The sequence below is a fragment of the Mycobacterium sp. C31M genome (assembly GCF_053345865.1).
In genome coordinates this window covers 115,344-227,189 of the sequence record NZ_JBKFAX010000008.1, presented here as the reverse complement: position 1 = coordinate 227,189, position 111,846 = coordinate 115,344, and the positions used below count along the sequence as shown (strand labels likewise).

At 67.1% G+C, this 111,846-nt stretch carries 117 protein-coding genes and 1 tRNA gene (1 of these 118 cut by a window edge); 61 read left to right on the top strand and 57 right to left on the bottom strand.

The features are described 5' to 3' along the window. Positions 1–262: 262 nt before the first annotated feature. The gene (locus tag ACLBYA_RS14535) at positions 263–1,273 is read right to left on the bottom strand and encodes an oxygenase MpaB family protein (protein WP_447710120.1); all 1,011 of its coding nucleotides are present in this window, start codon (positions 1,271–1,273) and stop codon (positions 263–265) included. A gap of 70 nt (positions 1,274–1,343) precedes the next feature. On the opposite strand from ACLBYA_RS14535, the gene ACLBYA_RS14530 reads away from it, so the two are divergent. From ACLBYA_RS14530 to phoU, 5 genes are all read left to right on the top strand, one after another. Continuing rightward, a complete protein-coding gene (locus ACLBYA_RS14530) occupies positions 1,344–1,928 on the top strand; it encodes a TetR/AcrR family transcriptional regulator (protein ID WP_447710119.1) in 585 nt (194 codons plus the stop codon). 123 nt (positions 1,929–2,051) lie between these two features. Then, the gene (locus ACLBYA_RS14525) at positions 2,052–3,062 is read left to right on the top strand and encodes an acyl-ACP desaturase (RefSeq protein ID WP_447710118.1); all 1,011 of its coding nucleotides are present in this window, start codon (positions 2,052–2,054) and stop codon (positions 3,060–3,062) included. Next, positions 3,059–4,231 carry a tRNA dihydrouridine synthase DusB gene (dusB, locus tag ACLBYA_RS14520; protein ID WP_447710117.1) on the top strand — a complete coding sequence of 391 codons (1,173 nt, stop codon included), beginning with the start codon at positions 3,059–3,061 and terminating at the stop codon, positions 4,229–4,231. The genes ACLBYA_RS14525 and dusB overlap by 4 nt, the downstream gene beginning before the upstream one ends. Positions 4,232–4,465: 234 nt before the next feature. Further along, the gene (locus tag ACLBYA_RS14515) at positions 4,466–6,466 is read left to right on the top strand and encodes an LCP family glycopolymer transferase (protein WP_447710116.1); all 2,001 of its coding nucleotides are present in this window, start codon (positions 4,466–4,468) and stop codon (positions 6,464–6,466) included. 86 nt (positions 6,467–6,552) lie between these two features. Then, on the top strand, positions 6,553–7,218 hold the full coding sequence (gene phoU / locus ACLBYA_RS14510; RefSeq protein ID WP_447710115.1) for a phosphate signaling complex protein PhoU: 666 nt from the start codon (positions 6,553–6,555) through the stop codon (positions 7,216–7,218). Between the two features lie 190 nt (positions 7,219–7,408). Here phoU and pstB read toward each other — a convergent pair whose 3' ends face one another. From pstB to ACLBYA_RS14480, 6 genes are all read right to left on the bottom strand, one after another. After that, positions 7,409–8,185, bottom strand: coding sequence for a phosphate ABC transporter ATP-binding protein PstB (pstB, locus tag ACLBYA_RS14505; RefSeq protein ID WP_447710114.1), 777 nt, complete (start codon positions 8,183–8,185; stop codon positions 7,409–7,411). A gap of 18 nt (positions 8,186–8,203) precedes the next feature. Then, a complete protein-coding gene (gene pstA, locus ACLBYA_RS14500; protein WP_447710113.1) occupies positions 8,204–9,118 on the bottom strand; it encodes a phosphate ABC transporter permease PstA in 915 nt (304 codons plus the stop codon). Continuing rightward, positions 9,115–10,188 (bottom strand): phosphate ABC transporter permease subunit PstC, encoded by a 1,074-nt coding sequence (gene pstC, locus ACLBYA_RS14495; RefSeq protein ID WP_447710112.1) that lies wholly within the window; start codon positions 10,186–10,188, stop codon positions 9,115–9,117. The genes pstA and pstC overlap by 4 nt, the downstream gene beginning before the upstream one ends. A gap of 49 nt (positions 10,189–10,237) precedes the next feature. Next, positions 10,238–11,377, bottom strand: coding sequence for a phosphate ABC transporter substrate-binding protein PstS (gene pstS, locus ACLBYA_RS14490; protein ID WP_447710111.1), 1,140 nt, complete (start codon positions 11,375–11,377; stop codon positions 10,238–10,240). Between the two features lie 89 nt (positions 11,378–11,466). Beyond that, complete coding sequence (mshD, locus tag ACLBYA_RS14485; protein ID WP_447710110.1) at positions 11,467–12,324, bottom strand: mycothiol synthase; 858 nt, start codon at positions 12,322–12,324, stop codon at positions 11,467–11,469. Continuing rightward, on the bottom strand, positions 12,321–13,154 hold the full coding sequence (locus ACLBYA_RS14480) for a winged helix-turn-helix transcriptional regulator (RefSeq protein WP_447710109.1): 834 nt from the start codon (positions 13,152–13,154) through the stop codon (positions 12,321–12,323). Before ACLBYA_RS14480 ends, mshD begins: the two co-directional genes overlap by 4 nt. A 148-nt stretch (positions 13,155–13,302) precedes the next feature. On the opposite strand from ACLBYA_RS14480, the gene lmeA reads away from it, so the two are divergent. From lmeA to ACLBYA_RS14440, 8 genes are all read left to right on the top strand, one after another. Then, entirely contained in the window at positions 13,303–14,100 is a 798-nt protein-coding gene (lmeA, locus tag ACLBYA_RS14475; RefSeq protein ID WP_447710108.1) for a mannan chain length control protein LmeA, read from the top strand. Then, positions 14,097–14,519 (top strand): thioredoxin family protein, encoded by a 423-nt coding sequence (locus ACLBYA_RS14470; protein WP_447710107.1) that lies wholly within the window; start codon positions 14,097–14,099, stop codon positions 14,517–14,519. The genes lmeA and ACLBYA_RS14470 overlap by 4 nt, the downstream gene beginning before the upstream one ends. Before the next feature lie 5 nt (positions 14,520–14,524). After that, complete coding sequence (locus ACLBYA_RS14465; RefSeq protein WP_447710106.1) at positions 14,525–14,638, top strand: Ms5788A family Cys-rich leader peptide; 114 nt, start codon at positions 14,525–14,527, stop codon at positions 14,636–14,638. 89 nt (positions 14,639–14,727) lie between these two features. Next, positions 14,728–15,180 carry a DUF4395 domain-containing protein gene (locus ACLBYA_RS14460; RefSeq protein WP_447710105.1) on the top strand — a complete coding sequence of 151 codons (453 nt, stop codon included), beginning with the start codon at positions 14,728–14,730 and terminating at the stop codon, positions 15,178–15,180. A gap of 47 nt (positions 15,181–15,227) precedes the next feature. Continuing rightward, on the top strand, positions 15,228–16,061 hold the full coding sequence (locus ACLBYA_RS14455) for a sulfurtransferase (RefSeq protein WP_447710104.1): 834 nt from the start codon (positions 15,228–15,230) through the stop codon (positions 16,059–16,061). A gap of 3 nt (positions 16,062–16,064) precedes the next feature. Next, positions 16,065–16,367 (top strand): DUF1416 domain-containing protein, encoded by a 303-nt coding sequence (locus ACLBYA_RS14450; RefSeq protein WP_447710103.1) that lies wholly within the window; start codon positions 16,065–16,067, stop codon positions 16,365–16,367. A gap of 165 nt (positions 16,368–16,532) precedes the next feature. Then, positions 16,533–17,201: an FABP family protein gene (locus ACLBYA_RS14445; RefSeq protein ID WP_447710102.1), complete on the top strand. Its 669-nt coding sequence runs from the start codon at positions 16,533–16,535 to the stop codon at positions 17,199–17,201. 63 nt (positions 17,202–17,264) lie between these two features. Then, on the top strand, positions 17,265–17,618 hold the full coding sequence (locus ACLBYA_RS14440; RefSeq protein ID WP_447710101.1) for a hypothetical protein: 354 nt from the start codon (positions 17,265–17,267) through the stop codon (positions 17,616–17,618). Between the two features lie 255 nt (positions 17,619–17,873). On the opposite strand, the gene ACLBYA_RS14435 is transcribed toward ACLBYA_RS14440, so the two are convergent. Then, a complete protein-coding gene (locus ACLBYA_RS14435; RefSeq protein ID WP_447710100.1) occupies positions 17,874–18,674 on the bottom strand; it encodes an aminodeoxychorismate lyase in 801 nt (266 codons plus the stop codon). 32 nt (positions 18,675–18,706) lie between these two features. On the opposite strand from ACLBYA_RS14435, the gene ygfZ reads away from it, so the two are divergent. Then, the gene (gene ygfZ, locus ACLBYA_RS14430; RefSeq protein ID WP_447710099.1) at positions 18,707–19,777 is read left to right on the top strand and encodes a CAF17-like 4Fe-4S cluster assembly/insertion protein YgfZ; all 1,071 of its coding nucleotides are present in this window, start codon (positions 18,707–18,709) and stop codon (positions 19,775–19,777) included. A gap of 142 nt (positions 19,778–19,919) precedes the next feature. After that, positions 19,920–20,123, top strand: a complete 204-nt coding sequence (locus ACLBYA_RS14425; protein WP_447710098.1) for a DUF3073 domain-containing protein — start codon at positions 19,920–19,922, stop codon at positions 20,121–20,123. A 27-nt stretch (positions 20,124–20,150) separates the two neighbouring features. Here ACLBYA_RS14425 and purM read toward each other — a convergent pair whose 3' ends face one another. The 3 genes from purM to ACLBYA_RS14410 all read right to left on the bottom strand — a co-directional run bounded on the left by purM (position 20,151) and on the right by ACLBYA_RS14410 (position 23,357). Then, positions 20,151–21,227: a phosphoribosylformylglycinamidine cyclo-ligase gene (purM, locus tag ACLBYA_RS14420; protein WP_447710097.1), complete on the bottom strand. Its 1,077-nt coding sequence runs from the start codon at positions 21,225–21,227 to the stop codon at positions 20,151–20,153. A gap of 91 nt (positions 21,228–21,318) precedes the next feature. Next, entirely contained in the window at positions 21,319–22,851 is a 1,533-nt protein-coding gene (purF, locus tag ACLBYA_RS14415; protein WP_447710096.1) for an amidophosphoribosyltransferase, read from the bottom strand. Between the two features lie 125 nt (positions 22,852–22,976). Then, positions 22,977–23,357 (bottom strand): sterol carrier family protein, encoded by a 381-nt coding sequence (locus tag ACLBYA_RS14410; protein WP_447710095.1) that lies wholly within the window; start codon positions 23,355–23,357, stop codon positions 22,977–22,979. Positions 23,358–23,374: 17 nt separating this feature from the next. Between ACLBYA_RS14410 and ACLBYA_RS14405 the strand changes: the two genes are divergently transcribed. Both ACLBYA_RS14405 and ACLBYA_RS14400 read left to right on the top strand, forming a co-directional pair. Then, on the top strand, positions 23,375–24,583 hold the full coding sequence (locus ACLBYA_RS14405; protein ID WP_447710094.1) for an MCE family protein: 1,209 nt from the start codon (positions 23,375–23,377) through the stop codon (positions 24,581–24,583). A gap of 41 nt (positions 24,584–24,624) precedes the next feature. Further along, positions 24,625–25,047, top strand: a complete 423-nt coding sequence (locus ACLBYA_RS14400; RefSeq protein WP_447710093.1) for a PPOX class F420-dependent oxidoreductase — start codon at positions 24,625–24,627, stop codon at positions 25,045–25,047. Here ACLBYA_RS14400 and ACLBYA_RS14395 read toward each other — a convergent pair. The 4 genes from ACLBYA_RS14395 to ACLBYA_RS14380 are packed head-to-tail and all read right to left on the bottom strand — an operon-like array spanning position 25,044 to position 30,631. After that, positions 25,044–26,765 carry an alpha/beta hydrolase gene (locus ACLBYA_RS14395; RefSeq protein WP_447710092.1) on the bottom strand — a complete coding sequence of 574 codons (1,722 nt, stop codon included), beginning with the start codon at positions 26,763–26,765 and terminating at the stop codon, positions 25,044–25,046. The genes ACLBYA_RS14400 and ACLBYA_RS14395 overlap by 4 nt on opposite strands. Then, a complete protein-coding gene (gene purL, locus ACLBYA_RS14390) occupies positions 26,762–29,047 on the bottom strand; it encodes a phosphoribosylformylglycinamidine synthase subunit PurL (protein ID WP_447710166.1) in 2,286 nt (761 codons plus the stop codon). The genes ACLBYA_RS14395 and purL overlap by 4 nt, the downstream gene beginning before the upstream one ends. A 33-nt stretch (positions 29,048–29,080) precedes the next feature. Further along, complete coding sequence (locus tag ACLBYA_RS14385; protein WP_447710091.1) at positions 29,081–30,283, bottom strand: cation:proton antiporter; 1,203 nt, start codon at positions 30,281–30,283, stop codon at positions 29,081–29,083. Further along, positions 30,284–30,631 carry a VOC family protein gene (locus tag ACLBYA_RS14380; protein WP_447710090.1) on the bottom strand — a complete coding sequence of 116 codons (348 nt, stop codon included), beginning with the start codon at positions 30,629–30,631 and terminating at the stop codon, positions 30,284–30,286. A 77-nt stretch (positions 30,632–30,708) separates the two neighbouring features. Between ACLBYA_RS14380 and ACLBYA_RS14375 the strand changes: the two genes are divergently transcribed. Next, positions 30,709–31,092 carry an ester cyclase gene (locus tag ACLBYA_RS14375; protein WP_447710089.1) on the top strand — a complete coding sequence of 128 codons (384 nt, stop codon included), beginning with the start codon at positions 30,709–30,711 and terminating at the stop codon, positions 31,090–31,092. A gap of 499 nt (positions 31,093–31,591) precedes the next feature. Here ACLBYA_RS14375 and ACLBYA_RS14370 read toward each other — a convergent pair whose 3' ends face one another. Next, the gene (locus ACLBYA_RS14370) at positions 31,592–32,839 is read right to left on the bottom strand and encodes a M18 family aminopeptidase (RefSeq protein WP_447710088.1); all 1,248 of its coding nucleotides are present in this window, start codon (positions 32,837–32,839) and stop codon (positions 31,592–31,594) included. Positions 32,840–32,889: 50 nt separating this feature from the next. Between ACLBYA_RS14370 and ACLBYA_RS14365 the strand changes: the two genes are divergently transcribed. Beyond that, positions 32,890–33,951, top strand: a complete 1,062-nt coding sequence (locus ACLBYA_RS14365; RefSeq protein WP_447710087.1) for a Dyp-type peroxidase — start codon at positions 32,890–32,892, stop codon at positions 33,949–33,951. Further along, a complete protein-coding gene (locus ACLBYA_RS14360; RefSeq protein WP_447710086.1) occupies positions 33,948–34,745 on the top strand; it encodes a family 1 encapsulin nanocompartment shell protein in 798 nt (265 codons plus the stop codon). Before ACLBYA_RS14365 ends, ACLBYA_RS14360 begins: the two co-directional genes overlap by 4 nt. A gap of 78 nt (positions 34,746–34,823) precedes the next feature. On the opposite strand, the gene purQ is transcribed toward ACLBYA_RS14360, so the two are convergent. Then, positions 34,824–35,504, bottom strand: coding sequence for a phosphoribosylformylglycinamidine synthase subunit PurQ (gene purQ / locus ACLBYA_RS14355; RefSeq protein WP_447710085.1), 681 nt, complete (start codon positions 35,502–35,504; stop codon positions 34,824–34,826). Further along, positions 35,501–35,740: a phosphoribosylformylglycinamidine synthase subunit PurS gene (purS, locus tag ACLBYA_RS14350; protein WP_057167889.1), complete on the bottom strand. Its 240-nt coding sequence runs from the start codon at positions 35,738–35,740 to the stop codon at positions 35,501–35,503. The genes purQ and purS overlap by 4 nt, the downstream gene beginning before the upstream one ends. Before the next feature lie 79 nt (positions 35,741–35,819). Between purS and ACLBYA_RS14345 the strand changes: the two genes are divergently transcribed. Continuing rightward, positions 35,820–36,473, top strand: coding sequence for an MBL fold metallo-hydrolase (locus tag ACLBYA_RS14345; RefSeq protein ID WP_447710084.1), 654 nt, complete (start codon positions 35,820–35,822; stop codon positions 36,471–36,473). A 47-nt stretch (positions 36,474–36,520) separates the two neighbouring features. Then, positions 36,521–37,102: a hypothetical protein gene (locus ACLBYA_RS14340; RefSeq protein ID WP_447710083.1), complete on the top strand. Its 582-nt coding sequence runs from the start codon at positions 36,521–36,523 to the stop codon at positions 37,100–37,102. Here ACLBYA_RS14340 and ACLBYA_RS14335 read toward each other — a convergent pair. The 5 genes from ACLBYA_RS14335 to ACLBYA_RS14315 all read right to left on the bottom strand — a co-directional run bounded on the left by ACLBYA_RS14335 (position 37,015) and on the right by ACLBYA_RS14315 (position 43,004). Then, positions 37,015–38,658 (bottom strand): FAD-binding dehydrogenase, encoded by a 1,644-nt coding sequence (locus ACLBYA_RS14335; protein WP_447710082.1) that lies wholly within the window; start codon positions 38,656–38,658, stop codon positions 37,015–37,017. The two genes, ACLBYA_RS14340 and ACLBYA_RS14335, sit on opposite strands and share 88 nt — an antisense overlap. A 16-nt stretch (positions 38,659–38,674) precedes the next feature. Then, positions 38,675–39,379 carry a DUF2334 domain-containing protein gene (locus ACLBYA_RS14330; protein ID WP_447710081.1) on the bottom strand — a complete coding sequence of 235 codons (705 nt, stop codon included), beginning with the start codon at positions 39,377–39,379 and terminating at the stop codon, positions 38,675–38,677. Positions 39,380–39,453: 74 nt separating this feature from the next. After that, positions 39,454–39,942 carry a glutathione peroxidase gene (locus ACLBYA_RS14325; RefSeq protein WP_447710080.1) on the bottom strand — a complete coding sequence of 163 codons (489 nt, stop codon included), beginning with the start codon at positions 39,940–39,942 and terminating at the stop codon, positions 39,454–39,456. Positions 39,943–39,975: 33 nt separating this feature from the next. Beyond that, positions 39,976–42,120, bottom strand: coding sequence for a S9 family peptidase (locus ACLBYA_RS14320; protein ID WP_447710079.1), 2,145 nt, complete (start codon positions 42,118–42,120; stop codon positions 39,976–39,978). Further along, positions 42,117–43,004: a phosphoribosylaminoimidazolesuccinocarboxamide synthase gene (locus ACLBYA_RS14315; protein WP_447710078.1), complete on the bottom strand. Its 888-nt coding sequence runs from the start codon at positions 43,002–43,004 to the stop codon at positions 42,117–42,119. The genes ACLBYA_RS14320 and ACLBYA_RS14315 overlap by 4 nt, the downstream gene beginning before the upstream one ends. Positions 43,005–43,034: 30 nt before the next feature. On the opposite strand from ACLBYA_RS14315, the gene ACLBYA_RS14310 reads away from it, so the two are divergent. The 4 genes from ACLBYA_RS14310 to ACLBYA_RS14295 are packed head-to-tail and all read left to right on the top strand — an operon-like array spanning position 43,035 to position 46,548. Beyond that, on the top strand, positions 43,035–43,646 hold the full coding sequence (locus tag ACLBYA_RS14310; protein ID WP_447710077.1) for a hypothetical protein: 612 nt from the start codon (positions 43,035–43,037) through the stop codon (positions 43,644–43,646). 25 nt (positions 43,647–43,671) lie between these two features. Continuing rightward, positions 43,672–44,691 carry a FecCD family ABC transporter permease gene (locus ACLBYA_RS14305; RefSeq protein ID WP_447710076.1) on the top strand — a complete coding sequence of 340 codons (1,020 nt, stop codon included), beginning with the start codon at positions 43,672–43,674 and terminating at the stop codon, positions 44,689–44,691. After that, positions 44,688–45,731 carry a FecCD family ABC transporter permease gene (locus tag ACLBYA_RS14300; RefSeq protein ID WP_447710075.1) on the top strand — a complete coding sequence of 348 codons (1,044 nt, stop codon included), beginning with the start codon at positions 44,688–44,690 and terminating at the stop codon, positions 45,729–45,731. Before ACLBYA_RS14305 ends, ACLBYA_RS14300 begins: the two co-directional genes overlap by 4 nt. 10 nt (positions 45,732–45,741) lie before the next feature. Further along, entirely contained in the window at positions 45,742–46,548 is an 807-nt protein-coding gene (locus tag ACLBYA_RS14295; RefSeq protein ID WP_447710074.1) for an ABC transporter ATP-binding protein, read from the top strand. Here ACLBYA_RS14295 and ACLBYA_RS14290 read toward each other — a convergent pair. Then, the gene (locus ACLBYA_RS14290; RefSeq protein ID WP_447710073.1) at positions 46,545–47,522 is read right to left on the bottom strand and encodes an ABC transporter substrate-binding protein; all 978 of its coding nucleotides are present in this window, start codon (positions 47,520–47,522) and stop codon (positions 46,545–46,547) included. The genes ACLBYA_RS14295 and ACLBYA_RS14290 overlap by 4 nt on opposite strands. A gap of 123 nt (positions 47,523–47,645) precedes the next feature. On the opposite strand from ACLBYA_RS14290, the gene ACLBYA_RS14285 reads away from it, so the two are divergent. After that, positions 47,646–48,545 (top strand): type IV toxin-antitoxin system AbiEi family antitoxin domain-containing protein, encoded by a 900-nt coding sequence (locus tag ACLBYA_RS14285; protein ID WP_447710165.1) that lies wholly within the window; start codon positions 47,646–47,648, stop codon positions 48,543–48,545. Here ACLBYA_RS14285 and ACLBYA_RS14280 read toward each other — a convergent pair. Genes ACLBYA_RS14280 through ACLBYA_RS14260 form a run of 5 tightly spaced genes read right to left on the bottom strand, consistent with a single transcriptional unit; the run spans position 48,493 to position 53,800 of the window. Continuing rightward, positions 48,493–49,080, bottom strand: a complete 588-nt coding sequence (locus ACLBYA_RS14280) for a DUF1707 SHOCT-like domain-containing protein (protein ID WP_447710072.1) — start codon at positions 49,078–49,080, stop codon at positions 48,493–48,495. The genes ACLBYA_RS14285 and ACLBYA_RS14280 overlap by 53 nt on opposite strands. A 17-nt stretch (positions 49,081–49,097) precedes the next feature. Further along, a complete protein-coding gene (locus ACLBYA_RS14275; RefSeq protein ID WP_447710071.1) occupies positions 49,098–50,303 on the bottom strand; it encodes a cytochrome P450 in 1,206 nt (401 codons plus the stop codon). Further along, positions 50,300–51,718: an adenylosuccinate lyase gene (gene purB / locus ACLBYA_RS14270; RefSeq protein ID WP_447710070.1), complete on the bottom strand. Its 1,419-nt coding sequence runs from the start codon at positions 51,716–51,718 to the stop codon at positions 50,300–50,302. The genes ACLBYA_RS14275 and purB overlap by 4 nt, the downstream gene beginning before the upstream one ends. Positions 51,719–51,729: 11 nt before the next feature. Further along, the gene (locus tag ACLBYA_RS14265) at positions 51,730–53,151 is read right to left on the bottom strand and encodes an APC family permease (RefSeq protein WP_447710069.1); all 1,422 of its coding nucleotides are present in this window, start codon (positions 53,149–53,151) and stop codon (positions 51,730–51,732) included. Positions 53,152–53,170: 19 nt separating this feature from the next. Beyond that, positions 53,171–53,800, bottom strand: coding sequence for a TetR/AcrR family transcriptional regulator (locus tag ACLBYA_RS14260; RefSeq protein WP_447710068.1), 630 nt, complete (start codon positions 53,798–53,800; stop codon positions 53,171–53,173). 95 nt (positions 53,801–53,895) lie between these two features. Here ACLBYA_RS14260 and ACLBYA_RS14255 point away from each other — a divergent pair, with 95 nt between their 5' ends. Continuing rightward, positions 53,896–54,711 (top strand): alpha/beta hydrolase, encoded by an 816-nt coding sequence (locus ACLBYA_RS14255; protein WP_447710067.1) that lies wholly within the window; start codon positions 53,896–53,898, stop codon positions 54,709–54,711. On the opposite strand, the gene purD is transcribed toward ACLBYA_RS14255, so the two are convergent. After that, on the bottom strand, positions 54,701–55,969 hold the full coding sequence (gene purD / locus ACLBYA_RS14250; protein WP_447710066.1) for a phosphoribosylamine--glycine ligase: 1,269 nt from the start codon (positions 55,967–55,969) through the stop codon (positions 54,701–54,703). The two genes, ACLBYA_RS14255 and purD, sit on opposite strands and share 11 nt — an antisense overlap. Before the next feature lie 118 nt (positions 55,970–56,087). On the opposite strand from purD, the gene ACLBYA_RS14245 reads away from it, so the two are divergent. Then, positions 56,088–57,368, top strand: a complete 1,281-nt coding sequence (locus ACLBYA_RS14245; protein ID WP_447710065.1) for a cytochrome P450 — start codon at positions 56,088–56,090, stop codon at positions 57,366–57,368. An 18-nt stretch (positions 57,369–57,386) separates the two neighbouring features. After that, complete coding sequence (locus tag ACLBYA_RS14240; protein ID WP_447710064.1) at positions 57,387–57,983, top strand: TetR/AcrR family transcriptional regulator; 597 nt, start codon at positions 57,387–57,389, stop codon at positions 57,981–57,983. Positions 57,984–58,037: 54 nt separating this feature from the next. Here the strand turns inward: ACLBYA_RS14240 and ACLBYA_RS14235 are convergent, their stop codons facing one another. Genes ACLBYA_RS14235 through ACLBYA_RS14215 form a run of 5 tightly spaced genes read right to left on the bottom strand, consistent with a single transcriptional unit; the run spans position 58,038 to position 62,795 of the window. Next, entirely contained in the window at positions 58,038–59,264 is a 1,227-nt protein-coding gene (locus ACLBYA_RS14235) for a hypothetical protein (protein ID WP_447710063.1), read from the bottom strand. Continuing rightward, the gene (locus ACLBYA_RS14230) at positions 59,254–59,676 is read right to left on the bottom strand and encodes a carboxymuconolactone decarboxylase family protein (protein WP_447710164.1); all 423 of its coding nucleotides are present in this window, start codon (positions 59,674–59,676) and stop codon (positions 59,254–59,256) included. Before ACLBYA_RS14230 ends, ACLBYA_RS14235 begins: the two co-directional genes overlap by 11 nt. A gap of 40 nt (positions 59,677–59,716) precedes the next feature. Continuing rightward, a complete protein-coding gene (locus ACLBYA_RS14225; protein ID WP_447710062.1) occupies positions 59,717–60,556 on the bottom strand; it encodes an NAD(P)-dependent oxidoreductase in 840 nt (279 codons plus the stop codon). Further along, positions 60,553–61,314, bottom strand: a complete 762-nt coding sequence (locus ACLBYA_RS14220; RefSeq protein WP_447710061.1) for an SDR family oxidoreductase — start codon at positions 61,312–61,314, stop codon at positions 60,553–60,555. The genes ACLBYA_RS14225 and ACLBYA_RS14220 overlap by 4 nt, the downstream gene beginning before the upstream one ends. A gap of 11 nt (positions 61,315–61,325) precedes the next feature. Beyond that, positions 61,326–62,795 (bottom strand): aldehyde dehydrogenase, encoded by a 1,470-nt coding sequence (locus ACLBYA_RS14215; RefSeq protein ID WP_447710060.1) that lies wholly within the window; start codon positions 62,793–62,795, stop codon positions 61,326–61,328. Positions 62,796–62,979: 184 nt separating this feature from the next. Between ACLBYA_RS14215 and ACLBYA_RS14210 the strand changes: the two genes are divergently transcribed. The 9 genes from ACLBYA_RS14210 to ACLBYA_RS14170 all read left to right on the top strand — a co-directional run bounded on the left by ACLBYA_RS14210 (position 62,980) and on the right by ACLBYA_RS14170 (position 70,298). Continuing rightward, positions 62,980–63,588 (top strand): TetR family transcriptional regulator, encoded by a 609-nt coding sequence (locus tag ACLBYA_RS14210; protein ID WP_447710059.1) that lies wholly within the window; start codon positions 62,980–62,982, stop codon positions 63,586–63,588. Positions 63,589–63,590: 2 nt separating this feature from the next. Then, a complete protein-coding gene (locus ACLBYA_RS14205; RefSeq protein WP_447710058.1) occupies positions 63,591–64,793 on the top strand; it encodes a cytochrome P450 in 1,203 nt (400 codons plus the stop codon). Positions 64,794–64,805: 12 nt separating this feature from the next. Further along, the gene (locus ACLBYA_RS14200) at positions 64,806–65,633 is read left to right on the top strand and encodes an SDR family oxidoreductase (protein WP_447710057.1); all 828 of its coding nucleotides are present in this window, start codon (positions 64,806–64,808) and stop codon (positions 65,631–65,633) included. Between the two features lie 2 nt (positions 65,634–65,635). Further along, positions 65,636–67,024: a cytochrome P450 gene (locus ACLBYA_RS14195; protein ID WP_447710163.1), complete on the top strand. Its 1,389-nt coding sequence runs from the start codon at positions 65,636–65,638 to the stop codon at positions 67,022–67,024. A gap of 1 nt (position 67,025) precedes the next feature. Then, positions 67,026–67,232, top strand: a complete 207-nt coding sequence (locus tag ACLBYA_RS14190) for a ferredoxin (protein ID WP_447710056.1) — start codon at positions 67,026–67,028, stop codon at positions 67,230–67,232. Positions 67,233–67,238: 6 nt separating this feature from the next. Continuing rightward, positions 67,239–67,793 carry a nuclear transport factor 2 family protein gene (locus ACLBYA_RS14185; protein WP_447710055.1) on the top strand — a complete coding sequence of 185 codons (555 nt, stop codon included), beginning with the start codon at positions 67,239–67,241 and terminating at the stop codon, positions 67,791–67,793. A gap of 96 nt (positions 67,794–67,889) precedes the next feature. After that, the gene (locus tag ACLBYA_RS14180) at positions 67,890–69,023 is read left to right on the top strand and encodes an NDMA-dependent alcohol dehydrogenase (RefSeq protein ID WP_447710054.1); all 1,134 of its coding nucleotides are present in this window, start codon (positions 67,890–67,892) and stop codon (positions 69,021–69,023) included. A gap of 1 nt (position 69,024) precedes the next feature. Further along, positions 69,025–69,444, top strand: a complete 420-nt coding sequence (locus ACLBYA_RS14175) for a nuclear transport factor 2 family protein (RefSeq protein WP_447710053.1) — start codon at positions 69,025–69,027, stop codon at positions 69,442–69,444. 14 nt (positions 69,445–69,458) lie between these two features. After that, complete coding sequence (locus ACLBYA_RS14170) at positions 69,459–70,298, top strand: SDR family NAD(P)-dependent oxidoreductase (protein ID WP_447710052.1); 840 nt, start codon at positions 69,459–69,461, stop codon at positions 70,296–70,298. Here ACLBYA_RS14170 and ACLBYA_RS14165 read toward each other — a convergent pair. Beyond that, entirely contained in the window at positions 70,291–71,934 is a 1,644-nt protein-coding gene (locus ACLBYA_RS14165) for a 3-(methylthio)propionyl-CoA ligase (RefSeq protein WP_447710051.1), read from the bottom strand. The two genes, ACLBYA_RS14170 and ACLBYA_RS14165, sit on opposite strands and share 8 nt — an antisense overlap. Positions 71,935–71,996: 62 nt before the next feature. Between ACLBYA_RS14165 and ACLBYA_RS14160 the strand changes: the two genes are divergently transcribed. Continuing rightward, positions 71,997–72,401 (top strand): HIT family protein, encoded by a 405-nt coding sequence (locus ACLBYA_RS14160; RefSeq protein ID WP_447710050.1) that lies wholly within the window; start codon positions 71,997–71,999, stop codon positions 72,399–72,401. Here the strand turns inward: ACLBYA_RS14160 and ACLBYA_RS14155 are convergent. Continuing rightward, positions 72,389–73,819: a sensor histidine kinase gene (locus tag ACLBYA_RS14155; protein WP_447710049.1), complete on the bottom strand. Its 1,431-nt coding sequence runs from the start codon at positions 73,817–73,819 to the stop codon at positions 72,389–72,391. The two genes, ACLBYA_RS14160 and ACLBYA_RS14155, sit on opposite strands and share 13 nt — an antisense overlap. Positions 73,820–73,834: 15 nt before the next feature. Then, entirely contained in the window at positions 73,835–74,563 is a 729-nt protein-coding gene (locus tag ACLBYA_RS14150) for a response regulator transcription factor (RefSeq protein WP_447710048.1), read from the bottom strand. A gap of 116 nt (positions 74,564–74,679) precedes the next feature. On the opposite strand from ACLBYA_RS14150, the gene ACLBYA_RS14145 reads away from it, so the two are divergent. The 3 genes from ACLBYA_RS14145 (at position 74,680) to ACLBYA_RS14135 (ending at position 76,251) form a co-directional block, all read left to right on the top strand. Continuing rightward, on the top strand, positions 74,680–75,711 hold the full coding sequence (locus ACLBYA_RS14145) for a hypothetical protein (RefSeq protein ID WP_447710047.1): 1,032 nt from the start codon (positions 74,680–74,682) through the stop codon (positions 75,709–75,711). A gap of 19 nt (positions 75,712–75,730) precedes the next feature. Next, positions 75,731–75,805 (top strand) — tRNA-Thr (locus ACLBYA_RS14140). Positions 75,806–75,846: 41 nt separating this feature from the next. After that, on the top strand, positions 75,847–76,251 hold the full coding sequence (locus tag ACLBYA_RS14135; RefSeq protein ID WP_447710046.1) for an HNH endonuclease: 405 nt from the start codon (positions 75,847–75,849) through the stop codon (positions 76,249–76,251). On the opposite strand, the gene ACLBYA_RS14130 is transcribed toward ACLBYA_RS14135, so the two are convergent. Both ACLBYA_RS14130 and ACLBYA_RS14125 read right to left on the bottom strand, forming a co-directional pair. After that, a complete protein-coding gene (locus ACLBYA_RS14130) occupies positions 76,248–76,403 on the bottom strand; it encodes a hypothetical protein (protein WP_447710045.1) in 156 nt (51 codons plus the stop codon). The two genes, ACLBYA_RS14135 and ACLBYA_RS14130, sit on opposite strands and share 4 nt — an antisense overlap. A 29-nt stretch (positions 76,404–76,432) precedes the next feature. After that, positions 76,433–77,164: a GntR family transcriptional regulator gene (locus tag ACLBYA_RS14125; protein ID WP_447710162.1), complete on the bottom strand. Its 732-nt coding sequence runs from the start codon at positions 77,162–77,164 to the stop codon at positions 76,433–76,435. Positions 77,165–77,272: 108 nt separating this feature from the next. Between ACLBYA_RS14125 and ACLBYA_RS14120 the strand changes: the two genes are divergently transcribed. The 8 genes from ACLBYA_RS14120 (at position 77,273) to ACLBYA_RS14085 (ending at position 85,298) form a co-directional block, all read left to right on the top strand. Beyond that, complete coding sequence (locus tag ACLBYA_RS14120) at positions 77,273–77,947, top strand: phosphonatase-like hydrolase (protein ID WP_447710044.1); 675 nt, start codon at positions 77,273–77,275, stop codon at positions 77,945–77,947. A gap of 14 nt (positions 77,948–77,961) precedes the next feature. Then, complete coding sequence (locus ACLBYA_RS14115; RefSeq protein ID WP_447710043.1) at positions 77,962–78,918, top strand: phosphate/phosphite/phosphonate ABC transporter substrate-binding protein; 957 nt, start codon at positions 77,962–77,964, stop codon at positions 78,916–78,918. A 2-nt stretch (positions 78,919–78,920) separates the two neighbouring features. Beyond that, entirely contained in the window at positions 78,921–79,727 is an 807-nt protein-coding gene (phnC, locus tag ACLBYA_RS14110; protein ID WP_447710042.1) for a phosphonate ABC transporter ATP-binding protein, read from the top strand. Further along, entirely contained in the window at positions 79,724–81,304 is a 1,581-nt protein-coding gene (gene phnE / locus ACLBYA_RS14105; protein WP_447710041.1) for a phosphonate ABC transporter, permease protein PhnE, read from the top strand. Before phnC ends, phnE begins: the two co-directional genes overlap by 4 nt. Next, the gene (locus ACLBYA_RS14100) at positions 81,280–82,287 is read left to right on the top strand and encodes a zinc-binding dehydrogenase (protein WP_447710040.1); all 1,008 of its coding nucleotides are present in this window, start codon (positions 81,280–81,282) and stop codon (positions 82,285–82,287) included. The genes phnE and ACLBYA_RS14100 overlap by 25 nt, the downstream gene beginning before the upstream one ends. A gap of 38 nt (positions 82,288–82,325) precedes the next feature. Continuing rightward, positions 82,326–82,691, top strand: a complete 366-nt coding sequence (locus tag ACLBYA_RS14095; RefSeq protein WP_447710039.1) for a hypothetical protein — start codon at positions 82,326–82,328, stop codon at positions 82,689–82,691. A 122-nt stretch (positions 82,692–82,813) separates the two neighbouring features. Further along, positions 82,814–84,835 carry a DUF4185 domain-containing protein gene (locus tag ACLBYA_RS14090; protein WP_447710038.1) on the top strand — a complete coding sequence of 674 codons (2,022 nt, stop codon included), beginning with the start codon at positions 82,814–82,816 and terminating at the stop codon, positions 84,833–84,835. A 1-nt stretch (position 84,836) separates the two neighbouring features. Continuing rightward, positions 84,837–85,298, top strand: coding sequence for a hypothetical protein (locus tag ACLBYA_RS14085; RefSeq protein WP_447710037.1), 462 nt, complete (start codon positions 84,837–84,839; stop codon positions 85,296–85,298). Positions 85,299–85,669: 371 nt separating this feature from the next. On the opposite strand, the gene ACLBYA_RS14080 is transcribed toward ACLBYA_RS14085, so the two are convergent. Further along, positions 85,670–85,966 (bottom strand): hypothetical protein, encoded by a 297-nt coding sequence (locus tag ACLBYA_RS14080; protein ID WP_447710036.1) that lies wholly within the window; start codon positions 85,964–85,966, stop codon positions 85,670–85,672. 66 nt (positions 85,967–86,032) lie between these two features. Between ACLBYA_RS14080 and ACLBYA_RS14075 the strand changes: the two genes are divergently transcribed. Together ACLBYA_RS14075 and ACLBYA_RS14070 are read left to right on the top strand one after the other, a co-directional pair. After that, positions 86,033–87,196, top strand: a complete 1,164-nt coding sequence (locus ACLBYA_RS14075) for an XdhC family protein (protein WP_447710035.1) — start codon at positions 86,033–86,035, stop codon at positions 87,194–87,196. Between the two features lie 78 nt (positions 87,197–87,274). Then, positions 87,275–87,598 carry a DUF732 domain-containing protein gene (locus ACLBYA_RS14070; RefSeq protein ID WP_447710034.1) on the top strand — a complete coding sequence of 108 codons (324 nt, stop codon included), beginning with the start codon at positions 87,275–87,277 and terminating at the stop codon, positions 87,596–87,598. A gap of 37 nt (positions 87,599–87,635) precedes the next feature. Here the strand turns inward: ACLBYA_RS14070 and ACLBYA_RS14065 are convergent, their stop codons facing one another. Continuing rightward, on the bottom strand, positions 87,636–88,466 hold the full coding sequence (locus tag ACLBYA_RS14065) for an SDR family oxidoreductase (protein WP_447710033.1): 831 nt from the start codon (positions 88,464–88,466) through the stop codon (positions 87,636–87,638). Positions 88,467–88,609: 143 nt separating this feature from the next. Between ACLBYA_RS14065 and ACLBYA_RS14060 the strand changes: the two genes are divergently transcribed. Both ACLBYA_RS14060 and ACLBYA_RS14055 read left to right on the top strand, forming a co-directional pair. Further along, positions 88,610–88,774 (top strand): hypothetical protein, encoded by a 165-nt coding sequence (locus ACLBYA_RS14060; protein WP_236435249.1) that lies wholly within the window; start codon positions 88,610–88,612, stop codon positions 88,772–88,774. Further along, positions 88,775–90,235 carry an alpha,alpha-trehalose-phosphate synthase (UDP-forming) gene (locus ACLBYA_RS14055; RefSeq protein ID WP_447710032.1) on the top strand — a complete coding sequence of 487 codons (1,461 nt, stop codon included), beginning with the start codon at positions 88,775–88,777 and terminating at the stop codon, positions 90,233–90,235. Here ACLBYA_RS14055 and ACLBYA_RS14050 read toward each other — a convergent pair. The 12 genes from ACLBYA_RS14050 to ACLBYA_RS13995 form a co-directional block, all read right to left on the bottom strand. Beyond that, the gene (locus ACLBYA_RS14050) at positions 90,232–90,717 is read right to left on the bottom strand and encodes a mammalian cell entry protein (RefSeq protein ID WP_447710031.1); all 486 of its coding nucleotides are present in this window, start codon (positions 90,715–90,717) and stop codon (positions 90,232–90,234) included. The two genes, ACLBYA_RS14055 and ACLBYA_RS14050, sit on opposite strands and share 4 nt — an antisense overlap. After that, positions 90,717–91,421 carry a mammalian cell entry protein gene (locus tag ACLBYA_RS14045; RefSeq protein ID WP_447710030.1) on the bottom strand — a complete coding sequence of 235 codons (705 nt, stop codon included), beginning with the start codon at positions 91,419–91,421 and terminating at the stop codon, positions 90,717–90,719. Before ACLBYA_RS14045 ends, ACLBYA_RS14050 begins: the two co-directional genes overlap by 1 nt. Further along, a complete protein-coding gene (locus ACLBYA_RS14040) occupies positions 91,422–93,203 on the bottom strand; it encodes an MCE family protein (protein ID WP_447710029.1) in 1,782 nt (593 codons plus the stop codon). Beyond that, on the bottom strand, positions 93,203–94,366 hold the full coding sequence (locus tag ACLBYA_RS14035) for an MCE family protein (RefSeq protein WP_447710028.1): 1,164 nt from the start codon (positions 94,364–94,366) through the stop codon (positions 93,203–93,205). Before ACLBYA_RS14035 ends, ACLBYA_RS14040 begins: the two co-directional genes overlap by 1 nt. Beyond that, positions 94,363–95,748, bottom strand: a complete 1,386-nt coding sequence (locus ACLBYA_RS14030; protein WP_447710027.1) for an MCE family protein — start codon at positions 95,746–95,748, stop codon at positions 94,363–94,365. Before ACLBYA_RS14030 ends, ACLBYA_RS14035 begins: the two co-directional genes overlap by 4 nt. After that, a complete protein-coding gene (locus ACLBYA_RS14025; protein ID WP_447710026.1) occupies positions 95,745–96,803 on the bottom strand; it encodes an MCE family protein in 1,059 nt (352 codons plus the stop codon). The genes ACLBYA_RS14030 and ACLBYA_RS14025 overlap by 4 nt, the downstream gene beginning before the upstream one ends. Beyond that, a complete protein-coding gene (locus ACLBYA_RS14020) occupies positions 96,796–97,833 on the bottom strand; it encodes an MCE family protein (protein ID WP_447710025.1) in 1,038 nt (345 codons plus the stop codon). Before ACLBYA_RS14020 ends, ACLBYA_RS14025 begins: the two co-directional genes overlap by 8 nt. 70 nt (positions 97,834–97,903) lie before the next feature. Continuing rightward, positions 97,904–99,106: an MCE family protein gene (locus tag ACLBYA_RS14015; protein ID WP_447710024.1), complete on the bottom strand. Its 1,203-nt coding sequence runs from the start codon at positions 99,104–99,106 to the stop codon at positions 97,904–97,906. A gap of 8 nt (positions 99,107–99,114) precedes the next feature. Further along, positions 99,115–99,957, bottom strand: a complete 843-nt coding sequence (locus ACLBYA_RS14010; RefSeq protein ID WP_447710023.1) for an MlaE family ABC transporter permease — start codon at positions 99,955–99,957, stop codon at positions 99,115–99,117. A 124-nt stretch (positions 99,958–100,081) separates the two neighbouring features. Next, on the bottom strand, positions 100,082–100,846 hold the full coding sequence (locus ACLBYA_RS14005; protein WP_447710022.1) for an MlaE family ABC transporter permease: 765 nt from the start codon (positions 100,844–100,846) through the stop codon (positions 100,082–100,084). Between the two features lie 272 nt (positions 100,847–101,118). Next, a complete protein-coding gene (locus ACLBYA_RS14000) occupies positions 101,119–102,066 on the bottom strand; it encodes a 3-oxoacyl-ACP reductase (protein ID WP_447710021.1) in 948 nt (315 codons plus the stop codon). Positions 102,067–102,088: 22 nt separating this feature from the next. After that, complete coding sequence (locus ACLBYA_RS13995) at positions 102,089–102,280, bottom strand: ferredoxin (RefSeq protein WP_447710020.1); 192 nt, start codon at positions 102,278–102,280, stop codon at positions 102,089–102,091. 159 nt (positions 102,281–102,439) lie between these two features. Here ACLBYA_RS13995 and ACLBYA_RS13990 point away from each other — a divergent pair, with 159 nt between their 5' ends. The 5 genes from ACLBYA_RS13990 to ACLBYA_RS13970 all read left to right on the top strand — a co-directional run bounded on the left by ACLBYA_RS13990 (position 102,440) and on the right by ACLBYA_RS13970 (position 108,001). After that, positions 102,440–103,621, top strand: a complete 1,182-nt coding sequence (locus ACLBYA_RS13990) for an acyl-CoA dehydrogenase family protein (RefSeq protein WP_447710019.1) — start codon at positions 102,440–102,442, stop codon at positions 103,619–103,621. A gap of 8 nt (positions 103,622–103,629) precedes the next feature. Then, positions 103,630–104,727 (top strand): acyl-CoA dehydrogenase family protein, encoded by a 1,098-nt coding sequence (locus ACLBYA_RS13985; RefSeq protein ID WP_447710018.1) that lies wholly within the window; start codon positions 103,630–103,632, stop codon positions 104,725–104,727. Positions 104,728–104,731: 4 nt separating this feature from the next. Continuing rightward, a complete protein-coding gene (fadD17, locus tag ACLBYA_RS13980; RefSeq protein ID WP_447710017.1) occupies positions 104,732–106,252 on the top strand; it encodes a long-chain-fatty-acid--CoA ligase FadD17 in 1,521 nt (506 codons plus the stop codon). A 50-nt stretch (positions 106,253–106,302) separates the two neighbouring features. After that, a complete protein-coding gene (locus ACLBYA_RS13975) occupies positions 106,303–107,118 on the top strand; it encodes an SDR family NAD(P)-dependent oxidoreductase (protein ID WP_447710016.1) in 816 nt (271 codons plus the stop codon). Positions 107,119–107,272: 154 nt separating this feature from the next. After that, positions 107,273–108,001 (top strand): LpqN/LpqT family lipoprotein, encoded by a 729-nt coding sequence (locus tag ACLBYA_RS13970; RefSeq protein WP_447710015.1) that lies wholly within the window; start codon positions 107,273–107,275, stop codon positions 107,999–108,001. Here the strand turns inward: ACLBYA_RS13970 and ACLBYA_RS13965 are convergent. Continuing rightward, positions 107,991–108,269, bottom strand: a complete 279-nt coding sequence (locus ACLBYA_RS13965) for a hypothetical protein (protein WP_447710014.1) — start codon at positions 108,267–108,269, stop codon at positions 107,991–107,993. The two genes, ACLBYA_RS13970 and ACLBYA_RS13965, sit on opposite strands and share 11 nt — an antisense overlap. A 43-nt stretch (positions 108,270–108,312) precedes the next feature. On the opposite strand from ACLBYA_RS13965, the gene ACLBYA_RS13960 reads away from it, so the two are divergent. Next, a complete protein-coding gene (locus ACLBYA_RS13960; protein ID WP_447710013.1) occupies positions 108,313–109,410 on the top strand; it encodes a DNA alkylation repair protein in 1,098 nt (365 codons plus the stop codon). Here ACLBYA_RS13960 and ACLBYA_RS13955 read toward each other — a convergent pair. Together ACLBYA_RS13955 and ACLBYA_RS13950 are read right to left on the bottom strand one after the other, a co-directional pair. Continuing rightward, the gene (locus ACLBYA_RS13955) at positions 109,407–110,537 is read right to left on the bottom strand and encodes an NAD(P)H-dependent flavin oxidoreductase (RefSeq protein WP_447710012.1); all 1,131 of its coding nucleotides are present in this window, start codon (positions 110,535–110,537) and stop codon (positions 109,407–109,409) included. The two genes, ACLBYA_RS13960 and ACLBYA_RS13955, sit on opposite strands and share 4 nt — an antisense overlap. Positions 110,538–110,567: 30 nt before the next feature. Next, positions 110,568–111,846, bottom strand: partial view of an acyl-CoA synthetase gene (locus ACLBYA_RS13950; RefSeq protein ID WP_447710011.1) — the 3' portion only. The gene runs 374 nt beyond the window's last position; only the last 1,279 of its 1,653 coding nucleotides appear in the window; its start codon lies beyond the right edge, outside the window; the stop codon is at positions 110,568–110,570.

Here is a 111,846-nt window from a genome sequence, read left to right as displayed (position 1 = left end):
CATCATCGAGGGCGCCACAGAGACGCTGAGCGCGAGTACCGGGACGCCCGTCACCGTCACCGACGAAACCCGCAGCACCGTCGAGGTCGCGGGGGCGCAGGCCCGCCGGGTCAGCCGCGCACTGACCGACGGCGCCACCACGATGGCCCTGGCCGCGCTGACCTTCTACCGCGACGACACGCTGATCCAGGCCACAGTGCTGGGCAACGCCGCGCAGGCCGACACCGACCGCTTTCTGCAGTCGGTGCGGCCCAACGAATAACTAGCCCGCTTCGGGGCAGTAGAAGTTCGGATTGCCCCGGTACTCCACCGGCGGCAGATTGCGCGCCGGGGTCTGCACCAGCGGTGAGTCGACGGGCAGCCGGCCCGAGGCCCGGTCCAGTGCGGAGCGCTTACGCGGATGCTGCAACACCCTCTTGGGCAGCACCTTGGTCGCGAAAGTGATGACGCCGCACAGCCGGTCGTGCAGCCATTGCTGGCGCGGTGTCCAGGTGTAGCCCATCAGGTCGCGCACCGACTGGTCGTACAGCGCGACGGTCATGAACGTCAGGAACCGCTGCATAACCTTCAGGTTCAGATTCCACAGCGGGGTCGGAACCCATTGCAGCGAGGGATGTTTGGGCATGGTCGACAGGTCCATCACGGTGACCGCCGCCCAGTTGCGCTCCAGGACATTGCTACACATGTGGTCCCAGTAGATCTCGAAGTCCTCCCAGGACTTCGGTACCGGCCGCATGCTCATGCCGTACATCCGATACCACTGCACGTGCTCGTCGAACAGCTGTCGTTTGTCCGCCAGCGAGATGCCGCCGCCGAACTTCTCGGCCGCCAGCAGCGTGGATTTGAAGAACGTCGCGTGCGCCCAGTAGAAGACGTCGGGGTTCAGCGCGCTGTACCGGCGGCCCTGCTTGTCCACACCCTTGATACCGATGTGATAGTCGCGGACCTCGGCGCCGGTCTTGGGTGCGCGGTTACCGTCGAAGACGACACCGCCGATCGGGTAGATGGAACGCAGCAGCCGCGGGATGCGCTCGATGAAGAAGATCGAATGCTCCTCGACCGCCGCGCCGAGCTGCGGGTGCATGTTCTGCATCGAGCCCGCCCAGGTGCCCTGGAACAGGCCGGTCCACTGGCCGAAGTACCGCCAGGTCAGCGAGTCGGGTCCGAGCGGGATGGCGGTGCCGTCATAGCCGGTGCCGACGGGGCAGCCGGCGGCCATCTCAGGGGTGGAGTCGCTGGTCACCGGGCACGTCTCGGACGTATCTTGAGTCACTGGCGACCTTCCCATTCGAGTCAGGGAGAATTCTGACTACACCCGTTGTCATACGCAGCTTAGGAGTGATGTGCCGTCCGGTCAACGACACGGTCGATGGTCCGGCGTTCCCCTTCGGGACCGCCAGGCGTTGCGCCGCACCGAACTCGTCGCCGCCGGCATCGGCTTGCTCGGCGCCGCCGCCGGACCGGCGCTGACGGTGCGCGCGGTCTGCCGCGCCGCGAGCCTGACCGAGCGTTACTTCTACGAGAGCTTCACCGACCGTGACGAATTCGTGCGAGCCGTCTACGACGAGGTGTGCGGCGCAGCGATGGCCACACTGCTGTCCGCACAGACCCCGCGCGATGCCGTCGAACAGTTCGTGGCGCTGATGGTCGACGACCCGACCCGCGGCCGGGTACTGCTGCTGGCGCCCGAGAGCGAACCGGTCCTGGTCAAATCCGGGGCCGAGTGGATGCCGAACTTCATCGCTCTGCTGCAGCGCAAGCTGACCCAGATCACCGACCCGGCGATCCAGGCCATGACGGCCACCGGCCTCGTCGGCGCCTTGACCGCATTGTTCACCGCCTACCTGGACGGACGACTGTCCGCGACGCGTGAGCAGTTCGTCGACTACTGCAGCGCCATGTTGCTGTCACGCGCCGCCGCGCACTGATCACGATCGATATCCCAATAGACGGGTAACCGTTATACGACTCACGGTGACGGAACTTGAATGTCACCGCGAGACACAGATATATTGACTGCAACCAACAGGTACAGATAAATCGGAGGCTTCATGTCCCAGGATCTGACCGATCTGCAGCTACTGCACGAGCTCGAGCCCGTGGTCGAGAAGCAGATCAACCGGCACCTGACCATGCGCAAGGACTGGAACCCGCACGACTACATCCCGTGGTCGGACGGCAAGAACTTCTACGCGCTCGGTGGCCAGGAGTGGGATCCGGAGCAGTCGAAGCTGTCCGAGGTCGCCCGCATCGCGATGATCACCAACCTGCTGACCGAGGACAACCTGCCCTCGTACCACCGCGAGATCGCCATGAACTTCAGCATGGACGGACCGTGGGGTTTCTGGGTGAACCGATGGACGGCCGAGGAGAACCGGCACGGCATCGCGCTGCGTGACTACCTGCTGGTCACCCGCGCCATCGATCCCATCGAACTCGAAGAACTGCGCATCGAGCAGGTCACCCGCGGCTTCTCCCCCGGCCAGAACCTGCAGGGCGGCGACGAACTGTTCGCCCAGAGCCTGTTCGATTCCGTCATCTACGTGACGTTCCAGGAGCTGGCCACCCGCGTCTCGCACCGCAACACCGGCCGGGCCTGCAACGACACCGTCGCCGATCAGCTGCTGGGCCGCATCTCGGCCGACGAGAACCTGCACATGATCTTCTACCGCGACGTCTCGGCGGCGGGCATGGAGATCGCCCCCAACCAGGCGATGAAGTCCCTGCACAAGATCCTCACGAACTTCAAGATGCCCGGCTACACCATCCCGGACTTCCGCCGTAAGGCCGTCGTCATCGCCACCGGCGGTGTGTACGACCCGCGCATCCACCTCGACGACATCGTGATGCCGGTGCTCAAGAAGTGGCGAATCTTCGAGCGCGAGGACTTCACCGGCGAGGGTGCACACCTGCGCGACGAGCTCGCCAAGCACGTCGAGGAACTCGAGGACACCTGCCACAAGTTCGAGATCGCCAAGGAACGCCGACTGGAGCGCGAGCGCAAGGTCGCCGAGAAGAAGGCGATGAAGAACCTGCTCGTGACCTCTTCCGCCGCAGGATGACGCTGCTCGACAATCCGACGACGGCCCGGTCTGCCCTGCAGATCGGGCCGATCGTGTTGCGGTCGCCGGTGGTGCTGGCCCCGATGGCCGGTGTCACCAACGTCGCGTTCCGCACGCTGTGCCGCGAACTCGAGGTGGCCCGCGCCGGCACCATCAGCGGCCTGTACGTCTGCGAGATGGTGACCGCCCGCGCACTCGTCGAACGCCACCCGGTCACCATGCACATGACGACCTTCGCGCCCGACGAGACGCCGCGCTCGCTGCAGCTCTACACCGTGGACCCGGAGACCACCTACCGCGCGGCCAAGATGATCGCCGACGAGGGCCTGGCCGATCACATCGACATGAACTTCGGCTGCCCGGTCCCCAAGGTGACCAAGCGTGGCGGCGGCGCGGCCATCCCGTTCAAGCGGCGGCTGTTCGGTCAGATCGTGGCCGCGGCCGTACGCGGGGTGGCCGGCACCTCGATCCCGGTGACCGCGAAATTCCGGGTCGGCATCGACGACGCGCACACCACCCACCTCGACGCGGGCCGGATCGCCGAGTCCGAGGGCGCCGCGGCCGTCGCGTTGCACGCCCGTACCGCCGCGCAGCGCTACTCCGGCGCCGCCGACTGGAACCGCATCGCCGAACTCAAGGCGCATGTCACGACGATCCCGGTGCTCGGCAATGGCGATATCTTCGACGCCGGCGACGCGCTGACCATGATGTCGCAGACCGGATGTGACGGAGTCGTCATCGGCCGCGGCTGTCTGGGCCGGCCGTGGCTGTTCGCCGAACTGTCGGCGGCGTTCAACGGGCACCCGATTCCCACCCCACCCACCCTGGGTGAGGTCACCCATATCGTGCGGCGCCACGGCGAGCTGCTGGCCGCGCACTTCGGCGAGGACAAGGGCATGCGCGATATCCGCAAGCATGTCGCCTGGTATCTGCACGGCTTCCCGGCCGGTGCCGACCTGCGCCGGGAATTGGCCCTGGTCAAGACACTTTCGGAGCTGGACGCACTACTTGCGCAGCTCGATCAGGACGAGCCGTTCCCCGAGGTCGCCGGCGGCCCCCGTGGGCGCCAGGGCTCCCCGGCATCGGTATCGCTGCCCGAAGGCTGGCTCGACGATCCCGATGACGACACGGTGCCCGAGGCCGCCGACGTCATGCACTCCGGCGGCTGATACCTACACTGCCTCGCACCTGCCGAGACATTCCCGAGATCGCCCCGTCACATCACTGCGCTGGCCGACTTTCAGGTTGTCTCAGTACGATGAGGGGCCACGTAGACCGGGCTCCGAAGTGGCGGACCTGGGCCCGGGGCTGCTACAAGGGTTGAGCGCAACTTTCGGGCAGCCCAGACGACATCCGTGCGCAACGGCGCGCACGCTCCCCTCGAGTCGAAGGCCGGTTAGGACATGAGTGACGGCGACAACGCCACTCCTGGTCGACCCGACCCTGCCTCCGGCGACAACGACTGGCTTACCCGATCGGAACGCCCGGCACCAGGCGCCGCGCCGTGGGAACGCCGCGGTACGCCGCCGGCGACCGGAAACCACACCGACGGCGTCACCGTCGCCGATCTGATCGCCAAGCTCGCCGCTGACAAGCCGGAGATCACCGGCGGTTCGCGACATCGCGCCGAGCCTGAGGCGCCGACCAGCGACGCACCGCCGGAGTCCGCCGCCGAGATCACCGATCCCGTCGCGCCGGTCGAGGCCGTCATCTTCGAGGCGGAGCCGCGCCGGGACGCGGGCGAGCCGCCTACCGAGGTCATGTACGTGCCCTCGGCCTACGCGCCGGAACTGCCCGACCTGACCGCCGTTCGCCGCCCGCTACACACCGCCCGTCCCCACGCGCGTGCCCACCGCAACGCCCGTACTGCCGGCCGGGTGGCCGCCGCGCTGGCCGCCGTCTGCGCACTGTTGTTGACCGGCGGCGCCTGGCAGTGGCAGTCGATGAAGAACCGCAGCCTCAACACGGTGGCGGCGCTGGATCCCAACTCGCGCGACATCGTCGACCCGAACAAGCAGTTCGGTGACGAGAACTTCCTGATCGTCGGCACCGACACCCGCATCGGCGCGAACGCCGAGATCGGCGCGGGCACCACCGACGACGCCGCCGGCGCCCGCTCGGACACGATCATGCTGGTCAACATCCCGGCCGACCGTAAACGTGTTGTCGCCGTGTCCTTCCCGCGAGATCTCGCCATCACGCCGATGAAATGCGAGCCGTGGGACCCCGAGACCGGGGTCTACGGACCGATCACCGACGAGAACTCCCCGATGTACGGCCTGGACGAGGCATACACCGAGACCAAGCTGAACTCCGCCTACGCCGTCGGCGGGCCGAAGTGCCTGGTAAAGGTGATCCAGAAGCTCTCCGGGCTGTCGGTCAACAGGTTCATGGCCATCGACTTCTCCGGCTTCTCCAAGATGGTCGACGCGCTCGGCGGTGTCGAGGTGTGCAGCACCACCCCGCTGGAGGATTACGAGCTGGGCACCGTGCTGGCCAATCCGGGCCGCCAGATGGTCGACGGCCACACCGCGCTGAACTACGTGCGGGCACGTCAGGTCACCACGGAATTCAACGGCGACTACGGCCGCATCAAGCGCCAGCAGCTGTTCCTGTCCTCGCTGCTGCGTTCGATGATCTCCAAAGAGGTGTTCTTCAGCCTTTCCAAGCTCAACAATGTCGTCAACATGTTCATCGAGGACAGCTACGTCGACAACATCAAGACCAAGGACCTCGTCGACCTCGGCCAGTCGGTACAGGGTGTCAACGCCGGCCGCATCACCTTCGTCACGGTGCCCACCACCGGCTACGCCGACGACTGGGGCAACGAGCAGCCGCGGGTCGACGATATGGCCGCCCTGTTCGCCGCAATCATCAATGACGATCCGCTGCCCGAGGAACGCAACGCCGACAACACCCCGGTTCCGGCGGCGCCCGAATCCCACGGTGGTACAAGCACACCCACCGATACCGACGGCGGCGAGACGCTGGATGCAGTCGCCACCGACCCGGGTGCGGTGACGGTGCGGGTATCCAACTCGACCGGTGAGTCCGGGCTGGCCGCCAGCGCCGCCGGTCTGCTGCAGCAGCACGGCTTCAACGTCGACACCCCCGACGACTACCCCGGCCCGCTGGACTCCACCACGGTGTTCTTCTCGCCGGGCAACGAGCAGGCCGCAGCAACCGTCGCCTCCTCGTTCCACAACGCCACCGTCGAGCAGACCACCGGCATGGGCGATGTGGTGCGGGTGGTGCTGGGCTCCGATTACAGCTCTGTCACACCGCCGTCGCCCAGTGGTTCACCGCTGTCGGTGCAACTGGTGCGGGGTACCTCCAGCGCCACCACCACCGAGCTTCCGGAAGACCTCACCGTCACCAACGCGGCCGACACCACCTGCGAATAAAGCAGTCCCGATAGCGCGAAGGGCATTCACCTTTCGTTCACCTGTGGCATCGTGACGTTCAAGCTCAGCAACCGTAAGGTATTCCTATGCGTACTGCGTACCACGAACAACTGGCATCGTTGACCGTTCAGCTCAGCGAAATGTGCGGCCTGGCCGGTGTCGCCATGGAACGGGCCACCCAGTCCCTGCTGCAGGCCGATCTTGCGCTCGCAGAGCAGGTCATCTCCGAGCAGGACCAGCTCAGCGAGATCCGGGTGCGCGCCGAGGAAGCCGCCTTCATGCTGCTCGCCCTGCAGGGCCCGGTGGCCGGCGATCTACGCTCGATCGTCAGCGGCATCCAGATCATCGCCGATATCGACCGGATGGGCGCCCTGGCACTGCACGTCGCCAAAATCGCCCGGCGCCGCCACCCGCAGCATGCGCTGCCCGAGGAGGTGAACGGCTACTTCGCCGAAATGGGCCGGGTGGCAGTCGAATTGAGTAACAGCGCCCGCGAGGTGCTCGACACCCTGGACCCCGAGAAGGCCGCCCAGATCCGCGACGAGGACGACGCGATGGACGACCTGCACCGGCACCTGTTCTCGGTGCTGATGGACAAGGACTGGAAGCACGGCGTCACCGCTGCAGTCGATGTCACGCTGCTGAGCCGGTTCTACGAGCGCTTCGCCGACCATGCCGTGGAGATCTCCCGCCGGGTCATCTTCACCGCCACCGGTGAGCTGCCCGAAGACAATCTGGCCGAACCCCAGTAAGCCGCTACGCAATACGAAGGCCGGTCCCGAAAGGGACCGGCCTTCGTCGTATGGCACCGGCACGAGCGACCCGAAACCGCACACTCGGCATTGCGTGTCGCGTACCTATACGGTCGCTGGTGGGCATACAACGCCAAAAGCGCTGCGCGGCACCGGCCGTGGCCGATGCCGCGCAGCGAAAGAGGTGGATCTAGCCGAACCGGCCCGAGATGTAGTCCTCGGTGGCCTTCTGGTTCGGGTTGGAGAAGATCTTCTCGGTGTCGTCGATCTCGATGAGCTGGCCGGGCTTGCCGGTGGCCTCGAGGTTGAAGAACGCCGTCTGATCGGAGACCCGAGCGGCCTGCTGCATGTTGTGCGTCACGATCACGATGGTGAAGTCCTGCTTCAGTTCCGAGATCAGATCCTCGATCGCCAGGGTGGAGATCGGGTCCAGGGCCGAGCAGGGCTCGTCCATCAGCAGCACGTCGGGCTGCACCGCGATGGCGCGGGCGATGCACAGACGCTGCTGCTGACCACCGGACAGGCCACCACCGGGCTTGTCGAGGCGGTCCTTGACCTCGTTCCACAGGTTGGCGCCCTTGAGCGAACGCTCGGTCACCTCGTCGAGGGTCTTCTTGCTGCGCACACCCTGTAGCTTCAGGCCGGCCACCACATTGTCGCGGATCGACATGGTGGGGAACGGGTTCGGGCGCTGGAACACCATGCCGATGGTCTTGCGCACACCCACCGGGTCGACACCGGAGCCGTAGATGTCGTCACCGTCGAGCAGCACCGAGCCCTTGACGTAGGCACCGGGGATGACCTCGTGCATACGGTTCAGGGTGCGCAGCACCGTCGACTTGCCACAGCCCGACGGGCCGATGAACGCGGTGACGCTGCGCGGCTCCACCGACAGCGAGACGTTCTGCACGGCGTGGAAGGCGCCGTAGTAGATGTTGACGTCTTTGAGATCAAGTCGCTTGGCCATGGTTGTCTCCTAAACCTGCTAGACCTTTTTCGGGGCAAAGAATTTGGCGATGAACCGCGCGCCGACGTTGAGCAGTGCGATCAGCACGACCAGGGTGAGCGCGGCGCCCCAGAGCCGGTCGGTGGGGACCGGGTTGGCACCGGCACCGGCCGATGTCTGGTCGAACATCATGCCGGGCAGCGAGCCCATGAAGCCGCTGAACACGTCGAAGTTGATGGCTTGGGCGTAGCCCACCAGGATCAGCAGCGGTGCCGTCTCACCCATCACGCGGGCCAGCGACAGCAGGATGCCGGTGACGATGCCCGACAGCGCGGTGGGCACCACGATCGCCGAGATGGTCTTCCACTTCGGCACGCCCAGTGCGTAACTCGCCTCGCGCAGGTCCATCGGGACGATGCGCAGCATCTCCTCGGTGGAGCGCACGATCACCGGGATCATCAGCAGCACCAGCGCCAGCGACACGGCGAAGCCGGACCGCTGGAAGCCGAAGGTGGCCACCCACAGCGCGTAGATGAACAGGGCCGCCACGATCGAGGGCACACCGGTGAGGATGTCGACCATGAAGGTGGTGACCTTGCCCAGTCGGGTGCCGCCGCCGTACTCCACCAGATAGATGGCGACGAAGATGCCGATCGGGATGGAGATGATGGCGCAGATCAGCGCCTGCACCAGCGATCCCACGATTGCGTGGTAGGCACCACCACCGGCTTGGAAGGCCGTCATACCGGCCTGCGAGTTCATCCACCAGGTGCTCGAGGTGACCACCCCGATGCCCTTGGACACCACGGTCCACAGCACCCAGATCAGCGGGACGATCGCGATGACCACCGAGGCGGTGACCAGCACGGTGGCCAGGTTGTCGGTGAACTTCCGTCGGCCGCTGACCCCCTGGAAGGTGGGCGCCTTGACCGGCTTCTCCAACGATGCGGTCACGATGCGGACCTGTCCTTTCCGGAAACCGCGGCGCGGGCCAGCGAGTTCACCACGAACGTGAGGATGAACAGCACCAGGCCGGCGGCGATGTACGCACCCGCCTTGTACTGGTCGTTGAATTCCGAAGCCGCCGAGGCGATCTTGCTTGCGAAGGTAAAGCCGGCGTCGAACAGCGACCAGCCGAACGCGGTCTGGGTGCCGCGCAGGATGATCAGCAGCGCGATGGTCTCACCGAGGGCGCGGCCCAGGCCCAGCATGGCGCCGGAGATGTAGCCGGACATACCGAACGGCAGCACCGTGGTCCGCACGACCTCCCAGCGGGTGGCACCGAGCGCCAGCGCCGCCTCGATCTGCCCGCGCGGGGTCTGGACGAAGACCTCGCGGGTGACGGCGGTGATGATCGGCAGGATCATCACCGCGAGCACGATGCCCGCGGTGAAGATGGTGCCGCCGCCGGCCACCGAGGCGTTACCGGTGGAGAACAGGAACAGCCAGCTCATGTTCTCGTTGAGCCACGTCGCGAACGGGCGCAGCACCGGCGCCAGCACGTACAGGCCCCACACGCCGTAGATGATCGACGGCACGGCGGCCAGCAGATCGACCATATAGGCCAGTGGGCCCTTGACCCGCTTGTGCGCGTAGTTGGTCAGGTAGATCGCGATGCCCAGGGCGATCGGCATCGCGAGCACCAGGGCAAAGACCGACACGAACACCGTCACCTGGAGCAGGTCCAGGATGCCGAAGTGCATCGCCGAGGTGTCGGTGGTGATCCAGTTGCCGCCGAAGAGGAAGAAGTTCTCCTCGTTGCGCTGCAGCGCCGGGATCGCACGCCACAGCAGGAAGATGCCGATCGCCGCGATGATGGCGATGACCAGGATGCCGGATCCCTTGGCGAGCCCACCGAAGATGCGGTCACCGGGCCGCACCTTGGCGTTCTTCGACGGATTCGTCGAGATCGGGGTGGGCTCGGGGAAGGGTGCGGCCAACGCCTCACCCGACCCCGAGTCGGCTGGATTCGGAATAGTCACTGAGTTCCCGTCTGAACCCTTGTCGATACCTTTGTACGTCATTCGGTCAGGCACCCATCCTCGCCTCGAATTCGACCTTGTGCCAGTGGGACTAGGCAGCCGGGCCGATGGCCTCGATGGAGGTCAGCAGACGCTCCTTGAACTGGTCGGGCAGCGGCACGTAGCCGGCGTCCGGCAGACCGGCCTGACCGTCGTTGGCGGCCACCGTCATGAACGAACGCACCGCGGCGGCGGTCTCGGCGTCGTAGCCGTCCGAGCACACGATGTTGTAGGTGGCCAGTACCAGCGGGTAGGCGCCGGGCTCCTGGGTGCCGTACAGCGAGTCGAGATCCAGCGCCAGGTCATTACCCTCGGCGGCGAACTTGACGGCGTCGATGGCCTTACCGGCGGACTCGTTGGTCAGCTCGACCGGGCCGCTGCCGTTGTCGATCAGGGCGTAGGGCACACCCGCCTGGTCGGCGAAGCCCTTCTCGACGTAGCCGATGGCACCCGGGGTGGCCTGCACGGCCTGCACGACACCGGCGGACTTCTGCGCACCCTCACCGGCGCCGCCCTGGAACTCCGAGCCGTCGCCCTTGGTCCAGGCGCCGGCCGAGGCGGCCTCCAGATACTTCTGGAAGTTGTCGGTGGTGCCCGAGGAATCCGAGCGGAAGATCGGGGTGATATCGGCGTCGGGCAGGGTCTTGCCCTCGTTCAGCGCGGCGATGGCGGGATCGTTCCACTTGGCGATCTGGCCCTGGAAGATCTTGGCGATGGTGTCCGCGTTGAGCACCAGGCCCTCGACACCCTCGACGTTGTAGGCCATCGCGACCGGGCCGAAGACCAGCGGCAGGTTCCATGCCGGGTTGCCACCGCAACGTTGCGCGGCCTGCTCTGCTTGGTCTTCTTTGATGGCCGAGTCAGAGCCGGCGAAGTCGACGTTGCCCGCGACGAACTGCTCGCGGCCCGCACCGGAACCGGTCGGGTTGTAGGAAAGGTTCTTGCCCGGGCAGGCCTGGCCCCACACCTGGTTGAACAGGGCGATGGCGTTCTGCTGCGAGGTGGCGCCCTCAGCGGTGACGGAGCTCTTGCCACCGCACTCGGCCGGCGTGGACGAACCGCCGGTGGCGGATCCACTGGTGCCGCTCGCACCGGTGTTGTTGTCGCTACCGCAAGCGGTCAGCGTGAGGGCGGCGATTGCGGTCGCCGACAGTGCCATGCCGATATTGAGCTTCACGAATCCCACTTTCATAAATTGACGGCTTCAGACTCCGTGGCAACGTATGCGGCCGCGATGGACGGCCCGGGGACGGAAAGTGAACGAGGGGTGAACAGGTACAGCTAGTTCACAGCAACAGATGCGTACGCCATATCGGCGCTGAATACGTCAAACCCGAGGCGACGATAGGTTTTCACCGCCGCGGTGTTGTTGCCCTCGACATACAGTGTGACATCGGCCTCAAGCCCCAGCCGACGGGCCAGATGGTGCAGCCCCAGCAAAGTCAGCTCGGCGCCGAGCCCGCGACCCTGAGCCGCCGGGTCGACACCGACCACGTACACCTCACCGAGGGCCGGGTTGTGAATCTTGGTCCAATGGAAGCCCAACAAGCTGGGACCTTCGAAGGCGAGAAACAGTCCCTCGGGGTCGAACCATGACTCGCCGCGACGCTCGGCGATATCGTCCTCGGTCCAGCCGCCCTGCTCGGGATGCCAGGAGAAGGCGGCGTTATTGACGCGCAGCAACTCAACATCATCCGAGGTCCCGGCATAGGTGCGGATGTCATGGCGGGCCGAGAAGTCGGGCAGATCGGCCAGGCTCCGACGCATCTGCAGCAGTTCGCGCACCGGGTGCAGGCCCAGGGTGGCCGCGGTGGCGCGGGCGGCAGGCAGGTCGCCGTGCGCCCAGATCCGGGTCTGCGCCGTGCCCGCGGCCAGTCCGGTGCGGATCAACTCTGCACCGATTCCGCGGCGGCGGGCATCCGGATGGACCACGGCCTCGGCCATCTCGGGGGCAAGGTTCAGATAGCCGACCACCGCGTCGTCATGGACGGCCAGCAGGTGGCGGGTGTCATCGCGGCCCAGCTCACGTAGCACCTGATCCCCTACCGGGGCCACCCCGTCGGCGACGGTGGCCGCCTCGACCAGCTCGATGATCCGGGACCGGTCGTCAGCCGACAGCCCACGGCGCCATTCGATCACTGGCCGCGCAGCGGGCCGAGTGACTCTGCGGCAGAACCGAATTCGGGCTCACCGAGGTCGCCGTCGAGATCACCCTCGAAATCCTCGTCCAGGTCGTCCTCGGGAGCCGGGGCCGGCCCACGACCACGGGCCGGGCGCACCGCCTTGTACCCGACATTGCGGACGGTCCCGATCAGCGCCTCGTACTCGGGGCCCAGCTTGGCGCGCAGCCGTCGCACGTGGACGTCGACGGTGCGGGTGCCACCGAAGAAGTCGTACCCCCACACCTCCTGGAGCAGCTGGGCACGGGTGAACACCCGGCCGGCGTGCTGGGCCAGGTACTTGAGCAGCTCGAATTCCTTGTAGGTGAGGTCCAGCGGGCGACCGCGCAGTCGCGCGGTGTAGGTGCCCTCGTCGATGACGAGCTCGCCGAGCGTCACCTTGCCGACACTCTCCTGGTCGGCGACGCCGCCGCGGCGACCGATCAGCAGGCGCAGCCGGGCGTCGATCTCGGCCGGGCCGGTGCCGGGCAGCAGGATCTCGTCCAGCCCCCACTCCACATTGACCGCGACCAGTCCGCCCTCGTTGACGACGGCGACGACGGGGATGGATGTGCCTGTCGTTCCGAGCAGTCGGCACAGACCGCGCGCGGCCGCCAGATCGGTGCGCGCGTCGACGATGGCGACGTCGGCGGTACCTGCCTCCAGCAGCGAGGACACCTCGGTGGGTGCGGTGCGAACGTTGTGCGCCAGCAGGGACAATGACGGCAGCACGGTGTCAGGATGTGGATCGACTGTCAGAAGTAACAGTTCCAAAAGTTCCTCCTGCGCCCTGGATCGTCCCCGGGACATCGGTGTCGGAGGTCATCTTCCAGATTCATGCCGGACACGTGGCCGTTACGACCGACGATTGGCCAACAATACCGTGCCACCTGGCGATTAGCAGACCTGAACCGGTGGGCGGCGGTTCCGGGCCTGATCGGTACGCCAGAATGAGCGGGTGCGCAAGCTGCTGATCGGTGCCGTGTCGACCATCGTCGCAGTGGTCGTCGGCGCCGTGGGTACCGATTTCGGGGCCGCCATCTACGCCGAATACCGCCTGGCCCGCAGCGTGCGCACCGCCAATGACCTGAACTTCGACCCGTGGGCCAGCATCCTGGGCTTCCCGTTCATCACCCAGGCCCGGGCCCACCACTACAACGAGTTGGAGATCCGCGCCGCCGGCGTCGAGCATCCGGTGGTCGGCAAGGTCGCTCTCGAAGCGACGCTGCACGACATCGACCTGGCCGAGTCGACCTGGCTGATCGGGCCCGATGCCACCCTGCCCGTCGGCAAGGCCGAGGGCCGCATCATCGTGGACTCCACCCACGTCGGACGTTTCATCGGGATGACCGACCTGTTGGTCGAGGCGCCCACCCGGGAGACCGAGGACGGGCTGAACGGGGTGACCGAGTCCGGCATCTCCAGTGGCGAGGATCTGGTTTTCACCGGCACCCCGACCGCCGCGGATTTCGACAAGCGTGTCTCGGTCGCGGTCGATCTGACGCTGGCCGACCCCGATGAGACCACCCTGGTGCTCACCGCGACCGGAGTCCTGACGGGTCCGGGCACGGCCGACGAGCCGGTACCCGAGGACAAGGTCGCCGCGGTGCTCGAAAGTTTCACCGCTCGCATCCCGGGGCAGAAACTGCCGTTCGGTCTGCGACCCACCAACGCCGGCGCCCGCGGATCGGACCTCATCGTCGAGGGCATCGCCGACGGACTAACGCTGCGACTCGACGGGTTCAGACAATCATGAGCACTTCTATGACGATCGTGATCGTCGTGGTGATCGCCGTGCTGGGCCTCGGCTATATCGTCGGCACGCTGATCACTCGGCGATCGGGCATGCTGCGGACCGCCGACGAGGCCGCCGATATCGACACCGGCGGGCTGGGACTGTCCACCGAGGCTCCGACCATCCTGCATTTCACCGCCACCTGGTGTGGGCCGTGTACGGCGGTGCGCCGGGTGGTCGACCAGGTCTGCGCCGAACTCCCGACGGTGGCCCATGTGGAGATCGACATGGACGAGAATCCCGAGGCGGCGCGGCGACTTTCGGTGCTCTCGCTGCCGACCACCATCATCTTCGACACCGGCGGCCATCCCCGGTACCGGACCACCGGGGTTCCCAAGGCCGCTGACCTGCGCTCGGCGCTGGAGCCTCTATTGGCCTGAGGACGGTGCCAACGGGTATTGTGTCCGTCGTGACCGCCCGTCTTGAGCTGCTGCTCACCAAGCGCCGCGCAGTTGATCTGTGCCGCACCGCGGGTTGTTGCTGTTGTTGTAGCTGCTGAGTAGCCGCATCTCCTTCTTGGTGCGCCGCTCACGCCAGGCGCCCTCGTGGCCTGCCAGTCCAGCCCAGCCAAGCAACAGGAGCACTCACATGCCGACCACCCATCCGGACCAGGTCGACGTCCGCGGTCCGCGGTTCGTCGCCTGGATCACCACCGCGGTCCTCATCATCACCCTGCTGGTGTCCGGCGTCAGCCCGATCGTCGCCGCGGTGCTCCTCGGTCTGCAGACCCTCGTGTTCGCCATCGGCGCCGCGGCGGGACCACGCAACCACCCCTACGGCAAGGTGTTCGCTGCGCTCATCGCGCCGCGCCTGGGCCCGGTCACCGAGCGTGAACCCGTCCCGCCGCTGAAATTCGCCCAGCTGGTCGGCTTCGTGTTCGGACTGGTCGGTACTGCCGGGTTCGTCCTGGGGGCTCCGCTGGTTGGTGTGGTGGCCACCGGGTTCGCTCTGTTCGCCGCGTTTCTCAATGCAGCCTTCGGCATCTGCCTGGGCTGCCAGATCTACCCGCTCGTCGCGCGGTTCCGCCGCGTTCCCGTCTGACCCGCCCCACCAACGACCACGCATAAACAACCGAAAGGAACCACTCCATGGCACGCTCCGACGTCCTGGTCTCCACCGACTGGGCCGAGAGCAATCTCGACGCGCCGAAGACCGTCTTCGTCGAGGTCGACGAGGACACCTCCGCCTACGAGGGCGGGCACATCGCCGGCGCCATCCGTCTGGACTGGAAGACCGAACTGCAGGATCAGGTCAAGCGCGACTTCGTCGACCAGCAGCAGTTCTCGAAGCTGTTGTCCGACAAGGGCATCGCCAACGACGACACCGTGATCCTGTACGGCGGCAACAACAACTGGTTCGCCGCGTACGCCTACTGGTACTTCAAGCTGTACGGTCACGAGGACGTGAAGCTGCTCGACGGCGGCCGCAAGAAGTGGGAGCTCGACGGGCGCCCCCTGGTGACCGAGGTGCCCGACCGGGCGGCCACCAGCTACACCGCCAAGGCCCCCAACAACGACATCCGTGCCTTCCGCGACGAGGTGATCGCCGCGATCGGTGAGAAGAACCTGGTCGACGTGCGCAGCCCCGACGAGTTCTCCGGCAAGATCCTGGCGCCGGCTCACCTGCCGCAGGAGCAGAGCCAGCGCGCCGGCCACATCCCGACCGCCATCAGCGTGCCGTGGAGCAAGGCAGCCAACGAGGACGGCACCTTCAAGTCCGACGAGGATCTGGCCAAGCTGTACGCCGAGGCCGGGCTGGACGGCAACAAGCTGACCATCGCCTACTGCCGCATCGGTGAGCGTTCCTCGCACACCTGGTTTGTGCTGCAGGAGTTGCTGGGTCACGAGAACGTCAAGAACTACGACGGTAGTTGGACGGAATACGGTTCCCTGGTGGGAGCCCCGATCGAGTTGGGAAGTTAGATTATGTGCTCTGCACCGAAACAAGGACTGACGTTGCCGGCCGGCGTCGACCTGGAGAAGGAAACGGTCATCACCGGTCGTGTGGTGGACGGGTCCGGGCAGACCGTCGGCGGCGCCTTCGTGCGACTGCTGGACGGCTCGGACGAGTTCACCGCCGAGGTCGTCGCATCGGCCACCGGTGACTTCCGGTTCTTCGCCGCTCCGGGCAACTGGACGCTGCGAGCCCTGTCCCCCGTGGGCAACGGCGATGCCAGCATCGCCCCGACCGGTGCCGGCATCCACGAGATCGACGTCAAGGTCGCTTAATAGCCTTCTTGGTCACCGCGCTCGGGCCTCGACTCGAGCGCGGTGACCCCTGGCGGTTAGGATCACCATCGTGGTGCTGTTCTTCGAATTCCTGCTTGTGGCGGCCGTGGTCGTCATCACCTGGTTCGCGCTGTACGCGGTCTACCGGCTCGTCACCGACGAGGGGTGAGCGGCCCAACGTCTCCGGAAGGCGAGGCGGCAATCCCCGGCTCGGGTGACCGGGCGGTGGCTGCGGCCGCCGAACGGGCCAAGATCACCGCGGCCCGCAACATCCCCGCGTTCGACGACCTGCCGTTTCCCGCGGATACCGCCAACCTGCGCGAAGGTGCCGATCTCAATCCGGTGCTGCTCGCGCTGCTGCCGTTGGTCGGGGTCTGGCGTGGCGAGGGCGAGGGCCGCGACAGCGACGGCGACTATCACTTCGGTCAGCAGATCATCGTCTCGCACGACGGCGGCGACTACCTGAACTGGGATTCCCGATCCTGGCGGCTGTCCGAGGCCGGCGACTATCTGGGCCCCTCACTGCGCGAGACCGGTTACTGGCGGTTCGCCCACGATCCCGCCGACCCGGACGAGACCCAGGCCATCGAACTGCTGCTGGCGCACGCCTCCGGTTTCGTCGAGCTGTTCTACGGCAGCCCGCTCAACCAGGCCTCCTGGGAGCTGGCCACCGATGCGCTGGCGCGCAGCAAGTCCGGTCTGCTGGTCGGCGGCGCCAAACGGCTGTACGGCATCGTCGAGGGCGGCGATCTGGCCTATGTCGAGGAGCGGGTGGACGCCGATGGCGGCCTGGTCCCCCATCTGTCGGCGCGGCTGAGCCGTTTCATCGGCTGATTCAAAGCACGCACACAGGCCGCTGCTACGGCCGGCCCAGCACCGCTTCCTAACGTCACCGGCATGACCTGCTCTTCGATTCGTCTTGCATCTCTCGGTCTCGCCGCGGCGGCCCTGACCACCGGTCTGGTCGCCTGCTCGGGCGCGACGACCGTGTCGGCCGCTCCCGACGGCGGCGACGGTTTCGCCGCCTGTCTGACCGAACACAACATCCCCGCGCCACCCGAGGGCGGCCACCCCGGCGGGCCGCCGCCGGGCGATGGGCCGGCAGGTATGGCACCGCCTGAGGGTGCCCCGCCGCGGCCCGCCGAGGGTATGACCCCACCGGCGCCCCCGGGGATCGACCAGGACGTCTGGGATCAGGCCCAGCAGGCGTGCGCGTCGCTCGCGCCGACGCCCCCTACCGACCAGCCCTGAAAACAGGACAACCCCCGAGCCTTGTGTTGTCGGTTGGACCAACCAACGGCTCGGGGGCCGGGTGGCTACTCGGTATTCGCCAGCGCTCGCAGGTTGCGCGATGCGCGTGTGCGAAGAGCCAAGAAGCTCCGTCACACTCCTGGTGCTGCTAGCTAGCAGCCACCTCACTTGTCCGTATGCCAATCAATTTGTCGGACCACCTCCTTCCCTGTGTACGGCCGACCGTACTCCCGAACCCGCGGGCCGACAACCGAATTAGCGAGCGATCGCAAGGTTCACCAGATGCGCCACCTCGTCGGCACGCGGCGCGGGTGCCAGCACGACACCGTCCAGGGTGTGCACCCGAGCCGCGAGCGTCACCGCCGAGAGCAACCAAACACCTTGCGCGGCAATCAGATCAGCCGTTGTCAGCGGACGGTAGACACAATTGTCGGCCGTATCGAACAACGCCGCGACGGTGGTGCCCGCGAGGATCGGCAGCGTCGGCGGTGGGCTCAGCAGCATTTCGCCCACAGCGATCAGCACCGAGGACCGCGGCCCCTCCAGCACACCGCCGTGGCGGTCCACGTAGACGGCATCGCCGGCCCCGTGCCGGTGCGCCTCGCGTAGGGCCGCCGAGTTCACGGCATAGGACAGCGATTTGGCGCCGGCGATCTCACCGCGGACCCCGGGGTCCAGGGTGACGGCGGCGACCCCGTCGCGCCGCGCCGCCAGCGCCCGGTCCGGTACCGCGGCGATCGACACGAACGACGTCTCGGGTCCGTGCACCAGTCGCAGCACCGCATCGGCCGGGTGCGGCCACCGCGTGAGCGCGATCTGCACCGCGGCGCGCCAGCGGTTCAGGTCCGGTTCGGCAAGACCCGCAATGGCGGCTGAACCGGCCAACCGGGCCAGGTGGGCGTCGAGCAGACAGGGCCTGCCCGCCCGCACCAGCATCGTCTCGAAGACCCCGGCGCCGCGGGTCAACATCGGGTCCCCAGCCCGCACCAGCGGGTCGGTGGGCGTCCGCGGCACACCGTCGAGAGTCACCACCACGTCGGCGGATCTGGGCCCCATCCGGTGCAGCGTAGCCGCCGTACCATGGGCATATGTCTGCCGTCCCCGTCCCCAAGACCGGACCCGATGCCGGTGCCGTCTGGCACCACGGCGACCCACTCGGCGAGCAACGCGCCGCAGCGTCGGCGGCAGTGGTGGTCGACCGCTCGCATCGGGCGGTGCTGCAACTGACCGGCGGTGAGCGCCGCAGCTGGTTGCACACCATCTCCAGCCAGTACGTCAGCGATCTGCCTGACGGGGCCGTCGCGGAGAATCTGAGCCTCGACGGGCAGGGTCGTGTGGAAGATCACTGGATCCAGACCCAACTCGACGGGGTCACCGTCATCGACACCGAACCCTGGCGCGGCGAACCGCTGCTGGCCTTCCTCCGCAAGATGGTGTTCTGGGCCGACGTCGTCGTCGAGCCGGCCGATCTGGCGGTGCTGTCCCTGCTGGGCCCGGCGGTGCCGCAGGCGCTGGCCGACCTGGGCCTCGTGCTGCCCGTCGCGCCGTGGACAGCGGTCCCGTTGCCTGACGGGGGGTTCCTTCGCTCGGTCTACGCCGGCGAGTTCGACCTGGTGGTACCCGATGCGACCAAGGACGACTGGGTGAGCCGACTCAACGCGGTCGGCGTGTCACCGGCCGGGGTGTGGGCGTACGAGGCGCATCGGGTGGCGGCGCTGCGGCCGCGGCTGGGTGTCGACACCGAGGAACGGACGATTCCGCACGAGGTCGGCTGGATCGGCGGGCCTGGCCAGGGCGCGGTGCACCTGGAGAAGGGCTGCTACCGCGGCCAGGAGACCGTCGCGCGGGTCCACAACCTGGGCAAACCACCGCGCATGCTGGTGTTGGTCCAACTCGACGGGTCGACCGAGCGGCCGGTCACCGGCGATCCGCTGCTGGCCGGTGGGCGTGCCGTCGGCCGGTTGGGCACCGTGGTCGAGCATGTCGACGATGGTCCGATTGCGTTGGCGCTGGTGAAGCGGGGCCTGCCCGCCGACACCCCGCTGCAGACCGGCGGTGAGGTCGCGGTGGCCGCGGTCATCGATGCAGACTCGGTGCCGGGCACCGACCACGTCGGGGCGGGCCGGTTGGCGGTCGAACGGCTGCGCAGCAGTCGTTAGAACACCGCTGAGACCGACCCAGTGCAGGGCCTACCAGCGCTGCGCGCCACGGCACGGTAAAGTGATGGCAGGACAATAAAGACACACAGATCGGAGCCGCCTGCACGTTGGGCCGCTCCGTTATTGCGCGAGGGGGTCCCCTATGGGCCGCGGCCGGGCTAAGGCAAAGCAGACCAAGGTTGCTCGTGACCTGAAATACAGCTCACCGCAGACCGATTTCGATCGGCTACAGCGTGAGCTGTCCAACGGTGACAGCACTGGAGGTGCCGACGATTTCAACGGCGGCGCCGATGATTTCGGCGGCCCCGCCGACCGCTACGCCGACGAGGACGACTGGCGGCGCTGAGCGCGCCGGCGCCCGCGGCCGTTCCGATCAGAACCGCGGGTGCCGCCCCACGAGCTGAGCTCGTACCCCATCCTTGGCACCCTTTGTGACGGTCCCGACCGTCCAGCAGGCCAGGTGACGTGCGGTCAGAATCGCCAGCGCGCGGTCGGTGTCCTCCGGCGCGACGATGGCGACCATGCCGACACCCATGTTGAAGGTCCTCTCCATCTCGGCGCGCTCGATGCGGCCGCGCTGGGCGATCATGCCGAAGACGGGTGCCGGGGTCCAGGTACCGCGATCCAGTTCGGCCACCAGGCCGGGTGGGATGATGCGTTCCAGGTTGCCGGCAAAACCGCCGCCGGTGATGTGGCAGAACGTGCGCACCTGCGTCTCGGCGGCCAGCGCCAGGCAGTCCTTGGCGTAGATGTAGGTCGGCTCCAGCAGTTCCTCACCGAGGGTGCGGCCGAACTCCTCGACGTGCCCGGACAGGTCCATCCGGTCGATCTCCAGCAGCACCTTGCGGGCCAGTGAGTAACCGTTGGAGTGCAGACCGGTCGAGGCCATCGCGATGATCACATCACCGGGCTTGACCCGCTCGGGGCCGAGCACGTCATCGGCCTCCACGACGCCCACACCGGTCGCCGAGATGTCGTAGTGGTCGGGCTCCATCAGCCCCGGGTGCTCGGCGGTCTCGCCACCCAGCAGCGCGCAACCGGCCAGCACACAGCCGTCGGCAATACCGGCGACGATCGCGGCGACCCGCTCGGGGACCGTCCGGCCGACCGCGATGTAGTCCTGCAGGAACAGCGGTTCGGCACCGCAGACGACCAGATCGTCGACAACCATGGCGACCAGGTCCAGACCGACGGTGTCGTGCTTGTCCATCGCCTGGGCGATGGCCAGTTTGGTGCCCACCCCGTCGGTCGACGAGGCCAGCAGCGGCTCACGGTAACCACTACGCAGGGCGAACAGCCCGGCGAAGCCGCCCAGGCCGCCACGGACCTCGGGTCGGGTGGCCTTTTTGGCCAGTGGTTTGAACAGCTCGACGGCGCGGTCCCCCGCCTCGATGTCCACACCGGCCGTTGCATACGAGATGCCCTGTTGTTCGGCGTTGCCCTGACCCATGTCAGCGGCCCGCCCATAGACGCGTGCTCATCGGGCACAAATCTACCCGCTCGGGGCCGGGGGGCCGCATCCTGCGGTCCGGCGACCGCCGTCAGGGCCTGCGCAGCGCCGAGGCGTTGTCGTTCTCGGCGGTCAGCGGCATTCCGCTCTTGGCCGCGTTGGCCAGCATGTGCTCGATGACGTTCTTGCCGAGGGCAGACTCCCCGGGCAGTTCGATCGGGTAGTCACCGTCGAAACAGGCCGCGCACAGGCGGGAGGCGGGCTGCTCGGTCGCCGCGACCATGCCATGGTGGCTGATGTAACCCAGGCTGTCGGCGCCGATCGCACGCCGTACACCTTCGAGCATCTCCGACTCGTCGGCGCTGTTGCTCGCGGAGTTGGCGATCAGCTCGGCCGGGGTGGCGAAGTCGATGCCGTAGAAGCACGGCCACTTCACCGGCGGGGACGCAATGCGTACGTGCACCTCGACCGCACCGGCCTCACGCAGCATCCGGATCAGCGCGCGCTGGGTGTTGCCACGCACGATCGAGTCGTCCACGACGATCAGCCGCTTACCGCGGATGACCTCTTTGAGCGGGTTGAGCTTGAGCCGGATGCCCAGCTGGCGGATGGTCTGCGACGGCTGGATGAAGGTGCGCCCGACGTAGGCGTTCTTCATCAGGCCCTGGCCGTAGGGGATGCCGGAGCCCTGCGCGTAACCGACCGCGGCCGGAATCCCGGACTCGGGAACACCGATGACCAGATCGGCCTCGACCGGGTTCTCCGCGGCCAACCTGCGACCGATGTCCACGCGGGTGGCATGGACGGAGCGGCCGCCGATGACGCTGTCCGGGCGGGCCAGGTAGACGTACTCGAAGACACAACCCTTGGGGGTCGGGTTGGCGAAGCGGGTGGAGCGCACGCCGTCGGCGTCGATGGCCAGCAGCTCGCCGGGTTCGATATCGCGGACGAACGAGGCGCCGACGATGTCGAGCGCGGCGGTCTCGGAGGCGACGACCCACCCGCGGTCCAGACGGCCCAGCGACAGCGGGCGCACCCCGTGCGGATCACGCGCGGCGTAGAGGGTGTTCTCGTCCATGAAGGTCAGGCAGAAGGCGCCGCGCACGGTGGGCAGCAACTCCAGGGCGGCCTGTTCCAGGGTCGCATCGGCGGCACCGTGTGCCAGTAGTGCACCCAGGATGTCGGAGTCGGTGGTGGCGGCCGGGGCGCCACGGGTCTCGATCAGGCCGGCTTCACGGGCCCGGCCGGCGAGCTCGGCGGTGTTGACCAGGTTGCCGTTGTGTCCCAGTGCCACTCCGGTGCCTGCCGCGGTGTTGCGGAAGACCGGCTGCGCGTTCTCCCACGTGGTCGAGCCGGTGGTCGAGTACCGGCAGTGCCCGACGGCGACGTGACCGTGCATGGCGGCCAGCGTCTGCTCGTCGAAGACCTGACTGACCAGACCGAGGTCCTTGAAGACCAACACCTGGGAGCCGTCGGCCACCGCGATGCCGGCGGCTTCCTGCCCACGGTGTTGCAACGCATAAAGGCCGTAGTACGTGAGCTTGGCCACATCCTCGCCGGGAGCCCAGACGCCGAATACGCCGCATTCTTCTTTCGGATCGTTTTCGTCCGTCTCGAAGGTCACGATGGCTGCTCCCTGGGGGCTGTGGGTGACGTGGCCCAGTCTACGGTCATCCGGCCCCAATAACTCAATCGGACGCCGGATTTCGTCACATCTGGCAACGATGCGGGCGTGTCGCGACATTCCCGTCAGTCGTCGAGGGTGACCAGCGGCAGCCACTGCCCGATCTCCGCGGCCCGCGATCCGGACAGCTGCAATGCCGGGGTGTCCAGCCCGGTCAGACCGGTGGCCAGCAACAGCCAGGTACGCGGATCGGTCTCGACGACATTGGGTGGAGTGCCGCGGGTGTGTCGGGGCCCGGCGATGCACTGCACGGCGACGAACGGGGGTACGCGTACCTCGACACTGGCGCCGGGCGCCAGCGCGGCCAGGGTCCGTGCGGTCAGCCGTACCGCATTCGCCAGGTCCGCGCGGGCCGGTGAAGGGGCGGTCTCGTCACGTAACCACTCGGCGACCGCGAGCACCGCTGTGCGCGTCTCTGCCGGATCTGCCGTGCGGCGGGCCACCATCGGATTAGTGTCGCAAAGTGGCCCTCGTCGATCGGTCGGCACCGCCGTACCGGGCGCTGGGCGTGATCGCCCTGGTGCTGCTGACGATCGTCGGCATCCTGATCCACCAGCAGTTCCGCGGCGAGTTCCGGTCCCGCGTCGACCTGACGCTGCTGTCACCGCGGGCCGGGCTGGTGGTGGACCCGGGCTCGAAGGTCACCCTCAACGGTGTCGAGATCGGCCGGGTCAGTCGGATCGCCGGCACCGATGACGGTCAGGCCCGGCTGACACTGCAGGTCGACCCCAGATATCTGGCCCTGTTGCCGGGCAATGTGGCCGCCGAGATCAAGGCCACCACCGTGTTCGGTAACAAGTACGTGGCGCTGAGTTCACCGGCAATCCCTGTCGCCCAACGGATCGAACCCGGCGACGTGATCACCGCGACATGGGTCAGCACCGAGTTCAATTCGCTGTTCGAGACGGTGCTGGCCATCGCCGAACAGGTCGACCCGGTGCTGCTGAACCAGACGCTGACCGCGGCGGCGCAGGCAATCGATGGCATGGGCGCGCGGTTCGGGCGCTCGCTCTCGGACGGCAACACGATCCTGGCGGCATTCAACGAACGTATGCCCGCGTTCCGCCATGACGTGCGCGCGCTGACCGCGCTGGCCGATATCTACGCGGACGCCGGCGAGGACCTGTTCGACGGGCTGGCCGCGGCCGCCACTACCGCGGCCACCGTCCATGCCGAACGGGATGCGGTCGATGCGGCGCTGATGGCGGCGATCGGGGTCGGTGGCACCGGGGCCGATGTGATGGAGCGCGGCGGCCCGTACCTGGTGCGTGGCGCGCAGGACCTGATCCCCACCGCGAAACTGTTCGACTACTACAGTCCGCAGCTGTTCTGCACCATCCGCAACTATCACGAGGCCGCGCCGCTGATGGCCGAGGTTTTCGGCGGCGACAACGGCTATTCGCTGGCCTCGGCCGGAACCATCTTCGGCCTCGGTGGGGTGGGAAATCCCTATATCTATCCAGACAATCTGCCCCGGGTGAATGCTCGCGGCGGCCCGGGCGGGCGGCCGGGCTGCTGGCAGAAGATCACCCGCGAGCTCTGGCCCGCACCGTATCTGGTGATGGACACTGGGTTGTCGATCGCTCCGTACAACCACGTCGAACTGGGCTCGCCGATCTTCACCGAGTACGTCTGGGGCCGTCAGATCGGTGCGCCGACCATCAATCCGTGACCTGTTGACCTCAACGGTCATTGAGGTTCTACCGTGGCGACATGACCTTCAAACCGCACGAAATCGCCTTTCTGCAGCAGGCCGATCTGGGCCGGCTGGCCACCATCCAGTCCGACGGCACACCGCAGAACAGCCCGGTCGGATTCAGTTTCAACGAGGAACTGGGCACCATCGACATCGCCGGATTCCACATGTCGGCCAGCCAGAAGTACCGCAACGTCGGGCGAAATCCCAAGGTGGCGTTCGTCGTCGACGACATCTTCTCCCGCGACCCGTGGCGGGTGCGGTGCCTGGAGATCCGCGGCACCGCCGAACACGCGCAGGTCCCGGCGGCCGTCGGCGGGTCCGGCGATCCGCTCGACGAGGCCATCATCCGGATCACCCCGACGCGCATCATCAGCTTCGGCATCGACGACACCGAGACGCCACCACACGATCTGGTGGACGATATCCGGAACGCCTAGGCTCCGTCGTCGGGGTCGGAGGTGCGCTCCAGTTCGGTGCGGATCCGTTCGGTATCGGCCGATGTCCAGTCCGGCGGCGGCGCCACCGCGACCCAGCCGTCGAGCACGGTGTCACCGTAGTTGTGACCGTGCCCGTCGGGGACCCCGGATGCGTTTGTCATATCGGCGCTCACCTGCCAGAACGTCACGATCGGATACCAGCGCATCGACGCGGTCCGGTCGACACCGCGGGGCTCGGTGAGCCAATCCGGCCGGGAGAACAGCAGATTCGGTGACCACCACACCACCGGATCGGAGGCGTGCTGCAGGAACAGCACCCGGGTACCCGCCCATTCGGGTTCGGCGATGCGTTGCACATCTGCCGGGTCGGCGGCCTGCGTGAACCGCACAGTGCTGCCGTTGTCGTAGCGCGGCTGCACCTCGGGTGTGCCCGGGTCGCGGCGCTGTACCAGCCCGCTCCACAACGAACTCTCGTGCGGCGGGCCGACCCACAGCACCCCGGAGAAATCCATCTCGCCGATATCGGGAAGCCAGCCGAACGCCCCCTGCCCTGCGTAGGAACCGAGACTCTCGCCGTAGAGCAACAGCTTGGGCCGGTCGGCCTCCTGCAGTGCGGCCCACCGGGTGTGGATCCCTTCGATCATCGCCCGCGCCGATGCCATCGATTTCTCGCGGTCACCGAGGAACGAAATCCAGCTGGGCAGATAGGAATACTGCATCGCGACCAGTGCGGTGTCACCGTTGTACATCGATTCGATCGCCTGCGCCGCGATCGGGTTGACCCAGCCGGTGCCGGTTGTCGGGATGAGCACCAGGACCTCGCGGTCGAAGGCGCCGGTCCGTTCCAATTCACTGAGCAGCACCGCCACCCGGCCCTCGTCGGTGTCGGCGGTCTGCAGCCCGGCGTAGGCCCGGATGGGTTCGCGCGCCGGCCGGCCGTTGAGCCTGCCGAGTTCGGTCGCGTCGGGTCCGCCTGCGACGAAGCTGCGCCCCTGGTAGCCCAGCGAATCCCAGGAGGCGAACGAGGCCGGGCTGCCCGAACGCTCGGGGGCCGTCGGCTGGCTGACATCGGCGGCGCTGGTGGAGTTCTGCGGCTGGAACACCTGACTGGCGCCGAGCAGGAAGCCCCGGAACAGCACACCGTTGACCATCGTCACGAACAACACCACGACGATGGCGGTGCCGATGAAGAAGGCGACCTCGCTGTGCAGTCGTAGACGCCGGATCAGCAGTCGGGCAATCAGTTTCACCAGATCTTTGAGCACCCGCCAGACGGAGATGCAGGCGGCCCCGACGAGCACGGCCAGCACCGCGGTACGCAGGTACCCCGGCGTCGCAGGACCTTCGATGCCCATCAGCGCCGATACCTGCCGCTGCCAGCGCGCGGCGGGGATCAGCATCAGCACCGGCGCCGTCAGTGCTCCCGCCACCACCATGGTCTTGGCGGTGCGCAACACCCGCTTGCTCGGTGGCCACCAGGCACGGTCGCGTAAGACGAAGCGGTGCAGGCCCTTTGCCAGCAGTACGCCGATGCCGTAACCGATCGCGGCATTGATCCCGCCGATCAGGCCGGCAAACAGCCAATCACGCGGCAGCAGCGACGGGGTGAGCGACAGACAGAAGAACAGTGCGCCGACGGCGATGCCGACGAAGTCCAGACGGACCAGACTCCAGGCCCAGAGCAGTAGCGGGTGCTGGATTCTGGTCCGATCGATCACCCGAACAACCCGGGCAGCACGCCCTCGGAGGTTTCTCGGAGTTCGTCCAACGTGACGCTGAACAGGCCCTGCACCTCGATCTCCTTGCTGCCCTCATCAGACACGCCGATCCGGTCGACCGGCAGTCCGCGTGCCTCGCACATGGACCGGAACCGGCTCTCCTCGGTGCGCGGCACCGCGACCAGCACGCGGCCCGCCGATTCGGAGAACAGATACACAAAGGCGTCGGCAGCAGACTCGAACCCGATGGGCAGGATCACCCGGGCGCCGGTCTCACCGGCCAGCGCCGCCTCCACGATGGCCTGGATCAGCCCGCCCTCGCTCAGATCGTGTGCGGCCGAGACCAGTCCGTCCCGCGACGCCGCGGTCAGCACCTCGGCGAGCAGCTTCTCCCGAGCCAGGTCGACCTTCGGCGGCACCCCACCGAGGTGATCGCCGGTGACCTGCGCCCAGATCGACCCGTCGAACTCGTCGCGGGTGTCGCCGAGCAGCAGCAGGGTCTCACCGGGCTCGTTGCCCAGCCCGGTCGGGATGCGCCGGGCGACATCGTCGATGACGCCGAGAACACCGACCACCGGGGTCGGCAGGATCGCGGTGCTGCCGGTCTGGTTGTAGAAGCTGACGTTGCCGCCGGTGACCGGAATGCCCAGTGCCGCACAACCATCGGCCAGACCGCGGACGGCCTGGGAGAACTGCCACATGACGCCCGGATCCTCCGGAGAGCCGAAGTTCAGGCAGTTGGTCACCGCGACCGGGGTCGCGCCGGTGACCGCGACGTTGCGGTAGGCCTCGGCCAGCGCGAGCTGGGCGCCGGCATACGGATCGAGCTGGGTGTAGCGACCCGAGGCGTCGGTGGACACCGCGACTCCGCGGCCGGTCTCCTCGTCGATGCGCAGCACACCACCGTCGGCATGCTCGGCCAACACGGTGTTGCCCCGCACGTAGCGGTCGTACTGTTCGGTGATGAAGGCCCGGCTGCACAGGTGCGGGCTGCCCAGCAACGCAAGCAGAGTCGCCTTCAGCTCGTCGCCGGTCACCGGGCGGGCCAGACCGGCCGAGGTATCGGCGATCAGCGCGTCCTGGGTGTCCGGGCGGGCGACGGGGCGCTGGTAGACCGGGCCCTCGTGTGCGACGGTGCGCGGCGGGACATCCACGACGGTCTCGCCGTGCCAGGTGATCTGCAGCCGGTCACCGTCGGTGACCTCACCGATGACGCTGGCCAGCACGTCCCACTTGCGGCAGACCGCCAGGAACTTGTCCACGTTCTCCGGAGTGACGACCGCGCACATCCGTTCCTGCGATTCGCTGGACAGGATCTCGGCCGGGGTCATATCGGCGGCGCGCTGCGGCACCGCATCCAGCTCGACACGCATGCCACCGTCGCCGGCGGACGCCAATTCGGAGGTGGCGCAGGACAATCCGGCACCGCCGAGGTCCTGGATGCCGACCACCAGGTCGGCGGCGTAGAGCTCCAGGCAGCACTCGATGAGCACCTTCTCCATGAACGGGTCGCCGACCTGCACCGCGGGCAGCTTCTTGCGGCCGGGGCCGCCGCCCTCATCTCCACCGAAGGTCTCACTGGCCAGCACGCTCACGCCGCCGATACCGTCCAGTCCGGTGCGCGCACCGAACAGGATGATCTTGTTGCCGGTGCCCGATGCGAACGCCAGGTGCAGATCCTCCTTGCGCAGCACACCGACACACAGCGCGTTCACCAGCGGGTTGCCGGCGTAGGAGGCGTCGAACACCGTCTCGCCGCCGATATTGGGCAGGCCCAGCGAGTTGCCGTAGCCGCCGACACCGCGCACCACACCGTCGAGCACCCGGCGGGTGTCCGGGGCATCGGCGGCGCCGAAGCGCAGCTGATCCATGACCGCGACCGGCCGGGCGCCCATCGCCATGATGTCGCGCACGATGCCGCCGACACCGGTGGCCGCACCCTGATAGGGCTCCACATAGGACGGGTGGTTGTGCGACTCGACCTTGAAGGTGACCGCCCATCCGTCGCCGATGTCGACCACACCGGCGTTCTCGCCGATACCGGCCAGCATGCCCGCGCGCATCTCGTCGGTGGTGGTCTCACCGAAGTAGCGCAGGTGCACCTTGGAGGATTTGTAGGAGCAGTGCTCGCTCCACATCACCGAGTACATCGCCAGCTCGGCATCGGTGGGACGGCGGCCGAGGATCTCGCGGATCCGCTGGTATTCGTCGTCCTTGAGGCCGAGCTCACGGAAGGGCTGCGGCTGGTCGGGCGACGCCGCGGCGCGCTCGACGGTGTCAATTTCCTGCGGGTGCGCGGATGTCACCCGGATAGTTTATTCGCTCTGCGTGCGGGCGAACGCCCGCGCCGCCACCGGGGCCCCGAAACCGTGCAGCAGGACGCTGCTGCACACCATGACGACCATGGTGAGCAGCACGATGTGCTCCTCCGGATCGTCGAGCACATTGAACGCCAGCAGCCCCAGCACGATGGCCGCCGCGCCGCGCGGACCCAGCCAGCCGAGCAGCAGGCGCTCCGGCCAGCTGAACCGCGATCCCAGCATCGCCACGGCCACCGGCAGCATCCGCACCAGCGTGATCGCCAGCAGGCAGAACACCACGATGCCCACGGTCAGCCCGGTGTGCCAGGACGCGATGAGGACGACGCCGCCGAATACGAACCACATCAGCGCGGTCAGCAGGAAGCTGATGTCCTCGATCAGTTCCAGGTCACGCTCGGGGTCCTCGGTGCGCCGGAAGTAGTGGTAACCGATACCGCACAGGAAGGCCGCGACGAAGCCGTTGGCGTGGATGCCGAGGCTCAGGGTGTAGGCCAGGGCCGGTGCGGCGACCGTGAGGACCCGCTTGGACTGCTCGGTCATCAGGCCGCTCCGTCCGGCGAGGTTGGCGGCCAGGGCCAGTCCACCACCGACGCACAGTCCGACGACGATGGCCTTGGCGGCGTGCGGGAACGCGTCACCGACCGCCTCCCAGGCCGAGCCGGCGTCCGCCTCGATGTCGGCGACGATGAGCGCGAAGACGAAGATCGGCGAGATGATGCCGTCGCTGTAACCGGCTTCGACGTTGAGCAGGTCGCGGACCCGGCTCGGGATCAACCGGTCCCGCACGATCGACGGTGCCGGGGCGAAGTCGATCGGGACCGCGATGCAGGCGATGACGACGAGGACGGCCAACGACAGACTCGGTAGCAGCCAGGCCCCGAGCAGGACCGCCAGTCCCATGCTCAGCGGCAGCGCGATGAAGAGCAGTCGGGCGGCCGCACGCGGGTGCTCACCGAACATGCCGCGACGGATGGCGTTCGCGTCGACGAACAGCAGGACGGCCAGAATGATCTCGGCGGCGTGCTGCGCGGTCTCGGAGTTGAGGGTGTCAGCCAGCGAGCCGTGGGTGAAGTACTCCACCAGCGCGCCGGCGACCACCAGGAACAGCGGAGCGGTGATCCGCCAGCGTTTCAGCCGTCTGGCCGACAGCGCCCACCCGGCCAGCACGCACGAGACGATGACGAACGACAGCAGCACTCAGCTACCCGAGATGCAGAACGCGTTGCCCTCCGGGTCGGTCAGCGTCACCCACTGGAACTCCTCACCGAAGCTGTTGCGCCCGATCTCGGAGGCTCCGAGGCCGACCAGGCGGGCCACTTCGGCCTCCTTGTCCGCGGCGTGCAGATCCAGGTGCACCTTGTTCTTGCCGGGCGTCGGATCGGGCACCCGCTGGAAGCCCAGCGCCGCGCGACCCTCCTGGGCCACCATGACGAATTCCCCTGGGGCGACGGCGTTCACGTCGCCACCCACCGCCTTGGACCACCAGTCGGCGAGGCCGTCGGGATCCGAACAATCGAACGTGATCATCTCTATGGTCAGTCCCATGCCCCAACGCTAATGGTTCGGAGCAATTACTTCCCACGTAATTGAGTGACCCGGTCGGCAGTCGCACTCTGGACGGCATGACGAACACGATTGCACCGAAATTCACCGCCGAACTGTGGGCCGCGTTCTGGACCGCACCCGACCCGGCCCGCATCGGCGGGTTGCTGGCCGACGACATCGTCGGGCACTGGCCCGGCGACCCGATACCGGTGCGTGGACGCGCGGCCTATGTCGCCAAGATCGCCGAACTGGTCTCCGCGGTACCCGATCTGCGGCTCACCCTGGTCGACAGCGCGACCGTGCCGGGGGCGCAGGCCGGCGAGGAACTGGTGTTCCTGCACTACACGGGCACCGGGACGGCGGCCTCCGGGCCGATCACGATCCGCGGGATGGATCGAGTGCGCACCCGCGACGGCGTGGTCGTGGAGAACGTCATCCGGTACGACGCGGGCGAACTCTAGATTGGCGGTATGCAGCGACTGCTCTTCCGCGGCCATATCGCGGGTTTCGGCACCGACGCCGGGATCCGGTTCGTGGTCGGGGTCTGGCGGTCCTCGCCGTTCGGCGCGTTCGCCGATGTGATGGTGCAGACCGTCGACGACCAACGGATACTGCTGGCACCGTCCGATGAGGTCGCCGAGTTCGTCTCGACCACTTACACATTCGACACCGTCCGGGTCGGCGCCGTGGACGCGGTGCTGGACACCGACCGACTGCGGGTGCGCGCCGCCGATCTCGATGTCGAGGCCCACCTCGGTGGGCCGGCACGATTCGACCGACTGCTGCGACCGGTGCCCGCGGCGCTGGCCGGCGCGCCCTGGTGGCTGCGATTGATCAACCCGGTCGCCGGGGTCCTGGTCCCGGGCGTGCACACCGCCGGTACCGCGGGCAACGGCCGTCGCGAGTACTACGGCGTGCGGCGCACCGGTGGGTATCTCGGCCCAGATCTCGGGCGCCGAGTTAGGGCGCCAGGAACGCCGCCAGGGCCGCCGAGTAGGCCGCGACATCGTGGGCGCCCATCACCTCGCGGGCCGAGTGCATGGCCAACTGCGCCGCACCCACGTCGACGGTGGGGATTCCGGTGCCGGCCGAGGTCATCGGACCGATGGTCGAACCGCAGGGCAGATCGGCGCGGTGCTCGTAACGCTGCAGCGGCACCCCGGCCTGGGCGCACGCAAGCGCGAACGCCGCCGCGGTCCGGCCGTCGGTGGCGTAGCGCAGGTTCGGTTGCACCTTGAGCACCGGGCCACCGTTGACCTCGATCTGGTGGCCCGGTTCGTGGCGCTCCGGGTAGTTCGGATGGGTGGCGTGCGCCATATCGCCGGAGGCCACCATCGACTGCGACAGCCGGCGCAGCAGGTCCTCCCGGCTGCCTCCGGCCGCCAGGGTGATCCGTTCCAACACCGTCAACAGCAGGTCGGATTGGGCGCCGTGATCGGATTGCGAGCCCACCTCCTCGTGGTCGAACAGCGCGAGCACCGGGAGGTGATCGGTGGCGGTGACGCTCAGCAACGCCTCCAGTCCGGCGTGGCAGGTGGCCTGGTTGTCCAACCGCGGCGCGCTGACAAAATCGCCGTCGACTCCGGTGACTGCCGACGGCGTCAGGTCGTGGGTCATCAGGTCGAAGCCCAGCACGTCGGGTTCGGCGACCCCGGCCTGTTCTGCGACATAACCGAGGAATGACCGCCACCCGCCGGTCCCCCACACCGCGTTGACGTGGCGTTGCGGGTCCAGGCTGACACCCTTGCGGTCATCGGAGAGGTGGATGGCCAGTTGCGGGACCCGCAGGATCGGGTCGTCGATGCGGACCAGCTGATGGCTGATGCTATTGCCGCTGCGCACCGACAGCCGGCCACTGATGCCGAGATCGCGGTCCAGCCAGGAGTTCAACCAGGCTCCGCCGTAAGGCTGCAGCGCGACCACCTGCCAGCCGGCGATCACCCGGTCGGGGTGCTGCTTGACCCGCAGATTGGGGCTGTCGGTGTGGCCGCCGACGATCCGGAACGGCTTGTCCCCCACCCGCGAGTCCCAGGCCACCAGCGAGCCGGCCCGGATCACGAAGTGGCGGCCGTGCGCCGGCCAGGCGTCGGCCTCGGACAGTTCGGTGTAACCGGCCGCGGTCAGCTGCTGCGCCGCGGTGGCGCATACATGGAACGGCGACGGGGCACTGTCGATGAAGCTGCACAGACTCTGGGGGCTAGCTGCCATCTTTGTATCTTGGCCCGCGCGGTGCCGGTAGGTGGCGCTAAGGTCCTTTTGTGCCAGAGCCGCTGCCCCAAGAGGTGGTCAATCCGTTGACGTCAGCGGCCATCTTCCTGGTGGTCACCATTGATGTCGACGGTGCGCAGACCGTGCACGATCTGCTTCCCGAGATCTCGGGCATGGTCTCGGCCATCGGATTCCGGGATCCGACCAAATGTCTGTCGGTGGTGACCGGGATCGGGTCGGACGCCTGGGACCGGTTGTTCAGCGGTCCCCGGCCGGCCGACCTGCATCCGTTCGTCCCGCTGTCCGGTGAACGCCATCACGCACCGGCAACCCCGGGGGATCTGTTGTTCCACATCCGCGCCGAGACCATGGATGTCTGCTTCGAGCTGGCCGGCCGGCTGATGGAGGCCCTCGAGGGTGCGGTGACCGCGGCCGACGAAGTGCACGGGTTCGCCTATTTCGACAATCGCGATCTGCTCGGATTCGTCGACGGCACCGAGAACCCGAACGGGGCCGTCGCCGAGAACGCCACCCGCATCGGCGCCGAGGACCCGGATTTCGTGGGCGGCTGCTATGTGCACATCCAGCGGTACGTGCACGACATGGCGGCCTGGCGGGCGCTGCCGGTGGACGAACAGCAGAAGGTGATCGGCCGCACCAAGAGTGACGACATCGAGATGGATGACGATGTGAAGCCCGCGAATTCGCATATCGCGCTGAACGTCATCACCGACGAGGACGGCAACGAGCTCAAGATCGTCCGGCGCAACATGCCCTACGGCACCGTCGGCAACGGCGAGTTCGGCACCTATTTCATCGGATACTCGCGTACCCCGGCGGTCACCGAGCAGATGCTGCACAACATGTTCATCGGCAATCCGGTCGGCAACACCGACCGGATCCTGGATTTCTCGACCGCCGTCACCGGCGGAATGTTCTTCGTGCCCACCATCGATCTTCTCGATGACCCGCCGCCGCTGCCGGTTCCGGAAGCAGCGGCAGAGGCGGCGCCGGTGCTGGATCTGCCGGCTCCGCCGGTGCTGGATCTGCCGGCTCCGCCGGCGCCTGACTACTCGCTTGCGATCGGCAGCCTGAAAGGAATCCGCCAATGAACAACCTGTACCGCGACCTCGCCCCCATCACCGCAGCCGCGTGGGCCGAGATCGAGCTGGAGGCCAGCCGAACCTTCAAGCGGCACATCGCCGGTCGCCGGGTGGTCGACGTCAGTGAGCCCGGTGGTCCGGTGACCGCGGCGGTGAGCACGGGCCACCTGCGTGACGTCACCTCCCCCGGCGACGGCGTGATCGCGCATCTGCGGGAGTCCAAGCCGCTGGTGCGGCTGCGGGTGCCGTTCACGGTGGCGCGCAGCGATATCGACGATGTCGAGCGCGGATCGCAGGATTCGGACTGGGACCCGGTCAAGGATGCGGCCAAGAAGCTGGCCTTTGCCGAGGACAGGGCCATCTTCGAGGGCTACGCCGCGGCGTCCATCGAGGGCATCCGCAAGGCCAGCTCGTGCCCGAATCTGGCGCTGCCCGAGGATCCGCGGGAGATCCCCGATGTCATCAGCCAGGCGCTCTCCGAGCTGCGACTGGCCGGTGTCGACGGCCCGTACAGTGTGCTGCTGTCGGCCGAGGTGTACACCAAGGTCAGTGAGACCACCGCGCACGGCTATCCGATCCGCGAGCACCTGAACCGGCTGGTCGACGGTGACATCATCTGGGCGCCTGCCATCGACGGTGCGTTCGTGTTGTCCACCCGGGGTGGCGATTTCGATCTGCAGCTGGGCACCGACGTGTCCATCGGCTACCTGTCCCACGATGCCGACAGCGTGCAGCTGTACCTGCAGGAGACGTTCACATTCCTGGCCTACACCGCCGAGGCCGTGGTCGCCCTCAGCAGCTGAGCCATACCCCGCGAGCGACCGCGTCTGCACAGCGACACGCCGTCGGCGGTGACACTGCGCGGTCGCTCGCGCGAAAACTCAGGCCGTCAGTACCGCATCCAGCGCGGAGTAGAACAGGCCCAGCCCGTCATCGGACGGCCCGGTCAGCGGTTCGGTGGCGTGCTCGGGGTGCGGCATCAGCCCGACGACGCGGCCGTCGGCCGAACTCACCCCGGCGATCCCGCGCATCGAACCGTTGAGGTTCTCGCGGTAGCGGAACACCACGCGGCCCTCACCCTCGAGCTCGTCGAGCACGGCCTCCGACGCCACGTACCGACCCTCACCGGACTTCAACGGCACCAACAGATCTGCGTCCTGCTCGTAGCGCGTCGTCCACGCCGACGAGTTGGACGCGACCTGCAGCCAGACATCGCGGCAGATGAAGTGCAGACCGGCGTTGCGGGTCAGCGCACCCGGCAGCAGCCCGGCCTCGCACAGCACCTGAAAACCGTTGCAGATCCCCAGAACCGGCAGTCCGCCCTTGGCCGCGTCGACCACCGAACGCATCACGGGCGCGAAGCTGGCGATCGCCCCGGCGCGCAGGTAATCGCCGTAGGAGAATCCGCCGGGCACCACGACGGCGTCGACGCCCTGGAGGTCGGCGTCGGCGTGCCACAAACTGACGGCCTCGCCGCCGGCGAGCTTGACCGCCCGCGCGGCATCGACATCGTCGAGCGTGCCCGGGAAGGTGATGACGCCGATGCGGCCGGTGGCGGTCACGAGTTCTCCCGGCTGACCGAGAACTCCTCGATGACCGTGTTGGCGAGCAGCGACTCGGCGATCTCGTTCAGCGCCTCGTCGGACACCGAATCGTCGACCTCGAGCTCGAACCGCTTGCCCTGGCGCACATCGGCGACACCGCCGTGGCCGAGCCGGCCCAACGCGCCGACGATGGCCTGTCCCTGCGGGTCGAGAATCTCGGCCTTGGGCATCACGTGCACTACGACGCGGGCCACGGGCGCTCCTTCAAAGGGTCGATAGGGGATCTTGATCGGGCATAACTCTACCGGCGCGCCCGCGGGCCACAATGGAGCCATGCAACTGACGCACTTCGGACACTCCTGCCTGCTGGCCGACTTCCCCGACGGTTCCGGTGGCCACGTGCAGGTGCTCTTCGATCCGGGCACGTTCTCGCACGGTTTCGAGGGCATCGGTGGTCTCGACGCGATCCTGATCACCCACCAGCACCCCGACCACGCCGACACCGCCCGACTGCCCGCACTGCTGGAGGCGAACCCGCAGGCCAAGCTGTACGCGGACCCGCAGACGGCGGCCCAACTCGGTGCCCCGTGGACGGCGGTGCACGCCGGGGACAGTTTCACCATCGGCCACCTGACGGTGCGCGGGGTCGGCGGCACGCACGCGGTGATCCACCCCGAGATCCCGGTGATCGACAACACCTCCTACGTGATCGGCGATGCCGACCACCCGGCCCGGCTGATGCATCCCGGCGACGCCCTGTTCGTCCCCGGCGAGCCGGTCGACGTGCTGGCCACCCCGGCCGCCGCGCCGTGGATGAAAGTCTCCGAGGCCGTCGAGTATCTGCGCGCGGTCGCGCCGAGCAGAGCCGTCCCGATCCATCAGGGCATCATCGATCCGTCGGCGCGCGGCATCTTCTACGGCCGGCTCTCGGAGATGACCGACACCGACTTCCAGGTCCTCGACGAGGAGAACGGAACACAGTTCTGACCCGGCATCGACTACTGCTGTGGTGGCCACCGATCGGCATCGCGGCGATGGTCGCCCTCGGCCTGGCCGTCGGCGACGGACCGACCGCGTTCGACGACCGGACGCTGGCCGGCATGCAAAAGGTGTTCGGCACCGACCCGATCTGGATGCTGTACTTCAGCTGGTCGCTGACCATGATGGTGACGCTCGGCATCGCAGTGATCGTCGCGCTCATCCGGCGACGCTGGCGGTTGGCCGTCGTGGTGGCGCTGTGTCCGCTGGTGTCGGTCATCTTGACGCGGGTCTTCAAACCGCTGTTCGGCCGCTACAAGGGTGATGCGCTGGCCTACCCCAGCGGGCACACCACCGTCGTCCTGACGGTGACGGCCATGCTGGTGGTCGCCGCGGGGTACGCGGCCTGGGTGATGGTGCTCGCCGGGGTGGTCGCGGTGATCGGCGGGCTGAGCATGGCGGCCACCGATCTGCACTATCTGACCGACAACATCGGGTCGGTGTTCTTCGCCTCGGCGACGGTGTGCCTGGCGATCCTGGCGGCCGGTCCTCAGGCGCTACCCGCGGCGGCGGCCCGCCCGGCGGCCCGGCCGGAGAACACACAGCCGCCCAGGAACGTGCCCTCCAGCGACCGGTAGCCGTGTACACCGCCGCCACCGAATCCGGCGGCCTCGCCGGCGGCGTACAGCCCGTCGAACACCGTCCCGTCGGCCTTGATCACCCGGGCGTCCAGATCGGTCTCCAGCCCGCCCAGTGACTTCCGGGTCAGGATGTGCAGTTTCACCGCGATCAGCGGACCGGCCTTCGGGTCGGTCAGCCGATGCGGGGCGACGACGCGCGCGATCCGGTCCGGCAGGTACTCCCGCGCCCCGCGGATCGCAGTGATCTGGCTGTCCTTGGTGAACTTGTTGACCACCTCGCGGTCGCGGGCGGTGACCTCGGCTTCGACGGCCGCGTAGTCCAGCGGGGTGACATCGGGGACCTCGTTCATGGCGGCGACCAACTCGCGCAACGAATTTGCGGTGACGAAGTCGACCCCCTTGTCGACGAAGGCCCGCACCGGCGCGGGCCCGCCGCCGCGGCCACGCCCGAGGACATCGCGCACGCTGCGCCCGGTCAGATCCGGGTTCTGCTCCTGCCCGGACAGCCCGAACTCCTTGGCGATGATCCGCGCGTTCAGCACGAACCAGGTGTAGTCGTGGCCGGTGGCCGCGATGTGCTCCAACGTGCCCAGGGTGTCGAAACCCGGGTACAGCGGCACCGGTAGCCGCTTTCCGGTGGCGTCCAGCCACAGCGAAGACGGCCCGGGCAGGATCCGGATGCCGTGCTTGGGCCACACCGGGTCGTAGTTGGTGATGCCCTCGGTGTAGTGCCACATCCGGTCGCTGTTGATGATGCGCGCGCCGGCGGCCTCGCTGATACCCAGCATCCGGCCATCGACATGCTCGGGCACCCCGGACAGCAACTGTTCGGGCACCCGGCCCATCCGAGCCGGCCAGTTCTTGCGCACCAGATCATGATTGCCCCCGATACCGCCACTGGCCACGATGACGGTCTGCGCCCGGAACTCGAAGTCGCCCACGATATTCCGTGAGGATGCCACGCCCCGCACCGCATCGGAGGGCTCCAGCACCGATCCGCGCACACCGACCACCGCACCGTTGTCGACGATCAGCTCATCGACGCGGTGCCGGTGGACGAACTTGGCCCGCGGCTGGCCGTGTAACCGGCGGGCGAACAGGTCGACCAGCGCCGGCCCGGTGCCCCAGGTGATGTGGAAGCGGGGCACCGAATTGCCATGGCCCAGCGCACCGTAGCCGCCGCGTTCGGCCCAACCGACCATCGCGAAGGTCTGCAGGCCCCGCTCGCGCAGCCAGGCACGCTTCTCCCCCGCCGCGAAATCGACGTAGGCGTGCGCCCACTGCCGCGGCCAGTGATCCTCTTCGCGGTCGAAGCCGGCGCTGCCCAACCAGTCCTGCAGCGCCAGTTCGTGACTGTCCCGGATACCCAGGCGGCGCTGCTCGGGGCTGTCCACCAGGAACAGGCCACCGAACGACCAGTAAGCCTGCCCGCCGATATTGGCGGCGTTCTCCTGATCGACGATCAGCACGCGGCGACCGCGTTCGATCAGTTCTGCAGCGGCGACCAGCCCGGCCAGTCCCGCACCCACCACGATGACGTCGGCATCTGCCATGCCGACAAACCTAGCCTCAGGCGGCGTCGCTCAGGGCGGGATCCGGCTCCCACCGGTAGGTGTCCGGCGTGCAGCCGTGCAGGAGGGCCAGGTCGATGGCGTCGAACACGGCCTGACGGGGTCCGATCTTGCCGAGCTGCCGGGCCGAGATCGCCAGCCGTACGGTGCCGCCACGCCGCGCCGTGCGCTCGGCGGACAGCACCAGCGTGCGACACCACCACGGGTCGGTCAGGAAGCCGGCACCGATGCCGAGGACCCGGGTCCGTTCGGTGTGCTCACGCACCAGGTCGGTGACGCTGGTCATCCCGACGAGCAGCCGGAACCCGTTGCGTGGCAAGGCCAGGACAGTGCCCTCGGATACCGTCCAGCCCGGTGCGGCGAACAGGCGGGTGCGCAGGTGCAGGTGTTCGAGCACCCGGTCGGCGGCCATCAGGCGCAGGTTGGCCTCATGCGCGGGCAATGTCGCGAACTCGCTGCGGCGTGCCTTGGTGGCGGCCTCGTCAAACCCCTGCAGGACGATGGCGTCGCCGCCGGCGCGGCGTTCGGACAGCCAGCCCACCGTGCGCGCGTCGGACTCCAGCCGGTAGCCGCCCTTGAGCCGCGGCGCGACCAGCAGTGACACCGGGATGCCGCGGGCGTCGAGGTCCTCGCAGATGGCGTCGACATCGCTCAGGGTGCGGTCTCTGATCCCGGAGATCGAGACGATCAGTTCGGCGGTCACGGCTGTCAGTGTCGCAACGTCAGGTGTCGTGACGGTTGCGAACACCCGGACAGCACGTGGCTTTTCCGGGCCGGCTACCTCGGCAGCACGGCCTCGATCGCGCTGACCACCTCGGGGGCGTCCGGTTCGGTGCGGGGACGGAACCGGTTGACCACGCTTCCGTCCGGGGCCAGCAGGAACTTCTCGAAGTTCCACTGGATGTCGCCGGCCTGTCCGTCGGTGTCGGCGGCCTTGATCAGCTCGGCATACAGCGGATGCCGGTCGTCACCGTTGACATCGGTCTTGGCCAGCAGCGGGAAGGTCACCCCGTAGGTGGTCGAGCAGAAGGTCTGGATCTCCTCGGCCGTCCCGGGCTCCTGTCCCATGAACTGGTTGCACGGGACGCCGACGACGGTCAGACCCCGCGCGGCATAGTCCTGGGCCAGCTTCTCCAGCGCACTGTACTGCGGGGTCAGGCCGCATTTGGAGGCGACGTTGACCACCAAGGTTGCGCCATCGGACAATTCGGCCAGGGTGGTGACCTGGCCGTCGAGTGTGGTCAGCGGAATGTTGTTCAGGCTCACCGTCCCGACGCTAGCGGCCCCGCGGGCGGCGCGCTAGAGCCTGGGCCCGCCGAACAGGCTGTCGGTCTGCCCCTGCCCGTGGTTGGCGGCGTCGGCGGTGGCCAGGATCCAGGCGTACTGGAAGGCCGCCTCCTTCCAGCGCTCGTATCGACCGCTGATACCGCCGTGCCCGGCCACCATCTCGGTCTTGAGCAGCACCTTGGCATCATCGGGCTCCAACTGGGCGTGCCGCAGCGCGGCAACCCATTTCGCCGGTTCCACGTAGTACACCCGGGTGTCGTTGAGCGAGGTCATCGCCAGCACCGCCGGGTAGTCCAGGGATGCGACGTTCTCATACGGCGAGTACGCCTTCATGTACTCGTAGACATCCTTGTCCGCCAACGGATTTCCCCACTCGTCCCATTCGGTGACGGTGAGCGGCAGGGACGGGTCCAGAATGGTGGTCAACGGGTCGACAAACGGGACCTGGGCCAGCACGCCGGCGAACAGGTGCGGTGCGATGTTGAGCACCGCACCCACCAGCAGACCGCCGGCGCTGCCGCCCAGGGCGACCAGATTGCCCGGCCGGGTCAGATCGGTGAGCACCAGATGTTCTGCGACCGCGACGAAATCGGTGAAGGTGTTGCCCTTGCGCAGCAGCTTGCCGTCCTCGTACCAGGGCCGGCCCAGCTCGCCGCCGCCACGCACGTGTGCGACGACGAACACCATGCCGCGGTCGAGCAGGGACAGCCGCGCGATCGAGAACCGGGGATCCTCGCAGGACTCGTAGGCGCCGTAACCGTACAGCAGCGTCGGCGCGGGGAACGCCAACCCGGCGCGGTGCACGATCGAGATCGGGATGCGGGCACCGTCGGCCGCGGTCGCCCAGTCGCGGCGCTCCACGTAATCCTCGGGCCGGTAGTCACCGAGCACGGGTTGTTCACGCAGCAGGGTACGTTCGCCGGTCACCATGTCCAGGTCGTACACCCGCACCGGGATGACCCAGGACACCGCACCCACCCGCAGCTTGGGTGATGACCAGTTCGGGTTGCCGCTCAGCCCGGCCGACATCAACTCGGATTCGAACTCGATCTCCGCGGGTGCGCCGTAGCTGCCGTCGGATCCGATGGGCCACAGCTGAATCCGCGGCAGCGCCTCGCGTCGGTAGCTGACCACCAGATGCGTCTCGAACGCGTCGACGCCGTCGAGTCGGACATCGTCACGGTGTTCGATCAGGGTGCGGAACGCGGTCGGATCGTCGACCGGGGCCTCGACCAGGGTGAAGTTCACCGCGCCGTCGTTGTGCAGGATCAGGAAGCGGTCCTGCCCGCCGACCACCGCATGCTCGACGGAATATTCGATACCGTCGCGCCGCGGAAGCACCACGGTGAACTCGGCTTCCGGGTCACCGGCATCGGCGTAGCGCACCTCGGAGGTGATGGCGCTGCCGGCGGCGATGATGACGTACTTGTTGCTGCGGGTGCGACCGACGCCGAGCCAATACCGTTCGTCGGCCTCGTGATACACCTTTTCGGCGGGCAGGCCGGCGGCCAACCGGTGCCGCCACACGGTGTCGGGGCGCCAGGCCTCGTCGACGGTGGTGTAGTACACCGAATGGTTGTCCGCACCCCAGGTCACCCCGGCGCCGATCCCGACGATGGTGTCCTCGTACAGTTCGCCGGTGCGTAAATCCTTGAAACGCAAGGTGTACCGCTCGTCACCCTTGACGTCCACCGAGTAGGCCAGGATGTTGCCGTCGACGCTGACACTGACCGCGCCGAGGGAGAAGAACTCGTGCCCGTCGGCCTCGATGTTCTCGTCGAGCAGGATCTGTTCACCGGGGACCGCGGTGTTCTCGTCCAGTTCGGGCGGGGTCCAGTCGTCGGGGCCGCCGATGGGGCAACGGCAGTGCACGCCGTACTGCTTGCCCTCGAAACTGCGGGCGTAGTACCACCAGTTGTCGCGCCGGGTCGGCACCGACAGGTCGGTTTCCTTGGTACGCGCCTTGATCTCGTCGAAGATGCGCTGCCGCAGCGGGGCCAGCACCGCGGTCGCCGCCTCGGTATGTGCGTTCTCGGCCTCCAGATGGGTGATGACCTCCGGATCGGCCTTGTCGCGCATCCATTCGTAGTGGTCGATGAAGACGTCGCCGTGGTGCTCGCGGCGGTGTTCGACCCGCTTGGCGACCGGGGCGTTCACGCTCCGATCCAATCGGTGAAGCTCAGGCCCGAAATCCGCTCGTAGGCCTCGATATAACGCGCACGGGTTGCCGCGGCGATCTCGGCAGGCAACGGCGGCGGTGGGGCGTCACCGTGCCGGTCCCAGCCGGAGTCCGGGCCGGTCAGCCAGTTCCGGACGAATTGCTTGTCATAGCTGGGCTGCACCACACCGACCTGATAGGAGTCCGCCGGCCAGTACCGCGACGAGTCGGGAGTCAGCACCTCGTCGGCCAGCACCAACCGACCGTCGGCATCCACCCCGAACTCGAACTTGGTGTCGGCAACGATGATGCCCTTGCTCAGCGCATGCTCGGCGGCCTTGGCGTAGATGCCCAACGTCGCCTCGCGCAGCTCGGCGGCCCGTCCGGCGCCGACCAGCCCGACCACGGCGTCGAAGGAGACGTTCTCGTCGTGCTCACCGATCTCGGCCTTGGTGGCCGGGGTGAACAGCGGCTGATCGAACTTGCTGGCCTCGACCAGCCCGGCGGGCAGCTCGATCCCGCAGACCGAACCGGACTTCTGGTAGTCCAGCAGCCCGGAGCCGGTCAGGTAGCCGCGGGCGACACATTCCACGGGCAGCATCTCCAGCGAGCGGACCACCAGCGCACGGCCCAGCACGTCCGCGGGGATGCGCTCGTCATCGGGCGGGCCCGCGAGGTGGTTGGGCACGCCGAGGTGATCGAAGAAGAACACGCTCATCGCGGTCAGGATCCGGCCCTTGTCCGGGATCTGGGTGTCCAGGATGTGGTCGAAGGCCGAGATGCGGTCGGAGGCAACGAACAGCAGGTGGTCGGCGTCGATGCGGTACAACTCGCGTACCTTGCCGCTGGCCAGATGCTGGTAGTCGGTCAGAGCTGGGCGCATTGATCCACCCTATGTGCTGGGATCGAAAGTATGAGACTGCGGTACCTGCCCTACGCCACCCGGCCCGGTCGGCTGCTGGCCCAGATCGTCAGCGATATCGCGGTCCTCGTCTGGACGTTCGTCTGGGTGGTGGTGGGCACCGGGGTGTATTCGGCGGTGGCAACCATCGCCGAGGTGGGCCGCCAGGTGCAACAAGGTGCCGACGGGGTGTCCGGCAGTCTCGGTTCGGCCGGCGACAGCGTCGACGATGTGCCGTTCATCGGTGACGGACTCAGCGGCCCGTTGCGCGCCGCCAGTGACGCCGCGGCCGAGATCGCCGGTGCAGGTCAGAACCTCGACAGCACCGCGACCTGGTTGGCCTGGCTGCTCGCGATCGCGGTGGCGGCGACGCCGATCGTGACGGTGGGTATGCCGTGGCTGTTCCTGCGGATCCGGTTCTTCCGGCGCAAGCTGACGGTGTTGACGCTGGCTTCGACGCATGCCGGGCAGGAACTGCTGGCCATGCGGGCGCTGGCGAACCGGCCGTTGTCCAAGCTGACCGCGGTGGACCCGGACCCGATCGGCGCCTGGCGCCGTGACGACCGCCCGGCGATCCGCGGGCTGGCGCTCCTGGAGCTACACGCCGCCGGGGTGAAGCTCTGACAGGTTCGTGAGTTAGCGTGCCCTTATGTCGGGGGCGATTGCGGTCAGCACGCGGGACCGACGCCTCACCGGCCTCATCCTCACCACCGCCGCGCTGGCCGCCATGTGCGTCCTCAGTCTGGCCGTCGGCACCGAAAGCGTCGCGCCGTCGACGGTGTGGCATGCCGTCATCGACTACACCGACACCGGTGACCAGTGGATCGTGCACGACCTGCGCATCCCGCGGACCATCCTGGGCATCGTCGTCGGGATCGCGCTCGGACTGTCCGGCGCGCTGATCCAGGGACTGACCCGCAACCCGCTGGCCGACAGCCAGATCCTGGGCATCGAATCGGTGGCCGGGCTGTTCGTCGTCGCGGCGATCGCGTTCCTGCACCTGAACTCGATGCTGACCTACGTGTGGTTCGCGTTCCTGGGCGCGGCCATCGCCATGGTGCTGGTGTATCTGGTCGGTGCGACGGGCCGGGCGGCGGTCACGCCGGTACGGATGCTGCTGGCCGGGGTGGCAATCGGAGCGGTGGCCGACGGCATTTCGTTCACCATCCGGCTGCAGAACCCGCGGGCGTTCGATTCGATGCGGTTCTGGGACGCCGGCGCACTCGACGGGCGCGGCCTGGACGCGGTGTGGATCGTCGCGCCGTTCATCGCCCTCGGGGCAGTGCTGTGCCTGTACGTCAGCCGTGGCCTCAACGCGCTCGCGCTCGGTGACGATCTCGCGGTGGCGATGGGCGGCAACGTGATCCGCACCCGGGTCCTCGGGATCCTCGCGATCACCCTGCTGGCCGGGGCCGCCACCGCGGCGGCCGGCCCGATCGGGTTCGTCGGGCTGATGGTCCCGCACGCGGTGCGCTGGTTCACCGGGCCGGATTGGCGGTGGATCTGCGCGTACTGCGTCGTCGCCGGACCCGCCCTGCTGCTGGCGGCCGATGTGCTGGGCCGGGTCGTGGTGCGTCCGGGTGAGCTGCCTGCCGGGATCGTGACCGCGTTCATCGGTGCGCCGGTGTTGATCTGGTTGGTGCGCCGCACGAAGGCGAGTGCCCTGTGATCGACTTCGGGCGTCCGCAGCTGGTGCTGCGCCATGAACCCCGGTTGGCGCTGCGCGCATCGTGGCGCAGCATCGGCGTGCTCAGCGGGCTCGGCCTGGGTGCCGTAGTGCTCGCGGTGTTCGCGCTCGGCGTCGGTGAGTACCCGGTATCACCGGCGGAGGTGATCGCGGTCCTGACCGGGTCAGACCAGGGTTTCACCAGTGTGGTGGTGCTGGAGTGGCGAATGCCGCGGATCGTTGCGGCCCTGGTGATCGGCGCCGCCCTGGGGGTGTCCGGTGCCATTTTCCAGGCGTTGACCCGTAATCCGTTGGGCAGCCCGGATGTCATCGGGTTCGGGTTCGGCTCCTACACCGGGGCGCTGATCGCCATCGCCCTGTTCGGTGGTGGCTACTACCTGACCGCGGCGGGCGCGGTGGCCGGCGGCCTGCTCACCGCGACGGCGGTCTATTTGCTGGCCTATCGCAACGGTCTGGCCGGGTTCCGGCTGATCATCGTGGGCATCGCCGTCAGCGCCATGCTCAGTTCGCTGAACCAGTGGATCATTCTCAAGATCAAACTGCACCAGGCGGTGACGGCGGCCATCTGGCAGCAGGGCACGCTCAGCGGGCTGCGCTGGGAGCAGGTGGTGCCGGTGCTGATCTGCGTCGTGGCGGCGGTGGCGTGGTTGATCGGAATCGGACCGCAACTGCCGGTCCTGCAGATGGGTGACGACATCTCCGGCGCGCTCGGGCTGCGACCGGAGCGGGTCCGGCTGGCCTATTTCGGGGCCGGTGTCGTACTGATCGCGGTGGCGACGGCGGCGGCCGGCCCGATCTCGTTCGTGGCGCTGGCGGCACCGCAACTGGCCCGCAGGCTGACCGCGACACCCGGGGTGGGCCTGGTTTCGTCGGCGGTGATGGGTGCATTTCTGTTGTTGGCAAGCGATCTGATCGCCCTGCGGATCTTTGCACCGGCCGAGCTGCCGGTCGGCGCGGTGACCGTGGTGGCGGGCGGGTTGTACCTGGTGTGGCTGCTGATCGTGCAGGCACGGCGGCAGTAGGGAGAACATCGTGACGGAACTGCGGGCGCATGATCTGTCGCTCGGCTACGGGGACACACCGATCGTGGCCGGGTTGACCGCCGAGATCGCCGAAGGCGCCATCACCGCGATCGTCGGCCCGAACGCCTGCGGCAAATCGACGCTGCTGCGCGGGCTGGCCCGGCTGCTGCGACCGGCCGGCGGGCAGGTCATCCTCGACGGCGCCGACATCAGCTCGCTGCGCACCAAGGAGGTGGCCCGCAGGCTGGGGCTGCTGCCGCAGTCGGCGATCGCGCCGGAGGGCATCACGGTCGCCGATCTGGTTGCCCGAGGCCGGTTTCCGCATCAACGGGTGCTGCGCCAGTTCTCCCGCGACGATGAGCGCGCCGTGGCCGACGCGATGGCTGCGACCGGGGTCGACGCCATCTCCGGCCGCGCGGTCGACGAGCTGTCCGGCGGTCAACGGCAACGGGTCTGGGTGTCGATGGTCCTCGCCCAGCAGACCCCGCTCATCCTGCTCGACGAACCGACGACCTTCCTGGATATCGCGCATCAGATCGAATTGCTGGACCTGTTCGCCGAATTGAACGCCACCCAAGGCCGCACCATCGTGGCCGTGCTGCACGATCTCAACCACGCCTGCCGATTCGCCGACCAGATCATCGCGATGAAGGCGGGTCGGATCGTCGCGCAGGGCGAGCCCGCCCAGGTGATCACCGCGGCCCTGGTCGAAGATGTGTACGGGCTGCGCTGCCAGATCATCGACGACCCGGAAACCGGTACCCCACTGGTGATCCCGCGGGCCTCACCGCGGGACAAGGCCCGTCGTCGCAGTTAGGAGTCCGACAGGTCGGCGACCGGCTTGCCTTGTAATGCGTTACTCAGCTGCGGCACCAGTAGGTCGACGGCGTACAGCAGAGCATTGGGTCCGCTGTACGCCAGTGCGCCGGACAGCGTGGATTCCGACCCGGCGAACAGGGTGCGATCCTCGCGCACCACATTCAGGCGCTGGAAGGCCGGCGAGTCGGCCAGCTGTTCCTTGGTGACGCCGTTGATGAACAACACGTCCCCGTCGAGCAGGCTCAGTTTCTCCTGCGAGACGTCGCCGACGGTCTCCTGGGCGCCGAAGCCCAGTTCGTCGAACAGCGCGCGCCGCGGATCACCCTTGCCGATCAGATACGGCGCGTCGACCTCGGAGCTGAAATCGGCGACCAGGGTCTTCTCGCCGAATTCGGGGTGCGCCGTCTTGGCCTCCTCGATCTTGCCGTTGACCTCATCGACCAGATCCTGGGCCTGCTGCTTCTTGCCCAGCGCCGCACCGGTCGTCAGAAGCTGGACGTCCCAGGGTGTTTCCTCATCGGCGTAATCCGCGGACTGGATGACCGTCGGCGCGATCTGGGACAGCTGGTCGTAGGTCTTCTGGTCGATGGTCTCGTAGATCGCGAAGATGACATCGGGTTGCGCCGCGGCGATGGCCTCGAAGTTGATGGTGTCGCCCTCGATCACCGGGACGCCCTTGCCGTCGGTCTCCGCCTTGACCCAGGGGAAGTCGTTGTAGTTGTCGTACCAGCTGCGGGTACCGACCGGGACGACGCCGAGCGCCAGCACGAAGTCCTGGTCGTTCCAGCCCACCGTGACGATGTTCTGCGGGTTTGCCGGGACTTCAGTCCCTCCGAATTTGTGTGCGATGGTGACGGTTTCGACCGCTTCGGCATTGTTCGCCGGGCTCTCCGAGTTCTCCGGGGATGAGCAGCCGGCCAGGGCCAGACTCACGGCCACCAGGGCCACCGCGATACGCGAGGTGTTGAGCATTAGGTCACCCTAACCCACATATCACCCTGCGATTTGCGCACATTCAGTAACACTCGGCGTTACAAAGTGTGCGCAAATCGCCACGGGTGGAACCGTTCGGCGGAGCACTGCGTCCAAATGAGCATGATTGCCCAGTTGCTCCGCGATCACGACGGTGTGATCACACTCGCCCAGGCCAGAGAGGTCGGCTTGAGCCGTCAGACGGTCTATCGCAGGGTCCGCTCCGGACTCTGGCTGCGCTGCTCACCCGGGGTGTATTTCGTCGATGACCGGCCGCTGACCGACCATGCCCGCATCCGGGCGGCCATCTGGGGATACGGCCCGCGGGCGACCGGCAGTGGAATGTCCGCGGCCTGGTGGTGGGGCCTGACGAAGTATCCGCCCGAGGTCGTCGAGGTGACGGTGCCGGCGGTCAGCAATCCCCCGAAGCGGTATGGCATCCGCACCCGACGGCGGGACCTCGAACCCGCCGACTGCACCGTCCGCGACGGACTGCGACTGACCGCACTCCCGCTGACCATCGTCGAAGCGGCCGCACGCCCCGGCGGCGGGATACGCATCATCGACACCGCCCTGCAGCGACATCTCCTGGATCTGCGCGAACTCTGGCGGGCGCACCTACGTAACACCGGCCGACATGGCTCACCGACCGCTCGCGCATTGCTGCGCGCCGCCGACGACGGCGCCCACTCCGTTGCGGAACGCATTCTGGTGAAGCTGCTCCGCGAGGCCGGTATCACCGGATGGAAGGCCAACCAGCGCGTCGGGCGTTGGGAGGTGGACGTTCTCTTCGGCGTTCTCAAGATCGCGATCGAGGTGGACGGACTGGCCTCCCACTCCGACCACGATGACTTTCAACGGGATCGGGTCAAGCAGAACGAACTCGCCCTGATGGGATACCAGGTGTTGCGATTCACCTGGCTGGACCTCACCGAATACCCCGAGCGGGTGATCGCCGAAGTCCAGTTCGCTATCCGCCGTGCAACCGCCGCAGCCAACTCCCGAACGGGTGCCGCACGGTGACCGACCCCAACCGGACCTTGCCCCGCACGATGACGTGCAGCTGCTCCGACCGCGGTGCGCCACGCACCTTCAGCGTCGCGCTGGCCGCGACGGTGTCGATGCCGTTGAGGTCGGCGGTGCATCCGGGCGGCACGATCAGTTCGGTGGAGCTGCAGTAGTCGTCTATGACGATCTCGACCACCGGCCCGGGCAGCACCGCCGAGGTGAAGTCCAAGGTGGTGCTGCACATCCGGGTCTGCAGCTGCAGCACCGGTGCGGCAGTCCACTGTCCGCGTCGCTCGATGGCGGTCATCCAACCGGTCAGCTGTTCGGGTGGCAGCTGCGGGCGGGCCGGCACACCCAGCTGCGTGGTGGGCAGGTCGGCGAGCACCACCCGCAACTCACCGCGGGTGCGCGCGGCCAACGCGGTATCGGTCCGGTCGGCGAACTCGTCGAGCGACAGCATGCCCGCCGAGACGGCACGCTCCAGCAGCCCGTTCACCCGTGCCCGGTCGGCGTCGGAGACGCGGACATGGTCGTCGTTACCAGCGTCCATACTTTTCAGGGTAACGATCAGCCGAACTCGACGACCATGTGCCGGATACCGGTGTGCCGGTTGCTACGGGTCCACTCGACCGGCTTGACGAGCCGGAACTCACCGAACCTCGCCAACAGCTCCTCGAACATGACGCGCAGTTCCAGGCGGGCCAGGTTCGCGCCCAGGCAGTAGTGCACCCCCTGACCGAAACCCAAGTGCGGATTCGGCTTTCGGCCGATGTCGAAGACGTCCGGATCGGCGAACACGGCCGGGTCGCGGTTGGCCGAGCCCTCCCAGATCTGCACCTTCTGGCCGGGTTCGATCGCACATCCGCCCAGTGTCGCGGGCTCGGTGGCGGTGCGGCGCTTGGACGGTGACGGGGTCGTCCACCGCACCATCTCCTCGATCGCGCCGGGCAGCAGGCTCGGGTCGGCCTGTAGGCGGGCCAGCTGATCCGGATGCTCGATGAGGGCCAACAGTCCGCCTGCCACGGCATTGCGAGTCGTCTCCGCGCCGGCGCTGAACAGCAGACTGAAGAACAGATAGAGCTCCAGATCGCTCAACTCTGCATCAGTGGCGTTGGCGACCACGGACAGCATGTCGTCGGTGGGCGCGGCCCGTTTCGCGGCGATGAGTTCCATACCGTAGCCGTACATCCGCGATCCGGCCTGCTCGGCCGTCAACTGCCCCACCCGCGCGCTGCGGCCGGATCCGAAGTCGAACTGCGGCTCAATCGCCTCGAAGAGCCAATGCCGTTCGGAGTCAGGCACTCCCAACAGTATGCAGATCATCTGCATCGGCAGTTCGGCGGCCACCTCGACCAGAAAGTCGAGCGGGGCACCGGGTTCCACGGTATCGAGCAATGCCCGTGACCTGACCCGCAGATCGTCTTCGACCCGGGCGATCATCCGCGGGGTGAGGCCCGAACTGACGAGCCGGCGGATCTGCGCGTGCCGCGGATCGTCCATCATGTTGAGCACCTGACCGGCGACGGCCAGATCCTGCAGCAGGGTGCCACCGTAGGGCCGCGATCCACCGGTCACGGAGGAGAAGGTGACCGGATCACGCAGCACGGCAAGGGTTTCCGCGTAGCCAGCCACCGACCAGAAGGCTTGGCCGTCGGGGGTGTGCTCGGTCGGTTCATGCCAGTAGACCGGCGCCTCGACCCGATGGATGCGGAACAGCTCGTGCGGGAAGCCCGCCGCGAAATTGTCCAGATCGGTCAGGTCGGCAAGGGTCACAGAATGGCGCCCGAGGTGTACTTGGCCGCCTCCGGGAACCGGCTGACCAGTTCGTCGACCGCGGCGACCACCCCGTCGACCTGGGCACCGGCGGCACCGGTGAACGCCGCCTTGTCGGCCAGCGCGGCCTCCAGCGCGATGCGGTCCAACGGCAGTCGCGGATCGGCGGCCAGCCGGTCCAGCAGATCGGGCTCCTGGCCCTTCTCCCGCATGGCCAGCGCCACGGCCACGGCATGCTCCTTGATGACCTCGTGGGCGGTTTCGCGGCCCACCCCGGTGCGGACCGCGGCGATGAGGATTCGGGTGGTCGCCAGGAACGGCAGGTAGCGGTCCAGCTCACGCTGGATGACGGCCGGGTAGGCCCCGAACTCGTCGAGCACCGTCAGGAAGGTCTCGGTCTGCCCGTCGATCGCGAAGAACGCATCCGGCAGCGCGACCCGGCGTACCACCGAGCAGAACACGTCACCCTCGTTCCACTGCGCGCCTGCCAGCTCGGCGGCCATCGAGGCGTACCCGCGCAGGATCACCTGCAGCCCGTTGACCCGTTCGCAGGAACGGGTGTTCATCTTGTGCGGCATGGCCGAGGAACCGACCTGGCCGGGCGCGAACCCCTCGGTGACCAACTCATGGCCGGCCATCAGCCGGATGGTGTGGGCGAACGAGGACGGCCCGGCACCCAGCTGCACCAGCGCAGAGACCACATCGTGGTCCAGTGAGCGCGGGTACACCTGCCCGACGCTGGTGAAAACATCGGTAAAACCCAGGAATTCGGCGACGCGGCGCTCCAGTTCGGCCAGCCGCGCATCGTCCCCGTCGAACAGGTCCAGCATGTCCTGGGCGGTGCCCATCGGGCCCTTCACCCCGCGCAGCGGGTAGCGGTCGATGAGCTCACGCAACCGGGTGAGCGCCACCAGGGTCTCCTCGGCCGCCGAGGCGAACCGCTTGCCCAGCGTGGTGGCCTGGGCGGCGACATTGTGCGAACGACCGGCCATCACCACATCGCGGTAGACCACGGCCCGCTCGGCGAGCCGGGCGACGACGGCAACCCCGTGCGCGAACACCAGCTCCAGCGATTGCCGGATCTGCAGCTGCTCGACGTTCTCGGTCAGGTCGCGGCTGGTCATCCCCTTGTGCACGTGCTCGTGGCCGGCCAGCGCGTTGAACTCCTCGATGCGGGCCTTCACGTCGTGGCGGGTCACCCGCTCACGGGCCGCGATCGAGGCCAGGTCGACGTTCTCGCACACCCGCTCGTAGTCGGCCACGACACCATCGGGCACCGGGATGCCCAGTTCGGCCTGGGCACGCAGCACGGCCAGCCAGAGCTTGCGCTCGGCGATGATCTTGTTTTCCGGTGACCAGATCGCGGCCATCTCATCGCTGGCGTAGCGGTTGGCCAGAACATTCGGGATCGTCACGGACAACCAGCTTAGGGGGCGTCCCCGAGGTGGGTCGGATCGGTGATGCCTTCCCCGCGGATGCCGAGCTGCCGGTTGATCAGCGTGGTGACGCCGAACAGCACGATGCCGGTCAGGATCAGGATTCCGGCCAGCAGATACTGCTGGGCAGGCCGGCCGGAGAACGGCAGCACCAGGTACGTCGAGGCCAGGAAGCCGATGACCGGCAGTGCGGTCGGTGTCCGGAAGTGCCCGCCGGTGGCCCGCACGTCGCGGCGCAGCACCAGCACGGCGACGTTGACCATCGCGAACACGGCGAGCAGCAGCAGCGATGTGGTGCCACCCAGGATGGCGATGGCACTGCTGTTGGCGACCGCCGAGACGTAGAAGATCAGGCAGAAGGCGATCAGCGTGGTGAACACGATCGCCACCCACGGGGTGTGCCGCTTCGGGTGGATCGTGCCGAGCACCGGCGGCAGCACATGCTGACGGGCCATGCCGTAGATCAACCGGCTGGCCATCAGCATGTTGATCAGCGCGGTGTTGGCCACCGCGAACATCGAGATGAACGGCAGGATCGCTTCGATCGGCAGGCCGGGTGCGCCGGCCTTGACCACCTCGATCAGCGGGGTCTCGCTCTCGGCGAGCACCCCGACCGGCACCAGCGCGACGGCGACGATCGCCACGATCACGTAGACGACGCCGGCGATGCCGAGTCCGGTCAGCAGCACCTTCGGAAAAATCCGGACCGGGTCCTTGGTCTCCTCGGCCATGTTCACCGAGTCCTCGAACCCGACCATCGCGAAGAACGCCAGTGAGGTGGCCGTGGTGACTGCCAGGAAGGTGCCCTTGTCGGCCGGGGTGTCGAAGGCGACCACCCGGGAGAAGTCGACATCGGCGACCCCGCCGGTGAAGGCCCACAATCCGACCAGGATGACGATGGCCAGGCCGGTGATCTCGACGAAGGTCAGCGCGACGTTGAGTTTGACGCTCTCACCGACACCACGGAAGTTGACGATCGCCAGCATCGCCATGAACAACAGCGCCAGCACCACCACGCCGGCCTTACCCCAGCTGAAGTCGAAGGCGGTGAAGAAGTTGGCCGCGAAGAACCTGGAAGCCGTTGACGCCGAGGTGATTCCGGAACACATCACGACGAAGGCGACCAGGAACGTGACGAACTGGATACCGAAAGCCTTGTGCGCGTAGAGCGCTGCGCCTGCGGCTTGTGGATACTTGGTGACCAGTTCCAGGTAGCTGAACGCGGTGATGGTGGCCACGGCGAAAGCGATCAGGAACGGTAGCCAGGCGGCGCCACCGACCTCCTTGGCCACCTGACCGGTCAACGCGTAGACACCGGTGCCCAAGATGTCGCCCACCACGAACAACAGCAGCAGGCCGGGGCCCATCACCCGCCGAAGTTGGGGTTCCTCCTTGGTTTCCGGCTGTGTCATGCCTGCCCCCTTACCTCAGTCAGACGTGCACGGCCCGATCATCGACGGGTGCGAGCACGTCGATCACATCGATCAGCGTGGCGCGGGCGGTCGCTCGCGGGCCGTCCCCTTCGTCCACCAATGAGGCAACCACAGCTCCGTCCACCGCGCACACCAAAGCGGTGACGAGTTCGGAACGGACCGCCCGGCCGGAGCGCTCGACGACCTCGAGGACGGCATCGGTGCGCTGCCGCAGGATGCGCCGCTGGATGTCCCGCAGCTCGGGCTGGCGTGCGCAGGCGATGAAGCGTTCGTAGCGGGAGATCAGCTGTTCGGACACCCGGGAGCCGGGGTCGTCCCCGACCAGCAGGTCCACCAGTAGGTCCGCCGTCGACTCCGCACCGCGGCGGCGGCGCGACAAGGCCGCCACTTGCAGTTGCAGCTGTTCGGCCTCGCGGATGCCGACATATTCGACGGCTTTGGCGATCAGGTCGTCCAGCGAGGAGAAGTAGTACGTCGTCGAAGCCAACGGCAGACCGGCCCGGGCGGCGACCGCACGATGACGCACCGCGTCGATGCCGCCCTCGCACAGCAGGTCGGCGGCAGCGCTCACCAGAGCGCACCGCCGCCGCTCGCCCTTGGGGGTCACCGCCGCCGTCACGCCTTGCATGGTGCCAGCAAAGCCCCAGTAATTCGGGGGTTTTCGGCAATCATTAAGGCGATACACATGTATCGGGGCGCGACCCGGTGTGCGGCGGTGGCAAGATGGCGCGCATGCCTGCGCCGAATCGCCGAACACTGCTGCGCATGGGCCTGGGTCTGGCCGTGGGCGCATCCATCGCACCGGCGCTCGCCCGGGCGGATCCTGCGCCGACTTATCAGGCGGGTTCGTTCGTCTCCGCCGCGCGCGGTGGCCTGCCGACCAACTGGGCGATCGCCCGACCACCCGGCCAGAGCGCACCACTGCGGCCCGTGATCGCGTTGCACGGCAAGGGAAGCGACGCCGCGACGGTGATGGCGGGCGGCGTGGAACAAGGGCTGGCGCAGGCGGTTGCGGCGGGCCTACCGCCCTTCGCGGTGGTGGCGGTCGATGGCGGCGGCGGGTACTGGCACCACCGCGCCTCGGGCGAGGATGCCGGCGCGATGGTGCTCGACGAACTGTTACCGACGCTGTCCGATCAGGGCCTGGACACCTCGCGGGTGGGATTCCTCGGTTGGTCGATGGGCGGTTACGGCGCGCTGTTGCTCGGGGCCCGACTGGGGCCGGCCCGCACCGCGGCGATCTGCGCCGTCAGCCCCGCGCTGTGGAACTCGGCCGGGGCCGCGGCGCCGGGCGCGTTCGACGATGCCGAGGATTACGCGGCCAACAGTGTGTGGGGCCTGCCGGCCCTGGGATCGATCCCGCTGCGTATCGACTGCGGTGACAGCGATCCGTTCGCATCGGCGACCCGTCAGTTCATCGCGCAGTTGCCGAATCCGCCTGCGGGCGGATTCTCCCCGGGTGGGCACGACGGCGGATTCTGGAGCGCGCAGTTGCCCGCCGAGATCACCTGGCTGGCCCCGCTGCTGGTCAGAGGCTGATCCGCCCCTCGGCCGCGGCCTGTCCGATATCGGTGCGAAAGTGACTGCCGGGCAACTTGATCGAACCGGCCAGCCGATAGGCGGTGGCACGCGCGGCGTCGAGGTCCGCACCGGTTCCGACCACCGACAGCACCCGGCCGCCAGCCGACACCACGGCACCGTCGTCGCGACGGGCGGTGCCGGCATGCAGCACACCCTCGGCCTCGGCACCGCCGATGACGTCGCCGGTACGCGGCCGGCCCGGATAGTTCTCCGCGGCGATGACGATGGTGACGGCGGCACCGTCACTCCATTCGAGATCACCGAACGACGCCAGCGTCCCGGTGGCGGCGGCGTTGAGCAGGCCACCGAGCGGGGATTGCAGCAGTGCCAGTACCGCCTGGGTCTCGGGATCACCGAAACGGCAGTTGAACTCCACCACCGACGGTCCCGCCGAGGTGATCGCCAGCCCGGCGTACAGCAGCCCCGAGAACGAGCTGCCTCGGGAAACCATCTCGGCAGCAACGGGTTTGACGATCTCGTCGACAATCTGGGTGACCGTCTGCGCGGGCAGCCAGGGCAGCGGGGTGTAGGCGCCCATGCCGCCGGTGTTCGGACCGGAGTCGTTGTCGCCGACACGCTTGAAGTCCTGGGCGGGCAGCAGCGGGACGACGGTCTCGCCGTCGACGACGCAGAACAGGGAGACCTCGGGGCCGTCCAGGAAGGATTCGAGCAGCACCGGGTGGCCGGAGTCCAGTAGTCCGGCGGCATGCGCGCGGGCAGCGTCGCGGTCGGTGGTGACGACGACACCCTTCCCCGCGGCCAGGCCGTCATCCTTGACCACCCAGGCGGCCTGACCAGCAGGCGGACCGAAGCGGTCCAGGGCGGCATCGAGGTGGGCGGGGGTGTCGACGATCTCGCTTCCGGCGGTGCGGACCCCGGCAGCGTTCATGACGTCTTTCGCGAAGGCTTTCGAGCCCTCGATGCGGGCGGCATCCTTGGACGGCCCGAAGCAGGCGATCCCGGCGGCGCGCAGCGCATCGGCCACTCCGAGCACCAACGGCACCTCCGGCCCCACCACCACCAGATCGGCCTGCACCTTCTTGGCGAGCTTGACCACCTCGGCGCCGGAACTGATGTCGACCTCGTACTGGTCGGCGATGGTGCCGGTGCCGGCATTGCCGGGGGCTATGCCCAACCAGTCGACCTGCGGGTCGCGCCGCAGGGCGAGCAGCAGGGCGTGTTCACGGGCTCCGGATCCGATGACGAGGACGCGCACGAGTGCCAACCCTATCCGCACCGGCGGCCAACCGTATCCGGGTCCACGGCCATACACTTGGCGATTGCATGTATGGTCGATGCAACAAGTGCGGTAGGTCACAGAGAAGGGCTGCTTGATGACGACGATGGATGCGTGCCCGTTCGGGGCCGACGGTGCCTCCCCCCGTGTCGCTCCGCTCCTACCCCCGGGGTATGACTTCACCGACCCCGAGGTGCTACTGCGCGGCATCCCCGTCACCGAGTTCGCCCACCTGCGCAAAACGGCCCCCATCTGGTGGAACGCGCAGGGCGAATCGATCTTCGACGACGGCGGCTACTGGGTGGTCAGCCGGCACGAGGACGTCAAGACCATCTCGCGCAACAGCGGCGATGTCTGGTCGACCAACGCCAAGGGCGCGGTGATGCGCCTGCCGGACGGCATCACCGCCGACCAACTCGACCTCACCAAGGCACTGCTGATCAACCACGACGCTCCCGAGCACACCCGGTTGCGCAAGTTGGTGTCCCGGCTGTTCACGCCGCGTTCGGTGGCCGCGCTGGAAGAAAAGCTGGCCGTGGCGGCCCGCGACATCGTCGCTGCCGCCGCAGCAAAGGACTCGGGCAACTTCGTGGACGATGTCGCGATGCCGCTGCCGCTGCAGGCGATCGCCGACCTGATCGGTGTGCCCGAGGAGGATCGCGAGAAGATCTTCCACTGGTCGAACTGCATCATGAACACCGATGACCCGGACTTCGACAGCGACCCGACGACGGCCAACGCCGAGTTGATGGGCTACGCATACAACATGGCCGAGCAGCGTCGGAAGTGCCCGGCCGATGACATCGTCACGCGGCTGGTCCAGGCCGACATGGGAGATGAAGCTGGCGAGGGCATCACGGAGGTCGAGTTCGCGTTCTTCGTCATCCTGCTGGCCGTCGCAGGTAACGAGACCACCCGCAACGCCATGACACACGGCATGAATGCCTTCCTCGAAAACCCGGACCAATGGGAGCTTTTCAAGCGCGAGCGGCCCGACACCGCGATCGAGGAGATCATCCGGTGGGCCAGCCCGGTGCACTGCTTCCAGCGCACAGCGCTGGTCGACACCGAGGTCGGTGGGGTCGCCATCGGCGCCGGCCAGCGGGTCGGGCTGTTCTACAGTTCGGCCAACTATGACGAGGACGTCTTCACCGACCCGTTCCGTTTCGACATCCTGCGCAACCCGAATCCGCACCTGGCCTTCGGGGGCAACGGCGCACATTTCTGCATCGGCGCCAACCTGGCCCGCATGGAGATCAAGCTGATGTTCAACGAAATCGCCAACCAGATCCCGGACATCACCAAACTGGCTGAACCGCAGCGGCTTCGGTCGGGCTGGATCAACGGCGTCAAGGACCTGCAGGTTTCCTACTCCTAGCTCGCTACAATTCCCCGCGTGCGAACCCACGGATGGTCCGGCGCCGCGCCGGCCAGCGACGACGAGGCCGTCGCGCGCATCCTCGCCGCCGCGGGCAAGGCGATCGATGAGCGCGGCGCCGACTTCTCGATCGCCGACGTCGCGCGCACACTGGGTGTCACCCGACAGACGGTCTATCGCTACTTCCCCAGCACCGATGCCCTGCTGATGCAGGCCGGCCTGCTGGCCGCGACCGATTTCCTGGAGCGCGTCGCCACCCATATCCAGGGTCTGACCGACCCGGCCGAGGCAGCCACCGAGGCGGTGGCCACGGCGCTGGAGTGGATTCCCAAGGACAAGCACATCGGGTTGCTGCTGGCGCCCGAACGGTCGAGCGCGCTCACCGAATCGGTGACCTCCGATGTGGCATTACAGTTCGCCCAGGCACTGGTCCGGCGTTTCGATGTCGATTGGGCCGCAGCCGGATTGGATGATGCCGCGGTCGACGAACTCTCCGAGCACCTGCTGCGCATCATCCAGTCGTTCGTCATCGACCCCGGCCGGCCCCCGCGGACCGGCGAGCAGCTGCGAGCCTACCTACGGCGCTGGGTCGCCCCGGCACTCTCCCGGCCCTGAGCGATTTGTGGAGTTTTGTCGGAATGGTTCCTACATAGACTCCACAAATCACAACTAGACGACGGTGAGCGGCAGCGACTTGCGCTCCTCGAACACCCAGGATGCGCCACCGCTGAATTCGCACACCTCGACCTCGGGCAGTTTCTTGGCCGCGGTGTCGGTTTCGATGACACGCACGGTCCAATCGGTCTCGGTACCGGACAGCTCGGCCCGCAGGTGCGGGTCTACGGCCTGCACAATGGCCTGGATCGGCGCGTCGGCGACCGGGGAGACCAGCGAGATCCAGATGCCGTCCTCGTAGGCGGGCGACCGTCGCACGTGTACGAAGTCCGGGGCGACATCGGCGGACACATAGGCAGCCGGATTGAGCAGCGGGTGCAGTTCCAGCACCCGCAGTGCCCCCGCAGTGTTGGCCGGCAGCTTCAAGGCCTTGTGGATCCGCCCGGCGGCCACCCCGGCAATGCCGATCAACTGCTTGGTGCGAATCGAACGGGCCAGTGCCGCATCGTCCTTGGCACGCTTCTCGACGGCGATGTTGAACGACTTGACCAGCAGGTGCATCTGGATACACACCTCGTCGGCGATCCGGACGAGGGCCGAATGCGAAAACGCGGCGAAGTCGACATCGGCGAGCAGATCTCCCGAGTAGTCGGACATGCCTTCATCATTCGGATCGATCGGATCGAGCTCGCACGCATGCGCGTGAGTGGCACTGACAAGATCCATCTCGGGGATGAACGGCACCTCGGGGTAGGACTCGTCGATGATGACGGTCCACCGGCAGTGCGGATGCTGGTCGGACGGCGTGCGGGGCGGCCGGTGGATGGGTCGGACCTGCGCCTTGCGGTTGGTGGCCAACGCGGTGGCATCGAAGGTGGGGTCCTCGATGTCATGGCACATGCCCTTGACGTAGTCGGGGCCCATCGGCTCCACGTCGAGCAACGCGCCGCAGTGATCCAGATAGAACTCGCCGTGCCAACGGTCGTACACCACGTAGCGGAAGTCCATGAATTGCGGCGGCGCACCGATGTCGAGTTGCAGCCCCTTGAACAGGGTGAAGATGTCGACGCCCTCGTACTTGAGCGCCTTCTGCATGCGCCGGGTGTAGAGCGGACTGGACGCCGCCCACTCCTCGATGGCGATCTGCAGCATCTCCTCGCGGCCGAACGACGAGATGCACCAGGCCATCCCGGACCGGTCGATCAACTGACCGATGAGCAGCAGCTCCGGGACCAACGTCGCCAGCTCGTCGCGCGAGAGCGCGGCATACCTACTCATCATCGAGCGACTTCCCGGAGTGCATCTTCACCGCGGCGTTGACATTGGCTCGCTTGTCTTCGGCCGCATCTTGGCCACCGCCCTTCGCTGCCGCTTTCGCCCGGTTGCGCACCACCTTGCTCACCGCACCGTCCAGCTTGGAGCCCAGCGGGAACCCGAGGTAGTGGGTCAGGAACACCGCAACCTCCTTGAGTTCCTCGGCGGTGATCTCCCCGTTGTGCAGGGCGGCGTTGACCTGGATCTCCGCAAGATCGGAGTTGCCGACCGCGGTCACCGCGGCCAGCGTCAGCAGCCGTTTGTCCCGCATGGACAGGCCGGGACGGGTCCAGATGGTGCCGAACAGATGCTCGACGGTGAGATCGAAGTAGGGATCGCCCTGGATGTCGGGCATCTCCCAGCCGTACACCTCGTTCATCTTCTGCAGGCCCTGCCTGCGACGGTCGTCGGTCACTGCCTCACTCCTTCGTATGCGGCACGCCGAGTCCGGCGGCCAGGTCCCGCAGTGCGATCTCAGCCAGCGGCAGGTCGACACCGCTCGCCTCGCCCATCGCCAGCGCCAAACCGAGATCCTTCTCGGCCAGCCCACGCGTGTGAACGAACATGTTGTATAGGAAGTGTTCGTTACCAAGAGGTTTGGTGTCATCCCGAGCCATGATCGCCCCGGGACCGCCGCTCTGCGCGTCGCTGTGACGCACCACACGTCCGAGTTTCTGCAGGTCGATACCGGCCGCCTCGGCGAGCTGCTGCGCCTCGCAGGCCGCCGCAAAGCCGATGAAGGTCAGCATGTTCCGGGCGATCTTCATCCGGGTGCCCGCACCGGGCCCCCCGGCCCGCACGACCATCGACGCCCATTTCTTGAACACCGGTTTGACCAGCTCGTAGGCCTCGTCGTCGGCACCGACCATGACGGCCAGCTCACCCTTGTCGGCAGCACCGGCGCCACCGCTGACCGGGGCATCGACGATGTGGATGCCCTTGGGCGCCAGCTGTTCGGCCAGCTCTGGAGCAGTGCCCGGCTCGATGGTGGAATGGATCGCGATGACGGTGCCCGGGGCGGCATGCGCGCCGAGTTCTCCGACGACGTCGCGCACCTGGGCGTCGTTGAGCACGGTCACGCTGATGACATCGGCCTTGGCAACGTCGGCGATGTTGTCCGCCAACGAAGCTCCGAGTTCGGCGAGCGGGGTCATCGCCTCGGTGCGAACATCGAAGACGATCAGGCCGTCGGGCCAGTCGGCGAGCCGCTTGGCCATGGGCGCACCCTGATTGCCCAGACCGATATAACCGAGCTTCATGACCGGATGATCTGTCCGCCGTCGACGTTGAAGATCTGCCCGGTGATCCACTTGGCCTGATCCGACAGCAGGAACAGGCACATTCCGACCAGGTCCTCGGGCTGTCCCATCCGCGACAGCGGAATGCCCTTGACGATATCGGCGACCATTTCCTGCGGTGTGGTGGTGCGGTTGGCCTCGGTGTCGATCGGGCCCGGTGCGATGGCGTTGATCCGGATGTTCTGGCCGCCGAGTTCGCGGGACAGCTGCTGGGTCAGGCCGTTCACGCCAACCTTGGCCAGTCCGTAGAAGTTGGCATAAAGCCATGCCGCGGTAGAGGACTGGTTGACGATCGCACCGCCGCCCCGCTTGGCCATCTTCTTGTAGACCGCCCGGGTGCACCACAGCGCGCCGTCGAGGTTCACGCTCATGAACTTCTTGTAGTACTCGGGGTCGACGGTGACCAGGAAGTCGAGCTTCATGCCACCGAAGATCGCAGCGTTGTTGACCAGGTAGTCGATACCGCCGAACTCCGAGAGCGTCTGCGCGGCCATGTCCCGGGCCGACTCGGGATCGGACACGTCGACCCGCACGGCCAGGGCGTTGCCGCCCTCACCCAAGATAGCGTCGGCGACCTTCTGCGCCCCTTCGAGGTTGATATCGGCGACCACCACGGCCGCGCCCTCACGGGCCAGTGCTTCGGCGTAAGCCTGACCGATCCCGCCGCCCGCACCGGTCACGATGCCGACCTTGTCCTTGAACTCCGCGTACTGCCCCATACTTGATCTCCTTATTTCGCCAGCGTGGCAATGAGTTTGGTCTCCAGGTACTCCTCGAAGCCGACCACACCCATCTCGCGGCCGACCCCGGACTGCTTGTAACCACCGAACGGCGCATCCGCGGAATACCAGATGCCGCCGTTGACGTTCACGGTGCCGACCCGCAGCCGGGAGGCCACCGCCTGGGCGCGGTCATCGTCACCGGAGAACACCGTGCCCGACAACCCGTACGGCGAGTCGTTGGCGATGCGCACCGCGTCATCGTCACCGTCGTGGGCGATCACGGTCAGTACCGGGCCGAAGATCTCCTCGCGGGACACCTTGGCCGAATTGTCCAGGCCGGCAATGACGGTCGGCTCGATGAAGAACCCGGTGTCCAGATCGGCCGGACGGCTACCGCCGCAGGCGAAGCGGCCGCCCTCGGCGATCGCGGAGTCCAGGTAACTCTGGATCCGGTCGCGCTGGCGTGCCGAGATGACCGGTCCACACACGGTGCGCTTGCTGTTGGGGTCACCCGGCTTGATGCCGCCGAGGGTGGCGGCCGCCGCCTCGACGGCCGCGTCGTACTGCGCGCGCGGGACCACGAGTCGCGTGGTGATGGCGCAGCCCTGCCCGGCGTGCATGGCGACGGTGAAGGCTGCCATGGCGCAGGCACCGCCCAGATCGGCATCGTCGAGCACCAGGAACGCCGACTTGCCGCCGAGTTCCAGGAACACCTTCTTGATCGTGACGGCGGCGTCGGTCATCACCGCGCGCCCGGTGTTGGTGGATCCGGTGAAGGACACCATGTCCACCCGCGGATCCTGGGACAGCAGCGCACCGACGCCGTGATCGTCGGACGTGACGATGTTGATGACCCCTGGCGGGAAGTCGGTGTGCTCGGCGATGACCTCGCCGAGCACCGCGGCGGCCCACGGGGTGTCCGGGGCGGGCTTCAGGATGAGCGTGTTGCCTGCGGCCAGCGCCGGCCCCACCTTGGCCAGGTTGATCTGGTGCGGGAAATTCCACGGGGTGATGGCGCCGACGACACCCACGGCCTCGCGGGCGACCACACGATTGGTCGGAATGCCCTGCGGTGTCGCGTATCCGAGATCGCTGCGCCACTGATAGTTCTCGGCGGTGTCGGCAGAGAACGCGAGATCGTCGATCGGGCCTTCCAGTTGGGCGCCGGAAGTCAGCATCCGCGGGGCCCCGACCTCCGAAATGGTCAGTTCGCGCAGCTCCTCGACATTCGCCTGGAGCGCCTCACGCAGTTGGCGCAGGCACCGCACCCGCAGTTCGGTGTTGGTCGACCAGTCGGTCTCGTCGAAGGCCACCCGCGCCGCGCCGATGGCCGCACTCATGTCGGTCTCGTCGGCGTTGGCCGCGACACCCAGCACCTCTTCGGTCGCCGGGTTGATGGTCTCGAAGGTGCCGCCGTTTCCGGAGACGAGCTTGCCGTCGATCAGCAATCGGCTCTCACGGTCCGCCAGAATCGCCATCCCACTCCTAGATCATTCCTGGACAAGTGTCTGACTACATTTCTCCGAACCATAGCCGCACGGTCGATACGGTGGCAAGGCTCGACACCTCCGCATTGCCTATTTCGGCAGATTCGATGCCGCTGTGCAGGGAATTTAGGTGCAGAGCTTGCTCCTCGCCGGTGTTGTCGGATAACTTGGACATGTGTCCAGCAATTCGGTGGTGACCGTCACAGACGGCACGGGCGGCGAGCAGGCGGAAACGACGCGCAACCGGCGCCAGGAGGAGACCTTTCGCAAGGTCATGACCGCCGGCATGGAGATGCTGCGCGAGACGTCCTACGCCGACCTGACGGTGCGCGCCGTCGCCGCGCGGGCCAAGGTTGCCCCGGCCACCGCATACACCTACTTCTCGTCGAAGAACCATCTGATCGCCGAGGTATACCTCGACCTGGTCAAGCAGGTGCCGTACTTCACCGACGTGAACGACTCGATGACCACCCGCGTCGACAAGGCCGTCCGGGCCCTGACCCTGGTCATCGCCGACGAGCCCGACCTGGCGGCCGCCTGCACCACCGCCCTGTTGAGCGGCAGCAGCGACCCGGCGGTGCGCACCGTGCGCGACCGCATCGGCACAGAGATCCACAAGCGCATCCGGTCGGCCGCCGGCCCCGACGCCGACCCACGCGTCGTCTCAGCCCTGGAGATGACGTTCTTCGGTGCGCTTGTCAATGCCGGCAGCGGCGCGTTCACCTACCACCAGATCGCCGACCGACTCACCTACGTCGTCGGATTGATCCTGGGCGAGGAGTAACCATGAGCTCACCCACGGTCGACCTGATCCTCGATCCGTACAACTACCACTTCCATGAGGATCCCTACCCCTACTACAAGCGTCTGCGCGACGAAGCCCCGCTCTATCACAACGAGGACCTCAACTTCTGGGCACTGTCGCGGCACGCCGATGTCGTCGCCGGCTTCCGCAACAGCGTGACGCTGTCCAACCGGCACGGCGTCTCACTGGATCCGATCTCACGCAATGACGAGGCGCACCGCGTCATGTCGTTCCTGGCGCTCGACGATCCGGGTCATCTGCGGCTACGCACCCTGGTGTCCAAGGGTTTCACCCCGCGCCGCATCCGCGAGCTGGAAGGCCGCGTCACCGAGATCGCGCACCAACACCTCGATACCGCGCTGCAGACCGAATACTTCGACTACGTGGACGAATTCGCCGGCAAGTTGCCGATGGACGTCATCTCCGAACTGATGGGTGTGCCCGAGGAGGACCGGGTCCGCATCCGCGCCCAGGCCGACGCGGTGATGCACCGCGAGGACGGTGTCGCCGACGTGCCCGACTCGGCCATCGCCGCCTCGGGCGAGCTGCTGATGTACTACGCCGACATGGTCAAGCAACGTCGCCGCAGCCCCACCGATGATCTGACCTCGGCGCTGGTAGAGGCCGAGATCGATGGCGACCGGCTGACCGATGACGAGATCATGGCGTTCCTGTTCCTGATGGTCGTCGCCGGCAATGAGACCACCACCAAACTGCTTGCCAACGCCGCATATTGGGGCCACAAGAACCCGGGTCAGTTGGCCCCGGTCTTCGACAACCACGAGCTGGTGACCCCATGGGTCGAGGAGACCCTGCGCTATGACGCCTCCAGTCAGATCCTGGCCCGGCTGATCGCCGAGGATCTGACGTTTTATGACACCACCGTCCCGGCCGGCGATGTCCTGGTGTTGCTGATCGGTTCGGCCAATCGTGACGAGCGGGTCTTCGAGAACCCGGACGAGTACCGCATCGATCGCGAGATCGGCTCGAAGACCGTGAGTTTCGGTAGCGGCGCCCACTTCTGCCTCGGCGCGCATCTGGCGCGGATGGAGGCCCGGGTGGCGCTGACCGAGTTGTTCAAGCGAATCCGCGGATACGAGGTCGACGAGGACAACGCCGTCCGCGTCCACTCCAGCAGCGTCCGCGGGTTCGCTCATCTCCCCATCACAGTCAAGTACCGCTGAGAGGCCTGTTACATGCCACGCTTTGCACCCCTACCCGAACGCCGTCCGGCGCTGGTCGCCGGCGCGTCAGCCGGTATCGGCGAAGCCACCGCGATCAGGCTCGCCCGCAACGGATTTCCCGTCGCGCTCGGTGCCCGCCGCGTCGAGAAGCTCGACGACATCGTCGGCAAGATCCGTGCCGACGGCGGCGAGGCCATCGCGGTCCATCTCGATGTCACCGATCCCGACTCGGTAAAGGCGGCCGTCGAGCAGACCACCTCCGAACTCGGCGATATCGAGTTGTTGGTTGCGGGTGCCGGGGACACCTACTTCGGCAAGCTCGACTCGATCAGCACCGAGCAGTTCGAATCCCAGGTGCAGATCCACCTGATCGGTGCCTACCGGGTTGCCAACGCAGTGCTGCCCGGCATGATCGCACGCCAGCGCGGCGATCTGATCTTCGTGGGATCCGAGGTGGCGCTGCGTCAACGTCCGCACATGGGTGCATACGGCTCCGCCAAGGCTGCCCTGGTGGCGATGGTGAACAACTACCAGATGGAGCTCGAGGGCACCGGTGTGCGCGCCTCGATCGTGCATCCCGGCCCCACCAAGACCTCGATGGGCTGGAGCCTGCCCGCCGAATTGATCGGTCCGGCTCTGGAGGACTGGGCCAAATGGGGTCAGGCCCGACATGACTACTTCATGCGCGCCGACGACCTGGCCCGCGCCATCACGTTTGTCGCCGAGACCCCGCGCGGCAGCTACATCGCCAACATGGAGCTTCAGCCCGAAGCGCCGCTCGCCACCACCAAGGACCGCCAGAAGCTTGCCCTGGGTGAAGAAGGGATGCCGGGCCAGTGACCATCACCAAAGAGGTACAACGCGTTTCGGGTGGCGAGGAGGAACACGGCCATCTGGAGGAGTTCCGCACCGACCCGATCGGCCTGATGTGGCGTATCCGCAACGAATGCGGGGACGCCGGCTGGTTCCAGCTGGCCGACAAGCAGGTCATCATGCTGTCGGGCTCAGAGGCCAACGAGTTCTTCTTCCGGTCCACCGACAGTGAGCTCAACCAGGCCGAGGCCTACCCGTTCATGACACCGATCTTCGGTGAGGGTGTGGTGTTCGACGCCGACCCGGAACGTCGGGCGGAGATGCTGCACAACACCGCGCTGCGCGGTGAGCAGATGAAGGGCCACGCGGCGACCATCGAGAACGAGGTCCGCCGGATGATCGAGAACTGGGGCGACTCCGGGGAGATCGATCTGCTGGAGTTCTTCGCCGAGCTGACCATCTACACCTCGACGGCATGCCTGATCGGGTGCAAGTTCCGCAACCAGCTGGACTCCCGGTTCGCGAACTACTACCACCTGCTCGAACGCGGCACCGATCCGCTCTGCTATGTCGACCCGTACCTGCCCATCGAGAGCTTCCGCATCCGCGACGAGGCCCGGGCCAACCTGGTCGAACTGGTGCAGGAGGTCATGACCGACCGCATTGCCAACCCGCCCACCGACAAGAGCGACCGTGACCTGCTCGATGTGCTGGTGTCGATCAAGGACGAGGAGGGCAACCCGCGGTTCTCGGCCAACGAGGTGACCGGCATGTTCATCTCGCTGATGTTCGCCGGGCACCACACCAGTTCGGGTACATCCAGCTGGACGCTGATCGAACTGCTACGCAATCCGGAGTTCTACACCAAGGTGCAGAACGAGCTCGACGAGCTGTACGCCGACGGGCAGGAGGTGAGTTTCCATGCGCTGCGCCAGATCCCGAACATCGACAACGCGCTCAAGGAGACCCTGCGTCTGCACCCGCCGCTGATCATCCTGATGAGGGTGGCCCAGGACGAGTTCGAGGTCGCCGGCTTCCCGATCCACAAGGGCCAGATGGTCGCTGCCTCCCCCGCCATCTCCAACCGGCTGCCCGAGGATTTCCCGGACCCGGACGCCTTCGACCCCGACCGCTACCAGAAGCCGCGCCAGGAGGATCTGGTCAACAGGTGGACCTGGATCCCGTTCGGCGCGGGCCGGCACCGTTGCGTCGGAGCGGCCTTCGCCCAGATGCAGATCAAGGCGATCTTCTCGGTGCTGTTGCGCGAGTACGAGTTCGAGATGGCACAGCCCGCGGATAGCTACCGCAACGACCACTCCAAGATGGTCGTCCAGCTGGAGCGGCCGGCAATGGTCCGCTACCGCAGGCGCGTCATCGGCGGGCAGGAGCGCAGCGACCGGGGAATCAAGGAAGCCTGAAATGGGCTGCTACCGCGTGGAACTCGACGAGGACCTGTGCCAGGGCCACGCCATGTGCGAGCTGGAGGCACCCGATGTGTTCAAGGTGCCCAAACGCGGCGTCGTCGAGATCCTCGACCCCGAACCACCCGACGAGCTCCGCGATGCCGTGGAGCTGGCTGTAGATATGTGTCCCACCCGAGCACTTTCCATCACAGAAAAGGACTGAATGACAATGGCGTCACGCGAACAACTCGAGGACTGGGTCGCCCGCTGGCTCAAGGCCAACCAGGATGCCGAGGCCGCGGGTGACTGGAAATCGTTGGCGGAGTTCTACACCGACGATGCCACCTACGGCTGGAACATCGGTCCCAAGGAAGACGTCATGTGCGCCGGCAGGGATCAGATACGCGAGATCGCCTTGGGCCTGGAGATGGAAGGGCTGGAGAACTGGGTCTACGAGTATCAGAAGACCCTGATCGACGAGAAGCAGAACGAGGTCGTCGGATTCTGGAAGCAGATCGTCAACAAGGGCGACGGCACCCAGGACGAGATCTACGGGATCGGCGGCAGTTGGTTCCGCCTGACCGCCGGGGGGCAAGACGGAGCTCTGCTCATCGAGTGGCAGCGCGATTTCTTCGACTTCGGCCACGTCCAGAAGATGTTCATGGACCTCATCACCTCCGGAGATCTGAGTGCCACGATGCAGAAGCGCATCGAGCGTTCGCTGGCCGGCGAGAAGCTGCCGGGCTACTACCCGCTGGGCCAGGCACCCGTCCCGATCTGGTGAAACTTCCCGGCCAAGCGGTTGCTTGGGGGTGGGTGTGACGTACGTAACTAATGCCTCTAGTCTGAGGACACCGGCTCTAATGGAAGGCACAGGCGGATGAAGACCAAAGGCGCTCTGATCAGGGAGTTCAACCAGCCCTGGACCATCGAGGAGATCGAGATCGGCGACCCCGCCAAGGACGAGGTCAAGATCCAGATGGAAGCCTCAGGCATGTGCCATTCCGATCACCACCTGGTGACCGGCGGCATTCCGATGGCCGGTTTTCCGGTGCTCGGCGGCCATGAGGGCGCCGGCATCGTCACCGAGGTGGGCCCCGGTGTCGAGCACATCGCCCCCGGCGATCACGTCGTGCTGTCGTTCATCCCGTCCTGCGGCGAATGTCCGTCGTGTCAGGCCGGCATGCGCAACCTGTGCGACCTGGGTGCGGGGCTGCTCGGCGGTGTCGCGGTGTCCGACGGCACCTTCCGGATCCACGCCGCCGCCGACGGCGCCGACGTGTACCCGATGACCCTGCTGGGCACGTTCAGCCCGTACATGGTGGTGCACAAGAGTTCGGTGGTGAAGATCGACCCGACCATCCCGTTCGAGGTGGCCTGCCTGGTGGGTTGTGGTGTCACCACCGGTTACGGCTCGGCGGTGCGCAACGCCGATATCCGTCCCGGTGAGGATGTCGCCATCGTCGGCGTCGGCGGCGTCGGGATGTCGGCACTGCAGGGTGCTGTCAACGCCGGCGCCCGGTACATCTTCGCCATCGATCCGGTCGAGTGGAAGCGCGACCAGGCGCTGAAGTTCGGTGCCACCCACGTGTACCCGGACATCTTCGCCGCCATGGGCGGGATCGCCGAGACCACCCACGGCGGGATGGCCAAGAAGACCGTCGTCACCGTCGGCGAACTGCACGGCGCGGATGTCGACAACTACCTGAACATCACGTCCAAGGGCGGCACCTGCGTGCTGACCGCCATGGGCAGCCTGATGGACACCCAGGTGACGCTGAACCTGTCGATGCTGACGCTGCTGCAGAAGAACCTGCAGGGCACCATCTTCGGCGGCGGTAACCCGCACCATGACATCCCGCTGCTGCTGTCGATGTACAAGGCCGGCCGGCTGAACCTGGACGACATGGTCACCCGGCAGTACAAGCTGGAGCAGATCAACGACGGCTACAAGGACATGCTGGAGGGCCGCAACATCCGTGGCGTCATCCGCTACACCGACGCGGACCGCTGAGATGACCACCCTGGAGCAGTCACCCGTGGTCACCGCCTCCGAATCATCGTGGCGGTGCGTGCAGTCCGGCGACCGCGAGGGTTGGCTGGCACTGATGTCCGAGGACATCCTGGTCGAGGATCCGATCGGCGAGGCCGTCACCAACCCCGACGGCACCGGCGTACGCGGTAAGGAAGCCCTGGCGGCCTTCTACGACACCAATATCGGCCCCAACCAGCTGCGGGTCACCCGTGAGGCGACCTTCCCGTCCAGCAGTCCGAACGAGATCGCCTACATCCTGGTGTTGGAGACGACGTTCCCGAATGGGTTCGTCGCCACCGTGCGCGGGGTGTTCACCTACAAGGTGGACGACACCGGGCTGATCACCAACCTGCGTGGCTACTGGAACATGGATGCCATGTCGTTCTCCGAGGTGGGCTGAAGATAACTGACACCTTGACCGGGCGGGTTGCCGTCGTCGTCGGCGGCACCCGCGGTGTTGGCCTGGCCGTGGCCGAGTTGTTGACGGCTGAGGGCTCCCGGGTGGTGGTCAATGGCCGCGACCCGGACGCCGTCGATTCTGCCGCACAACGTGTTTCGGGCATCGGGTTCGCCGGTTCGCCCGCGGACCCGGAGATCGCCGACGCCCTGATCGACCGGTGCGTCGCCGAGTTCGGCCGGATCGACATCCTGATCAACTGCGCCGGCACCGCCGAACCCGTCGGTTCGTCGATCCTGAACGTGTCGTCGGCACAGTTCCGCGACCTGCTCGATGCGCATCTGATGACGGCCTTCGAAACCTGCCGCGCCGCCGCGCCACACATGGTGCGGCAGGGTTCGGGGGCCATCGTCAACACCAGTTCCTTTGCATTCCTTGGTGATTACGGCGGTACCGGATACCCGGCAGGCAAAGGCGGCGTCAACAGCCTGACCCTGGCGATCGCGGCCGAACTCGCCGAGCACGGCGTGCGGGCCAATGTGGTGTGCCCCGGCGCCAAGACCCGGCTGTCCACCGGTGACGAGTACGAACAGCACATCACCGAGCTGAACCGTCGCGGCCTGCTGGACGACGTCTCCTATCAGGGCGCGATGGATGCCGCCCCGCCCGAGTACGTCGCCCCCACCTATGCCTACCTCGCCGGGGACGCCGCCGTGGCGATCACCGGCCAGATCTTCATCGCCGCAGGCGGTTTCATCGGGCGGTTCGACCGACAGACACCGACCATCCTCGCCTACCGCGAGCACACCGACGAACCACCCTGGACCGTCGACGAGGTCGCCGCCGCGGTCAGGTAGTCACATCCGGCAGGGTGTGGTCGCGGTATTCGTTGCGCAGCTGCACCTTCAGCAACTTGCCGGTGGCGGTGTGCGGCAGCTCCTCGACAAAGACGACATCATTGGGCAACCACCACTTGGCGACCCGCTCGGCGAGGAACTCGAGGATCTGCTCCCGGGTGGCTTCCTGGCCGGGTCGGCGAACCACGAGCAACAGCGGCCGCTCCTGCCATTTCGGGTGCGGCACACCGATGACGGCGGCCTCGGCGACGGCAGGGTGGCCGGTCGCCGCGTTCTCCAGGTCGATCGAGCTGATCCATTCACCGCCGGATTTGATGACATCCTTGGCGCGGTCGACGAGGTGCAGGTAGCCGTCGGGATCGATGGTGGCGACATCGCCGGTCGGGAAGAATCCTTCGGCATCGAGTTTGTCACCGCCCTCACCCTTGAAATAGCCGCTGGCGATCCACGGTCCGCGGACGAACACCTCGCCGAAAGCCTTACCGTCCCAGGGCAGCCGGTTGCCGTCATCGTCGACGATCTTGATGTCGACACCGAAGATGCCGTGTCCCTGCTTGAGTTTGAGGGCCATCTTCTCGTCGGCCGACAGGCTCGCGTGCCGCGGTTGCAGCTTGCCGATGACACACAGCGGGCTGGTCTCGGTCATCCCCCAGCCCTGCACCACCTCGGAGCCGAAATCGCGCTCGAATCGTTCGATCATCGATTGCGGCAGGGCTGCTCCGCCGGTGCCGGCGAACTCCAGTTTCAGTTCGTGCGGGTCGATCTCGGGGTGCTCATCGAGATAAGAGAACAGCATCATCCACACCGTCGGGACGCCCTGGGTGAAGTTGACCCGTTCATCGCGCATCAGGGAGTACAGGCTCTCGCCGTCCAGGTGCGGTCCGGGCAGGACCAGCTTGGCACCGACCATCGGCGCGGTGTACGGCGTGCCCCAGGCATTGGCGTGGAACATCGGCACCACCACCAGGATCGTGGATCCACTGTGCACGTCGAAGCCGTCCCGCGGGATCGCCCCAAGTGCGTGCAGGACCGTCGAGCGATGTGAGTACAGCACGCCCTTCGGGTTGCCGGTGGTGCCCGAGGTGTAACACAGCGAGGAGGCGCTGCGTTCGTCGAACTCGGGCCAGTCGAAGGTGCTCGACTGGCGGTCGACCAGTTCGTCGAAGCACAGCAGTTGACCGACCGCAGTATCGGGCATGTGCTCACGATCGGTCATCGCGATATAAGTGCGTACGGTATTCAGTTGCGGGGCAAGCTGTTCCACCAAGGGCGCGAATGTGATGTCGAAGAACAGCACCTGATCCTCGGCGTGGTTGATGATGTAGACCAGTTGCTCGGCGAACAGCCGGGGGTTCACGGTGTGCAGCACCGCACCCGAACCGGAAACACCGTAGTAGAGCGACAGGTGGCGGTCGCTGTTCCAGGCCAGCGTGCCCACCCGGTCGCCGGGCTGTATGCCCAGTTCGACCAGCGCGTTGGCGACCTGTCGGGACCGGTCGGCGACCGCGGCCCAGGTGGTGCGCCGGATACTTCCTTCCGGTAGCCGCGACACGATCTCGGTGTCGCCGTGAAAGGTTGCCGCGTGTTCGATCAGCGACGAGATCATCAACGGACGATCCTGCATGAGGCCCAGCATCTGGCCAGGCTAGTCAGTGCCGGGGTCACGGTGCAGGCGATCGGGGGACTAACCTCGACCTCATGGCGACTGTCTTCACCATGATCATCAACGGAGATATCCCCGGCCGATTCGTCTACGAGGACGACGAGATCGTCGCGTTCCTGACGATCGAACCGATGACGCAGGGCCACACTCTGGTGGTGCCGCGTGCCGAGGTGGACAACTGGCAGGACCTCGATCCCGCGCTGTTCGGCCGGGTCATGGCGGTATCGCAGAAGATCGGCAAGGCCGTCTGCGCGGCGTTCGACACCGAACGCGCCGGGGTCATCATCGCCGGCCTGGAGGTGCCGCACCTGCATGTGCACGTCTTCCCGGCCCGCAACCTGAGCGATTTCGGGTTCGCCTCCGTCGACCGCAACCCGACCCCGGAGTCCCTCGACGAGGCGCAGGCCAAGATCAAGGCGGCGCTGGCTCAGCTGGGCTGAGCGGCGACCTCGACGATCCTGGGCAGCGCCACCCGGAACCGGCAGCCCCGCCCGGGTGCGGTTTCCACCGCCACGGTGCCACCGTGGGCGAGCACCAGGGAGTCCACGATCGACAGACCCAGGCCCGAGCCCCCGCTGGTTCGGGTGCGTGAGGTGTCCGCGCGGTAGAACCGCTCGAAAACCCGTTGGGCGTCTTGCGGGTTCATACCCGGGCCCTCGTCGCACACCTCGATCACGGCCTCGTCGTTCTCGGTACCCACCCGCACGGTGACCCGCGCCGATTCCGGGGTGTGCTGCAGTGCATTGGACATCAGATTGCTGAACACCTGTCGTAACCGTGCCTCGTCGCCGAGTACCTCGGGGGTGCCGGGACCGTCGAACACCTCGACGTCGATCCGACGGCCCGGCGCGACCGTCTGCGCGTCGTGCACGGCATCGCTGGCCAGCGCCAGCAGGTCCACCCGGCGTTGGTCCAGCGGGCGCTGCTCGTCGAGCCGGGCCAGCAAGAGCAGGTCTTCGACCAGCAGGCCCATCCGGCCGGCCTCGCTCTCGATGCGGCCCATCAGCATCTCGGTATCGCGCGCGGCGCCCTGGCGGTAGAGCTCGGCGTAGCCGCGGATGGTGGTCAGCGGGGTGCGCAGGTCGTGGCTGGCATCGGCGATGAAGCGGCGCATCCGTTCCTCGGACTGCTGCGCCAGCTCGGCCGATTCGGCCGAGGAGGCCATCGCGCGCTGGATCTGCGCGAGCATGCCGTTCAACGCCAGCGACAGCCGACCGACCTCGGTGCGCGGATCCCTTTGTGGGACACGACGATCCAGTTCACCGTCGGCGATCGCGGCGGCGGTCTCCTCGACCTCGGCCAGGGGCCGCAGGCTGCGCTGCACAAACGCGTAGCCGACGACGCCGAGTACCAGCAGCACCGCGGCCCCGATCCCCGCCTGGGACCAGACCAACGCGCGGACACTGGATTCCACGTCGGTGAGATCGATCGCGACGGTGGTCAGTTCACCGTCGGGGCCGCGCACCGTCACCGCGCGCCACTGGACGCCGGATCCGTCGACGGATCCGACCGTGACCGGTTCGGGGCCGACATTGTTGTCGGGTGGCAGGATCGGTTCGGCCGAACTGTCGTTGATGGCCAATTGGACCCGGCCATCACCGTCGGTGCCGCGGACGTAGAAGTTGGTCGGCGGGTGGGCCGGGTTGGGATCCTGTAGCGGTGCCGCGAACGCCATTGGTGCGCGCGCCCAGCCGCCGGATGCCTCGAGCAGGGTGTCGTCGACCCGTTCGATCTCGGTGTGCCGCATGATCGAGGTGACCGCGATACCCGAGGCGAGCAGTCCGATGGCCACCAGCACCAACGTGGCCGCCACCAGACCGACGCGCAGCGGCACACCCCGGCGGTGTCTTTCGGTCATGGATACCGTTGGGTTCTACCGCGGTTCACGCAGGACGTAGCCGACACCGCGGAGCGTGTGCAGCAGCCGCTTGTCGCCGGTGTCGATCTTGCGGCGCAGGTAGGAGACGTAGGACTCGACGACATTGACGTCACCGCCGAAATCGTAGCGCCAGACGTGGTCGAGGATCTTGGGCTTGGACAGCACGGTTCCCGCGTTGATGATGAAGTAGCGCAGCAGGGTGAACTCGGTCGGCGACAACGAGACCGGCTCGCCGGCCTTCCACACCTCGTGGGTCTCCTCGTCGAGCTCGATATCGGCGAAACTCAGCCGGGCATTCTTGGGCTCCTCCACACCGCGCCCGACCCGGCGCAGGATGACCCGCAGGCGGGCGACCACCTCTTCGAGGCTGAACGGCTTGGTGACGTAGTCGTCGCCGCCGAGGGTCAGACCGGTGATCTTGTCCTGCAGGTTGTCCCGTGCGGTCAGAAACAACGCGGGTGCGTCGATGCCGTCGGCACGCATCCGGCGCAGCACACCGAACCCGTCCATACCCGGCATCATCACGTCGAGGATGACCGCATCGGGCTTGATGTCGCGTGCCTTGGCCAGGGCATCGGGACCGCTGGAGGCGGTGTGCACCTCGAACCCCTGGAACTTGAGGCTCACCGAGAGCAGCTCCACGATGTTGGTCTCGTCGTCGACGACGAGAACCCGCGCCTCGGGGATGCTGTCATGAGATTCGGAGATCGCTGCCATTGCCATGAACTTCACAGTCCTCTCCATGGTTGAGGTGACGCTGGAGGTTGGCTGTGAAGTGCCTGAGAATGCTGTCGCGGCGTTCCCGGCCGCCCCGACCCATGCCGCCCTACACTGGCGGCATGAACCTCGGCAACACCATCGTGGCCGTTGCCACCGCACCCGTCCGGGTCGGGCTGGCCGTTGCCGACCTGGGACTGAACATCGCAGGTGGCACCCTCAAGGTGGTGCAGCGCTCGGTCAACGACGCGAACCCCGGCAGCAGTACCACCGGCTTTGCCGCGATGCTCGGGATCGACGATGCGGTGGACCGGGCGAACCGGCTGGCCCGGCTGATGGACGATGACGCGCCGCTGGGCCGCGCACTGGCCCCCGAAGGTCCGCTCAACCAGCTGCTCCGTCCGGGCGGACTGGTCGATCAACTCACCGCGCCGGGCGGCCTGCTGGACCGGCTCAACAACCAGAACGGCCCGGTCGCCCGTGCGCTCGCCAAGGATGGCCTGATCGACCAGGTCACCGCCGAGGGCGGCCTGGTGGACCGGCTGACCGCCGAAGGCGGCGTGGTGACCCGGGTGATCGCCCCCGGCGGATTGGCCGACCGGCTGCTCGCCGAGGAGGGCGTCATCGAACGGGCGCTGCGCTCCGACGGTGTCGCCGATCAACTGTTGGCCGAGAACGGGCCGGTCGGTCGGGCACTGGCACCGGGCGGACTGGTGGATCAGATCACCGCCGAGGGCGGCCTGATCGACCGGATGACCACCGACAGCGGCGCGCTGTCCCGGGTGATCGCCCCCGGCGGCCTCGCCGACCAGTTGCTCGCCGACGACGGTCTGATCGAGCGGATCCTGCGCGAGGACGGTGTCGCCGACACCCTGCTGGCCGAGGGCGGCCTGCTGGACACCCTGACCGATCCGGACGGCCCGTTGCTCAAGCTCGCCGATGTCGCCGACACCCTCAATCGGCTCGCACCCGGGCTGGAGGCGCTGGCCCCGACCATCGACGCCCTGCACGACGCGGTCAACACGCTCTCGCAGGTGGTCAACCCGCTGTCGAACATCGCCGGTCGCATCCCGCTGCCGCGGCAGCGCAGCCGGCGCACCAGCACGGGGCCGCGCGCGGTGGTCTCCGAACGGGTCATCGACGAGGAAGGCTAGACTGATCGGCGTTCGACCCGCCTCCTTAGCTCAGTGGTAGAGCGACATACTTGTAATATGTAGGCCATCGGTTCAATCCCGATAGGGGGCTCCACGCATCACCGACGTGTCGGTGGGTGCCCGTAGGTTCTTTACATGAGGCTCTGCCAAGGTTGCGGCGCTGCACTTTCCAAGCGCAGTCAGAAAATCTACTGCAGCAATACATGCCAGGCATCGGTTCGCCGAAGTTCCAGCGTGAAGCTCTGGCTGGAGTCCGGAGAGGCGTGGGTGGATTCCCGGCGCGGGCATTACATCCGTGGCTATATCGCGAAAGAGCAATCTCACTGCTGCGCGGTCTGTGGCGGCGCCAGCAGTTGGCAGGGGCTCCCCCTCGCACTCGTCCTCGACCACATCGACGGCAACCCGGACAACAACCGCCGCGAAAACCTCCGCCTGGTGTGCCCGAACTGCGACTCGCAACTGCCGACGTACAAGAGCCGCAACCGAGGCAACGGCCGCAGCTTCCGCAGACAGCGGTACGCCGACGGGAAGTCCTACTAGGTCTCGTCGGCGATCTGGCGACGGCTTTCGTGCAGGCCAGGACCGTCGGGATCCTCGTGCCGGCGGTCGAGTTGGTCCTGGAGTTCGCGCTGCTCGGCGGTGGCCTTGGTGGCGTCCTTGGGCGTCTGCGGCGGCACCTTCTGCTGTTCCATCCCTGCGGGATTCTCCGCAAGCCGGGAAGTTAAACGCGGTCCTCCATGACGATGGTGAACGTCATCCGGTCGCCGCGATACAGCGAGCGCCGCTGCTCGATCGGGACGCCGTCCTGGTCATAGGACACCCGGTTGAGCAGGAACATCGGGGTACGCGCGTCGACGGTCAGCAGCGCCGATTCCCGGGCGTCGGGCAGCGCGGCGTCGATGGTGTCCACCGTCTTCGCGAATCGCACTCCCCTGCTGCGGATCTCGGCGTACAGCGAGGTGCGGTAGTTGAAGTTCTGCTGCAGACCCGGGAACCGCGCGGCCGGCAATCGGCTGGTCTCCAGGCCGACGCGCACGCCGTCGGTGGTGAAGACACGTTCGAGCTGCAATACCGGTGCGCCGACCTCGATGCGCAACACGTCGGCCAGCGCTTCATCAGCAGACATCGATGCCCACCCCACCAGGAAGCGGTCGACGCTGTGCCCCTCGTCGCGGGCGGCTTCGGTGTAGGAACCCATCCCGAGCGGCTGCAGCAGCTTGGGCGCGGCGACGACAGTGGTGCGACCGCGGCGCTCGACCCGACCCGCGAGCAGCAGTTCGCGCACGGCCTGGCGGACCGTCTCCCGGGCCACGTCGAACATCTCGGCGATCTCGCGTTCCGCCGGAAACGGGTCGCCCTCCTGCAGGCCGTCGAGCATCTGATCCAACTGCGCGCGAACGATCTGGTGTTTCAGGACACGGGGATTCGCGCTGCTGATCACCCTTCTGACCATAGCAAATCGTGGCATAGACCATGGTCTAGACCAATTCGTCGGAACCTGTTCACCAACTGTTCGGATTCGAGACACGACTTGGTATAGACCAGCTGTCAGGGTGTGGCCATGCAACCCATCGAACTGACAGTTCTGGACATGGCGGGCACCACCGTCGCCGACGACGGCCTGGTGCTTCATGCCTTCGACGAGGCCGCGACCGCGGTGGGCGTCCCGGCCGGCGGCGAAGAGCGCGAGGCGGCCCGCACCTATGTCCGCGACACCATGGGCCAATCCAAGATCGAGGTGTTCCGCCACCTGTTCCGCACCGAGGACCGCGCCAAGCAGGCCAACGTCATCTTCGAGAAAACCTATGCCGCCAGTATCGACGGCGGGGTATCCGCCATCCCCGGCGCCACCGAAGCCATCACCAAACTGCGCGATGCCGGCATCAAGGTCGTGCTCACCACCGGTTTCAGCCCCGACACCCAGCGCGCCATCATCGACGCACTCGGCTGGGCCGACATCGCCGATCTGACATTGGCCCCCGGCGACGGCGGACGCGGACGACCCTACCCCGACCTCGTGCTGAATGCCCTGCTGCGCACGGGCATCGACGATGTCGCCAAGGTTGCCGTGCTCGGTGATACCTCCAGCGACATCATCTCCGGCCGGCGCGCCGGCGCGTCGATCGTGGCAGGCACGCTGACCGGCGCCCATGACGCCGAAACCCTCGACGCCGCCGGGGCCACGCACGTGGTGGCCACCGTCGCCGACTTCCCCGAGCTTGTCATCCACCACTGAAAGGCCTGTCCCGCATGAACATTCGCCTCATCACCGTGGCCGCCGCGGCCGCCCTCGCCCTGGCCGGCTGTTCGAGCAGCGATTCCGGTTCCGACGCCGTCAACGCGCAGGGCTTCCCGGAAACCCTGACGCTGGCCGCCATCCCGGCCGAGAACTCCTCGGACCTCAAGGCCAGCTACGAACCGCTGATCAAGATGCTCGAGAAGGAGACCGGCTCCACGGTCGAGTTCGTCCAGGCCTCCGATTACGCCGGCGTCGTCGAGGGCATGATCGCCGACAACGTCGACCTCGCCTTCTTCGGCCCGTTCGCCTATGTGGTGGCAAAGATCAACGGCGCCAAGATCACCCCGCTCGGTGCCGTCATCGGCGACGAGGGCGAAAAGCCCGGCTACCAGTCCTACGGCCTGGCCCGCTCGGACAACGGCGCCATCAACGGACTCCCCGACTTCGCCGGCAAGAAGGTGTGCTTCGTCGACCCGGGCTCGACCTCGGGCTACCTGTACCCGACCGCCGGCCTGATCGAAGAGGGTGTCATCAAGTCCGGCGCGGAGGCCGACGTCTCGGCCGCCATGTCCCCGGTCTTCGCCGGCGGACACGACTCCTCGGCACTGTCGATCGCCAACGGCGACTGCGATGCCGGCTTCGCCTTCGACACCATGGTCGATGCGACCATGATCGAAAAGGGTGACCTGCAGCCCGGTCAGCTCAAGACCGTGTGGAAGTCCGAGATGATCGCCGGATCGGTCTTCGCCGCCAACGATGCACTGGGCACCGAGGCCATCGACAAGCTCAAGGCCATCTTCACCGACAAGGTCAACGTGCCTGCCCTGCAGGAGGCCGGGTTCTGCGAGGGTGACGCCTGCCGCGTCACCGACGAGCGTGCCTGGGGCGTCGTCCCGGCGTCGGACACCGACTACGACGGCGTCCGGCACGTCTGCGACGTCACCGGCTCCGAAAAGTGCAAGGGCTGAACATGACCGACACCGGTCACCCAGTCGCGGGCGACGATCTGGTCATCGTCGCCCGCGACGTCACCAAACGCTTCGGTGAAACCTTGGCTCTGGACAACGTCTCCCTCGATGTGCGGCGCAGCGAGCTGCTGGTGTTGCTCGGCCTCTCCGGTTCCGGGAAGTCCACGCTGCTGCGGTGTTTCAACGGGCTGCACCCGGTCTCCTCGGGCCGGGTCGACGTCGGCGGCACCCGGGTGGACCAGGCCTCGGCCAAACAGCTTCGCGCGCTACGCACCCGGGTCGGGTTCGTCTTCCAGCACTTCAATCTGGTCGGGCGCCTCAGCTGCCTGGAGAACGTCCTGATCGGCGGTCTCGGGCAGCTCAAGTTCCCGCGCTACGGCGCGCTGACCTACCCGAAGAGCATGCGCGAACAGGCTTTACAGCACCTCGACCGGGTCGGCCTGGCCGATTTCCCCGAACGCCGCGCCGACACACTGTCCGGCGGCCAACAGCAGCGTGTCGCCATCGCCCGCACCCTCATGCAACGCCCCGCCCTGCTGCTGGCCGACGAACCGGTCGCCTCCCTGGATCCCGAAAACGCCGGCATCGTCATGGATCTGCTGTTCCAGGTGTGCGTCGAGGAGAAGCTCACCGTGGTATGCACCCTGCATCAGGTCGACCTGGCGCTGGGCTGGGCGCACCGCCTGGTGGGTCTGCGTAACGGACAAAAGGTGCTGGACCGGCCCGCGGTCGGCATGACCCGTGAGGACGTCATGGCCATCTACCAACGGGTAGACCCTGCCCTGGGCCAGACCCGACAGCGCTCATGACCGCAACGCTGCCCCGGCCCACCACGGGCCGCAACCGCCCTCCTCTCCCCGGGCTGCTGCACCTGGTCGCGGTGGCCGCGCTGATCGCGACCATGGTGTCGGCCTGGTCCATCGAGTTCTACCCCACCGAACTGATCTCCGGATTCGACAAGATCGTCGCACTGGTGGAGCGAATGTTGCCCCCGCGCCTCGACGACCCGGGACGTATCGGCCGGCTCGCCTTCGAAACCCTGCTGATGGCCGTGCTGGGCACCGTGCTGGCCGCCATCGCATCGGTTCCCTTGGCGTTCATGGCCGCCCGCAACACCACACCGCACCCGGCGATGTACGCAGTGTCCCGCGGGTTCATCACCTTCTGTCGGGCGATGCCCGACCTGCTGTTCGCGGTGCTGTTCGTGCGGGCGCTCGGCATCGGCGTGCTGCCCGGAATCCTGGCCCTGGCGTTGCACTCGATCGGCATGCTGGGCAAGCTGTTCGCCGATGCCATCGAGCAGACCGATGCGGGCCCGCGCGAAGCTGTCCGCAGCACCGGCGCCGGCTACTTCCGCGAGATGCTCAATGCGGTTGTTCCCCAGGTCATCCCGTCCTGGATCGGCACCTTCGTCTACCGCATCGACATCAACCTGCGGATGTCGGTGGTCCTCGGCTTCGTCGGCGCCGGCGGTATCGGCTTCGCCCTGCAGGACGCCCTGCGCGGGCTGATCTATCCACGCGCGCTCGGTATCGTCGCGGTGATCCTGGTGATCATCGTCGCCATGGAACTGCTGGCGATCTTCATCCGGCGGATGCTACTCACCTCAGATGGACTGAACCCGAGCCGGGATCGCGTGGTGCGGTTTTCCTTCTCCGGTCTGCTGATCGGCACCACCCTGGCCTCGTTCGTGGTGCTGGAAATCAACCCGCTGTCGTTGTTCACCTGGGTCGGGCCGTCGCTGGAGGTGTTCACCCGGATGATCCCGCCGAACTTCGACGCACTCGGCGCCGACCTGTTCGTCGCCGCCGCCCAGACCGTCGCGATCGGTGTGGTGGCCACCGCCATCGGTGTGGTGCTGTCGATTCCGGTCGGCATCCTCGCCGCCCGCAACATCGCGCCGAACGCGACGCTCTACTGGCTGGCCCGCGGCTGGATCCTGCTGGTACGGGCGGTCCCCGAGCTGATCCTGGCGGTGGTGTTCGTCGCCGCGCTCGGACTCGGGCCCATCGCAGGCACCTGCGCGCTGTCCATCGGATCGATCGGATTCCTGGCCAAACTGGTCGCCGATGCCGTCGAGGAGATCGATCCCGGACCACTGGAGGCCGTACGATCCGTCGGCGGCGGGTGGTGGAAGACGTTGTTCTCAGCCGTGATTCCCCAGTCGATGCCCGCACTCATCGGTTCCAGTCTCTATCTGTTCGACGTCAACGTGCGTACCTCGACGATCTTGGGCATCGTCGGCGCCGGCGGTATCGGCTTCCTGCTCTTCGAGTCGATCCGCACGCTGAACTTCGATGTCGCGGGGGCGATCGTGCTGATCATCTTTGTCATCGTCTATTCGATCGAAAGGCTGTCCGGGTGGATTCGTTCACGCCTGGTGTGACCACCGCGGCGATCTGGACCGGTGGCACCGGGATCTCGTTGCAGCAGGTCACCATACCCACGCTGGCCGACGGCGCGGTGTTGGCCCGGGTCCGGCTGGCCACGGTGTGCGGCAGCGATCTGCACACCGTGACCGGCCGCCGGCACGGACCGTGCCCGTCGATCCTCGGGCACGAGGCCGTCGGCGAGGTGGTATCGGGACCGGGATTCGCAGTGGGACAACGCATCATCTGGTCGGTGACGGTGAGCTGCGGTGATTGCGCACGCTGCCGGGCCGGCCGCTCCGCCAAATGCACGGCGGTCCGCAAGACCGGGCATGAACCCTTCGACGGGGCCTGGCCGCTGTCCGGGTCCTACGCCGAACACATCGTGCTGCCACCGGGTACCACCATCGCCGCGGTGCCCGACCGGATGCCCGACGCGGTGGCCGCACCCGCCGCCTGCGCCACCGCCACGGTGATGGCGACACTGGAGGCCGCCGGTCCGCTGGCGGGCAAGCGCCTGCTTGTGGTGGGCGCCGGGATGCTCGGTCTCACCGCCGTCGCCGCCGGCCATGACGCCGGCGCCGATGTCCAGGTCGTCGACCGTCACACCGAACGGGTCAGGCAGGCAATCGATTTCGGCGCCCGCGCCGAGGACGGCGACACGATCGACGTGGCCATCGACTACACCGGTTCCACCACGGCGATCGGCGCGGCGCTGGCGCGGCTCGATATCGGCGGACAGCTGGTGCTGGCGGGTTCGGTAATGCCCGCCCCGGCGCTACCCGTCGATGCAGAAACGGTGGTGCGCCGCTGGCTCACCATCACCGGTGTGCACAACTATGAGCCGCAGCACCTGCATCAGGCTGTCGCGTTCCTGGACCGCACCCGCGACCGGTACCCGTGGGCGACGCTGGTCACCGAGCCGCTGCCGTTGAGCCGGATCGCCGACGCGATGTGTCCGCCGCCGTCCCCGGCGCTGCGCACCGCAATCGCACCCTGAGCTGTGTACCTTCGGGGAAACGCTGGAGGAGGTTGGTCGTGGCGGAAGCCGGATTCTGGGTCGCATGGGGCCTGCCCACCCAAGGCCGCGAGCCGCAGGCACTGGAGACACTCAAGGCGTCGCGCGCCTTCCTCACCGAGTTGTCCGACAGCGGCCGCATCGAGCGTTATGACGTGACCATCCTGCGCCCGCAGACATCCGAACTCGGCGGCTTCTTCCTGATCCAGGGCAGTGTGGCGCAGATCGATCAGCTACGCCGCGATGCCGACTTCGAGCGTTGGGCCAATCGGGTTCAGCTGGTGGCCGACCGAGTGGCGGTGGTCGACGCCTGGGTCGGTAACGGAATCGACGAGGCCACCGATCTCTACACCGAGGCTCTGCGTGAGGCCGGCCTGATCGACTGAATCCCCTGGTCAGTTGCGACGGCTGTGACCCATGGGGTATTTGCCTCTTCCACTATCAGCTTTGCTGAGGTTCTATTAGCTGTACTTGTTGGGCCGGGGGCGGACAGCACGGAGGCAGCTTCATGGGCAAAGCGCGCTATGACGGGCGGGCCGGCGGGTTGACAGTAGGTCGGGTCGGGGGTCTGGCGGTCGCGCTCGGCGTCGGCACCGCGATCGCCACCGGACACGGGGTCGCCATGGCCGACGACGGCAGCAACTCGACGTCCTCCGGGTCCTCGGACAGCTCGTCGACCGGATCCACCGGCGCATCCTCGACCGCAGACAGGGAGACCAAGTCTCCCGCGGGTGCCAAGGATGACGACAAGGCCGACGACAAGCCGACCTCCGAGACCGAGGATTCGGATACCGACGCCGACACCGACTCAGAAGCGGACACCGACACCCGGGCCGAGGCACCCGCCGAACGACCCGAACAGTTGGTCACCAAGAAGCCGCGCTCCGCGCGCCAGGCCGGCCGGCCGACCCCACAAAGGACCGCCAGGCAGCAGGTCGTCACCGTCGAGGACGAGTCGCCGGCAGGCCCCGCGGCATCGGTGGGCACTCCCGAGGCTTCCGCTCCTCAGGCGGCCGACCCGGCCGACAGTCTGGCCAAGGCCGACGTGGTCGCGGTGTTCGCCGGGGCCACCACACTGGCCACCGCGACCGTGCCGCAGAACCAGGCCCGCACCGCCGCCGTCGCCTCCCCTCACCCGCTCACCGGTGTCGTCAAGGTGGTCTCGCATGTCCTCGACTGGGCGGCCGGTGCGCTGCCCGGATCACCGGCCAACCCGACCCTGGCTTGGACGCTGCTGGCCTTCGCGCGGCGCGAGGTCGACAACCTGTTGACCCGGTTGGATCCGTCGCACCAGGCCTCGACCAACACCGGCGACACGTCGGCGCGGGCACTGGCCGCCGCCGCACTCAATCCGCGACCCAATTTCCCGCCGCGGGGCTACCAGTTCAGTGGTTCCACCAGTTTCGTGGACTGGGTGACCGGCAATTTCGCCCCCAATGACACCTTCAACCGGTACGGCATCTGGGGCACCGATATCGGCACCATGTGGGACAACGGCATTCCGGACGACCCGAGCACACCGATCAACGAGAACCAGGTGCTGATCGCCTTCGGCGACACCTTCGGCGGCCCGAACATGACCGGCACCTGGCGGCTGAACACGCTGTTCCGCAGCCCGGACCGCAACCTTGCCGACGGGATGGCGGTCCCGGGCGGGCAGTGGTTCAACGGCAACATGTTCGGTGGTTCACCGCTGTGGGAGGAGCATTACGCGCGGCAGATCATCTTGCCCGAGCGGCTGCCCCGTGGCTTGCCGACCGGTGTCACCCTGATCCCCACCGCGGGCATCTCGGTGCCCACCCCCGGCACCCAGTTCGGCGCCACCCAGTACGTCAGCTTCATGTCGGTGAAGCAGTGGGGCGCGGCGGGCCGCTGGTCCACCAACTACTCGGCGATCGCCTACTCCGAGGACAACGGCGAGAACTGGTACATCTCGCCCAAGAGCGTGCGCAACAACTTCGGCGGTAATGCGAACTTCCAGCAGGCCGCCATGGTCCGACCCGGTGACGGATTCGTGTACTCCTACGGCACCCCGAACGGCCGCCAGGGGCAGGCCTATATCTCCCGTGTGCTCGAGACGGACGTCCTCGATGTCACCAAGTACGAGTACTACAGCAAGGGCAGCAAGGGCGGAATCTTCGGGATCGGCGCCTACAAGGCCGGCTGGTACCGCAACGATCCGGGTAAGGCGTCCCCGATCTTCGGCAAGGAGACCGGCGCATGCGGTGCGGGCAAGGCCGGCAACCAGGTCAGCGAGATGTCCGTGCAGTACAACAAGACTCTCGGTAAATACGTTGCGCTACACGGCGATCAGTTCAACAACGTGATCTTGCGGACCTCGGACCGCCCGGAGGGCGGCTGGTCGGCCCCCACCGTGCTGATGGGTCAGCAGGGTGGCGGTATCTACGCCCCGATGATGCACCCGTGGTCACCGTCGACGCTGGGCACCGGCACCGAACTGTACTTCAACCTGTCGGTGTGGAGCGACTACAACGTGTGGCTGGTGAAGACCGACCTCGCCAAGCTGTGACATGCGAGTACTTCTGGCCCTGGTACTGACCGCCGGCGTTCTGGCGGCGGCACCGGCGCACGCCGACACCCCGCAACCGAACTCGGGGTGTCCGGCCGATCTGACCGGGGCGACGACGATGCCGCCGGGACAGTCACTACCGTTGCGCTGCACCGGCCAACACTGGGAGGCGCAGACGGTGCCCGGCGATCCGAGCGATCGCTGGGTCAGCTTCGGCCCGGACATGGCATTGCACGGTGAGGGGCTGCGCAACCCGAATCTCAGCTCGGGATCCTGGACGGCCACCCCGCTCGATGCCGAGACTCGTTGTAGTGCAACGCAGAAGACAGTGATCACCGCCGGAGTTGTCGGCGCGCCGGTCGCCGCCGAGGGCGCCACGGGTCAACCACTGACCCTGGTCGTACTACCCCGACTGTTCGACATCACGATGGCCGGGCACTGTCTGTGGGAACGAATCCCCTAGGGAAACAACGTCACCTGGCCGAGCGGGCCCGTCACACGGCAGGTTGATATGAACCTGCGGCCCCGGCCCGTTGTCCCATCCGCGGTCCTGGGGCCACGGCGCACCGATCACCGCCGCGCCCATCGCGACTTTGCGCCATCCGAGCATCACCACCTCAGCAACCGAGAACACGATCAACTACCCAAGGCCCCGACCCTTCGGCGACAACGAAACCAACTAAAAAATTAGCACATCTAATATGTGCATGGATTCGGGCGCGTCTGGTCGAAAACCTCCGCTGTCGCAAAAAGACTAGTCCGCGAACGTGATCCGATCAGTCGAGCAGCCGGTGACCGGGCGGGCCGGGAAGGTGCGTGACTGCGCCCCGGCGATCACGTCCTGCCGGTGGTACGCGCGGCGGTCATCGGCCGAGCATTCCCGTCCAACCGGCGGCCGTCGAGGGAGACGGCGTGACTGTCGCGCGCATAGCTGCGATCCAACACCTCGAAGCTCGTGGCATCAGCATCCGTGATTTCGAATGCCTTGCCCGGGAAGGCATTCAGGCAGTAGACCGATCCGTCGCGTACGTGGTAGCCGGCCGCGCCGAACAACGAGTTCGGACCACCTGTTCCGCAGCCGGCCAGCACCGCCGACCCCAACAGCGTGGCAATCGCCATCATCGCGCGCATAGGCTCATCATGTCGGGCCGGATCACTCGACGGGAGCAATCCCGTTCTGCGACCTAAACTGGCAGCGTGCGCGACGTTCTCGCCGACCTGATGGTCGCTTGGCGATCCGGGGACACAGCCGGGTTGGCCACCGTCGTGCGCACCATCGGTTCTGCACCCCGCCCGGCCGGGGCGGCGCTGCTGGTGGCACCCGACGGCAGCGTTGCCGGCTCGGTGTCCGGGGGCTGCGTCGAGGGCGCGGTGTACGAACTGGCCGGCGAGGTCGTGGCCACCGGCACACCGGCACTTCAGCGCTACGGGATCACCGATGACGGTGCCTTCGCCGTCGGCCTCACCTGCGGCGGAATTCTCGATGTCTTCGTGGAACCGGTTTCGGCACAGACTTTTCCGCAACTCGCCGCTGTCAACGCGGCCATCGGGGCGAACGAACCGATCGCGGTGGCGACGGTGATCGGCCACCCGGATTCGAGTTGGTTGGGTCGCCGCCTGATCGTCGGCCCCGGGCACTCGGACGGCACACTCGGATCGGCGCGTGCCGACGATGCGGTGGCCGACGATGCTCGCGGACTGCTCCTCGCCGGCCGGACCTCGGTGCTGAGCTACGGACCCGACGGGCAGCGCATCGCCGAGACGGACCAGGGCATGGAGGTCTTCGTCGCCTGCTACGCGCCACGACCGCGGATGATCATCATCGGAGCCATCGACTTCGCCGCGGCGCTGGCCCGTCAGGCCGATTTCCTGGGCTACCGGGTGACGGTGTGCGATGCCCGCCCGGTGTTCGCCACCGCGGCACGGTTCCCGGCTGCCGACGAGGTGGTGGTCGACTGGCCCGACCGCTACCTGCAGGCCCAGCAGGATCTCGGCGCCATCGACGCCCGGACGGCCATCTGCGTGCTGACCCATGACCCGAAGTTCGATGTGCCCGCCCTGGAAGTGGCGCTGCGCCTGCCGCGGGTCGGCTATGTCGGCGCCATGGGCTCGCGGCGCACTCACCTCGACCGATTGGCCAGATTGACCGAGGCCGGGCTCACCGGCTCCGATCTGGCCGGATTGTCCAGCCCGATCGGTCTGGACCTCGGTGCCCGCACCCCGGAGGAGACCGCGGTGTCCATCGTCGCCGAGATCATCGCGCGACGCTGGGGTGGTGGCGGCCGGCCGCTGACCGGCGCCGACGGGCGGATCCACCACGACCCGACCGCTGGTGCACCATCCGACCACCCCGTTCGGTAACGTCGGTTCCGACCCCGTCGATAGACATCACAGCGTTTGCTGACGTGCATCTGCGTCGGTGACGGGACAGGAGATGAGATGACCCTCACGCGCATGCTGACCGCAGCCGTCCTCGCCGCCGGCGCCGCGCTGGCGGTGGCGGCTCCCGCCGCCGCGGAAGAAGAGTTCACCACCGAACAGTTCCTGGCCGCGATCGCCGAGCACGGTGTGCAGGTGGGCAGCGATGAGGAGGCCGTGAAGCTCGCCGAGCGGATGTGCCGGATCCTGGGCAACGGCTCCGACGAGAAGATCGAGAAGGCCGTCTACTACATCAAGGACCACTCCAACCTGTCCGACGAGGGCATCACCACCTTCGCCGGGATCGCGGCCCGCGTGTATTGCCCGGACGCGCTGCCGAGCTGATCCCCCGGTCGCTGCGCTCCAGCCCGCCGAAGCTAGCTCACGACTGGTTCGGCACCACTCCGCGCAGACCGTCCGCACCGAACAACGGCTCCAACATCCCGGACAGATCCGGCCCGCGACGCAGGCCGTGCCCACCGTCGACGTTGATGATCTGGCCGGTGATGAAGCTCGCCGCATCGCTGAGGAGGAACACCGCCAGGTTCGCGACATCGTCGACCTCGCCGACCCGCGGTAGCGGGGTGCACGCCGCGTAGTCCTCGCTGAGTGCGGGGGTGTCGATGATCGGCGCGACCATATCGGTGCGGGTGAGGCCCGGCCGGATGCCGTTGACCCGCACCGAGGACGGCCCCAACTCGTCGGCCGCCACCATCATCAAGTGATCGAGCGCGGCCTTGCTGGGGCCGTAGGCGCCGAACCAGCGGTGGGTGTTGCTCGACGCGATCGACGAGATGCCGACGAAGGACCCGCCACCACCGCGGACCATCTCCCGCGCCGCATGCTTGAGCACGTACATCGTGCCGTTGATGTTCAGGTCGACGGTATTGCGCCAGGCCACGGAATCGATCTGGGTGAGCGGGCCGATGGTCTCCGAACCACCCGCGCTGTGCACCACCCCGTCGAGCCTGCCGTGCCAGGCCGTCGCCGCCTCGACGAGCCGGGTCGCCTCGTCCTCATCGGTGATGTCGGCGGGTTCGTAGATCACCCGGTCGCCACCGATCTCCTCGGCGGCAGCGGCCAGTTTGTCGGCATTACGACCGGCCAGCACCACGTTGCCACCCGAGGCCACAATCGCCGTCGCAACTCCCTTGCCGATCCCGCTGCCACCGCCGGTGACCAGATAGGTGCGATTCGCAAGCGACAGCAACATGGGGGTACCTCCGATAAGCGAAGACCAACTAACTAGAACAGGTTCCAGTTATACGGCACAGCTGGCCTGCGGGGACCCGTTTCCGGTGACCGCGGAATCGTCCCTGGCAGTCCGCATGTGGCGGCATCGCATACAGTTGGAGAATGCCTGCAAAAACGGATAGCGCAGAAATCGGTGACGTCGAACCCGTCGCCGACGACACTGCCAGCCAGGCGCGCCGCGTTGTCGCCGCCTACGCCACCGACGCCGACGAATGTCGGACGTTCCTCGCCATGCTCGGTATCGGACCCGCGAAGCCCGAGGCCTAGGTGTCTGCGGGAGTCGACTCAGACGACTCCACCTCAGAGACCGGGAGCTCCGACTTCGTCGTGGTGGCCAACCGGCTACCGATCGACCAGGTCCGGCTCCCCGACGGCAGTACGACCTGGAAACGCAGCCCCGGCGGCCTGGTCACCGCGCTGGAGCCGATCCTGCGCAAACAGCGTGGCGCCTGGATCGGTTGGCCCGGTGTCGCCGACAGCGATGAAGAACCCATCGTCCAGGACGATCTGAGCCTGTACCCGGTGCGGCTGTCCGCCGAGGATGTCGCGCTGTACTACGAGGGTTTCTCGAACGCGACGCTGTGGCCGCTGTACCACGACGTCATCGTCAAGCCGCAGTACCACCGGCACTGGTGGGACCGTTACGTCGAGGTGAACCGGCGCTTTGCCGAGGCCACCTCGCGCGCCGCCGCACCCGGCGCGACGGTGTGGATCCAGGACTACCAGCTGCAGCTGGTGCCCAAGATGCTGCGGATGCTGCGCCCGGATCTCACCATCGGATTCTTCCTGCACATCCCGTTCCCGCCGGTCGAGCTGTTCATGCAGATGCCGTGGCGCACCGAGATCATCGAGGGTCTACTCGGCGCCGATCTGGTCGGCTTCCACCTGGCCGGCGGCGCACAGAACTTTCTGATCCTGGCCCGCCGACTGGTCGGGGCCAACACCTCGCGCGCCACGATCGGTGTGCGCGCCCGGTTCGGTGAGGTGCAGGTCGGTTTCCGCACCGTCAAGGTCGGTGCCTTCCCGATCTCCATCGATTCCGCCGAACTGGACCGCAAGGCGCGCGACAAGGGCATCCGGCAGCGGGCCCGCCAGATCCGCACCGAGTTGGGCAACCCCCGCAAGCTCCTGCTCGGCGTCGATCGCCTCGACTACACCAAGGGCATCGACGTCCGGCTCAAGGCATTCTCCGAGTTGCTGGAACAAGATCGCGCCGACCGTACCGACACCGTGCTGGTGCAGTTGGCCACCCCCAGCCGGGAACGGGTCGAGAGCTACATCGAGATGCGGGAGGACATCGAGCGTCAGGTCGGGCACATCAACGGCGAGTACGGCGAGGTCGGCCACCCGGTCGTGCACTACCTGCACCGCCCGGTCCCCCGCGACGACCTCATCGCCTTCTTCGTCGCCGCCGACGTCATGCTGGTCACCCCGCTGCGCGACGGTATGAACCTGGTGGCCAAGGAGTACGTGGCCTGCCGCAGCGATCTCGGCGGCGCACTGGTCCTGAGTGAATTCACCGGCGCCGCAGCTGAACTCCGGCAGGCCTACCTGTGCAACCCGCACCACACCGACGGTGTGCGCGATGCGATCGAACAAGCTCTGAACCAGTCGGTGGACGAGGGCAAGCGCCGGATGCGGGCCCTGCGCCGGCAGGTGCTCGCCCACGATGTCGATCGCTGGGCGCGCGCCTTCCTGGACGCGTTGGCGACCGCCAAATCCGACTAGATGGGCGTGATGTAGTTGATCAGCCAGCGCCCGTCGATCTTCTGATAATCGACCCGCAGGCGACTACCGTCATACACCGACTCCTTGGACTTGTCGGTCACGGTGCGGTTCATGAACACCAGCACCGAGGCCGAATCCCTTTCGGCACTCAGCATTCCGGCGCCGACGGCATGCGCCTGACTGACGACCTGCCGCTCCCGGGCCTGCGGGATGATGTCCTTGGTGGCGCGGTCCTCGAACTCGCGTCGGTAATCCGGTGTCAGCAGTGTCGCCGCCTCGGTGAGGCTGCGCTCGACGGTCTGGAAGTCGTAGCCGAACACCAGCGGGATCTGCTGGATCGCCAGGTCGGGTAGTTCGGCCTCGGCCGCCGCGGCGGCGCGGGCCTGCACCCGGTCCCAGTACAGCCCGCCGGCGACGGCGGCCAATGCCACCAGGCCCAGCGCGAACAGCACGGCCGTGGCCTGAATCAGTCTGGTGCGCATCAGTTCCCGCCCTCGGGGTACTTCAGGTCATAACCGGTCATGTGGCCACTGCCGTCCTCGTGCACGATGACCCGCATCCGGTATGGCTGCGACGGTTTGTTGACACCATCGATATCGGTGACCGTGACCCGCACCGATACCAGAACCGATGCGTTACCGCCGATCTCGTCGATCTTCTCCAGGGCCGCCCCGCTGATCATCGCCTCGGAGGTGGCGTTGGTATCGCGGAAGATGGCCTTCAGGTTGTCGACATTGTTGTCCTGGCTGAGCATGTCGCGCAACGGACCGCTGGTGCCGTCGACGAAGCGGTTGACGCTCTCGTCGATGGTGTTCTGGTCGTAGCTGAACATGTTCATCACGGTCTGCGACGCGGTGTCGACGAAACGCTGCTCCCGCGCCTGGGTTTCGGCCGCTTCCCGGTTCTGCATCGTCAGCACCACCACGACCGTCACCAACACCGCCGCAGCGATCAAGGCCCCGGCCGCGGACACCGCCGCCACCAGCGCCCGGTGCGGGCGCCGCGGCGGCAATGCTGCCGCGCGAACCGCCGCCGGCACCCGGATCGTCGGGGCGGTCACCTGGGTCGCCGGCTCTTGATCGCCGACGGGGGCACCGGCCGGACCCGCGGCCCGCGACGCACGCCGTCGTATCGCCTTGCTGCTGTTCTGCTCCGGGGACGCCTGCGTTGTCTCTCCGTCAGCCATCTACATCTGCCTCGGCGCCAGCATCAGATCCACCCAATTCTCCGCGGGTGTGAACACATCACTCCCGGGTGCGAACACCCCGGTGCCGCCGTTGGTCGGATCGGCGAACACACCCGTCTTCGGATCGTAGGTGGTCGTGAGTGAGGCGCTGGCCAGGGGCTGCTCGGCGGGCAACGGACCCGGTGCCGGGGCGGGTGCCGGCGGCACCGGAGCCGGTGGCGGCGGCGGGAAGCCACCGGGGGGTGGCAGGATCGCCGCCTCCGGTGAACCGGGTGGCCGTTCGATCGGGGTACCCGGCGGCAGCGGCGGTGCGGGCACCTGCCGACCGTAGGGCGGCAGCACCTGATCCGGCGGCGCGTAGTACGGCCACGGCGGAGCCGGGGCGTTGTTGTTCGGCGGCACCGGATTCGGGAACGGCGCATGCGGAGCCGGACCGGGGCCGGGCTGCACACCCGGGGGCAGTTGCACCGCGGGCGGACCCGGATCGTAATCGTTCGCCGGCGGGATGTACGGGAACTTGTTCGGCGGGGTGATGTTCCGCGGATCGGTGATCGGGGTGTCATAGGGCACCGGCGGACCACGCCACGGGTTGGTGCCGATGGGGACGTAACCAACCGGGTCGCGGCACAGCTGGACCGTCGGGGCCCGCTTGCCGGGGAACTCCATGCAGGGATAGTTACGCGCACCGCGCACCACCGCCGGGTCGTTCTGGGCGGTCTTGCAGTACAGGTCGGTCGGCAGCTCACGCAGGGTGGTGTCGGCCGGTGAGCGGATCTCCGACGGCGGGATGAATCCGGTCGAACAGGGCGGCGAGTCACCGAGGTTGATCTTGAAGTCCAGCTTGCCGCCCTCGTCGGCGGGAAGCCCGGTGCCGACGGTGATCAAGGCGGCCATCAACGCCGGGAAGATCACCAGGGCTTGCTCGATCGACTTGTGATAGATGACGCCGATACGACCGAAGTTGGCCAGGTTGGCGGCCAGGACCGGGAAGGTCGGGCGGATGCCCTCGAAGGTGACATTGGCCTCTGCGGCGGTGCCGGGCACCGTCTGCAACACCGAGCGCAACTGCGGATCGGCATTGGCCACCTCGGCGGTGAGTCGCGCCAGTCCGTCTGCGGTGGCCCGGATATCGTCACCGGCCTCGATCTGGGCGTCCAGGAACGGACCGGCCTGATCGATGAGCTGGGCGGTCTCCGGGTAGGCGGCATTGGCCTCGTCGACCAGATCACGGCCGGACTGGATGAGCCGGGCCAGTTCGGGTCCGGAACCGTTGAACGCCTTGAAGGTCTCCGACAACAGGTCCTGGATGCGGGCGTCGCCGACACTGTTGACCAGATCATCGGCCTGCTTCAGCAGACCCGCGATGTCCTGGCCGATCGCGGTGTTCGCGACGTCGATGGACGACCCGTTGCGCAGCAGCGCCGAATCGGCCTGCCCCTCCGGCGGGACCAGATCGATGTACTGCTCACCGACGGCCGAGACGCTCTTCACGGTGGCCGTGACGTTGGCGGGTACATCGGTGTCGGTGTTGAGTCGCATCTTGGCGATCACACCGTCGTCGGTGAGCCCGACCTCCTCGACGCGGCCGATCGTGACACCGCGGTAGGTGACGTTGGCGTTCTGGTACAGCCCACCACCGGCCACGAAGTTGGCGGTGACGTTGTAGGTACCGATGCCCAGCGCCGCAGGCACGTGCAGATAGAACGCCGAGATCGCGGTCACGGTCAGCACCGTGACGACGGCGAAGATCGACAACTGCAGGCGCGTCAACCGGGTCAGCATTACGGCGCCTCCTCGTGCTGGGTGGCGGTGCCCGGCGGGATCTTGAACGGGTCGGCGGCCTGCCCGGACAGGTTGGCCAGCGCACCGGTCAGGAAGTCCGGCGGGTTGAGCACCTCGTTGAGGTGCTTCATGTTCGGGTCGAAGAAAGACGTGGTGAACACCGACTCACCGAAGCGCCGCACCGTCAGGTCGAACGTGACGAACACGTTCATGTAGTCACCGCGCACCGCATTGCGCAGGTACTTGTAGTGGAACGGGAACGTCGGCAGCAGTTCCAGGTCCTTGATGAAATCGTCGGCGTTGTCGTTGAGCGCCTTGATGACCGGGAACAGATCCTTCAGATCGGCCGCGAAGTCGTCCTTGGTCTCCGACAACACCCGCGACCCGACCTCGGCGAAGCTGCGCAGGGCGGTGAACGCGTCGACGATGTTCTGCCGGTTGTCGTTCAGCACCAGCAGCGCATTCGGCAGGCTGTCCAACGTGCGGCCCAGATTGTCCTTGCTGCGGGCCAGGATCGAGGCGAACCGGTTCAGCCCGTCGGCTGCGGCGATGATGTCCTCGGTCTGCCGGTCCAGTGAGGCGGTGAGCTCGGCCAGCCGCGGCAGCAACTCGGCGAAGCTGCCTTGGCGCTCCGCGACGGCGGCATAGGCCTCGTCGGTGATGTCCTGCAGCGCACCGAGATTGCCCTTGTTGACCACGACGCCGAGTGCGGAGAGCACTTCTTCGGTGGTCGGATACCGCCCGATGGCGCCGAGCGGGATGTGCGAACCCTGCTTGAGTTTGCCCACCTCGTTGTCCAGCGGTGGGGCCAGCTGCACATGCTGGGAACCCAGCAGCGAGGTCTGCGCGACGGTGGCCGTCGAGTTCTCCGGCAGGTCCACATCACCGTCGAGGGACAGCTGCACGGCGGCGTAGAAGGTGCCGTCGGCGCGCTGCACCGCTTCGATTCCCGACACGCTGCCGACCGTCACGTCGTCGAGCATCACCGGTGAGTTCTGCGGCAACGTGGCGACGTCCGGCAGTTCCACGGTGATGGTGTAGGAACCGGAGCCGTGGCCGGCGGTGCCCGGCATGTTCAGCGAATTCAGCCCGCCGAACTGGCAGCCGGCCAACATCAGCGAACCGGCACCGAGCGCGGTGCCGCGCAACAGGATTCGATTCATCCGCCCGTCCCTTCGGTCGGCGCGGGACCAGGTAGCGGTCCCGGCCCCATCGGCGGCGCCGGGGGCACCGGGCCGGCAGGAGAGATCTGTCCGGGCACGGCCGGTGGTGGCAGGATGAGCTGGCTCAGGTTGCCGTTGGGTCCGGGGTTCGGCGGTGTCACGCCGGGCGCCGGTTGCCACTGCAGATACGGCACCGGGGTCTCGGCCTTGGCCTCCGTCGCCGGGGTGTCATAGATGATCTGTCCCTTGTAGGCAGTGATGCTGTCGATCGGGTGCAGCAGCACCGGCGGGTAGTTCATGGTGATGCGCTTGAGCACCGGACCCATACGCTGCCGGCAGATCTCGGCGCGCTTGTAGTTGTCCGGGGATGCGCCGACGTCGAAGGTGCCACCGCAGATGAACTGCACCGGGTTGGCGAAGTTGGGCAGCGACAGCAGGCCGCCGACGGTGCCCTGCGCCGGGTTGTAGATGTTGTAGAAGTTGGCCAGGCCGTTGGGTGTGACATGCAGGATCTGCTCGATGTCATCGCTGTGATCGGTGAGGATCTGCGTGAACTCGGACAGGCTGCTCACCGACTCGATGAGCGCGCCGTTCGATTCGCTCAACAGCCCGCGTACATCACCGAGAGCCTGGTTGAGCACCCCGAGCGTGTTGTCCAGATCCGCCGAACTGTCGGCCAGTACCTGCGATACCGACGCGACGTGGTTGGTGAACTGGACGATCTGCTCATTGCTGTTGGACAGCGCGTTGACGAGCACCTGCAGGTTGCGGATAGTCCCGAACAGATCGGAGCGGGAGTCGCCGAGCCGGCCCGCAGTCTGGGACAGCTCGCGCAATGCCTGCCTAAACGAGTCTCCGTTGCCGTCGAAGGTGTCGGCGGCCTGGTTGACGAAGGTGGTCAGCGGCCCCTGCAGCCCGCCGTCCTGGGGGCCGAGCTGAGTGCTCAGTGCGGTCAGCTGTTCCTTGACCTCGTCCCACTCCACCGGGACCCCGGTGCGGTCGAGTCCGATCTCGGCGCCGTCGGCCATCGCCGCACCACCGGTGAAGGCCGGGGTCAGCTGGATGAACCTGGCGGACACCAGGTTCGGTGCGATGACGATGGCCCGCGCATCGGCAGGCACCTGCACACCGTCTTGGACGGTCATGGTGACCTTGACGTCGTTGGCCCGCGGCTGGATCGAGTCGATCCGGCCGATCGGTACCCCGACGACGCGGACATCGTCTCCCGGGTACAGCCCGACCGCCGTCGTGAAATAGGCGACGATCTTCTGGCCGCCGCGGTTGGGCCACACCAGGTACACGCCGACCGCCAGCAGCGCGGCGAGGGCGACGGCGAGGATGGCGCGCAGCCACCTACCCTTTCCGGACTTCGGTTGTGTCATGGCGTCTTCGGCCTCACCAGCAGTCGCTCGGAAATCATGCCGCGCAGGTAATCGGCGAGGCTGTCGGGCAGCTTGCCCGGCTGGAAGTAGGAATCCAGCAGCACCTCGGAGATGGTCGCCGGCGGCAGACCGTAGAGGTTGATGTTGAAGCCCGGTCCGTTACCCACGACCTCGGCCAGCGCGGTGGCATACGGCGGCAGTCGGCGCAGCGCCTCACCGATGTGTTCCTTGCGCTCCAGCAGGTTGTCCATCACCGCGTCGAGCTTCTGCAGGACCGGCAGGAACTCCCGCTTGTTGTCGGCGACGAAACCGGAAAGCTGTGCCGAGACATCGTCGATACCGGCGATCAGGGTGCTCAGCGCTTGGCTGCGCTCGTTGAGTGCAGCGAAGAGCTGGTTACCGTCGGTGATGAGCTGGTTCACCTGACCCGACCGGGCGGCCAGGGTGTCCGAGACGTTCTTGGCATGCATCAGCAGTTGTTCCAAGGCGGCATCACGCTTGTTCAGGCTGCGGCTCAGGTCGGCCACCCCGTCGAGCGCACCACGCAGTTGCGGGGTGGCGTCGCGCAGCGTGTCGGTCAACGTCTGCAGGGCCTGCTCGAAGCGCGGCTTGTCCAGCTCGCTGACGTTGCCGCCGAGATCCTGCAGCGCGGTGTTCAGCGTGTAGGGCGTGGTGGTGCGGTTGACCGGGATGACGGTCGAATCCCCGGTACCGCCCGGGGCCACCGACAGGGACTTCTGCCCCAGCACGGTATCGGTCTTGATGGCGACCAGAGTCTGATTGCCCACCTTGATCTTCCGGTCGACGGTGAACCCGACCTTGGCCTGGTCACCGGCCAGCGATACCGAGTTCACCTTGCCGACGTTGATACCGGAGATGTTGACGTCGTTACCGGGGGTGATACCGCCGGCGTCGGTGAAGTAGGCCTCGTAGTTGCGGCCCTGCGGGTACCACGGCAAGCCGGTGTAGCCGAAGGACACCAGCACCAGGCACGCCACCACGAAGATGCCGAGGATCCCGGTGCGCAGCGGATTGCTGCGGTCTGGGCTAGCCATTCTCCGAGCACCTCCCCTTCGTCGGGTCCGGCGGGCCACCGAACGGGATCAGGATGTCGCTGCCGGCCGGGCCGTTGATCTTCAACCGCACCGAGCAGTAGTAGATGTTGAAGAAGGCACCGTAGGCACCGAGCGAATTCAGCCGCATGTAGTTCTCGGCGAGCGGCTCGATGACCTTGTTGACGTCACCCTTACGTTCATCGAGACGCTGCATCAGCGGTCGGGCGTTCTCGATGACACCCTGCAGGGGTCGCCGCGAGGCTTCCAGCATCTCGGTCAGATCGTTCTCGGCCTGGGCCAGCGGGCCGATGGCGCCTGCGATCGGATCGCGGTTCTCGGCCAGCCCGGTGATCAGTTTCTGCAACTCGTCGACGCTGGCGTTGAACTGATCGCCCTTCTCGTCGATGGTGCCGAGCACGGTGTTGAGGTTGGTGATGACCTCACCGATCAGCTCATCGCGGGCGGCGAGGTTCTGGCTGAACGCGCTGGTGCTCGACAGCATGCTCTGGATGGCACCGCCCTGGCCCTGCAGCAGCTCGATGACGGCGTTGCTGACCTCGTTGACCTTCGCGCCGTCCAAGCCCTTGAGCACCGGGCGCAACCCGCCCAGCAGCGCATCGAGATCCAGTGCGGGCTGGGTGTTCTCGCGCGAGATGGTGGATCCGGCCGGCAGCTTGTTCAGGTCGCCCGGACCGGAGGTGATCTCCATGTAGCGGTCACCGACCAGGTTCTCGTAACGCACCACCGCACGGGTCGAGGTGTAGAGCTGGTAGCGCTTGTCGACGTCGAAGCTGACGTTGACGGTGTTGTCCGGGTTCAGGGTGACCGCGCCGACCGACCCGACCGGCACACCGGCGATGCGGACGTCCTGTCCGGCCTTGAGTCGCGAGGCCTCGGTGAACGTCGCGTGGAACTGATTGCTGGAGGTGAACCGGAACTGGCCGAAGACGACGATCAGCCCGGCGGCCACCAGCACCATCGCCATGGTGAACACGGCGACGTTGATGAGGGTGCGGCGTTCTCTGTTCACTAGCTACGGCCCTCGTTCTTCTCGACCCGTGGCTCTTCGCGCAAGCGCTCATCGCGGCGCAACCTGATCATCAGAAATCATCCCGTTCCGCGAACGCACCGTTGAACAGGAACTGCAGTGTCGAGGGCGCATTGAACTGAAGCTCGGTGTTCGGCTGGTAGGGCACGTAGGCGTTGTCGGTCACCAGGAACTGGGTGCGATACCAGGAACCACCGAGCTGCTTGCCCGGAACATCCGGCAGGCCACGGCAGTTCGGGCCGCCTGAGGCGTTCACGATCGGCAGGCTCTCCGGGTAGGTGTAGGCCGGGGCACCGGGCAGGAAGTTCGAGGCCACGAACAGACCGGGACGGATACCGCCGATCACCGGGGCGAAGGTGTCCAACGCCTTGGAGGTGCCCTGCAGTGTGCAACCGATCACCGGGGAGTAGTCGCCGGCCACCTTCAGCGGTGCGCGCAGCCGCTGGATCGCGGCGATGTAGTCGTCGGCGGCGGGTTCCAGTGTCGCCGTGCCGTTCTGGGCGAGTCCGGTGGCGGCCAGCAGCGCGGCGTTCAGGTTGTCCTGTTCGTCGACGATGGTCTGGGCCAGCCGCGGGGCGTTGTCGAAGATGGTGGCCAGATCGGGCCCGGCATCACCGTAGATATCGGCGACGACCGCCGTCTTGCGCAAGTCCTCCTGCACCGTCGGCAGCTTCGGGTTGAGTTGCGCCAGATAGCTGTTCAGACCTGACATCGCGACACCCAGATCCTCGCCGTTACCGCGCAGGCCCTCACCGAGGGCGGTCACGGTCGCGTTGAGGTTGATCGGGTCGACCTTGTGCAGCACATCGGTGAGCGTCTGGAACAACGTGTTGACCTCGAGCTGCACATCGGAGGCCGCGATGTTGGTGCCGGGCTGCAGCGTGGTGTCGCGAGGATCCTCCGGCGGCAGGAACTCCACCGACTTGGCGCCGAAAACCGTGGTGCCACCGATCTTCACGACGGCATTCGACGGGATGAAGCGCATCTGGTTGCGCTCGATGGACAGTGTCAGCTTGGCCTGATCGCCGGCGTACTCGATACTGGCGACCTTGCCGATCTGGATGCCGCGGTACTTGACCTTGGCATCGCGTTCCATCACCAGACCGGCTCGCTGCGAGGTCACCGTGACGGTGTCCACGGCGGTGAACGCGGCGGTGAAGAACAGGTAGGTGAACAACACGGCGATGACGACCAGGGTGGCCAGGATCGCGGCGGCGATCCGGACGTGGCTGCGTTTGGCGTTTCCGTCTGACATCGTCTGCCCTACCCCGACAGGTTGAAGTTGCCGGACGCGCCGTACACGGCGAGTGAGATGAACAGGGTGATGGTGACAACCACGATCAGCGAGGTGCGCACGGCCTGGCCCACGGCGATACCCACGCCGACCGGACCGCCGGAAGCGTTGTAGCCGTAGTAGGTGTGCACCAGCATGACCGCGACCGACATGACGATTGCCTGCAGGAACGACCACAGCAGGTCGCTCGGTATCAGGAAGGTGTTGAAGTAGTGGTCATACAGGCCCGCACTCTGGCCGTTGATGAACACCGTGGTGAATCTGGCCGCGAAGAACGCCGCGAGCACCGACAGCGAGTACAGCGGCACGATGGCGATCAGCCCGGCGATGATGCGGGTGGACACCAGATACGAAACCGCATGCACCGCCATCGCTTCCACGGCGTCGATCTCCTCGGCCACCCGCATCGCACCGAGTTGCGCGGTGGTGCCTGCGCCGATGGTGGCGGCCAGGGCGATACCGGCGATCACCGGTGCGACGATGCGCACGTTGAGGAAGGCCGACAGGAAGCCGGTCAATGCCTCGATGCCGATGTTGCCCAGCGACGAATAGCCCTGCACGGCAATGACACCACCGGAGGCCAGCGTGAGGAACGCGGCGACGCCGACGGTGCCGCCGATCATCACCAGCGCACCCGCGCCCATGGTCATCTCGGCGACCAGCCGGATGGTCTCCTTGCGGTACCGGGTGACGGCGTTGGGGATGTAGCGCATCGACTCGCCGTAGAACAGCGCCTGCTCGCCGATGCTGTCCACCGTGCGGGGCACGCCCCGGAAGAATCGGCGGAGCCGAAGTGTCGCGTCGTAACTCATGGGCGTCTCGTCGTCCGGCACACATTAATCATTGCGTTAGCAAGGAGGTGTCGACCGGGATCGTGATCGTCATCTCCCGGCCGACCGGCCGTGTTCGGGACCGCTTGGCGGCGAAGCTCTCTCATCAGCGCTCCAGAACCCGGACACCGACGGCGGTCAGGATGACGTTCACGACGAACAGGCAGATGAACGCGTACACCACGGTTTCGTTGACGGCGATGCCGACGCCCTTGGGCCCGCCCTGCACGGTCAGGCCGCGGTAGCACCCGACCAGCCCTGCCAACAACCCGAAGAGCAAGGCCTTGAACATGGCGAGCACCAACTCGCCGAGACCGGTCAGGATGGTCAGACCGTTGATGAACGCCCCCGGGTTGACCCCCTGCAGGAACACCGAGAAGACATAGCCACCGGACAGGCCGATCGCACACACCAGACCGTTGAGCAGTACCGCCACGAAGGTCGAGGCGAGCACCCGGGGCACCACCAGTCGCTGGATCGGATCGATGCCCAGCACCCGCATGGCGTCGATCTCCTCGCGGATGGTGCGGGCACCGAGGTCGGCGCAGATGGCGGTGGCGCCGGCACCTGCGACCACCAGCACCGTGACGACCGGGCCCAGCTGGGTGATGGTGCCGAATGCGGTACCCGCCCCCGACAGGTCGGCGGCACCGATCTCGCGCAGCAGGATGTTCAGCGTGAAGGCCACCAGCACGGTGAACGGGATCGACACCAGCAGCGTCGGCACCAACGACACCCGCGCGATCATCCAGGTCTGGTCGAGGAACTCACGGAATTGGAAGGGCCTGCGGAACATCTTCACGAAGGTGTCGATGGTCATTTCGACGAACCCGCCCACGGCCCGCGCCGGAGCCGCAAGCTGTTCGATCAACCTCGACTCCATTCTCGAACGGGGTTACAGGTCCACACTGGCGAAGACCCCGACAATATCGGGAATCTGTTCGCTCCGGCGGGCTTTCCACCCCTGATTTGCGCGCTGGCCTTAGTGAGCGGGCTCATACTAACTAGAACACGTTCACAGTGTCAAAGAACCGCAATCTTCGTGAAAATCTCCCATTTACGCTGGTCACAGCGCATGTGATCGACGTCATTCTAGAACGTGTTCTAGCAGGATCAAACCTGCGAATATCAGGTTCTCCAAACTCAAGAACCCATGAGTTCAGTCGCGGAGAATCCGATTTCCGGATCGCGTTCAGCAAAGTAGTTGCCCAGCGTCGTACTCAGCGCCGCGGGATCCCAGGCATCGGCGTCGGCGGTGAAGCGCTCGGCCACCGTGGGAGCGGCCACCAGGGTGACCGTCGGGCCGTAGACGATGAACAGCTGACCGTTGACGGCGTGCGCCGCCGGGGAGGACAGGAAGGCCACCAGGGTCACGACGTGATCGGGTGACAGACCGTCGACCTGGCCCGCCGTCAGTTCGGGAGCGTCACCGAACACATCGGCGGTCATCGCGGTCCGTGCGCGTGGCGCGATGGCGTTGGCACGCACCCCGTAGCGGCTCAGACCGCGGGCCGCCGACAACGTCAACGCGGTGATACCGGCCTTGGCCGCACCGTAATTGGCCTGGCCGACCGGCCCGGCCAGGCCGGCCTCCGACGAGGTGTTCACGATCCGGCCGTACACCTGCCCATCGGCAGACTCCTTGGCCTTGGCCTTCCAGTACGTGGCCGCATTGCGGGTCAACAGGAAATGCCCGCGCAGATGCACGGCGACCACCGCGTCCCAGTCCTCGTCGGACATGTTGAACAACATGCGATCCCGGGTGATCCCGGCATTGTTGACCACGATGCCCAGCCCACCGAGCCGGTCGGCGGTCTCGATCAGCTCATCGGCGGTGCTGCGGGCGCTGATATCGCCGGCCACGGCGATGCCCTTGGACCCGGCCGCCTCGATCTCGGCCAGCACATCGGACTTGTCGAGCGCGCCGGCCATGTCGTTGACCACCACCGTGGCGCCGGCTCGGGCCAGGCCGATCGCCTCGGCCCGGCCCAGGCCGGCGGCCGCGCCGGTGACGACCGCGACCTTTCCGGACAGGTCGATGGGGTTGTCGTTGGTCGCTGCTTCAGCGGCCGTCGGGCTGTTCAAAGGCACGGTATGAATACCTCTAGTCTCTTCAGTCTTTGCGGATGAGGGCAGCCCGAGGGCATTCGGCCACGGACTGCTCGGCCAGATCCTCCTGGTCGGCGGGTACCGGGTCGGCTTTCACGACGGCATAGTCGTCGTCATCGAGATCGAACAGGTCGGGGGCAATCCCGACACACACCGCGTTGCCTTCGCAACGGTCATGGTCGACTTCTACGTGCATCTGAACCTCCTCGCGCTCCGGGCACGGGCTGTGTGCCCATGTGCAGGCTAACGGTACCGCCCTGGACCGCAAGACTAGAACGTGTTACAACCAGGATATCGAGGGGTGCTTCGATTGTCCCGGGGCGCCCGGCTCCAACCCGACAGTGAGGATGTCGCCATGCGGATCGGTTACACCGCCGAGCAGGAGGAGTTGCGCCGCGAACTGCGGTCGTACTTCACCAAACTGATGACGCCCGAGCGGGCCGAGGCGCTGGCGGCCAGCGACGGCGAGATGGGCCGCGGCAACGTCTACCGCGAAACCGTCGAGCAGATGGGCAAGGACGGCTGGCTCACCCTGTCGTGGCCCACCGAGTACGGCGGCCAGGCCCGCCCGCCGATGGACGGATTGATCTTCAACGACGAGGCGTCCATCGCCAACGTCCCGGTGCCGTTCCTGACCATCAACAGCGTGGCTCCGACGATCATGCACTTCGGCACCGAGGAGCAGAAGAAGTTCTTCCTGCCCAAGATCGCCGCGGGCCAACTGCACTTCTCCATCGGTTACTCCGAACCGGGTGCGGGCACCGACCTCGCGTCGCTGCGCACCACCGCGGTGCATGACGGCGACGACTACGTGATCAACGGCCAGAAGATGTGGACCAGCCTGATCGCGTACGCCGATTACGTGTGGCTGGCGGTGCGCACCAACCCCGAAGCCAAGAAGCACCGCGGCATCTCGATGCTCATCGTGCCCACGACCGCCGAGGGTTTCTCCTGGACGCCGGTGCACACCATGTCCGGTGTGGACACCAGCGCCACCTACTACCAGGATGTCCGTGTTCCCAAATCGGCACTGGTCGGCGAGGAGAACGCCGGCTGGAAGCTGGTCACCAACCAGCTCAACCACGAGCGCGTCGCATTGGTCTCGGCCCAGCCGATCTTCGTGGCGCTGGGCGCGGTTCGCGAGTGGGCCCAGAACACCAAGGATGTGCACGGCAAGCGGCTGATCGACTCGGAGTGGGTGCAACTGAACCTGGCCCGGGTGCATGCCAAGGCCGAGGTCCTGAAGCTGATCAACTGGGAACTCGCCTCGGCCACCGACGCCGCACCCTCGCCCGCCGACGCGTCGGCGGCCAAAGTGTTCGGCACCGAACTGGCCACCGAGGCCTACCGGCTGCTCATGGAGGTGCTCGGCACCTCGGCGACACTGCGGTCGGGCTCCGCCGGCGCCGTGCTGCGCGGCCGCATCGAACGGATGCACCGGTCATGCCTGATCCTGACCTTCGGCGGCGGCACCAACGAGATCCAGCGTGACATCATCGGCATGGTCGCGCTCGGCCTGCCCCGAGTGAATCGATAGGAACGACAATGGATTTCACACCCACTGAAGCATCCGTCGACCTGGGCGGCCTGGTCCGCACCATCACCGAGTCGGTGGTCACCCCCGAGCATCAGCGTGTTCTCGACGGCCTGGAGCAGCGGTTCGACCGTGACCTGTGGAGCAAGCTCATCGAGGCCGACATCCTGTCGACCGCGGCCCCGGAATCGTTGGGCGGCGGCGGGTTCGGCGTGCTGGAGCAGGCCGCGGTGCTGACCGCACTCGGCCGGCAATTGGCCGCAGTGCCCTACCTGGAGTCTGCGGTGCTGGCGGCCGGAGCGCTGGAGAAGTTCGGTTCCACGCAGCTGCAGCAGGACTGGGCGGTCCCCGCCGTCAACGGCGCCAAGGTGCTTGCCGTTGCGCTCGACGGTGAGATGGGCCAGGGCCCGGTTCAGGCCCAGCAGGACGGCACCGGGTTCCGGCTGACCGGATCGCGCACCCAGGTCGCGTTCGGCCCGGTGGCCGATGCGTTCCTGGTACCCGCGGAGGCCGAGGTCGGTACGCAGGTCTTCCTGGTGTCCGTCGACGATCCCGGTGTCACGGTGTCCACGCTGGACACCACCGGTCACGGCACCATCGGCCACCTCGAACTGAGCGGAACGTCGGTCGACGCTACCCGCCTGATCGGTGGTGCTGAGGTCCTCGACTGGCTGACCGTGCATCATGCGCTGGGCCGCAGCGCCTTTCAGCTCGGTGTGCTGGAGCGGGCACTGGAGCTCACCGCCCAGTACGCCCGGGAACGCGAACAGTTCGACCGCCCGATCGGCAGCTTCCAGGCGGTGTCCGCGCGACTGGCCGACGGGTACATCGACGTCAAGGCGCTGCGCTCGACACTGACGCAGGCCGCATGGCGGCTGTCCGAAGATCTCCCTGCCGATATCGACGTCGCCAGCGCCGCCTTCTGGGCCGCCGATGCCGGGCACCGCGTGGTACATACCGTGGTGCATGTGCACGGCGGTGTCGGCATCGACATGGACCACCCGATCCATCGTTACTTCCTGGCTGCCAAGCAGACCGAGTTCGCGGTGGGCAGCGCGACCGGGCAGCTGCTGCGGATCGGTCGCGAACTGGCCGACACCCCCGTCTGACAAAGTGCACCGATCGACCGGACCCACCGTCGGTGAGCTGCTGGCACCGCTGGTCGATGTCACCGATCGTGGTGTCCACGACGAAGATTCGTTCACGTCCTGGCGGGACCATATCGCCGCGGGGGCCAGACTGGCCGCCGCCTTGCGGGCACGACTGGACCCGTCGCGACCGCCACACGTCGGGGTGTTGCTGGGCAACACCCCGTTCTTCTCCACGGTGTTGGTGGCCGCCGGCCTGTCCGGGCTGGTGCCGGTCGGGCTCAACCCGACCCGACGGGGCGCGGCGCTGCTCGCCGATATCGAACGTGCCGACTGTCAGTTCGTATTGGCCGATTCCGGTGCGGTGGTTCCCGACGGCGTGGACGCCGTCGACGTCGAATCGGATGGCTGGGCAGCCGAACTCGCCGGGTATGCCGACACCCCGGTGACGTTCGCCGATCTCACCGGCGACGACCTGTTCATGCTGATCTTCACCTCGGGCACCAGCGGTGATCCCAAGGCGGTCCGGGTGACCCAGGACAAAGTCGCTTTCCCGGGCCGGATGCTGGCCGAGCGGTTCGGGCTCGGTCCGGCCGATACCTGCTATCTGTCCATGCCGTTGTTCCACTCCAACGCGATCATGGCGGGCTGGGCGGTGGCCGCGGCCGCCGGTGCGTCGATCGCCCTGCGGCGCAAGTTCTCCGCATCGCAGTTCATCCCGGATGCGCGCCGCTTCGGCGCCACCTATGCCAATTATGTCGGCAAACCGCTGTCCTACATCCTGGCCACGCCGCAGCGGCCCGACGATGCCGACAACCCATTGAAATTCCTCTACGGCAACGAGGGTGCACCGCGTGATCTGCCGCGTTTCGCGGAGCGTTTCGGCGTGCGGGTGGTCGACGGATTCGGTTCCACCGAGGGCGGGGTCGCGATCGCCCGGACCCCGGACACCCCCGACGGTTCACTGGGTCCGTTGACCGACGAGGTGGCGATCATCGATGTCGAGACCGGTGCACCGTGTCCGCCCGGCGTGGTCGGCGAGATCGTCAATCCGACCGGGGCGGGCTGGTTTCGGGGCTACTACAACTCCCCCGACGCCGAGACCGATCGGATGGCCGGCGGCGTCTACCACTCCGGAGACCTGGCCTACCGGGACGAGGCCGGTTACCTCTACTTCGCCGGCCGCCTCGGCGACTGGATGCGGGTCGACGGCGAGAATCTGGGGACCGCACCCATCGAGCGGATCCTGCTGCGCCATATCGACATTGCCGAGGCCGCGGTGTACCCGATCCCCGATCCCGCCGTCGGCGATCGGGTGATGGCGGCACTGGTACCGAACCCCGGACGGGAACTCGACGTCGAGGAGCTGGTGGCGTTCCTGGATCAGCAGCCCGATCTGGGTCCCAAACAGTGGCCGTCCTTCATCATGATTGCCGCAACCCTGCCGCGCACCGAGACGTTCAAGGTGCTCAAACGCGAACTGTCCGCCCAAGGCCTGGACTGCCCGGACCCGGTCCACCCGATCACCCGTCCACGCCCGACGTAAGCCGCGGCAGAACTCGCCTCTCGACACCGTCGGCGGGTTATGGTCCGCACATGCCCATCACCCCGGACAGCGTGTCACTGGCCGGCCGCGTCGCCGTCGTCACCGGTGGCGGCACCGGGATCGGGCGCGGAATCGCGGCCGGACTGGCCGCGTTCGGCGCCCGGGTGGCGATCTGGGAACGCGATGAGGTGTCCTGTGCCGCGGCAGCCGCCGAGGTCGACGGCCTGGGGCTGGTCACCGATGTCCGCGATTCCTCGGCGGTCGACGCTGCCCTGTCCCGCACGGTCACCGAGTTCGGCTCGGTGCACATCCTGGTCAACAATGCCGGCGGCACCTTCGCATCACCTCTGCTGGAGACCTCCGAGAATGCCTGGGACGCACTGTACCGCGCCAACTTGCGCCAGGTGCTGCTGTGCACGCAGCGCGTCGCACGGGTGATGGTCGCGGGTGGGCACGGCGGCAGCATCATCAACATCACCTCGATCGAGGGTGTGCGGGCCGCCCCGGGATACGCGGCCTACGCCGCCGCCAAGGCCGGGGTCATCAACTACACCCGCACCGCGGCGCTGGAACTCGCCGAGCACCGCATCCGGGTCAACGGATTGGCCCCCGACTTCACCCTCACCGAGGGGCTGGAGGCCATGGCCGGGCCGCAGCGGCTGGCGAACGCGGCCCGGATGGTGCCCCTGGAGCGAGCCGGCCACGTCGACGAAATGGCCGGTGCCGCGGTGTTCCTGGCTTCCGATCTGGCCGGCTACGTCACCGGCCAGACCCTGCATGTCGACGGCGGCACCCAGGCCGCCGGCGGCTGGTATCACGATCCGGTGACCGGGGACTACCGGCTGGGACCGGGCCAACAATCGTAAGAGAATTTGCTGACGAGGTCGAGACAAAACACGTCCGCGGTATTCGAGTAGTTCTACCTACCGCGTAGCAGGCATCTGTGGACTACGCTCGCCTTCGACAATGAGCACGCCAGCATTTGCCATGAGTTCGACTTTCGCCATGAGGAGTTCATCAATGAGAGCATCTGCGCTCACCGGTTTCGCGGCCGTGGCCGCCACTGTCGGCTTGCTGCTGTCCGGGTGCGGCTCGGACAGCAAGACCACCGAGGGCACGCCCACCGCGGCGGAGTCCACATCGGCACGGTCCAGCACCGCAGAATCCGAGCCGGAGACCACCAAGCCCAAGGTCGCCCCTCGTGACGAGGTCACCGACAGCACCGGACCGAACGAGACGATTGCCAGCTATATCCAGGACAACGGTATCCAGGAGACGCCGATCCAGCGCGGCGATCCGGGCTCACCCACCATCGACCTGCCGTTCCCGGACGGCTGGGAGGACGCCGGCCCCGACACTCCCGAATGGGCCTATGGCGCAATCGTCTACACCGGGCCGGAGGCGGCGGAGTACACACCCAGCATCGTGGCCCTGGTGTCGAAGCTGACCGGCAACGTCGACCCGGCCAAGATTCTGGAACTGGCCGCCGGCGAGCTACAGAACCTGCCGGGCTACGAGGGCTGGAACGAGGGTGCCGAGAGCACCCTCAGCGGGTTCGATGCCTTCCAGCTCGGCGGCACGTGGGACCAGGAGGGGCTGACCAAGATCGTGGCGCAGAAGACGGTGGTGATCCCAGGCGCGGACGGACTGTACGTGCTCCAGCTCAACGCCGACGGACTCGAGGATCAGGCCGATATCGTCAGCGCGGCAACCGATGTGATCGATTCGGATACGGTCATCACGCCCTAGTCGTGTAGGACCGGCCCCAACCACATCTGTGGACGATGCCGGCGCACCGCAGCTTCGATGCGGGCGCCGGCATCGCTGTATGGCGAGACGGTGTAGCGATACCAGCCGTCGTACAGCCCGCCCCGCGCAGTAACAGGTCGGATCCGGTGTAGGCCCCTGCGACCAGATAGCCCAGGGGCACCAGCCAGAACAGCGCGGTGACCGCCAGCGCACCAGCCGCCAACGCCGGACTCCACTTCACCAAGACGATCCGCTCGGCATCGTTCACCCAGGCATCATCGCGTGTCGGTGGCCGTAGCTACGCTCGGCGCATGCCGCTGGCCGAGGAACTGATCAACGCCGACACCGCCCGCGCGCTTGTTGATGCGTTCCGGGCGCCGTCGCGACCGATGTCGAACACCGCGGCCGCCGGGTCCGCACTCGCGCCGCTGCCGCTCCGGGCCCGTGCCGACGCCCTGCGTGATGCGCTGCTGGCCGACATTCCCGAGGACTACCCGGCACTGGCGGGTGCGGTGCGGACTGCGCTGACCAGCACCACCCGCTTCGACGGGTGGATGGTGTGGCCGGTGACGACGGCTGTCGCCGACCGCGCGGTCTCCGACGACACCGACGCGGCGTTCGACGACGGATTGGCATTGCTCGCCGAACTCACACCGCGGCTGACCGCCGAGTTTGCCATCCGTACCATGCTGCGTCACAACCTGGGCCGGGCGTTGACCGCGGTCCGGACCTGGCCGTCGTCACCGGATGCCGCCGTACGCCGACTGGCATCCGAGGGTACCCGCCCCTACCTGCCCTGGGCCACAAGGGTTCCCGACATCCTCGCCGAGCCGGAGAGCACGGTGCCCATCCTGGATGCGCTCTACCGCGACCCGGATCCGGTCGTTCGCCGGTCGGTGGCCAACCACCTCAACGACCTGAGCCGCGACCAGACCGCGCTGGTGGTCGAGGTCGCCGGCCGCTGGCTTCGGTCACCCGATGCCAACACCCCGGCCCTGGTCCGCCATGCCCTGCGCACGCTGGTCAAGCGTGGTGACCCGGGCGCGCTGGGATTGTTGGGATTCGGTGCGGCCACGGTCCGCATCACGGGCCCGGAACTCGATATCGTCGCGGTGCCCTACGGCGGCACCATCACCTTCTCCGCGGCCATCCGTAACGACGGATCCGAATCGGCCCAGCTCGTCATCGATTACGCGGTGCACCACCGCAAGGCCAACGGCACGCGGACGGCCAAGGTGTTCAAGCTGACCACCCGATCGTTGGCGCCCGGGGAGTCCTTGACGGTCAGCAAGGCGCATTCGCTTCGCCCCATCACCACCCGCCGCTACTACCCGGGCATCCATGCGGTCGATATCCGGGTCAACGGAAAGGCCTCGGCCCCGGTCGAGTTCGAGCTACTCGCCGACTAAGCCTCGCGGATCTTGTCGAGCTTCTGCGAGGCATCGTCGAATCCGCTCACCAGTTCGGCGATGATATCGGCGACGGGCCGGATCTCGTTCATCCGGCCCACGATCTGACCGACCGGCATGGCGACCGCGGTCGGATCCGCGGACTCGTTCATCCGCTGATGGGCCTCGCTGACGAGGATGTTCTGCAGCGGCATCGGCAGCGGGTCCGGGGCACCGTCGGCGTCCCAGGCATCGGTCCAGCGGCTCTTGAGCAGTCGGGCCGGCTTGCCGGTGTAGATCTTGCGCCGCACGGTGTCCGCCGAGGTGGCATCCAGCATCGCCTGCTGAATGGTCGAGACACCGGAGGACTGCCGCACCCCGAGGTCGTATTCGGCCGAGGTCAGGAATGCCGAACCCATCCAGACGCCCTGTGCGCCAAGGGCCAACGCCGCGGCAACCTGGCGGCCGGTGCCGATACCGCCAGCGGCGAGCACCGGATTCTGATGGCCGAGCGCGCGCAGCCCATCCACGACCTCCGGCCACAAGACCACCGAACCGATCTCACCGGTGTGCCCGCCGGCCTCGTGGCCCTGCGCGACGACGATGTCCACACCGTTCTCGGCATGGCGCAGCGCATGTTTGGCACTGCCGGCCAGTGCGGCCACCGGAACACCGGCGGCATGCGCCTGATCGATGACGTCCTTGGGCGGGGAACCGAGTGCATTGGCGATCAGCTTGATCGGGTGCTTGAGCGCGACCTCGACATGGCTGCGGGCCACCGAATGCAGCCAGCCCAGCACACCCTCGGACTTCTCTTCGTCCTCAGGCAGCGGCGGCACCCCGAGGTCGGCGAGCGTCTTGGCGACGAAATCGCGGTGTGCCTCCGGGATCAGCTTGTTGATGTCGACACTGGTGCCCTCGGTGGGCACCTTGGCCGGCATCACGATGTCCACACCGTAGGGCTTGCCGTCGGTGTTGGCGTCCATCCACTGCAGGACGTTCTCCAGGTCGTCCGCGTCGTTGAACCGCACGCAGCCCAGCACACCGAGACCGCCGGCCTTGCTGACCGCGGCGGCCACCTTCTCCGACGGGGTGAAGACGAAGATCGGGTATTCGATCCCGAACCGTTCGCAGAGTTCGGTGCGCATGTTATTTCTCCCGTCGCTTCGCTCGCGCGGTCATGCTTTGGCCCCCGCATGATTGGCGTGTACGTCATCGGCGGCGCGATCTTCGGTGGTGTCCTTGGCCCACCGGTAGTCGGGCTTGCCCGCCGGAGAGCGCTTCACCTCGTCGACCAACCAAAGGCTGCGCGGCACTTTGTATCCCGCGATCTCTGTGCGGACATGGGCGTCCAGTGATGCCAGCGTCGGCTGGGTGCCCTCACGGGCCTGCACGACGGCGGCGACATGCTGACCGAACCGCTCGTCGGGCACACCGACGACCAGGGCGTCGAACACATCGGGATGCCCCTTGAGGGCGGCCTCGACCTCTTCGGGATAGATCTTCTCGCCGCCGGAGTTGATCGATACCGAACCGCGTCCCAGCATCGTCACACTGCCATCGGCCTCGACCTCGGCGTAGTCACCCGGGATCGCGTACCGCACACCGTGATAGGTGCGGAAGGTCTCGGCGGTCTTCTTCTCGTCCTTGAAGTAGCCGACCGGGATGTGCCCGCATTTGGCGATGATGCCGCGCACGCCGGACCCGGGGACAACAGGGTTGCCGTCCTCGTCGAGGACCTTGGTGTTCTTGTCGATGGTGACCCGGGGACCGCCGGTGTGGCTCTGGCCCTTGGCCACGATGCTGGTGCCGCCGAATCCGGTCTCCGAGGAACCGATCGAGTCGGTGATGACGCGGTTGGGCAGCAGCTCGAGGAACTTCTCCTTGAGGCTGGTGGAGAACAACGCCGCCGTGCTGGCGAGCAAAAACAGGCTCGAGAGGTCGTAGGTGTTCCCCTCATCCTGATGGGCGAGCAGGGCATCCAACAGCGGACGGGCCATCGCGTCACCGGTGAAGAACAGCAGGTTGACCTTGTGGTCGTGGATCAGTCGCCAGACCTGGTCGGCATCGAATTCCGGTGTCAGCACCACGGTCTGGCCGGAGAACAGTGCCATCCAGGTGGCCGACTGGGTCGCGCCGTGGATCATCGGCGGAATGGGCAGCCGGATCATCGGGGCGTTCGCGGCGGCCTGCTTCGACAGGTCGTATTCGTCGGCGATCGGTTCGCCGGTGGCGAAGTCGGTGCCGCCGAACAGCACTCGGTAGATGTCCTCGTGGCGCCACATCACACCCTTGGGAAATCCGGTGGTGCCGCCGGTGTAGAGCAGGTAGATATCGTCGGCGCTGCGCGGGCCGAAATCGCGCTCCGGTGAGCCGAGCGCCAGGGCGTCCTCGAAGGGCACGCCGCCGTAGCGGGCGAAGTCGTCGTCGCTGCCGTCCTCGACGACCAGGACCGTC

Excerpts from the sequence above, each read along its gene's own strand:
- ACLBYA_RS13960 (WP_447710013.1), top strand. The coding sequence starts at position 108,313 with ATGCCGCTGGCCGAGGAACTGATCAACGCCGACACCGCCCGCGCGCTT.
- ACLBYA_RS14040 (WP_447710029.1), bottom strand. The coding sequence starts at position 93,203 with ATGCTGACCCGGTTGACGCGCCTGCAGTTGTCGATCTTCGCCGTCGTC.
- ACLBYA_RS14090 (WP_447710038.1), top strand. The coding sequence starts at position 82,814 with ATGGGCAAAGCGCGCTATGACGGGCGGGCCGGCGGGTTGACAGTAGGT.
- ACLBYA_RS14135 (WP_447710046.1), top strand. The coding sequence starts at position 75,847 with ATGAGGCTCTGCCAAGGTTGCGGCGCTGCACTTTCCAAGCGCAGTCAG.
- phnC (WP_447710042.1), top strand. The coding sequence starts at position 78,921 with ATGACCGACACCGGTCACCCAGTCGCGGGCGACGATCTGGTCATCGTC.
- pstC (WP_447710112.1), bottom strand. The coding sequence starts at position 10,188 with ATGACGTACAAAGGTATCGACAAGGGTTCAGACGGGAACTCAGTGACT.
- ACLBYA_RS14145 (WP_447710047.1), top strand. The coding sequence starts at position 74,680 with ATGAACCTCGGCAACACCATCGTGGCCGTTGCCACCGCACCCGTCCGG.
- ACLBYA_RS14015 (WP_447710024.1), bottom strand. The coding sequence starts at position 99,106 with ATGTCAGACGGAAACGCCAAACGCAGCCACGTCCGGATCGCCGCCGCG.
- ACLBYA_RS13970 (WP_447710015.1), top strand. The coding sequence starts at position 107,273 with ATGAGAGCATCTGCGCTCACCGGTTTCGCGGCCGTGGCCGCCACTGTC.
- ACLBYA_RS14160 (WP_447710050.1), top strand. The coding sequence starts at position 71,997 with ATGGCGACTGTCTTCACCATGATCATCAACGGAGATATCCCCGGCCGA.
- ACLBYA_RS14260 (WP_447710068.1), bottom strand. The coding sequence starts at position 53,800 with ATGCAAGGCGTGACGGCGGCGGTGACCCCCAAGGGCGAGCGGCGGCGG.
- ACLBYA_RS14370 (WP_447710088.1), bottom strand. The coding sequence starts at position 32,839 with ATGGCAGCTAGCCCCCAGAGTCTGTGCAGCTTCATCGACAGTGCCCCG.
- ACLBYA_RS14200 (WP_447710057.1), top strand. The coding sequence starts at position 64,806 with ATGCCACGCTTTGCACCCCTACCCGAACGCCGTCCGGCGCTGGTCGCC.
- ACLBYA_RS14150 (WP_447710048.1), bottom strand. The coding sequence starts at position 74,563 with ATGGCAATGGCAGCGATCTCCGAATCTCATGACAGCATCCCCGAGGCG.
- ACLBYA_RS14310 (WP_447710077.1), top strand. The coding sequence starts at position 43,035 with ATGAGACTGCGGTACCTGCCCTACGCCACCCGGCCCGGTCGGCTGCTG.
- ACLBYA_RS14315 (WP_447710078.1), bottom strand. The coding sequence starts at position 43,004 with ATGCGCCCAGCTCTGACCGACTACCAGCATCTGGCCAGCGGCAAGGTA.
- ACLBYA_RS14255 (WP_447710067.1), top strand. The coding sequence starts at position 53,896 with ATGGCGCGCATGCCTGCGCCGAATCGCCGAACACTGCTGCGCATGGGC.
- ACLBYA_RS14225 (WP_447710062.1), bottom strand. The coding sequence starts at position 60,556 with ATGAAGCTCGGTTATATCGGTCTGGGCAATCAGGGTGCGCCCATGGCC.
- ACLBYA_RS14035 (WP_447710028.1), bottom strand. The coding sequence starts at position 94,366 with ATGAATCGAATCCTGTTGCGCGGCACCGCGCTCGGTGCCGGTTCGCTG.
- ACLBYA_RS14335 (WP_447710082.1), bottom strand. The coding sequence starts at position 38,658 with ATGGCAGATGCCGACGTCATCGTGGTGGGTGCGGGACTGGCCGGGCTG.
- ACLBYA_RS14065 (WP_447710033.1), bottom strand. The coding sequence starts at position 88,466 with ATGTTGCTGTCGCTTGCGAATCGCACCTATCTGGTCACCGGCGGTGGC.
- ACLBYA_RS14375 (WP_447710089.1), top strand. The coding sequence starts at position 30,709 with ATGACGAACACGATTGCACCGAAATTCACCGCCGAACTGTGGGCCGCG.
- ACLBYA_RS14525 (WP_447710118.1), top strand. The coding sequence starts at position 2,052 with ATGTCCCAGGATCTGACCGATCTGCAGCTACTGCACGAGCTCGAGCCC.
- ACLBYA_RS14290 (WP_447710073.1), bottom strand. The coding sequence starts at position 47,522 with ATGCTCAACACCTCGCGTATCGCGGTGGCCCTGGTGGCCGTGAGTCTG.
- ACLBYA_RS14045 (WP_447710030.1), bottom strand. The coding sequence starts at position 91,421 with ATGGCTGACGGAGAGACAACGCAGGCGTCCCCGGAGCAGAACAGCAGC.
- ACLBYA_RS14360 (WP_447710086.1), top strand. The coding sequence starts at position 33,948 with ATGAACAACCTGTACCGCGACCTCGCCCCCATCACCGCAGCCGCGTGG.
- ACLBYA_RS13955 (WP_447710012.1), bottom strand. The coding sequence starts at position 110,537 with ATGCGCACCGAACTCTGCGAACGGTTCGGGATCGAATACCCGATCTTC.
- ACLBYA_RS14220 (WP_447710061.1), bottom strand. The coding sequence starts at position 61,314 with ATGGGGCAGTACGCGGAGTTCAAGGACAAGGTCGGCATCGTGACCGGT.
- ACLBYA_RS14305 (WP_447710076.1), top strand. The coding sequence starts at position 43,672 with ATGTCGGGGGCGATTGCGGTCAGCACGCGGGACCGACGCCTCACCGGC.
- ACLBYA_RS14345 (WP_447710084.1), top strand. The coding sequence starts at position 35,820 with ATGCAACTGACGCACTTCGGACACTCCTGCCTGCTGGCCGACTTCCCC.
- ACLBYA_RS14155 (WP_447710049.1), bottom strand. The coding sequence starts at position 73,819 with ATGACCGAAAGACACCGCCGGGGTGTGCCGCTGCGCGTCGGTCTGGTG.
- ACLBYA_RS14410 (WP_447710095.1), bottom strand. The coding sequence starts at position 23,357 with ATGGTGGCCCGCCGCACGGCAGATCCGGCAGAGACGCGCACAGCGGTG.
- ACLBYA_RS14060 (WP_236435249.1), top strand. The coding sequence starts at position 88,610 with ATGCCTGCAAAAACGGATAGCGCAGAAATCGGTGACGTCGAACCCGTC.
- ACLBYA_RS14025 (WP_447710026.1), bottom strand. The coding sequence starts at position 96,803 with ATGGCTAGCCCAGACCGCAGCAATCCGCTGCGCACCGGGATCCTCGGC.
- ACLBYA_RS14435 (WP_447710100.1), bottom strand. The coding sequence starts at position 18,674 with ATGGGGCCCAGATCCGCCGACGTGGTGGTGACTCTCGACGGTGTGCCG.
- ACLBYA_RS14085 (WP_447710037.1), top strand. The coding sequence starts at position 84,837 with ATGCGAGTACTTCTGGCCCTGGTACTGACCGCCGGCGTTCTGGCGGCG.
- ACLBYA_RS14130 (WP_447710045.1), bottom strand. The coding sequence starts at position 76,403 with ATGGAACAGCAGAAGGTGCCGCCGCAGACGCCCAAGGACGCCACCAAG.
- ACLBYA_RS14470 (WP_447710107.1), top strand. The coding sequence starts at position 14,097 with ATGAGCACTTCTATGACGATCGTGATCGTCGTGGTGATCGCCGTGCTG.
- ACLBYA_RS14125 (WP_447710162.1), bottom strand. The coding sequence starts at position 77,164 with ATGGTCAGAAGGGTGATCAGCAGCGCGAATCCCCGTGTCCTGAAACAC.
- ACLBYA_RS14190 (WP_447710056.1), top strand. The coding sequence starts at position 67,026 with ATGGGCTGCTACCGCGTGGAACTCGACGAGGACCTGTGCCAGGGCCAC.
- ACLBYA_RS14050 (WP_447710031.1), bottom strand. The coding sequence starts at position 90,717 with ATGCGCACCAGACTGATTCAGGCCACGGCCGTGCTGTTCGCGCTGGGC.
- ACLBYA_RS13995 (WP_447710020.1), bottom strand. The coding sequence starts at position 102,280 with ATGCACGTAGAAGTCGACCATGACCGTTGCGAAGGCAACGCGGTGTGT.
- ACLBYA_RS14450 (WP_447710103.1), top strand. The coding sequence starts at position 16,065 with ATGTGCTCTGCACCGAAACAAGGACTGACGTTGCCGGCCGGCGTCGAC.
- ACLBYA_RS14425 (WP_447710098.1), top strand. The coding sequence starts at position 19,920 with ATGGGCCGCGGCCGGGCTAAGGCAAAGCAGACCAAGGTTGCTCGTGAC.
- ACLBYA_RS14120 (WP_447710044.1), top strand. The coding sequence starts at position 77,273 with ATGCAACCCATCGAACTGACAGTTCTGGACATGGCGGGCACCACCGTC.
- ACLBYA_RS14480 (WP_447710109.1), bottom strand. The coding sequence starts at position 13,154 with ATGTCCCGGGGACGATCCAGGGCGCAGGAGGAACTTTTGGAACTGTTA.
- ACLBYA_RS14215 (WP_447710060.1), bottom strand. The coding sequence starts at position 62,795 with ATGGCGATTCTGGCGGACCGTGAGAGCCGATTGCTGATCGACGGCAAG.
- ACLBYA_RS14230 (WP_447710164.1), bottom strand. The coding sequence starts at position 59,676 with ATGAACGAGGTGTACGGCTGGGAGATGCCCGACATCCAGGGCGATCCC.
- dusB (WP_447710117.1), top strand. The coding sequence starts at position 3,059 with ATGACGCTGCTCGACAATCCGACGACGGCCCGGTCTGCCCTGCAGATC.
- ACLBYA_RS13985 (WP_447710018.1), top strand. The coding sequence starts at position 103,630 with ATGGATTTCACACCCACTGAAGCATCCGTCGACCTGGGCGGCCTGGTC.
- ACLBYA_RS14460 (WP_447710105.1), top strand. The coding sequence starts at position 14,728 with ATGCCGACCACCCATCCGGACCAGGTCGACGTCCGCGGTCCGCGGTTC.
- pstS (WP_447710111.1), bottom strand. The coding sequence starts at position 11,377 with ATGAAAGTGGGATTCGTGAAGCTCAATATCGGCATGGCACTGTCGGCG.
- ACLBYA_RS14280 (WP_447710072.1), bottom strand. The coding sequence starts at position 49,080 with ATGGACGCTGGTAACGACGACCATGTCCGCGTCTCCGACGCCGACCGG.
- ACLBYA_RS14235 (WP_447710063.1), bottom strand. The coding sequence starts at position 59,264 with ATGATGAGTAGGTATGCCGCGCTCTCGCGCGACGAGCTGGCGACGTTG.
- phoU (WP_447710115.1), top strand. The coding sequence starts at position 6,553 with ATGCGTACTGCGTACCACGAACAACTGGCATCGTTGACCGTTCAGCTC.
- ACLBYA_RS14185 (WP_447710055.1), top strand. The coding sequence starts at position 67,239 with ATGGCGTCACGCGAACAACTCGAGGACTGGGTCGCCCGCTGGCTCAAG.
- ACLBYA_RS14165 (WP_447710051.1), bottom strand. The coding sequence starts at position 71,934 with ATGCTGGGCCTCATGCAGGATCGTCCGTTGATGATCTCGTCGCTGATC.
- ACLBYA_RS14180 (WP_447710054.1), top strand. The coding sequence starts at position 67,890 with ATGAAGACCAAAGGCGCTCTGATCAGGGAGTTCAACCAGCCCTGGACC.
- ACLBYA_RS14070 (WP_447710034.1), top strand. The coding sequence starts at position 87,275 with ATGACCCTCACGCGCATGCTGACCGCAGCCGTCCTCGCCGCCGGCGCC.
- ACLBYA_RS14030 (WP_447710027.1), bottom strand. The coding sequence starts at position 95,748 with ATGACACAACCGAAGTCCGGAAAGGGTAGGTGGCTGCGCGCCATCCTC.
- ACLBYA_RS14515 (WP_447710116.1), top strand. The coding sequence starts at position 4,466 with ATGAGTGACGGCGACAACGCCACTCCTGGTCGACCCGACCCTGCCTCC.
- ACLBYA_RS14115 (WP_447710043.1), top strand. The coding sequence starts at position 77,962 with ATGAACATTCGCCTCATCACCGTGGCCGCCGCGGCCGCCCTCGCCCTG.
- ACLBYA_RS14380 (WP_447710090.1), bottom strand. The coding sequence starts at position 30,631 with ATGGGACTGACCATAGAGATGATCACGTTCGATTGTTCGGATCCCGAC.
- ACLBYA_RS14340 (WP_447710083.1), top strand. The coding sequence starts at position 36,521 with ATGGTCGCCCTCGGCCTGGCCGTCGGCGACGGACCGACCGCGTTCGAC.
- ACLBYA_RS14080 (WP_447710036.1), bottom strand. The coding sequence starts at position 85,966 with ATGCGCGCGATGATGGCGATTGCCACGCTGTTGGGGTCGGCGGTGCTG.
- ACLBYA_RS13975 (WP_447710016.1), top strand. The coding sequence starts at position 106,303 with ATGCCCATCACCCCGGACAGCGTGTCACTGGCCGGCCGCGTCGCCGTC.
- ACLBYA_RS14440 (WP_447710101.1), top strand. The coding sequence starts at position 17,265 with ATGACCTGCTCTTCGATTCGTCTTGCATCTCTCGGTCTCGCCGCGGCG.
- ACLBYA_RS14010 (WP_447710023.1), bottom strand. The coding sequence starts at position 99,957 with ATGAGTTACGACGCGACACTTCGGCTCCGCCGATTCTTCCGGGGCGTG.
- ACLBYA_RS14455 (WP_447710104.1), top strand. The coding sequence starts at position 15,228 with ATGGCACGCTCCGACGTCCTGGTCTCCACCGACTGGGCCGAGAGCAAT.
- ACLBYA_RS14265 (WP_447710069.1), bottom strand. The coding sequence starts at position 53,151 with ATGACACAGCCGGAAACCAAGGAGGAACCCCAACTTCGGCGGGTGATG.
- phnE (WP_447710041.1), top strand. The coding sequence starts at position 79,724 with ATGACCGCAACGCTGCCCCGGCCCACCACGGGCCGCAACCGCCCTCCT.
- ACLBYA_RS14400 (WP_447710093.1), top strand. The coding sequence starts at position 24,625 with ATGACCTTCAAACCGCACGAAATCGCCTTTCTGCAGCAGGCCGATCTG.
- purM (WP_447710097.1), bottom strand. The coding sequence starts at position 21,227 with ATGGGTCAGGGCAACGCCGAACAACAGGGCATCTCGTATGCAACGGCC.
- pstB (WP_447710114.1), bottom strand. The coding sequence starts at position 8,185 with ATGGCCAAGCGACTTGATCTCAAAGACGTCAACATCTACTACGGCGCC.
- ACLBYA_RS14245 (WP_447710065.1), top strand. The coding sequence starts at position 56,088 with ATGACGACGATGGATGCGTGCCCGTTCGGGGCCGACGGTGCCTCCCCC.
- ACLBYA_RS14285 (WP_447710165.1), top strand. The coding sequence starts at position 47,646 with ATGATTGCCCAGTTGCTCCGCGATCACGACGGTGTGATCACACTCGCC.
- ACLBYA_RS13990 (WP_447710019.1), top strand. The coding sequence starts at position 102,440 with ATGCGGATCGGTTACACCGCCGAGCAGGAGGAGTTGCGCCGCGAACTG.
- ACLBYA_RS14205 (WP_447710058.1), top strand. The coding sequence starts at position 63,591 with ATGAGCTCACCCACGGTCGACCTGATCCTCGATCCGTACAACTACCAC.
- ygfZ (WP_447710099.1), top strand. The coding sequence starts at position 18,707 with ATGTCTGCCGTCCCCGTCCCCAAGACCGGACCCGATGCCGGTGCCGTC.
- ACLBYA_RS14175 (WP_447710053.1), top strand. The coding sequence starts at position 69,025 with ATGACCACCCTGGAGCAGTCACCCGTGGTCACCGCCTCCGAATCATCG.